This is a genomic window from Pseudoalteromonas thalassia (assembly GCF_049257215.1).
Lineage (GTDB): Bacteria > Pseudomonadota > Gammaproteobacteria > Enterobacterales > Alteromonadaceae > Pseudoalteromonas > Pseudoalteromonas lipolytica_C.
This window is the reverse complement of sequence record NZ_JBMMUE010000009.1, coordinates 1-115343: the sequence shown is the minus strand read 5'-3', so window position 1 is coordinate 115343 and position 115343 is coordinate 1. Positions and strand designations below refer to the sequence as shown.

General features: G+C 41.6%; 106 protein-coding genes, 1 tRNA gene and 1 riboswitch (1 of these 108 running past the window's edge). Of the genes, 70 read left to right on the top strand and 37 right to left on the bottom strand.

The window, feature by feature from the left end:
- Window positions 1-1201 carry the 5' portion of a glutamate--ammonia ligase gene (glnA, locus tag AAEU31_RS12265; protein WP_421967325.1) on the bottom strand. It extends 206 nt beyond the left edge of the window, so the window shows 1201 of its 1407 coding nt (coding positions 1-1201); it begins with the start codon at window positions 1199-1201; the stop codon falls past the left edge of the window.
- Between the two features lie 507 nt (window positions 1202-1708).
- Between glnA and typA the strand changes: the two genes are divergently transcribed.
- Together typA and AAEU31_RS12255 are read left to right on the top strand one after the other, a co-directional pair.
- A complete protein-coding gene (typA, locus tag AAEU31_RS12260) occupies window positions 1709-3532 on the top strand; it encodes a translational GTPase TypA (protein ID WP_135923231.1) in 1824 nt (607 codons plus the stop codon).
- 193 nt (window positions 3533-3725) lie between these two features.
- The gene (locus AAEU31_RS12255; RefSeq protein WP_199527628.1) at window positions 3726-4145 is read left to right on the top strand and encodes a BLUF domain-containing protein; all 420 of its coding nucleotides are present in this window, start codon (window positions 3726-3728) and stop codon (window positions 4143-4145) included.
- 52 nt (window positions 4146-4197) lie between these two features.
- Here the strand turns inward: AAEU31_RS12255 and AAEU31_RS12250 are convergent, their stop codons facing one another.
- Together AAEU31_RS12250 and AAEU31_RS12245 are read right to left on the bottom strand one after the other, a co-directional pair.
- Window positions 4198-5289 carry an MBL fold metallo-hydrolase gene (locus tag AAEU31_RS12250; RefSeq protein WP_138556665.1) on the bottom strand — a complete coding sequence of 364 codons (1092 nt, stop codon included), beginning with the start codon at window positions 5287-5289 and terminating at the stop codon, window positions 4198-4200.
- Between the two features lie 132 nt (window positions 5290-5421).
- Complete coding sequence (locus AAEU31_RS12245; protein ID WP_421967324.1) at window positions 5422-6078, bottom strand: DUF2959 domain-containing protein; 657 nt, start codon at window positions 6076-6078, stop codon at window positions 5422-5424.
- A gap of 86 nt (window positions 6079-6164) precedes the next feature.
- Here AAEU31_RS12245 and AAEU31_RS12240 point away from each other — a divergent pair, with 86 nt between their 5' ends.
- From AAEU31_RS12240 to dtd, 3 genes are read left to right on the top strand one after another with little or no spacing between them, the layout of a single operon-like run.
- Window positions 6165-7037 carry a virulence factor BrkB family protein gene (locus AAEU31_RS12240; protein WP_135923235.1) on the top strand — a complete coding sequence of 291 codons (873 nt, stop codon included), beginning with the start codon at window positions 6165-6167 and terminating at the stop codon, window positions 7035-7037.
- Window positions 7038-7063: 26 nt separating this feature from the next.
- Window positions 7064-8017, top strand: a complete 954-nt coding sequence (locus AAEU31_RS12235; protein WP_421967323.1) for an alpha/beta fold hydrolase — start codon at window positions 7064-7066, stop codon at window positions 8015-8017.
- Window positions 8005-8442: a D-aminoacyl-tRNA deacylase gene (dtd, locus tag AAEU31_RS12230; protein WP_135923237.1), complete on the top strand. Its 438-nt coding sequence runs from the start codon at window positions 8005-8007 to the stop codon at window positions 8440-8442. Before AAEU31_RS12235 ends, dtd begins: the two co-directional genes overlap by 13 nt.
- Window positions 8443-8449: 7 nt before the next feature.
- Here the strand turns inward: dtd and AAEU31_RS12225 are convergent, their stop codons facing one another.
- A complete protein-coding gene (locus AAEU31_RS12225) occupies window positions 8450-9139 on the bottom strand; it encodes a spermidine synthase (RefSeq protein WP_421967322.1) in 690 nt (229 codons plus the stop codon).
- A 228-nt stretch (window positions 9140-9367) separates the two neighbouring features.
- Here AAEU31_RS12225 and AAEU31_RS12220 point away from each other — a divergent pair, with 228 nt between their 5' ends.
- Window positions 9368-10261, top strand: coding sequence for a bifunctional GNAT family N-acetyltransferase/hotdog fold thioesterase (locus AAEU31_RS12220; protein ID WP_421967321.1), 894 nt, complete (start codon window positions 9368-9370; stop codon window positions 10259-10261).
- A 70-nt stretch (window positions 10262-10331) separates the two neighbouring features.
- Here the strand turns inward: AAEU31_RS12220 and AAEU31_RS12215 are convergent, their stop codons facing one another.
- The 5 genes from AAEU31_RS12215 to dapA form a co-directional block, all read right to left on the bottom strand.
- The gene (locus AAEU31_RS12215; RefSeq protein ID WP_054563462.1) at window positions 10332-11369 is read right to left on the bottom strand and encodes a phospholipase A; all 1038 of its coding nucleotides are present in this window, start codon (window positions 11367-11369) and stop codon (window positions 10332-10334) included.
- Window positions 11370-11556: 187 nt separating this feature from the next.
- Complete coding sequence (locus AAEU31_RS12210; protein WP_421967320.1) at window positions 11557-12675, bottom strand: succinylglutamate desuccinylase/aspartoacylase family protein; 1119 nt, start codon at window positions 12673-12675, stop codon at window positions 11557-11559.
- 5 nt (window positions 12676-12680) lie between these two features.
- Window positions 12681-13886 carry a PLP-dependent decarboxylase gene (locus AAEU31_RS12205; RefSeq protein WP_421967319.1) on the bottom strand — a complete coding sequence of 402 codons (1206 nt, stop codon included), beginning with the start codon at window positions 13884-13886 and terminating at the stop codon, window positions 12681-12683.
- Window positions 13886-14626 carry a 2,3,4,5-tetrahydropyridine-2,6-dicarboxylate N-succinyltransferase gene (locus AAEU31_RS12200; RefSeq protein ID WP_135923242.1) on the bottom strand — a complete coding sequence of 247 codons (741 nt, stop codon included), beginning with the start codon at window positions 14624-14626 and terminating at the stop codon, window positions 13886-13888. Before AAEU31_RS12200 ends, AAEU31_RS12205 begins: the two co-directional genes overlap by 1 nt.
- Window positions 14627-14640: 14 nt before the next feature.
- Complete coding sequence (dapA, locus tag AAEU31_RS12195; protein WP_421967318.1) at window positions 14641-15525, bottom strand: 4-hydroxy-tetrahydrodipicolinate synthase; 885 nt, start codon at window positions 15523-15525, stop codon at window positions 14641-14643.
- Window positions 15526-15662: 137 nt separating this feature from the next.
- Window positions 15663-15859, bottom strand: a riboswitch (Lysine riboswitch).
- 182 nt (window positions 15860-16041) lie between these two features.
- Between dapA and AAEU31_RS12190 the strand changes: the two genes are divergently transcribed.
- From AAEU31_RS12190 to AAEU31_RS12160, 7 genes are all read left to right on the top strand, one after another.
- Complete coding sequence (locus tag AAEU31_RS12190) at window positions 16042-16737, top strand: DNA-3-methyladenine glycosylase I (protein ID WP_421967317.1); 696 nt, start codon at window positions 16042-16044, stop codon at window positions 16735-16737.
- Between the two features lie 8 nt (window positions 16738-16745).
- Window positions 16746-18158 carry a protein adenylyltransferase SelO gene (locus AAEU31_RS12185; protein WP_135923245.1) on the top strand — a complete coding sequence of 471 codons (1413 nt, stop codon included), beginning with the start codon at window positions 16746-16748 and terminating at the stop codon, window positions 18156-18158.
- A 354-nt stretch (window positions 18159-18512) separates the two neighbouring features.
- Window positions 18513-19571, top strand: coding sequence for an OmpA family protein (locus AAEU31_RS12180; RefSeq protein WP_135923246.1), 1059 nt, complete (start codon window positions 18513-18515; stop codon window positions 19569-19571).
- A 470-nt stretch (window positions 19572-20041) separates the two neighbouring features.
- The gene (locus AAEU31_RS12175) at window positions 20042-21109 is read left to right on the top strand and encodes an OmpA family protein (RefSeq protein WP_135923247.1); all 1068 of its coding nucleotides are present in this window, start codon (window positions 20042-20044) and stop codon (window positions 21107-21109) included.
- A gap of 282 nt (window positions 21110-21391) precedes the next feature.
- Window positions 21392-23989 (top strand): bifunctional aconitate hydratase 2/2-methylisocitrate dehydratase, encoded by a 2598-nt coding sequence (gene acnB, locus AAEU31_RS12170; RefSeq protein ID WP_135923248.1) that lies wholly within the window; start codon window positions 21392-21394, stop codon window positions 23987-23989.
- 196 nt (window positions 23990-24185) lie between these two features.
- On the top strand, window positions 24186-24818 hold the full coding sequence (locus tag AAEU31_RS12165) for a 2OG-Fe dioxygenase family protein (RefSeq protein ID WP_199527633.1): 633 nt from the start codon (window positions 24186-24188) through the stop codon (window positions 24816-24818).
- Between the two features lie 9 nt (window positions 24819-24827).
- Window positions 24828-26066: a cysteine desulfurase-like protein gene (locus AAEU31_RS12160; RefSeq protein ID WP_421967316.1), complete on the top strand. Its 1239-nt coding sequence runs from the start codon at window positions 24828-24830 to the stop codon at window positions 26064-26066.
- A gap of 121 nt (window positions 26067-26187) precedes the next feature.
- Here the strand turns inward: AAEU31_RS12160 and AAEU31_RS12155 are convergent, their stop codons facing one another.
- A complete protein-coding gene (locus AAEU31_RS12155; protein WP_421967315.1) occupies window positions 26188-26892 on the bottom strand; it encodes a 2OG-Fe(II) oxygenase in 705 nt (234 codons plus the stop codon).
- Window positions 26893-26928: 36 nt separating this feature from the next.
- Here AAEU31_RS12155 and AAEU31_RS12150 point away from each other — a divergent pair, with 36 nt between their 5' ends.
- The 9 genes from AAEU31_RS12150 (at window position 26929) to speD (ending at window position 35311) form a co-directional block, all read left to right on the top strand.
- Window positions 26929-27327 (top strand): acyl-CoA thioesterase, encoded by a 399-nt coding sequence (locus tag AAEU31_RS12150; RefSeq protein ID WP_054552415.1) that lies wholly within the window; start codon window positions 26929-26931, stop codon window positions 27325-27327.
- An 82-nt stretch (window positions 27328-27409) separates the two neighbouring features.
- Window positions 27410-27988 carry an anthranilate synthase component II gene (locus tag AAEU31_RS12145; protein ID WP_421967314.1) on the top strand — a complete coding sequence of 193 codons (579 nt, stop codon included), beginning with the start codon at window positions 27410-27412 and terminating at the stop codon, window positions 27986-27988.
- 48 nt (window positions 27989-28036) lie between these two features.
- Window positions 28037-29197, top strand: a complete 1161-nt coding sequence (locus AAEU31_RS12140) for an HDOD domain-containing protein (protein ID WP_138556718.1) — start codon at window positions 28037-28039, stop codon at window positions 29195-29197.
- A 369-nt stretch (window positions 29198-29566) separates the two neighbouring features.
- A complete protein-coding gene (locus AAEU31_RS12135; RefSeq protein ID WP_421967313.1) occupies window positions 29567-30772 on the top strand; it encodes an aspartate aminotransferase family protein in 1206 nt (401 codons plus the stop codon).
- An 82-nt stretch (window positions 30773-30854) separates the two neighbouring features.
- Window positions 30855-31871: an arginine N-succinyltransferase gene (gene astA / locus AAEU31_RS12130; protein ID WP_138556677.1), complete on the top strand. Its 1017-nt coding sequence runs from the start codon at window positions 30855-30857 to the stop codon at window positions 31869-31871.
- Between the two features lie 18 nt (window positions 31872-31889).
- Entirely contained in the window at window positions 31890-33359 is a 1470-nt protein-coding gene (gene astD, locus AAEU31_RS12125; RefSeq protein ID WP_199527636.1) for a succinylglutamate-semialdehyde dehydrogenase, read from the top strand.
- Between the two features lie 128 nt (window positions 33360-33487).
- Window positions 33488-33835, top strand: a complete 348-nt coding sequence (locus AAEU31_RS12120) for a DUF3802 family protein (protein ID WP_135923256.1) — start codon at window positions 33488-33490, stop codon at window positions 33833-33835.
- A 161-nt stretch (window positions 33836-33996) separates the two neighbouring features.
- A complete protein-coding gene (locus AAEU31_RS12115) occupies window positions 33997-34410 on the top strand; it encodes an OsmC family protein (protein ID WP_138556679.1) in 414 nt (137 codons plus the stop codon).
- An 88-nt stretch (window positions 34411-34498) separates the two neighbouring features.
- Window positions 34499-35311, top strand: coding sequence for an adenosylmethionine decarboxylase (gene speD / locus AAEU31_RS12110; protein WP_063701590.1), 813 nt, complete (start codon window positions 34499-34501; stop codon window positions 35309-35311).
- Between the two features lie 98 nt (window positions 35312-35409).
- Here the strand turns inward: speD and AAEU31_RS12105 are convergent, their stop codons facing one another.
- Window positions 35410-36720, bottom strand: a complete 1311-nt coding sequence (locus AAEU31_RS12105) for a M24 family metallopeptidase (RefSeq protein WP_421967364.1) — start codon at window positions 36718-36720, stop codon at window positions 35410-35412.
- Window positions 36721-36891: 171 nt separating this feature from the next.
- On the opposite strand from AAEU31_RS12105, the gene AAEU31_RS12100 reads away from it, so the two are divergent.
- On the top strand, window positions 36892-38361 hold the full coding sequence (locus AAEU31_RS12100; RefSeq protein ID WP_421967363.1) for an NAD(P)H-hydrate dehydratase: 1470 nt from the start codon (window positions 36892-36894) through the stop codon (window positions 38359-38361).
- 92 nt (window positions 38362-38453) lie between these two features.
- Here the strand turns inward: AAEU31_RS12100 and groL are convergent, their stop codons facing one another.
- The 3 genes from groL to AAEU31_RS12085 all read right to left on the bottom strand — a co-directional run bounded on the left by groL (window position 38454) and on the right by AAEU31_RS12085 (window position 41059).
- On the bottom strand, window positions 38454-40100 hold the full coding sequence (groL, locus tag AAEU31_RS12095) for a chaperonin GroEL (protein ID WP_135923258.1): 1647 nt from the start codon (window positions 40098-40100) through the stop codon (window positions 38454-38456).
- A gap of 51 nt (window positions 40101-40151) precedes the next feature.
- Complete coding sequence (locus AAEU31_RS12090) at window positions 40152-40439, bottom strand: co-chaperone GroES (protein ID WP_036973362.1); 288 nt, start codon at window positions 40437-40439, stop codon at window positions 40152-40154.
- A 143-nt stretch (window positions 40440-40582) separates the two neighbouring features.
- A complete protein-coding gene (locus AAEU31_RS12085; RefSeq protein WP_253038523.1) occupies window positions 40583-41059 on the bottom strand; it encodes an FxsA family protein in 477 nt (158 codons plus the stop codon).
- Between the two features lie 161 nt (window positions 41060-41220).
- Here AAEU31_RS12085 and cutA point away from each other — a divergent pair, with 161 nt between their 5' ends.
- The 15 genes from cutA to AAEU31_RS12010 all read left to right on the top strand — a co-directional run bounded on the left by cutA (window position 41221) and on the right by AAEU31_RS12010 (window position 56863).
- Complete coding sequence (cutA, locus tag AAEU31_RS12080) at window positions 41221-41541, top strand: divalent-cation tolerance protein CutA (RefSeq protein WP_135923260.1); 321 nt, start codon at window positions 41221-41223, stop codon at window positions 41539-41541.
- Complete coding sequence (locus AAEU31_RS12075) at window positions 41541-43370, top strand: protein-disulfide reductase DsbD (protein ID WP_421967312.1); 1830 nt, start codon at window positions 41541-41543, stop codon at window positions 43368-43370. Before cutA ends, AAEU31_RS12075 begins: the two co-directional genes overlap by 1 nt.
- Window positions 43371-43718: 348 nt before the next feature.
- Window positions 43719-44171 carry a type II 3-dehydroquinate dehydratase gene (gene aroQ, locus AAEU31_RS12070; protein WP_135923262.1) on the top strand — a complete coding sequence of 151 codons (453 nt, stop codon included), beginning with the start codon at window positions 43719-43721 and terminating at the stop codon, window positions 44169-44171.
- A 30-nt stretch (window positions 44172-44201) separates the two neighbouring features.
- The gene (gene accB, locus AAEU31_RS12065; RefSeq protein WP_135923263.1) at window positions 44202-44666 is read left to right on the top strand and encodes an acetyl-CoA carboxylase biotin carboxyl carrier protein; all 465 of its coding nucleotides are present in this window, start codon (window positions 44202-44204) and stop codon (window positions 44664-44666) included.
- Between the two features lie 23 nt (window positions 44667-44689).
- Window positions 44690-46030 carry an acetyl-CoA carboxylase biotin carboxylase subunit gene (accC, locus tag AAEU31_RS12060; protein WP_138556681.1) on the top strand — a complete coding sequence of 447 codons (1341 nt, stop codon included), beginning with the start codon at window positions 44690-44692 and terminating at the stop codon, window positions 46028-46030.
- A 141-nt stretch (window positions 46031-46171) separates the two neighbouring features.
- Complete coding sequence (gene tsaE, locus AAEU31_RS12055; RefSeq protein WP_199527639.1) at window positions 46172-46639, top strand: tRNA (adenosine(37)-N6)-threonylcarbamoyltransferase complex ATPase subunit type 1 TsaE; 468 nt, start codon at window positions 46172-46174, stop codon at window positions 46637-46639.
- Window positions 46640-46711: 72 nt separating this feature from the next.
- A complete protein-coding gene (locus tag AAEU31_RS12050; RefSeq protein WP_421967362.1) occupies window positions 46712-48019 on the top strand; it encodes an N-acetylmuramoyl-L-alanine amidase in 1308 nt (435 codons plus the stop codon).
- Between the two features lie 23 nt (window positions 48020-48042).
- Complete coding sequence (mutL, locus tag AAEU31_RS12045) at window positions 48043-49875, top strand: DNA mismatch repair endonuclease MutL (protein WP_421967311.1); 1833 nt, start codon at window positions 48043-48045, stop codon at window positions 49873-49875.
- Window positions 49876-49890: 15 nt separating this feature from the next.
- Window positions 49891-50808: a tRNA (adenosine(37)-N6)-dimethylallyltransferase MiaA gene (gene miaA, locus AAEU31_RS12040; RefSeq protein WP_281546935.1), complete on the top strand. Its 918-nt coding sequence runs from the start codon at window positions 49891-49893 to the stop codon at window positions 50806-50808.
- Window positions 50809-50888: 80 nt separating this feature from the next.
- The gene (gene hfq, locus AAEU31_RS12035) at window positions 50889-51152 is read left to right on the top strand and encodes an RNA chaperone Hfq (protein ID WP_130050381.1); all 264 of its coding nucleotides are present in this window, start codon (window positions 50889-50891) and stop codon (window positions 51150-51152) included.
- A 17-nt stretch (window positions 51153-51169) separates the two neighbouring features.
- On the top strand, window positions 51170-52459 hold the full coding sequence (hflX, locus tag AAEU31_RS12030) for a ribosome rescue GTPase HflX (RefSeq protein ID WP_135923269.1): 1290 nt from the start codon (window positions 51170-51172) through the stop codon (window positions 52457-52459).
- A 91-nt stretch (window positions 52460-52550) separates the two neighbouring features.
- Window positions 52551-53717, top strand: a complete 1167-nt coding sequence (hflK, locus tag AAEU31_RS12025; protein ID WP_135923270.1) for an FtsH protease activity modulator HflK — start codon at window positions 52551-52553, stop codon at window positions 53715-53717.
- Between the two features lie 5 nt (window positions 53718-53722).
- Window positions 53723-54601: a protease modulator HflC gene (gene hflC / locus AAEU31_RS12020; protein ID WP_421967310.1), complete on the top strand. Its 879-nt coding sequence runs from the start codon at window positions 53723-53725 to the stop codon at window positions 54599-54601.
- A gap of 227 nt (window positions 54602-54828) precedes the next feature.
- Window positions 54829-56142, top strand: coding sequence for an adenylosuccinate synthase (locus tag AAEU31_RS12015; RefSeq protein WP_135923272.1), 1314 nt, complete (start codon window positions 54829-54831; stop codon window positions 56140-56142).
- A 112-nt stretch (window positions 56143-56254) separates the two neighbouring features.
- Window positions 56255-56863, top strand: coding sequence for a tetratricopeptide repeat protein (locus AAEU31_RS12010; RefSeq protein WP_135923273.1), 609 nt, complete (start codon window positions 56255-56257; stop codon window positions 56861-56863).
- Window positions 56864-56911: 48 nt separating this feature from the next.
- Here the strand turns inward: AAEU31_RS12010 and AAEU31_RS12005 are convergent, their stop codons facing one another.
- A complete protein-coding gene (locus AAEU31_RS12005; RefSeq protein WP_421967309.1) occupies window positions 56912-58768 on the bottom strand; it encodes a cation:proton antiporter in 1857 nt (618 codons plus the stop codon).
- A 919-nt stretch (window positions 58769-59687) separates the two neighbouring features.
- On the opposite strand from AAEU31_RS12005, the gene proB reads away from it, so the two are divergent.
- Together proB and AAEU31_RS11995 are read left to right on the top strand one after the other, a co-directional pair.
- Window positions 59688-60788 (top strand): glutamate 5-kinase, encoded by a 1101-nt coding sequence (gene proB, locus AAEU31_RS12000; protein ID WP_135923275.1) that lies wholly within the window; start codon window positions 59688-59690, stop codon window positions 60786-60788.
- A complete protein-coding gene (locus tag AAEU31_RS11995) occupies window positions 60785-62032 on the top strand; it encodes a glutamate-5-semialdehyde dehydrogenase (RefSeq protein WP_135923276.1) in 1248 nt (415 codons plus the stop codon). The genes proB and AAEU31_RS11995 overlap by 4 nt, the downstream gene beginning before the upstream one ends.
- A gap of 132 nt (window positions 62033-62164) precedes the next feature.
- Here AAEU31_RS11995 and AAEU31_RS11990 read toward each other — a convergent pair.
- Window positions 62165-62240 (bottom strand) — tRNA-Ala (locus tag AAEU31_RS11990).
- 166 nt (window positions 62241-62406) lie between these two features.
- Here AAEU31_RS11990 and AAEU31_RS11985 point away from each other — a divergent pair.
- Window positions 62407-62793 carry a hypothetical protein gene (locus tag AAEU31_RS11985; RefSeq protein ID WP_253038513.1) on the top strand — a complete coding sequence of 129 codons (387 nt, stop codon included), beginning with the start codon at window positions 62407-62409 and terminating at the stop codon, window positions 62791-62793.
- A complete protein-coding gene (locus tag AAEU31_RS11980; RefSeq protein WP_295509337.1) occupies window positions 62794-63294 on the top strand; it encodes a prolyl-tRNA synthetase associated domain-containing protein in 501 nt (166 codons plus the stop codon).
- On the opposite strand, the gene AAEU31_RS11975 is transcribed toward AAEU31_RS11980, so the two are convergent.
- Window positions 63261-64397 (bottom strand): MFS transporter, encoded by a 1137-nt coding sequence (locus AAEU31_RS11975; protein WP_421967308.1) that lies wholly within the window; start codon window positions 64395-64397, stop codon window positions 63261-63263. The genes AAEU31_RS11980 and AAEU31_RS11975 overlap by 34 nt on opposite strands.
- A 232-nt stretch (window positions 64398-64629) precedes the next feature.
- Between AAEU31_RS11975 and AAEU31_RS11970 the strand changes: the two genes are divergently transcribed.
- The 4 genes from AAEU31_RS11970 (at window position 64630) to AAEU31_RS11955 (ending at window position 67679) form a co-directional block, all read left to right on the top strand.
- A complete protein-coding gene (locus AAEU31_RS11970) occupies window positions 64630-65169 on the top strand; it encodes a DUF2058 domain-containing protein (protein ID WP_135923280.1) in 540 nt (179 codons plus the stop codon).
- 105 nt (window positions 65170-65274) lie between these two features.
- Complete coding sequence (locus tag AAEU31_RS11965; protein WP_135923281.1) at window positions 65275-65598, top strand: c-type cytochrome; 324 nt, start codon at window positions 65275-65277, stop codon at window positions 65596-65598.
- A gap of 128 nt (window positions 65599-65726) precedes the next feature.
- Window positions 65727-66494 (top strand): class II aldolase/adducin family protein, encoded by a 768-nt coding sequence (locus AAEU31_RS11960; protein WP_421967307.1) that lies wholly within the window; start codon window positions 65727-65729, stop codon window positions 66492-66494.
- A 9-nt stretch (window positions 66495-66503) separates the two neighbouring features.
- On the top strand, window positions 66504-67679 hold the full coding sequence (locus AAEU31_RS11955) for a mandelate racemase/muconate lactonizing enzyme family protein (protein WP_054552450.1): 1176 nt from the start codon (window positions 66504-66506) through the stop codon (window positions 67677-67679).
- A gap of 156 nt (window positions 67680-67835) precedes the next feature.
- Here the strand turns inward: AAEU31_RS11955 and AAEU31_RS11950 are convergent, their stop codons facing one another.
- On the bottom strand, window positions 67836-68786 hold the full coding sequence (locus AAEU31_RS11950) for an FHA domain-containing protein (protein ID WP_421967306.1): 951 nt from the start codon (window positions 68784-68786) through the stop codon (window positions 67836-67838).
- 120 nt (window positions 68787-68906) lie between these two features.
- Here AAEU31_RS11950 and AAEU31_RS11945 point away from each other — a divergent pair, with 120 nt between their 5' ends.
- Entirely contained in the window at window positions 68907-71471 is a 2565-nt protein-coding gene (locus tag AAEU31_RS11945; protein ID WP_421967305.1) for a protein kinase domain-containing protein, read from the top strand.
- Between the two features lies 1 nt (window position 71472).
- Here the strand turns inward: AAEU31_RS11945 and AAEU31_RS11940 are convergent, their stop codons facing one another.
- The 10 genes from AAEU31_RS11940 to AAEU31_RS11895 all read right to left on the bottom strand — a co-directional run bounded on the left by AAEU31_RS11940 (window position 71473) and on the right by AAEU31_RS11895 (window position 78197).
- Window positions 71473-71952: a hypothetical protein gene (locus AAEU31_RS11940; RefSeq protein WP_138556689.1), complete on the bottom strand. Its 480-nt coding sequence runs from the start codon at window positions 71950-71952 to the stop codon at window positions 71473-71475.
- Window positions 71953-72022: 70 nt separating this feature from the next.
- Window positions 72023-72385 carry a hypothetical protein gene (locus AAEU31_RS11935; protein WP_421967304.1) on the bottom strand — a complete coding sequence of 121 codons (363 nt, stop codon included), beginning with the start codon at window positions 72383-72385 and terminating at the stop codon, window positions 72023-72025.
- 152 nt (window positions 72386-72537) lie between these two features.
- Complete coding sequence (locus tag AAEU31_RS11930) at window positions 72538-72915, bottom strand: hypothetical protein (RefSeq protein ID WP_240704489.1); 378 nt, start codon at window positions 72913-72915, stop codon at window positions 72538-72540.
- A 57-nt stretch (window positions 72916-72972) separates the two neighbouring features.
- The gene (locus tag AAEU31_RS11925; RefSeq protein ID WP_421967303.1) at window positions 72973-73815 is read right to left on the bottom strand and encodes an amidohydrolase family protein; all 843 of its coding nucleotides are present in this window, start codon (window positions 73813-73815) and stop codon (window positions 72973-72975) included.
- Window positions 73812-74537: an SDR family NAD(P)-dependent oxidoreductase gene (locus tag AAEU31_RS11920; protein WP_421967302.1), complete on the bottom strand. Its 726-nt coding sequence runs from the start codon at window positions 74535-74537 to the stop codon at window positions 73812-73814. The genes AAEU31_RS11925 and AAEU31_RS11920 overlap by 4 nt, the downstream gene beginning before the upstream one ends.
- A gap of 9 nt (window positions 74538-74546) precedes the next feature.
- Window positions 74547-75035: an FKBP-type peptidyl-prolyl cis-trans isomerase gene (locus tag AAEU31_RS11915; protein WP_295509300.1), complete on the bottom strand. Its 489-nt coding sequence runs from the start codon at window positions 75033-75035 to the stop codon at window positions 74547-74549.
- A gap of 64 nt (window positions 75036-75099) precedes the next feature.
- Window positions 75100-76584, bottom strand: coding sequence for a LysM peptidoglycan-binding domain-containing protein (locus AAEU31_RS11910; RefSeq protein WP_421967361.1), 1485 nt, complete (start codon window positions 76582-76584; stop codon window positions 75100-75102).
- Window positions 76585-76627: 43 nt separating this feature from the next.
- Window positions 76628-77614 carry an MBL fold metallo-hydrolase gene (locus AAEU31_RS11905; protein WP_135923291.1) on the bottom strand — a complete coding sequence of 329 codons (987 nt, stop codon included), beginning with the start codon at window positions 77612-77614 and terminating at the stop codon, window positions 76628-76630.
- Window positions 77615-77679: 65 nt separating this feature from the next.
- Window positions 77680-77967, bottom strand: a complete 288-nt coding sequence (locus AAEU31_RS11900; protein WP_135923292.1) for a cell division protein ZapA — start codon at window positions 77965-77967, stop codon at window positions 77680-77682.
- On the bottom strand, window positions 77967-78197 hold the full coding sequence (locus AAEU31_RS11895) for a DUF904 domain-containing protein (RefSeq protein ID WP_130050403.1): 231 nt from the start codon (window positions 78195-78197) through the stop codon (window positions 77967-77969). Before AAEU31_RS11895 ends, AAEU31_RS11900 begins: the two co-directional genes overlap by 1 nt.
- Before the next feature lie 230 nt (window positions 78198-78427).
- Here AAEU31_RS11895 and AAEU31_RS11890 point away from each other — a divergent pair, with 230 nt between their 5' ends.
- A complete protein-coding gene (locus AAEU31_RS11890) occupies window positions 78428-79267 on the top strand; it encodes a 23S rRNA (adenine(2030)-N(6))-methyltransferase RlmJ (protein WP_235383130.1) in 840 nt (279 codons plus the stop codon).
- A gap of 102 nt (window positions 79268-79369) precedes the next feature.
- Here AAEU31_RS11890 and AAEU31_RS11885 read toward each other — a convergent pair whose 3' ends face one another.
- From AAEU31_RS11885 to AAEU31_RS11875, 3 genes are all read right to left on the bottom strand, one after another.
- Window positions 79370-80179, bottom strand: a complete 810-nt coding sequence (locus AAEU31_RS11885; protein WP_421967301.1) for an META domain-containing protein — start codon at window positions 80177-80179, stop codon at window positions 79370-79372.
- Window positions 80180-80291: 112 nt separating this feature from the next.
- Window positions 80292-80858 carry a PhnA domain-containing protein gene (locus AAEU31_RS11880; RefSeq protein WP_135923295.1) on the bottom strand — a complete coding sequence of 189 codons (567 nt, stop codon included), beginning with the start codon at window positions 80856-80858 and terminating at the stop codon, window positions 80292-80294.
- Between the two features lie 80 nt (window positions 80859-80938).
- The gene (locus tag AAEU31_RS11875; RefSeq protein WP_421967300.1) at window positions 80939-81694 is read right to left on the bottom strand and encodes a substrate-binding periplasmic protein; all 756 of its coding nucleotides are present in this window, start codon (window positions 81692-81694) and stop codon (window positions 80939-80941) included.
- A 112-nt stretch (window positions 81695-81806) separates the two neighbouring features.
- Here AAEU31_RS11875 and AAEU31_RS11870 point away from each other — a divergent pair, with 112 nt between their 5' ends.
- The 7 genes from AAEU31_RS11870 (at window position 81807) to AAEU31_RS11840 (ending at window position 90726) form a co-directional block, all read left to right on the top strand.
- Window positions 81807-83084 carry an EAL and HDOD domain-containing protein gene (locus tag AAEU31_RS11870; RefSeq protein ID WP_421967299.1) on the top strand — a complete coding sequence of 426 codons (1278 nt, stop codon included), beginning with the start codon at window positions 81807-81809 and terminating at the stop codon, window positions 83082-83084.
- Between the two features lie 53 nt (window positions 83085-83137).
- Window positions 83138-83752, top strand: coding sequence for a paraquat-inducible protein A (locus AAEU31_RS11865; RefSeq protein WP_421967298.1), 615 nt, complete (start codon window positions 83138-83140; stop codon window positions 83750-83752).
- A 43-nt stretch (window positions 83753-83795) separates the two neighbouring features.
- Window positions 83796-84149, top strand: a complete 354-nt coding sequence (locus AAEU31_RS11860) for a hypothetical protein (RefSeq protein WP_421967297.1) — start codon at window positions 83796-83798, stop codon at window positions 84147-84149.
- Window positions 84150-84254: 105 nt separating this feature from the next.
- Window positions 84255-85577, top strand: coding sequence for a TolC family protein (locus AAEU31_RS11855; RefSeq protein WP_421967296.1), 1323 nt, complete (start codon window positions 84255-84257; stop codon window positions 85575-85577).
- Complete coding sequence (locus AAEU31_RS11850; protein ID WP_421967295.1) at window positions 85570-87027, top strand: efflux RND transporter periplasmic adaptor subunit; 1458 nt, start codon at window positions 85570-85572, stop codon at window positions 87025-87027. Before AAEU31_RS11855 ends, AAEU31_RS11850 begins: the two co-directional genes overlap by 8 nt.
- Window positions 87024-90128: an efflux RND transporter permease subunit gene (locus AAEU31_RS11845; protein WP_138556699.1), complete on the top strand. Its 3105-nt coding sequence runs from the start codon at window positions 87024-87026 to the stop codon at window positions 90126-90128. The genes AAEU31_RS11850 and AAEU31_RS11845 overlap by 4 nt, the downstream gene beginning before the upstream one ends.
- Window positions 90129-90270: 142 nt before the next feature.
- On the top strand, window positions 90271-90726 hold the full coding sequence (locus tag AAEU31_RS11840; protein WP_135923302.1) for a hypothetical protein: 456 nt from the start codon (window positions 90271-90273) through the stop codon (window positions 90724-90726).
- 21 nt (window positions 90727-90747) lie between these two features.
- Here AAEU31_RS11840 and ppx read toward each other — a convergent pair whose 3' ends face one another.
- The 3 genes from ppx to AAEU31_RS11825 all read right to left on the bottom strand — a co-directional run bounded on the left by ppx (window position 90748) and on the right by AAEU31_RS11825 (window position 95206).
- A complete protein-coding gene (gene ppx / locus AAEU31_RS11835; RefSeq protein ID WP_421967294.1) occupies window positions 90748-92235 on the bottom strand; it encodes an exopolyphosphatase in 1488 nt (495 codons plus the stop codon).
- Window positions 92228-94306, bottom strand: coding sequence for a polyphosphate kinase 1 (ppk1, locus tag AAEU31_RS11830; RefSeq protein WP_421967293.1), 2079 nt, complete (start codon window positions 94304-94306; stop codon window positions 92228-92230). Before ppk1 ends, ppx begins: the two co-directional genes overlap by 8 nt.
- Window positions 94307-94699: 393 nt before the next feature.
- Window positions 94700-95206, bottom strand: coding sequence for a glycine cleavage system transcriptional repressor (locus AAEU31_RS11825; protein ID WP_135923305.1), 507 nt, complete (start codon window positions 95204-95206; stop codon window positions 94700-94702).
- Between the two features lie 344 nt (window positions 95207-95550).
- Between AAEU31_RS11825 and AAEU31_RS11820 the strand changes: the two genes are divergently transcribed.
- From AAEU31_RS11820 to AAEU31_RS11775, 10 genes are all read left to right on the top strand, one after another.
- Window positions 95551-97785 carry an ABC transporter permease subunit gene (locus tag AAEU31_RS11820; protein ID WP_295509243.1) on the top strand — a complete coding sequence of 745 codons (2235 nt, stop codon included), beginning with the start codon at window positions 95551-95553 and terminating at the stop codon, window positions 97783-97785.
- 15 nt (window positions 97786-97800) lie between these two features.
- Entirely contained in the window at window positions 97801-99450 is a 1650-nt protein-coding gene (gene pstA, locus AAEU31_RS11815; RefSeq protein ID WP_421967292.1) for a phosphate ABC transporter permease PstA, read from the top strand.
- 26 nt (window positions 99451-99476) lie between these two features.
- Window positions 99477-100304 carry a phosphate ABC transporter ATP-binding protein PstB gene (gene pstB, locus AAEU31_RS11810; protein WP_135923308.1) on the top strand — a complete coding sequence of 276 codons (828 nt, stop codon included), beginning with the start codon at window positions 99477-99479 and terminating at the stop codon, window positions 100302-100304.
- Between the two features lie 47 nt (window positions 100305-100351).
- Entirely contained in the window at window positions 100352-101053 is a 702-nt protein-coding gene (gene phoU, locus AAEU31_RS11805; RefSeq protein WP_054552476.1) for a phosphate signaling complex protein PhoU, read from the top strand.
- A gap of 150 nt (window positions 101054-101203) precedes the next feature.
- Window positions 101204-101881, top strand: a complete 678-nt coding sequence (locus AAEU31_RS11800; RefSeq protein WP_135923309.1) for a TIGR00153 family protein — start codon at window positions 101204-101206, stop codon at window positions 101879-101881.
- Window positions 101882-101922: 41 nt separating this feature from the next.
- Entirely contained in the window at window positions 101923-103191 is a 1269-nt protein-coding gene (locus AAEU31_RS11795; RefSeq protein ID WP_135923310.1) for an inorganic phosphate transporter, read from the top strand.
- A 248-nt stretch (window positions 103192-103439) separates the two neighbouring features.
- Window positions 103440-104366, top strand: coding sequence for a hydrogen peroxide-inducible genes activator (locus tag AAEU31_RS11790; protein ID WP_421967291.1), 927 nt, complete (start codon window positions 103440-103442; stop codon window positions 104364-104366).
- A 118-nt stretch (window positions 104367-104484) separates the two neighbouring features.
- On the top strand, window positions 104485-105027 hold the full coding sequence (locus AAEU31_RS11785; protein ID WP_135923312.1) for an RNA polymerase sigma factor: 543 nt from the start codon (window positions 104485-104487) through the stop codon (window positions 105025-105027).
- Window positions 105020-105619, top strand: a complete 600-nt coding sequence (locus AAEU31_RS11780; RefSeq protein WP_421967290.1) for a hypothetical protein — start codon at window positions 105020-105022, stop codon at window positions 105617-105619. The genes AAEU31_RS11785 and AAEU31_RS11780 overlap by 8 nt, the downstream gene beginning before the upstream one ends.
- Before the next feature lies 1 nt (window position 105620).
- Window positions 105621-106529, top strand: coding sequence for a hypothetical protein (locus tag AAEU31_RS11775; protein WP_421967289.1), 909 nt, complete (start codon window positions 105621-105623; stop codon window positions 106527-106529).
- Between the two features lie 29 nt (window positions 106530-106558).
- Here AAEU31_RS11775 and AAEU31_RS11770 read toward each other — a convergent pair whose 3' ends face one another.
- Together AAEU31_RS11770 and AAEU31_RS11765 are read right to left on the bottom strand one after the other, a co-directional pair.
- Complete coding sequence (locus AAEU31_RS11770; RefSeq protein WP_135923315.1) at window positions 106559-106762, bottom strand: hypothetical protein; 204 nt, start codon at window positions 106760-106762, stop codon at window positions 106559-106561.
- Between the two features lie 233 nt (window positions 106763-106995).
- Window positions 106996-109506, bottom strand: coding sequence for a two-component system response regulator (locus AAEU31_RS11765; RefSeq protein WP_421967288.1), 2511 nt, complete (start codon window positions 109504-109506; stop codon window positions 106996-106998).
- A gap of 169 nt (window positions 109507-109675) precedes the next feature.
- Between AAEU31_RS11765 and queA the strand changes: the two genes are divergently transcribed.
- The 5 genes from queA to secF all read left to right on the top strand — a co-directional run bounded on the left by queA (window position 109676) and on the right by secF (window position 115191).
- Window positions 109676-110707, top strand: coding sequence for a tRNA preQ1(34) S-adenosylmethionine ribosyltransferase-isomerase QueA (gene queA, locus AAEU31_RS11760; RefSeq protein WP_135923317.1), 1032 nt, complete (start codon window positions 109676-109678; stop codon window positions 110705-110707).
- Between the two features lie 150 nt (window positions 110708-110857).
- Window positions 110858-111985 (top strand): tRNA guanosine(34) transglycosylase Tgt, encoded by a 1128-nt coding sequence (tgt, locus tag AAEU31_RS11755; RefSeq protein WP_058583935.1) that lies wholly within the window; start codon window positions 110858-110860, stop codon window positions 111983-111985.
- Window positions 111986-112014: 29 nt separating this feature from the next.
- Window positions 112015-112353, top strand: coding sequence for a preprotein translocase subunit YajC (gene yajC, locus AAEU31_RS11750; RefSeq protein ID WP_036973302.1), 339 nt, complete (start codon window positions 112015-112017; stop codon window positions 112351-112353).
- A 22-nt stretch (window positions 112354-112375) separates the two neighbouring features.
- Complete coding sequence (gene secD / locus AAEU31_RS11745) at window positions 112376-114235, top strand: protein translocase subunit SecD (protein WP_135923318.1); 1860 nt, start codon at window positions 112376-112378, stop codon at window positions 114233-114235.
- 8 nt (window positions 114236-114243) lie between these two features.
- On the top strand, window positions 114244-115191 hold the full coding sequence (gene secF, locus AAEU31_RS11740) for a protein translocase subunit SecF (protein WP_135923319.1): 948 nt from the start codon (window positions 114244-114246) through the stop codon (window positions 115189-115191).
- 61 nt (window positions 115192-115252) lie between these two features.
- Here secF and AAEU31_RS11735 read toward each other — a convergent pair.
- On the bottom strand, window positions 115253-115343 hold a 91-nt coding region (locus AAEU31_RS11735; RefSeq protein WP_421966909.1), incomplete at its 5' end, for an IS3 family transposase.

Below are 115343 nucleotides of genomic sequence, written 5' to 3'. Positions count from 1 at the left end.
CTGGAAGATCGTATAAGTCTTTATCCATTGCATCACCAGGGTGGATCTTGTTTTTGATACCGTCAAGGCCAGCCATAAGCATTGCAGAGAACGCTAAGTATGGGTTAGCTGTTGGATCAGGGAAACGTACTTCGATACGACGTGCTTTAGCAGACGGTACCACTGGGATACGGATTGAAGCAGAACGGTTACGTGCAGAGTATGCAAGCATTACTGGTGCTTCGAAGCCCGGAACTAGACGCTTGTATGAGTTAGTTGACGCGTTAGCGAATGCGTTGATTGCTTTAGCGTGCTTGATGATACCACCGATGTAGTAAAGTGCTTCTTCAGATAGACCAGCGTATTTGTCACCAGCGAAGATGTTTACGCCATCTTTACCTAGAGATTGGTGACAGTGCATACCAGAACCGTTATCACCTACGATTGGCTTAGGCATGAATGTCGCTGTTTTTCCGTATAAGTGAGCCATGTTATGGATAACATATTTCATCTCTTGGATTTCGTCAGCTTTTAATACCATTGTATTGAAGCGAGTTGCGATCTCATTTTGACCTGCAGTTGCTACTTCGTGGTGGTGAGCTTCTACTACTTGACCTAGTTCTTCAAGAACTAAACAAGTTGCTGAACGCCAATCTTGTGATGAATCAACAGGTGAACACGGGAAGTAACCGCCTTTAACACCTGGACGGTGACCCATGTTGCCACCTTCGTAATCTTTATCTGAGTTCCAAGCAGCTTCTACAGAATCGATTTTGTACATAGAACCAGACATGTCTGATTTGTATTTAACGTCATCAAAAAGGAAGAATTCCGGCTCTGGACCAAATAATACAGTATCAGCGATACCTGTAGAACGCATGTACTCTTCAGCGCGTTTTGCAACAGAACGTGGGTCACGCTCGTAACCTTGAAGTGTTGAAGGCTCAACTACGTCACAACGGATGATTAGTGTAGCTTCTTCAGAAAACGGGTCCATTTTAGCAGACTCAGGAACAGGCATAAGCACCATATCTGATTCGTTGATGCCTTTCCAACCTGCAATTGAAGAACCGTCAAACATTTTGCCGTCTTCGAAGAAATCTTCATCAATTTGGTGATGAGGAATAGAAACATGCTGTTCTTTACCTTTGGTATCAGTAAAGCGTAAATCAATGAACTTAACGTCATTTTCTTTGATAAAATCTAAAACCGATTGTGACATGTGTCCTCCAATTGTTGGGTTTTATTTTTGCTGCATTATTGCTTTTGCTCTATGTAAGCTGGTTTCATGCCATTTTTTTAAGGTGTTGTTAAGGCTGACAAAAAAGAAACCGCTTGTTGTTATGTTAACTTTTTATGCACTGTTTTGGTGCGGAAAAAGATCATTTTGGTGCGTAAAAAGAATGACGACGATTTGCACAATTACTGAGCGTGCCAATTTATCGGTTCTAAATACGATTAAGTGCCAAAATATGGTTTAAAAAATGCAATTTTGCCAGTTTTATGCTTATAAAAATTATTATTTTCATAAATTTGTCATTTATAAAACAGATACTTATAAAATGCCTGAAGAAAGTTTTGAAAATTGTATTGGATAAACTTTCATCCATGCCATTATTAAGGGATAATATGCGCCCTTTTAAATCCTATGCTGGGACATCTGGTGAAAATGCCGGTGAGTGCGTAGATCTTGCAGGATCAATGAGATTCAATTTCTCTGAGAAAAAATATGAGCATCGAAAAGTTAAGAAATATAGCGATTATCGCCCACGTTGACCACGGTAAAACAACTTTGGTTGATAAACTGCTTGAGCAATCAGGCACATTAGAAACGCGCGGCGGTAATGAAGAGCGCGTAATGGACTCAAACGACATTGAGAAAGAGCGTGGTATTACCATTTTAGCTAAAAACACAGCTATCTCTTGGAACGACTACCATATCAATATCGTAGACACCCCAGGACACGCCGACTTCGGTGGTGAAGTAGAGCGCGTACTTTCGATGGCTGACTCAGTATTACTACTTGTTGATGCTCAAGAAGGTCCAATGCCACAAACGCGTTTCGTAACGCAAAAAGCATTCGCACAAGGTTTAACACCGATCGTTGTTATCAACAAAATCGACAAGCCAGGTGCACGTCCTGACTGGGTTATGGACCAAGTATTCGACTTATTCGATAACTTAGGTGCAACTGACGAACAGTTAGACTTTAAAGTAATCTATGCATCAGCTATCAATGGCTGGGCTACATTAGATTTAGACGAGCCATCAGATAACATGGAACCAATGTTCCAGATGATCGTTGATGAAGTATCTCCACCGGATGCAGATCCTGAAGGTGCTTTCCAAATGCAAATTTCTCAGCTTGACTACAACTCATACATCGGTGTTATCGGTGTTGGTCGTATCAAGCGTGGTACTGTTCGTCCTAACCAACAGGTTACTGTTGTAAGTGCAGACGGTACTAAGCGTAACGGTAAAGTTGGCCAAGTAATGAGCTACTTAGGTCTTGAGCGTCATGAAGCAGAATCTGCAGGCGCTGGTGACATCATTGCTATCACGGGTCTTGGTGAGCTGAAAATCTCAGACACTATCTGTGATGTAAATACCGTTGAAGCATTACCACCGCTTAGCGTTGATGAGCCTACAGTAACAATGACGTTCTCTGTAAACACTTCACCATTCGCTGGTAAAGAAGGTAAATTCGTAACGTCACGTAACATCCTAGAGCGTTTACAAGCAGAGCTTGTTCACAACGTAGCACTACGTGTTGAAGAAACTGACAACCCAGATAGCTTCCGTGTTTCTGGTCGTGGTGAGTTACACTTAGGTATCTTAATCGAGAACATGCGTCGTGAAGGCTACGAGCTTGCGGTGTCTCGTCCACAAGTAATCCTTCGTGAAGTTGATGGTCAAAAAGAAGAGCCATACGAAACACTTACAATTGACTGTCAAGAAGAGCACCAAGGTTCTATCATGGAACAAATTGGTCTTCGTAAGGGTGAACTAACAGACATGTCTCCAGATGGTAAAGGCCGTGTACGTATGGACTTTATGATCCCAAGCCGTGGCTTAATTGGTTTCCAAACTGAATTCATGACATTAACGTCTGGTTCTGGTCTTCTTTACCACACATTCGATCACTACGGCCCACATAAAGGCGGTACTATCGGCGCGCGTAAGAACGGTGTAATGATTGCTAACGCAACAGGTAAAGCACTTACTAACGCATTATTCAACCTACAAGACCGTGGTAAGTTATTCATCGGTCACGGTGTTGAAGTTTACGAAGGTATGGTTATCGGTATCCACAGCCGCGATAACGACCTAACAGTAAACGCACTTAAAGGTAAGCAACTTACTAACGTTCGTGCATCTGGTACAGATGAAGCACAAACGTTAACACCACCACTTAACTATACGCTTGAACAAGCGATTGAATTCATCGATGATGATGAGTTAGTGGAAGTGACACCTCAGAGCATCCGTATTCGTAAACGTCACTTAACTGAAAGTGAGCGTAAACGTGCGAGCCGTCAAGCTAAAGACTAATAAGGTCTTGTAGTTTCACAAAATTAGAACCGCCGTATTGAAAGATACGGCGGTTTTTTTTAGTGGTCAGCCAAGTAGGTTGTGCGCAGCGATACCCAACTTTATTCATTTAAAATTTTAAACTTAATTGCACTTTTTTGCTAAACCCCCCATCTGTACTATCTTTTCTAAATCGACCTTGCAGGAGAGTGAGATGTACTTAGTTAGACTTATTTATACAAGTGAAATTAGCGATGGGTTTGGGCCTGGGGATATTGAAAATATTCTTGAGAAAGCCAAACAAAACAATAGCAAAATGAATGTTACAGGTTTGCTTTGTTTTAATACTACTCACTTTTTACAGTGCTTGGAAGGCTCTAGAAGTGCGGTAAATGCAACTTATCACCGTATTTTGAATGATACGCGGCATAAAAATATTATTATGCTAAATTATTGTGAGATTTTTGAAAGAGAGTTTGAGAACTGGTCTATGGGCTACATTCCTTACTCTAGACTCGTTACTCCGATTACCCTCAAATATTCTGGTACGAGTGAGTTTAACCCGCTCGCTATGTCTGCAGGTAGTGCACACAAACTAATGTTGGCGCTCAGGGATTTACTGCTTAAAAGTTAGCTTAATACCAATTCGCTCAATTAAGCGAATTGGTATACTAGAACAAGCAGCATTATAGTGAAACTTGCTCACCTTCATTAAGAATGTACAAAGGGAGCTTGCTAGCCATTCTTGCTTTCATTGTTAGTAATCTTAGTAGTGCCGAATGGCTTGAATGGTCGCCCATTTGCCAGCTTGAGTTACCATAACCCCAAGGGATCATCACTTTACAGCCAAGCTCCTCAGCTGCGTTAATAGCATCTTCAGGTGTAGTATGAACATAGCGATACCACTTACCATCTTCTTCATGGTAATAAGAAGCTATCGGCATAAGGCATACATCAATCTCGCCGTATTTCTGCTTAATATCCTGAAAATGTTGTGAGTAACCGGTATCGCCAGCAAAAAATAAGGTTTTACCATTTTGTTCTAGTAACCAGCCATTCCAGAGATCTTTGTTGTGATCTTCATAAATGAATGGGACTAGAGTTCGGCTACTAAAATGGTGTGCTGGCACCGCATTAACAGTTAAGTCATTAATTTGTGTACTTGCGTACCACGCCATTTCTGAAATATTAAAGCCACCAGTCGGAAAGTTATCTGCAAATCCTAATGGCACTAAATAACGCGGCGAATTGCCAATTTCTTCTATGTCGGCTTTGTTAAAATGATCATAGTGAATATGTGAATATATCACAGCATCTAAGCCATCAAGTTCTGCTTGTGTTGGCCAAAAACCTGGTTTGCGATAGATACCTCCAGCTAGCTTAAAGGCCAAGTCTACAGGCGAATCAAATTGCTCTTTGACTGGATCAAATAATAGCTGCTCACCATTGGGTGATTGAATATAAAAGCCTGCATGACCTAACCAGCGAACTGTAAACCCTGAGTTGATTTCAGGTACGCTTTGTTCTGCTTGATATTGGCATTGTGAGTTGCTGTCGTCACATATAAGTAGCTCTGATGGTTCATAGCAATTGTCAGTGCAGGTTGTTGGGTATTCTTTATCACCAGGATATAGGTTATGAAAGCGACCTTCGTAGTCACCTTCAGTTTTTAACGGAGTAATAGTGCCTTCACCGGCAATAACATTGACAGTATTAGGGCTGCTACAAGCAGTTAAGAGTGCAGCTGCAATGAGTGCTGAGAGTGTTTTTAAATGCATACTATGTTTACTTTTTATTCTTTGCCGTGAGTTTAGCAAAATAAAATTTAAGATAAATCATTAAAAAGTAACAAGAGATTACACAAAAAAGCCTACGTTTAAGTAGGCTTTGTAAAAACTCGTTTGCGCTAATTAACCAGCTTTATTCATTTGCTCAATGAACTTATTAGAGTCTTCAATAGATTTGTTCATGTCGTCCATTAACACTTTTATATCGCGTTTTAGGCTTGTGAACTCACCTTTGATAGCAGTTACAGCTTGTGCGTTTAGATTATGTTTTAAGTACAAAACATTATCATGAAGTGATGATAATACCGGCTCCATTTTGCTTTCAGCGCTGCGCATTGAGCGAAGTAGTTGATCAAATTGGCGCTTAGTTGCATTGAGCTTTTTGCTGCTTTCACGTTTTAGTGAGGCGCTTTTGTATTGCTCTAGCTCATCAGCCCATTCTTCAAATAGTGCCTCAGCGACATCTTCAACTTTATTGATATTATTTGTTACGTCATTTGCAGCCGCTAGGCTTGATTCATAATCATCATTTAGTTGCTTATATGCATCCTCAAGTTCACCGCCATTAAAATTGATTAATGTGGTTAATCTATCTAAGGCTGATTGAAATTCTTCTTGGGATTCTTGTTGTGATTCTTTTGTTTCTTCTACGCGGTCGACTAAAATGTCGCGTTTGTGCACTCCTACAGATTCCATAGCAGAGTAATAAGCTGACTGACAGCCTGATAATGCCATGGTTACTGCAAATAGTGGTGCACTTAAAAGTGTCAGTTTTTTCATTGAGAATCCTTTTTAGGTACCTGTCATTTCAAATTATGTGGTGGATTGCTATGATTATCAAAACATTTTAGCAGAAATTAGATTCTATGGATGAGAAGCTCACTCGTTATAAGCTGCAAATAAGCATTTTCTTAAAGCAACAACCTACTTGGTGGATGCAGTATCTCAATCGTTGTATTGACGATCAAATTACTGTTAATGCAGGTTATTTAGCTTATGTAACCTTGTTATCAATCGTGCCATTAGTGGCGGTTGGTGTCGCTATTTTTTCTGCTTTTCCTGGATTTGAAAGCACGTTAGTAACCATAGAAAATTTCTTATTTACAAATCTTGTGCCGACTTCTTCTGATGTTATTAAAGAGCATATCAGCGCCTTTGCCGGTAATGCTAATAAAATGACCGCGGTCGGTGTGGGATTTTTAGCAGCGGTGTCCTTGTTACTCATTCGCAATGTCGATGCCACATTGAACCGAATTTGGCGTATTAAGAAAAAACGCCCCATGATGATTTCGTTTGCCGTTTATTGGATGGTGCTTAGCTTAGGCCCAGTATTACTCGGCGCGAGTATTGGTGTTACCTCATACATTGTGTCTTTAGTATCATTCGCTGATCAAGGTATTCCAGGATTCAGCGGCTTTTTATTGAAACTATTACCTTACATAATTTCCATGATTGGCTTCATTATGCTCTATACTTTAGTGCCTAACACACGAGTTCCATTTAGAGCGGCAATTCCAGGAGCATTGTTTGCAGCTATGTTGTTTGAGCTGACAAAAAAAGGCTTTGCTCTGTATATCAGTCACTTCCCATCTTATGAAGTTATTTATGGGGCGTTGGCGACGATACCTATACTATTTGTTTGGGTCTATCTGTCTTGGATTGTCGTATTACTCGGTGCAGAGTTTACGGTATGTATCAGTCCTGAAGATATTGAGGATACACCTGATATAGACGTTTAATAGCGACTGCACCTAAGGAGAGCGAGGTGCAGTTACATCCACATTATGTTGCCAACCGTGATTACCATTTGAGTGTTGGCGATGGCCATCAAATCCATGTGCAAGAATATGGTGCGTCTACAGGGATTGCTGTGGTGTTATGTCATGGCGGACCTGGAGCGGGGCTGTGCCCTGAAAATTGCCGCTTTTTTGATTTAGAACGTTATCGAGTGATCATGTTCAGCCAGCGCGGTTGTGGTCATTCAACCCCCCATGATATCAACACAAACACCACATTAGATTTAGTCGCTGATCTCGAGTTTTTACGCCAGCAACTCGGCATTGAAAAATGGTTGGTGTGCGGCGAATCGTGGGGAGCAACTCTTGCACTTGTGTATGCAATAAAACATCGGAAGCACATCGCAGGACTTATTTTACGGGCTAGTTTTTTAGCTTGTAACAGTGACTTTGAATGGCTTTACACAACTAAAGGCGCGGGCGCGCATTTTTACCCAGAATGCTTTCAAGAGTTTGCTCACGATTTTACCGATTGGCATGCCTTACTCGATTTTTATCAGCAACAACTAAACAGTGACGATCAAATTAAAGCCAGCAAATTCGCCAAACTATGGTGCCATTGGGAGCAGGTGTTATGTCATGGTGAGCCATTAACTAATTGGAGTTTGCAAGAGCCCCATGTAGGCTTAAATCAAGCAAGGTTAATGGTGCATTATTTTCGTAATCTTTGTTTTATTGAAGAGGGTTACATCGCAGAAAATGCGCATGTTTTGACTCATTTACCCATTTGGTTTATTCATGGCCGGGCCGATTTGATCTGTCGATATAGTGCCGTACAGCAGCTTGCTGAACAGTTAAATGCACAATTATTGATATTAGATGGTATTGGGCACAGTAGCGATAATCAGGTATATTTGGCAGCAATGCGACGTGCTGCAGATTTAATGTATATCAAGTTATCGAGGGATCAATGCAAGGTTTAATTCAAAGAGTAAAACAGGCAAAAGTAGAAGTGGCGGGCGAAGTCGTCGGTGAAATTTCACAAGGTATTTTGCTGCTATTAGGCGTTGAAAAACAGGATACCGAACAAAGCGCTCAGAAGCTTTTACATAAAGTAAGTAATTACCGAATTTTTACCGATGAACAAGGAAAGATGAATTTAAGCTTGAATGATATCAAGGGTGAACTGTTGGTGGTTTCGCAGTTTACACTAGCCGCAGACACTAAAAAGGGCATGCGTCCGAGCTTTTCAAGTGCTGGTACGCCTGATCAAGCTAATACGCTCTATGAGTATTTTATCGCTGAAGCTAAAAAAGCCGGGTTAACAGTAGCCACAGGGCAATTTGGTGCTGATATGCAAGTAAGCCTATGTAACGATGGTCCCGTTACTTTTAATTTATCTGTGTAACAGACAACTACTTTTTGATCATCACGATATGATTCACATAATTAGGGATCTTTTCGATACTTGGTCGCTTGCCGAATTCGGTGATAAGTAAATGCTCAAGTTGCTTTAACTGCGATGGGTGACTGGATAAAAAGTTAATAAATAATACACCATCTTTAGCCATCGCTGTGCGAAGCTTGGCATAAAAAGTATGTTTGTATAAAAACAGTGGGCCATCTACTTCACTGAATAAATCCAATATAATCCAATTGTATTCGTGTCCTTGCTCAAGTATTTGTTGAGCATCGAAACAGCGTAAATTACTTGTGTGATCTCCACCAAAGTAGCGTTTGTAACAATGAATAATATCGGGGTTTTTTTCCACTGAAATAAGCTGGCTATCAGGGTAAGTATGCTGGAGATAGTTACGAATTGCCCCGCCACCTAAGCCTAACTCTAAAATTTTTTTAGGTTCATCAAGTTTCTGCCAGAGCTTCGCAAGATATTGTAAATGAGGGAAAAGAAGCCTGTTAGGCTGACGTTTTTCGATAACGGATTGAAGAGTTTCGTTAATCAATAACCAACGTAGTTGATTGAGTTGCCTAACTTGAATGCTGTAATTGCCTTGCTTGTGCCAGTAAATCAGCTGCCCTAACTGGTGACATTCTTCAATAAAACTATGCTTTATTGCGCCACTGGGTTCAAAAAAATGTTCCATATCTCGGGCCTTTAGCTTTTATGTTTAAAAAGTATGACAATTGTTTCAGCATAGACTAGTCACCATAAAGTGCAATTGTGCATTAGTTTTTACAGCTCAGGATAATAATTTAAGCTGGGTCACCAAAGTATTATTCCAACTTGCAAGAAGATCGCGTATCGTAATTTGCATTCGTCGAGCCACGTTAGAAAAATAACAGACAGTGGCTGTATTTTCACAGGAGTATTTATGTTTAAAGTGACCACACCGCAAAGTAGCGAAGATTGGCAAGCGTATTATTCATTACGTTGGCAGGTTTTAAGAGCACCTTGGGGTGAGCCGCGCGGTTCTGAGCAAGATGACTTAGAGCAAGATGCCGAGCATCGCTTTATTAAAAACAATGATGGCGAAGTATTAGGTGTAGCACGTTTGCATTTTAATAATCATCAACAAGCACAAGTACGCTATATGGCGGTTGCTGAAGGGAATCGTAATCAGCACATTGGTAGTCGTTTACTGCATGAGCTAGAAAAAATAGCGTGGACTCAAGATGCCGATGAGCTCGTGCTTTTTGCCCGTGAACGTGCCTTAGAGTTTTATAAACGTCACGGCTACGAGCTAAAAGAAAAAGCGCACCTTGCCTATGACGATGTACAACACTGGAAAATGATAAAACAAAAACCGTCTGAGCCGGGGTGGTTCCGTCATCCAAACTGGACACAAGTACTGCAAAATACGTGGCGTGAGTCGATTCCAATCAGTGATGCGATGGGAATTAAAGTTGAAAGCTATACTGATTGGCAATTTACTACTCGCGCTGATTTAGATGCGAACTTAAACCTTCATAACACTATGTTTGCAGGTTCAATTTACAGTCTGGCGACTTTAACTGGCTGGGGTGCTACTTACCTTGCACTGAAAGAAGCAGGACTTGAAGGGAATATCGTATTAGCTGATGCCAACATTAAATACCTTAAACCACTGAATAACGACCCTCGTGGTAGTGTTGAGCTGGCTGGCTGTAAAGGCAAGTTAGCGGATTTAGAAGACAGTGGCAAAGCAAGCTACCATGTACCAGTGAATGTATATGATGGTGATGTGTTAGTTGCTGAATTTGAAGGTCACTTCATTGTTAAAAAATAACGCATATTCAGAGCGAGCTAACTAAAGCTCGCTCTTTATTGCAGTTAAAGTAAGTCAGTTAATACTGTAGTTAAAGCAAGTCAGTTAACAGAATACCCACACCAAAACGTTCAATATCGGCGTTGTAATCAATTAAGCTCTCGCCATAACCATTAAAGTATTGTGCGTAACCACGTAATCTGCCCCATAGAGGGAAAGACCAATCTAATTGGATTGCACCACGGTTATCTGAATTTAAGTTATTACGGGTCATAAAGCTAAATTCATGCTCGTTATAACGGTATGCACCTGAGAACTCAAAGTAACCCATGTATTTGTAAATATCAGGGTTGTCATCGCCACGCGCTTCTAATTCATCGTCTTTTTTATCTTCCGGAATTCGGTACCAAGGCTTAAAGCTAAATACAAAGCCGTCTTTTTCCCACAAGAAATCGGCATAGATACGGTTCCATGAACGTGAATTAGGTTGGCTGCGACCATTAGATTGATGTGATGCACCAATTGCAATTGCCATTTCATCGCCCCAAAGTACATGCTCAGGATCAAGGTAGTTCACCCAGAAGATCTCTGGTTCGTAGTTTGTTTCACGAAACGGTGATGAAATATCTTTGTTATAAAACTGCCAAAACGATTGCATGGTAAACGCAAAGAATACGCCCTGATCTTTATCTGAGAAGCCTTCGAAAATAGGTACTTTAATTGATAGTTGATATTTCACTTCAAGGTTATCAAGTGGTTCACCATCAGTTTGCTCAGCAAGATCTTTTAAACCATCAAATGGGCGCTCATTCGGATTAGATACATATGAAAGCGGTAAAATGTAGTTACGCTTATGAGGAGTGATCACATTACGGTTTTTCTTGCTCACTTCTTCACGGGCTTTACGTTTGTCTAAAGCGGTAAGTTTTTTACTCTCGTCTAAGTCAGAGCATTTTTTACGAAGTTCTTCGAGTGTTTGTTTGCCGTCACCGCCAATGGCTTCATTCAAAATACACTGCTTTACGAGTTCAAGCGCGTCATCTTGTTCATTGGTTTGTGGTTGTTCAGTTTGAGCAAATACAGGTACAGAAAATAAGCCAGCAGCTGCCAGCCAAATGCGCCATCCCATTGCAGTTCCCTTTTGAATAGACTTATAAGTAAGAATAATTATAACGATTTTTACATAAGTAACCGTGAACTTATACTGAATTGTTGATATTTTAGGTAAATAGAGAGCCCCAAGCTAAGCTTGGAGCCCTGCTGTGACGGCCTAAGGGCATAAGCCGTCGACTCTCACGCAATGAGAAGGGGTGAGCTTATAGCTCAAATACGTTGGTAAAAAATTTATAAAGTTCGGTGCCTTGATTCACGCTTGCTGAGGCAAAATGCAAAATAGCGATGGCGTCTTTATCAAAACTCAATGTTTGTAGTGGCTGCTCAGAAAGGTAGCGCTCCATTCGTAAAATATGAGCAATTGGTTCGCCTGCTTTAATATGGCCACCGAGTGGTGCAAGGTATTCTACCATGCCACCCATAGGTGCGTAGTAAGCTACATAATCTTCAAGCATACATGCATAGCGTGTCATCGCTTTTGGTTGATATGCGGCATCAACCAATACCTCTTTATGATTGAGGTAACTTAAAATGCTATTGGCGTCTTCAAGGGCTGCACTTAAATCGATTTTTTCTTGGCTACCAAGTTCAACGGTAAATGCTTCGACTTGAACTGCAAATTCACGGCCTTGTTTGGCAAGCTCTTCAGATAACGACCACCACGGGCAGAAACTCGCTTCATCCATTGCGCCATCAAAATCACTTGGGATCAATAACACATGCTCAATATTAAAATAGCTCGCGCTGGCTTTGGCGTATTGGGGGCAATATAAGTGCTTACTTGAGATAGGCCCTGTGTGAAGATCTAAAACAATATCAGCCTGATGGGCAAGCTTTTGCAAGTTAAGTGCAATGCGCTTACCCGTTGTTAAGCTGTAATCTGGGCCCGTTAATTGGCTGTCGATGTCAGCAACGAGTGCCTGTTTAAACGCAGCTTTAAGGGTCGCATCATCACTGTCTTTGTGCTGTTCAGCAATTTGTGATGGTAATGCTTTATTAAAGCGGTACATGCGGTTCCAGTTGGTGCCAGTGATTGGATCGAAGCGACCTAGAGTAAACTCACCTGACTTTTGATTACAACCAATTGGGTTGGCATAAGGCACTAGGGTAATATCGCCACGCAGCTTGAGTGATTTTAATTGCTCAAGCAATTGATAAATTACAGCGTTACCTTGTACTTCTGCACCGTGCATATTAGCTTGTATATACACGTTTGGCCCTGTGCCATCGCCTTTTAAACGATACACAGGAATTGTCAGTGGTAGGCCGTTGGCAATTTCGCCAACCACAATATTCTCTTGGCTGATTAATTCTTTACTCATGGTGATTACCTTAAATAATAGCTGGCATCTTCAGCGCTACGAATGCACTCAATATTGCCTTGTTCAAGGATGTATTCAGCCGCTAATTCGTGGCATAAAAAGTACGGCATACTTTCGGTAAAGCCATACGCGCCACATTGGCTGAATACCAACCAGTCTTGCTCACTTAAATCACTAGCTAGTTGGTGCTCACCTAAGCAATCAAGTGCAGTGCAAAGTGGCCCGTATAAAGTCATTGCACTTGGCTCAGCCGCTGACTCACGCAGTAACGCCGCAGGAAAATCTTGGCTTGTTACAGCAGGGCGAAGTAAATGGTTAATACCGCCTGATAAAATCACCTGCTGTTGATTGTAATTTTCTTTGCGTTCAACAACTGGTGTGGCGTAATGGCCGCATTCGCCCACCGCATAGCGGCCAAGTTCCATCCAAAGCTCTTTGACACCGGCATCTGCTTTAATACTCGCCAGAGTCTCGATAAGTGCAGACCAATCGAGTCGGTTAGCATCTTGAGTATAAGGAATGCCTAAGCCACCCCCTAAATCGAGAATATTAAGGTTAATATTTAACGCGCTTGCTAGTTGTTGTAAGGGCGCAATCATCGCATGCCATAGCTCGGCGAGTTTGTCAGTGCTCAGCATATTGCCCCATTGGAAAATATGCAGGCCATCAAAGTTAAGAGCAGGGTAATCACTGACTGTGAGTGCTTGCCACTCATCACAACCCAAACCAAAAGGAGTAAGGCTATCGCCGCCAAGTGGGTTCTTTTCGCTGTCTGGCCAACGAAGTTGTACACGCAACAGAACTTGCAGCTGACAATTTGCTTTCGTTGCTTGCTCATTTAACCAGCGAACTTGGTTTATGCTCTCGGCCACGAAGGTACGTACGCCGCGAGCAATAAAATGTGAAATTTGTGCAGGGCTCTTTGCAGGCCCAGTGTTGAGCACGCGCTCGCTATCGATGCCTTGGGCAAGTACTTGCTCAAGTTCACCTTTACTCGCAACATCAAAATTAAACCCTGCGCTGTTTAAACATTGAATAATGCGAGACAGCGGGTTGGCCTTAACTGCATACCAAAGTTTCACATCGGTTTGCGCAGTTAGTTGATTTAAATGTGCAGTTAATTTATCTAAATCATAGATAAAAAATGGCGTATCAAGATGTGTTGAAACTTGTTCAACCGCTTGCTTGATGGGCGTGCTCAAAAAGCTCATTAACGTAAAACCTCTTCTAACAATAATGATGCATCGCTTTGTTCGTCACGGTATTTCACGATCAATGCACAAGACATGCTTAAACCTTGCTCGCGAGCCCATGCATTTGAAGCAGGGCGAGAACCTGGGATTACAATCGCGTTTTCTGGAATTGCTTCACCTTTGTTTAGCTGGCGCTCATTAACACAATCGTAGACAGGGATGGTTGCAGATAAGCGCACACCCGGCGCAAGTACAGCACCTTTTTTCACAACCACACCTTCAACAATAACGCAGCCTGCACCGATGAAAGCGTCATCTTCAATAACCACAGGGCTGGCACCAATTGGCTCAAGCACGCCACCTAACTGTACTGCTGCACTTAGGTGAACATTTTTACCTACTTGTGCGCATGAACCCACTAATGCGTGACTGTCGACCATCGTGCCTTCGTCGATGAACGCACCAATATTTACATACGCTGGTGGCATAATAATCGTGCCTTTAGCAACGTGTGCGCCACGACGAACACTGCTACCACCTGGTACCATACGCACGCCGGCATTTGCAGCAAAGCCCTGTGGTGCTAGGTTGTGCTTATCCACAAAACCACCCGGGAACTCGGTATTAGTACCATTTTTGAAGGCTTCTAAAATGCCTTGTTTAACTTCAACATTGGCATGCCAGTTGCCATTTTCGTCTTGTGTAGCTGCGCGCACTGCGCCCGATTCTAAGTTGTTTAATAATTCTAACCAGCTCATGATAAAACCTGTTTTTAGTTCCAAGATAAAATAGTGTTGTTTGCGTGGGTGATGCTGTCTGTTTGCTCTAGCTCTAAATGCGTAAGCGGCGGACGTAAATGCGGGGTATTTATTTTACCTTGCAGGTGCATCAGTACTTTTACGGGGATTGGATTTGCGACAGCAAATAAGCTTTGAATCGCTTGCGACCAATCGGTGAATAGATTTGGATATTGACCACTTAAACTGCGTTTAACAAACTCATGGGTTTGACTCGGCCAAGCATTTGCGGCAACCGAAACTAAGCCTTTTGCACCAGCTTGAGCAAAATACGGCATAAGTGCATCATCACCACTGAAGATAGCCAGTGTTGGTGACGCCGTTCTAAAGCCTTCAAATTTGCTAATGTCACCACTGGCTTCTTTCAAAGCCCAAAGGTTTTTGTGCTCAGCAAGGTTTTTGATCACCTGCGGTGAAATCTCAACTGCACTACGTCCTGGTACGTTATACAACATACAAGGGTGATGACTTGCGTTAAGTAGGCTTTCAAACCAATGTGTTTGGCCAACAACCCCAGGTTTTGCATACAGAGGAGAGCCCAATAGATAGCCATGAATAGGTAGTTGGTTGCAGTATTCAACCCAAGCAATTTGCTGCTTAAGGTTCATGCCGCCCACAGCGACCATAAGTGGTACAGTCGGTGATAATTGGCAAACATGCTCAACAATGGCTTGTTGCTCTTTAAGTGAAAGCGCCAGTCCTTCGCCGGTGCTGCCAAGCAATAAAATGCCGTTATTAGCATCTTGCTGCTCGGCGACCAGTTGCCCAAGGGCCGTATAATCGACCTCGCCAGATTCAGAAAATGGCGTGACAAGCGCTGTCCATAGTGGATAGTCGTATAAATCAAAATTGTTGATCATCTCTCACGAACTTATAAGGTATTCGAAGAGTTTATGCGGGAGCAATTGAATGGAGCCGCATGTCGTCGTTCGAACAAGGTATAATTCGAAGAGCGAATGGGCTTAAAATAATAAAGACGCAACGGCCTTATTATACTAAGACCAGAAGCTCTCCACCAAACTAATCAATAGCATTTTGCTATTGTTGGTGACAGTCGCTGGGATTCAGCCCAGTCGCCCGAAATAAGCACCTCACAAACGGTGTTACTTCTCGGCGTTAATTCCCCTCACGTATGATCAACAGAGTCTGTGCTCCTCCCATACGCTACCTGAATAACGCACCTCTTCCAGCCCTTTATGCTCGCTTTATAGCTTAAAGCCAACATAGTTAAATAGGGTATCAGCGGCGATTAAAGCATTTTAGCCATCTAGGTGTCAAGGCGGAGTATTCGTTTTTTTAGTGACCGATTTTGCAACATGGTTACGTATAAGCGTGTTTTTAGTACACTAGTATTACCCAGACGAATTGGAAGAAGAATGGAAAAGTTTAACGATATCTATCAGCGAGCTGTCACCCGTAAGGGCAGTGAAGAAATGCTACTTGCACTGCTTTCTGACCCGCTTGATAGCTCTGACATTGCCAAAATGCATGATGACTTATGGTTGGAAGAGTTAACGCGTAAAGTGTTCCAAAGTGGTTTTTACTGGTCTGTTATCAATAGTAAGTGGTCAGGATTTCGAGAGGTATTTTGGGACTTCAGTGTTGAGAAACTATTAATGATGCCACCTGATATGCTCGAGCAAAAAGCCAGTGATGAACGTATTATTCGTAACTTTAAAAAAGTACAAACGATCCCTGAAAATGCCTACATGATCCATGAAGTAGCCGAAAAACATGGTAGTTTCAGCCAATTTGTAGCTGATTGGCCAGTAAATAATATTATCGGTTTGTGGGCTTACTTAAAAAAGCATGGTGCGCGACTAGGTGGGAACACAGGGCCTTATGCATTGCGTGCCATGGGTAAGGATACTTTTTTACTGTCTCGAGACGTAGAAAATTATTTACGTGCTCATGAATTAATTGACGGTGGCTTACAAACTAAAAAGTCATTACAAGCTGCACAAGATTTTTTCAACGAGCTACAACAACAAAGTGGCTTTAGCCTGCAAGCGTTAAGTCAATTAGTTGCTTATGGGGTAGGCGATAACCGCGTTGGCATAGCTGCGCGATAGGATTTTTTATGAAACTGCAAACTAGGTATACCGATATCAGCGAACTATTGGCTATTGAAGATATGCCTACTCGCGCCGCTGATCCCGCATTATTGTTATTCAATGATAAATTAGCTCAGTCGCTTGGTATTAATCATGATCCAGAATACCTAGCAGGACAGTTAAGTGGCTCAATAACTGATGACAGCGTAAAGCCTATTGCTTTAGGTTACTCAGGGCATCAATTTGGTCATTTCTCACCACGTCTGGGGGATGGCAGAGCGCATTTGCTTGGAGCAGTTAAAGACGTTGAAGGAGTACTGTGGGACATACAGCTTAAAGGGGCGGGTGCTACAGTGTTTTCACGTGGTGGTGATGGACGTTGTGCGATTGGGCCGGCGGTTCGTGAGTTTATAATGAGCGAAGCGATGGCTGCATTAGGTGTCGCGACAACTCGCTGCTTAGCTGTTGTTACTACCGGCGAAACGGTGTATCGACAACCACCTCGGCCAGGCGCTGTCGTAACTCGCGTAGCAAAAAGTCATATTCGCGTTGGTTCATTTCAGTATTTAGCAACCCAGGGCGATATTGAAGGCTTAGAAAAGTTAGTTGATTACGCACTCAGTTGTCATTTCCCAGAGATAGATACGCGTGCAGAGCAACGTTATGTAGACTTTTTAACCGCAGTCATAGATAAGCAAATTGAGCTTATCATCAGTTGGATGCGAGTGGGATTCATCCATGGTGTAATGAATACAGACAATACATTAGTGAGTGGTGAAACCATTGATTACGGCCCATGCGCTATGATGAACCAGTTTGACTTTGATACTGTGTTTAGTTCCATAGACCATCAAGGGCGCTATGCATTCGGTAACCAACCAAACATTGCGAATTGGAATTGCGCGCGATTAGCTGAGAGCTTGCTGCCATTATTTAAAAATGAACAGCAAGCTTTGTCGTTATTATCCAGTGCAGTAAATAGTTTTGCTGAAAAGTTTAATCATGCATTTACTACAATGTGGCGACGGAAGTTAGGACTTCTAGATGAACACGACGATAACCAAGCTTTAGTGACTGAGTTACTCACTCTGATGCAGCAAAATAACCTTGATTATACTAATACTTTCAATGCTCTTACGGAGTCATTACTTGCGGATTTTGCATTACCGGATAGTATTAAGGGGTGGGCTGCAAAGTGGCGAGTCAGAACATCAGCTGAAAGTTATGACATCATGCGTGCTGTTAATCCTGCAGTCATTCCACGCAACCATAATATTGAAATGATCTTGGCGGAATATGAAAAAACAGGATGTAGTTCAATGCTGAATGGCTTTTTGTCAGTTTTATCAAAGCCCTACGTTTATGATCAGCAATTCGAATCTTGGTATGAGCCACCTGAAAATGGCGATGCTAATTATCAAACATTTTGTGGTACCTAATGCATTTGTACTTGCTTGAAATAAAAAGTGTTTATTTAGTTTTTTTAAATGCTTGCTGATTGAGCAGAATAAACGCAAGTGCTATCATAGAATGGAGTTAACTTATTGCTTTAGATGATGATCTAATACGACTTTAGAATCATGTTAGACGTAATTTAAATAATTCTTTTGTTATATTGGATTCAGCTTTATTAAGTATTAAGCATCAAGTGTTAAGCATTGATAATTAATAAATAAGTAAAATTGTGGCTTATGAACTATCGTAAGATTGATTTTTTGAGCTACTCAACAGTTTTTAAATACTCAACAAACATTAGCTGAAAACAGCTTTATTGTGAAAATGGGAAGGAAATAATGAAACTAAAATCACTTACTATTGCGTTAGCACTGGCTGCAACGAGTTCTACAGCCCTCGCTGCTGAAAAAGAAGGTTTTTATATTGGCGCATTTGGCGACTATTACGACAATTCTTGGGAAAATGTTCGTGATTATCCGCCAGGTGGATTGAATGTTGATGACTCAACTGGTTGGGGCTTAGAGTTAGGCTATCGTTTCAGTGATTACTGGAGCGCGCGTCTAGAATATGCAGACATGGACTTTGATTGGACTGCAGATTTAGCTAATGGTACTTCAACTAGTGGCTCTGAAAGCGGCGAGCGTTACGGTATTGATGCTTTATATCACTTAGGTGGCGGCCCATTCTATGGTATTTTTGGTCTTAAGAACTTAAGTGCTCTAGATGAAAACTTAACGTTTGCTAACGTTGGTGCCGGTTATCAGCACTACTTTACAGACAATTTCGCATTTAACGCTGAAACGTCTTTATATCAAGGTCTTGATCGTGGTTACACTGATGTTGGCGCTAAATTAGGTTTCAGCTATATTTTCGGTAACCAAAGCTCATCTGAGCCAGTAGAGCCTGCGCCGGTTGTTAGCGCTCCAACTGATAGCGATAATGATGGTGTTATGGATGCTGATGATCAGTGTGCTAACACACCAATGACTGATGCAGTAGATAGCACAGGCTGTACATTATACGAAGAAAAAGAAGCAACTATCACCTTGTTAGTTACTTTCCCGCATGATGTAGCAGAAGTACCAAACAAATACTTCAGCGATATTGCAGATGTGGCTGCGTTTATGAAAGAAAACCAAGACACATCAGTTGTATTAGAAGGCCACGCCTCTGCAGTGGGTGATGCTGACTATAATATGAAGCTTTCAGAAAAGCGCGCTCAAGATGTTGCTGATGAACTTATCAAAGACGGTATCGCTGCAGATAGAATTTCGACAGTTGGATACGGTGAAGAGCGTTTGAAAAATAAAGCCTACACACTGGAAGCACATGCTGAAAACCGTCGTGTAGAAGCGCAAATTACTAGCGTTGAACGTGTAAAAGTTCTTCGTAAATAAGACTAAACTATTATAAATATGTAAATACTCCTATATTTATAAATAGTTACAAATAGTAAAGCCGAGCCAAGTAGTTGGTTCGGCTTTATTTTTTTAATTTAAGATCATAATTATTTTTCGATTAAATAAAATAATCTTCAGAATGTACCTTTTGTTAAATGATAATTTAAGTGAATATTGATTTGAATCATCAAAGTAACTATCAACCATTTGTGCTATAGCTTTTTTAGTTACCTTGTAGAATAATTATTAGGTAATATAATTATTTTTACTGTAATGTTTTTTTAGTATCAATATTGTTGGATTTATATTGATTCTTTTTACGTCGCTGTATTTAGTTGGTGTTGTTAAATTAAGAAAATTTATTATGTTGTTTGGGTTTATTAAGTTTGGATTAATTACTCATCAACTATCTTGACGGAATGTAGGCTACACGGCCTTAAGTTATCTTAAATGGAAGGGAATGAAACATGAAACTGAAACCACTTACAATTGCTTTAGCGCTTGCTGCAACAAGTGCCTCAACAATCGCAGCCGAGAAACAAGGTTTTTATATTGGTGCGTTTGGTGATTACTACGATAATTCTTGGGAGAATATCCGTGATTATCCGCCAGGTGGCCTAGACGTAGACGACTCAACAGGGTGGGGTTTAGAGCTTGGTTATCGCTTTAGCGATTACTGGAGTGCCCGCTTAGAATACGCAGATATGGATTTCGATTGGAACGTGACCGACAACGATGGAACTACAATGAGTGGTTCTGAAAGCGGTAAGCGTTACGGTATCGATGGTTTGTATCACTTTGGCGGTGGCCCATTCTACGGTATTTTCGGTTTGAAAAACCTTGACGCTGTTGATGAAGATTTAATGTTTGCTAACGTGGGTGCCGGTTACCAGCACTACTTTACAGATAACTTTGCATTTAACGCAGAAACTTCTTTATACCAAGGTCTTGACCGTGGTTACACTGATGTTGGTGCTAAATTAGGTTTCAGCTATATCTTTGGTGATCAAAGCGAACCAGAGCCAGTTGAGCCAGCACCTGCAGTAGTACCTGTTCCGGTTGAGCCAGTTGATAGCGATGGCGACAGCATTCCTGATGCAGATGACCAATGCGCTAATACTCCTATGACAGATGCTGTAGATGCTTCTGGTTGTACATTATACGAAGACCGTGAAGTAACGAAGAGCTTACTAATCACATTCCCTAACAATACATCTAAAGTTTCACAACAATATTTAGATGATATTGACAGTGCAGCTGCATTCTTAAAAGAGCATCCAGGCACTGATGTTGTATTAGAAGGTCACACTTCATCTGTTGGTAAAGCAGATTACAATAAGTGGTTATCGAAAAAACGTGCTGATGCAGTCGCTAAGAAGCTTATTGAAGATGGTATTGATGCGATGCGCCTAACTACAGTTGGTTATGGTGAAGAGCGTCTTAAAAATCCAGCTAACACGCCGGAAGCACATGCAGAAAACCGTCGTGTAGAAGCAAAAGTTAAAGTTATTGAACGTGTTAAAGTAGAGCGTTAATAGTTAGACTTTGCATTGAGTTTAAAACCCAGCCTAGTGCTGGGTTTTTTGCCTTTAAAACACAGATAGGAATGATTCTTAATAAATATTCATCAGAATAGCTTTTTTTTTTAGTACTATTCATGTTATTTATACTGAATATAAAGTGCCTAAGCGCAGCATGGATTTTCATCTATACTTAAAAGCTTTATAATTAACCGTCAGAATACTATAAGTACTGGGTAAAATTGCTATTTAGATTAATAGAACCGAGTACTTTCACGTCACCAAGAGGGCAATATTGTGCTACAAGAATATCGTAAACACGTAGAAGAACGTGCCGCGTTAGGTATCGTACCAGCGCCACTAGATGCTCAGCAAACGGCTGATCTTATTGAACTAATCAAGAATCCACCGGCAGGTGAAGAAGAATTTATCGTAGACCTTCTTGTTAACCGCGTACCACCAGGTGTTGATGATGCTGCTTACATTAAGGCTGGTTTCCTTGCAGCTGTAGCAAAAGGCGAAGCGAGCTCACCACTTGTATCAAAAGAAAAAGCAGCTGAGCTACTTGGTACTATGTTAGGTGGTTACAACATCGCACCTATGATCGAACTTCTAGACGACGAAGCGTTAGCACCAATCGTTGTTAAAGGTTTATCAAACACATTATTAATGTTCGATGCTTTCTACGATGTAGAAGAAAAAGCGAAAGCAGGTAACGAATTTGCTAAGCAAGTAATCGAATCTTGGGCAAATGCAGAATGGTTTGTAAACAAGCCTGCAGTTGCTGAAAAAATCTCAGTTACCGTATTCAAAGTAACGGGCGAAACAAACACAGATGACCTTTCACCTGCTCCAGATGCATGGTCACGTCCTGATATCCCACTACACGCTTTAGCAATGCTGAAGAACGAACGTGATGGTATCAACCCTGACAAACCAGGTGAAGTTGGTCCAATTTCACAGCTAGAAGAGCTTAAAACTAAAGGTTTACCTCTTGCATACGTTGGTGATGTAGTTGGTACGGGTTCTTCTCGTAAATCTGCAACTAACTCTGTACTTTGGTTCATGGGTGATGATATTCCTCACGTACCAAACAAACGCGTTGGTGGTGTATGTTTAGGTGGTAAAATCGCGCCTATCTTCTTCAACACAATGGAAGACTCTGGTGCATTACCAATCGAACTACCTGTTGATGAGCTAAACATGGGTGACCAAATCGATATCTTCCCATACGAAGGTGTTGTTAAGCGTCACGGCACAGATGAAGTAATCTCTACTTTCTCTCTTAAATCAGACGTAATTCTTGATGAAGTGCGTGCTGGCGGTCGTATTCCACTGATCATCGGTCGTGGTTTAACTGATAAAGCGCGTGCATCACTAGGTATGGAAGCTGAAGATATCTTCCGCAAACCTGCTCTTGTAACTGATTCTGGTAAAGGCTTCACATTAGCTCAGAAGATGGTTGGTAAAGCATGTAACATGCCTGGCGTACGTCCTGGTCAATACTGTGAGCCGAAAATGACAACGGTTGGTTCGCAAGATACAACAGGTCCTATGACGCGTGACGAACTTAAAGATCTAGCGTGTTTAGGTTTCTCTGCAGATTTAACAATGCAGTCTTTCTGTCATACATCAGCTTATCCTAAGCCAATCGACGTAAACACTCACCACACACTTCCTGATTTCATCATGAACCGTGGCGGTGTATCACTACGTCCAGGTGACGGTGTAATCCACTCATGGTTAAACCGTATGTTATTACCAGATACAGTAGGTACTGGTGGTGACTCGCATACTCGTTTCCCTCTAGGTATTTCATTCCCAGCGGGTTCTGGTGCAGTAGCATTCGCAGCAGCAACAGGTGTAATGCCACTTGATATGCCTGAGTCAATCTTAGTACGTTTTAAAGGCGAAATGCAGCCAGGTATCACATTACGTGACCTAGTACATGCTATCCCTTATTACGGTATCAAAGAAGGTCTTCTAACAGTTGAGAAGAAAGGTAAGATCAACGAATTCTCTGGTCGTGTACTAGAAATCGAAGGTGTTGAGCACCTAACTGTCGAGCAAGCTTTCGAACTTTCTGATGCGTCAGCTGAGCGTTCAGCTGCAGGTTGTACAGTTAAACTTTCTAAAGAGTCTATCGCTGAATACCTAGAGTCAAACATTGTAATGCTTAAGTGGATGATCTCTGAAGGTTACGGTGATGTTCGTACAATTGAGCGTCGTATCACAGCAATGCAAGAGTGGTTAGCTAACCCTGAGCTGATGGAAGCTGATGCTGATGCAGAGTACAAACACGTACTTGAAATCGACCTAGCTGATATCAAAGAGCCAATCCTTTGTGCTCCAAATGACCCTGATGATGCACGTCTTCTTTCAGACGTAACGGGCGAGAAAATCGATGAAGTATTCATCGGTTCTTGTATGACTAACATCGGTCACTTCCGTGCTGCAGGTAAACTACTAGATGGTTTCAGTGGTCGTATCCCAACTCAACTTTGGGTTGCACCACCAACGAAAATGGATAAAGACCAACTTACTGACGAAGGTTACTACGGTATCTTTGGTCGTGTAGGTGCGCGTATCGAAACTCCAGGGTGTTCACTATGTATGGGTAACCAAGCACGAGTTGCTGATAAAGCAACGGTTGTGTCTACCTCTACGCGTAACTTCCCTAACCGTCTAGGTACTGGCGCAAACGTATTCTTAGCATCAGCAGAGCTTGCAGCAGTAGCGGCAATCTTAGGTAAACTACCTACACCTGCTGAGTACCAAGAGTATGCAGATAAGATCAATGCAACTGCAGCTGATACATATCGTTACCTGAACTTCCACCGTATGCCTCAATACACTAAAAAGGCAGACCAAGTAATCGTTCAGCAAGCCGTTTAATTCTAATTAAAATTAAATAGCTAAAAAGCCCGCATCCAGCGGGCTTTTTATTTTAGATAAAAATTCTAATTTACTTCTAAATTCGATCTTAAAGCTACATAAATCATCATTGCTGTTTACATAATAACGCAAAAATTTCCTACCAATTGCATTAAAATCCTCGCCAATATTCTCAACATATTAAGGCGAGATCGTTATGACAAAATTAAACAACCAGAATCTATTGCAACTTCGTTTTGTAAGCCAAGCTCATATTGACGCAGTAAAGCCTTCTTTTGCTAACCTACCTGCGAATCCGTACGCCGATGGTCAATTTCGTAAGCGTCGCTATTCAGTAATCAAAGTCGTTGATGGTGAATTAAAGCTACAACCAACTAAAGCATTTGTGCAGGATGACTCAATCAATACCTTCCAAGGTAATGTTGAGCGTACTTATGAAAATTTAGAAGATAGCTTATTAGCCACTGATGGCATGAAGCAAATCGTTAATCAGTTCCGCGATATGACGGGGATCAGCGATGATCGCGATATTGAAATTCACCAATTCAGAATGCTTGCGATTGACAGCGATACACCCGCTGCGCCTGAAGGTGTTCACCAAGATGGTTTTGATCACGTATGTGTATGTGGTGTATCACACGAAAACCTTGAAGGTGGTGAGCTACTTGTTTATGAACATCAGCAAGCAGAGCCTTGTTTCAAAATGGAAATTAAAGACGGCATGTTCGCGCTTATTAATGACCGTGAAGTATGGCACAACGCAACACCAATGAATAAATTAGACGCAAGCAAAGAAGGTTACCTTGATTGCTTCGTACTAACTGCGTAAGGGTATATCATGAACTTAACGCAATTACGTCGTCAATTTCCTGCACTTATGCAACAAGTTGCTGGTCAGTCACCGATTTTCCTTGATGGCCCGGGTGGCTCGCAAGTGCCACAGTCAGTTTTAAGTGCCATGACTGCTTATTTGGGTTACTACAACTCGAACTTAGGTGGTGCATTTTTCTCAAGTGATAAAACGGTTGAGTTAATGGCTAACGCTCGCCAAGCAGCAGCCGATTTATTAAATGCCCCATCTAAAGAGCAAATCGTGTTTGGTGCAAACATGACAAGCTTAACGTTCAGCTTTAGTCGTGCCATCTCGCGTGATTGGACTGCTGGTGATGAGATTATTGTCACAAATGCTGATCACTACTCAAATGTTTCATCTTGGCAGCAAGCTGCTGAAGATAAGGGCGCAACAGTAAAAACGGCTCTTATCAATGAAGCTGATTGCAGCTTAGATATGGCACACTTTGAAAGCCTTTTATCAAGCAAAACAAAGCTTGTTGCAGTGACGTATGCATCAAACACTACTGGTTCAATTAATGACATTAAACGCATTGTTGAGCTTGCTCATGCAGTTGGTGCGCTAGTTTATGTTGATGCCGTTCATTACGCACCTCATGAGCTGGTAGACGTACAGGCACTTGATTGCGACTTTTTAGCGTGCTCTGCATACAAGTTCTTTGGCCCTCATCTTGGTATTGTATATGGCAAACGTGAGCACCTTGAAGGTTTCACACCATACAAAGTTGAGCCTGCAAAAGATGTTGCCCCAGGTCGCTGGGAAACAGGTACGCAAAGCTTTGAAGCGCTAGCTGGTCTCATTGCTGCTGTTGATTACATTGCTGCAATTAGTGAGCTTGATGACAGTCATTCACGCCGAGAAAAACTGGCGGCTGCCTTTGCTATCACTAAACAGCACGAAATGGCATTAAGTAAGCATTTCTTAACTCGTTTAGCAGATTACCCGAGCATTAAGCTGTTTGGTATTAATGAGCTAGAGCGTGTTGCTAATCGCACACCGACTTTTGCTTTAACGTTTGAAGGCATCGAGCCACGTGTTGTGTCTGAGTTTTTAGGTAAGCAGCATATTTGTGTGTGGGATGGTAACTTCTACGCGCAAGGCTTATGTAAGCAGCTAGGTGTATTAGAAACAGGCGGCGTAGTACGCATTGGTTGTATGCATTACAACACAATTGAAGAGCTTGATAAGGTTTTTGATTTATTTGATCAATTACTAGCAGATTAAAGCTGAGCTTTAATTAAGCTATAAGCTATAAGCTATAAGCTATAAGCTATAAGCTATAAGCTATAAGCTATAAGCTATAAGCTATAAGCTATAAGCAGCCCGAGTTGGCTGCTTATTACCGCTAGGATTGTGGTTGTCCATAAATTTGTTCCGCGCGGTTGAATAAGACCCACGAGGTTAAAATATACTTATCATTTGAAATTGGCTTATTACCACGGTGCGTGTGGGTAAAATAGCCCGGTGCTACGACCATAGAACCCTGTTTAGGCGATATTTTTCGTTGTTGATAGTAAAACTCAGTTTCACCACCTTCTTCTACATCATTTAAATAGAACATAAATAACAGCACACGATGCAGAGCTTCGTTGTGGCCTGCTTGCGGATATACCTCGCTATGCCAATAAGGGTAACCACCTTTATTGATATCGTATTTCTGTGCTTGAATTGGACCCATGCGGAAAATCTGCTGCACGAGTAATGGCAATTGTGGTTTGCCAACTTCTTCAAAATTATCTTGTGTAAGATCAACTGGCTGACCTGTTTTCGGATGATATACCTTTAAACCAAATGCACCTATCATCATGAAAATATGCTCTTCAAGGTATTTAAAGATGTGGCTGGCGGTTGTTTGCTGAATATGCTTAAGTTGCTCAACGTACTCTGGATGATTATTAAGATATAAATCGCGGCTGTCTTTTTTTGCTAAATCCACGCCGCCAGAGGTAATGCCTTGTTTTAAATGCGGGCTTTGTTCAAATACCGTGATAAAGTTGTCGCAAAATTCTTTGCTGAGGGCGTTTTCGTATACGCGAATAAAGTCCGTCATGAGCTACCTTTAGTTTATATTTTTTATAGGGTTACTATGTTTACTGAGACTATCACACCTCGTTTTAGCGAAACTGATGTGCTAGGGCATATCAACAATACCGTACTCCCTGTATGGTTTGAAGCCGCCCGAGCGCCTATTTTCAGGTTTTTTACCCCCGATCTAAACCCTTATGAGTGGAAATTGATCATTGCTAAGGTTGAGGTAAGCTTTGTAGGTGAGTTGTTTTATGGCCACGATGTAACCGTTAAAACCAGTGTAGAGCACATCGGCTCTAGCTCATTTGTGCTTCGCCAAGAAGCATGGCAACAAGATAACTGCTGCGCCGTTGGTAAAACTGTACTCGTGCGTTACGACTTTGCAAACAAATGCTCGCAAAAACTTAATGAGCAGGAAAGGGCTGACCTTACAGCGCATTTAATCGCTGAGGAATAAACCATTTTTTGCCGACATTTCGCAGTACTTGGGTTAAAATGCGCCTTCATTATTTTGACTGAGTAATTTTGGGTTACACGCAATGCTGTTAATGATCGACAATTATGATTCGTTTACCTACAACTTAGTGCAGTATTTTCAGCGCTTAGATCAAGATGTATTGGTAAAACGTAATGACGAGATCAGCATTGCAGAGATCAAACAGCTTAACCCTGAACATATTGTTCTTTCACCCGGCCCATGTTCACCCAACGAAGCGGGTATTTCGTTACAGGTGGTCGAACAGCTAAAAGGTGAAGTGCCTATTCTTGGGATCTGCTTAGGGCATCAAACTATTGCTCAGGCGCTTGGGGCTGAAGTAGTCAGAGCAAAACGAGTTATGCATGGCAAAACTTCATTGGTTAAACATAACAACCAAGGGGTGTTTAAGGGGTTAGCAAACCCACTTACCGTTTGCCGATATCATTCATTAGTGGTTGATAAGCAGCATTTACCTAATGACCTTACAATCACTGCTTTGACTGAGCAAAATTCTGATTTCGAAGAAATAATGGGTTTAATGCATGCTAATTTAGCGCTTGAAGGGGTGCAGTTTCATCCTGAAGCAATTTTGACTCAGCAGGGACTTGAATTACTTGCTAACTTTTTAACTCGCTTCTAATCTTAGGCTAATGAATTAACAAATATGACTGACAATACCCCTGTGCAAATTACTGAAGAAAAACGACAACAAAGGACTTCGATGGTGCTCAATGAACGCGCCCACGATCTATTGCTTGGTCATAGTTTTGCACAGCGCCAAATTGGTTATATTCACACCTTAGAGATTGACTACGGTGAGTCGATGGAGCAACGCACTTTATTAGAGGTGGAAGTTGCAGCCGAAAAGAAGCGACAAAAAAGCAGTACAGCACATCATAAGTACCGTGCTCAGGCGAGTAAGCAGTTACATCAAGTCATAGAAGCAGCTATGAACAAGCAGCTAGAAGACGTCGACTCGGTTGTGCATGAAACAATTGGTATTCAAGATAGTGTTCCAGCGATTTTAGAAATATTAGCAGTACGCTCCGCATCGGTTGGTCGCCTTGAACCTTTAGTTAAAGATTTAAGTTGGTTAGGCCGTGAGTTGGTTGCCTTTGTTAATTTGCCTTTCTATCGTAAGCAGCGTAACAAGCATACCTCGGTTCAAGTTGATAACCCATTATTAGCGCTGCGTTATATTGGTTTAGATAATTTAAAGTTTGTTGTGCCTACATTTGCGGTTCGCCATTGGATGCCTCACAGTACAGAACCATTTCCATTATTAAAGCGTCGTTTGCGCGATAATTCGATGGCGTGTGCTATTGCGGCTCAAGAGCTTGCTAAATTAAATGGTGTAAACGAGGTGCACGCGTTTACCTTAGGTATGTTATTGGATGTTGGCAAAATTGCTTTAGTGCGTTTGTATTTACGCACCTTTGAGCGAGTTTGGCAGCGACAAGTGGCAAAAGCGCGTGAAGAACAAAAGAAAGACTTACACACGGCACTTTTAGAGCTTAAGCCAGATCCCTTGTTTTTAAGCTCATTATTGAGAACTCTGTCAATGAAAGTGACCGCTACTGTTATTGAGCAAATGTCATTTAAGTATTTACCCTTTAATGCGGTGATGCAGCAATTAACAACGCCACTAGCTAAAAACGATGAGTATCTACCACTTACAGAAGTGATATTAAAAGCGCGTTGTTATGCTCAATACTTAAGTTTAAATGAGCACCAATTAGTTGAACAAGACGAAACTGAGCATTGGTTTGCGCACTTTAACTTCACTCAAGAAGAGCTCGATCAGCTTGCAAAATGCAATTTTGATCGCTTCCATATCCAAATTAATTAAAAAAAATGTTAATTTTTTTGCGACTATTCATTCATTGTTTATCAATCCACACTGACAATTTTTCTGTAAGCATGCTCTGCGGTGCTTACTAGCAGCACGCCTTTTTATCGTATTTAGTCTAAAAAACAACCTTCAAATAGTTATTCACTATCCATGAAAAAATATCTCGAGCCCTTTATTTTCAAGGGCTACATGAAAGTTTTCTAAGAGACAGAACGAAAATTTTCTGAAATAATGAACGAATGAAAATTGAACCAAAGAGTAATTTTGGTGAATTTACGCTAAGCTCAATCGGCTAATTAAAATGGCTTAGTTTAGCTTTAAGATGCCACCTTACTCTTCGTGTGCTTACAATTAAGAGGATATAAAATGACAGTCAATCGTGAATTATTTGATCAAGTAATGGTTCCTAACTATGCACCATCAAGTGTTATTCCTGTTCGAGGCGAAGGCTCTCGTGTATGGGACCAAGAAGGTCGCGAATTTATCGATTTTGCTGGTGGTATCGCAGTTAACTGTCTAGGTCACTGCCATCCAGCTCTTGTAAGTGCATTAAAAGAGCAAGGCGAGAAAATTTGGCACTTATCAAATGTAATGACTAATGAGCCTGCACTTCGTCTAGCTAAAAAGCTAACTGATGCAACATTTGCAGAGAAAGTATATTTTGCTAACTCAGGCGCAGAAGCAAATGAAGCGGCACTAAAATTAGCGCGTCGTTTTGCTCTTGATAACTATGGCGAGCAAAAGTCGCAAATTATCTCATTTAATAAAGGTTTCCACGGTCGTACATTCTTTACTGTAACGGTAGGTGGCCAAGCTGCATACTCTGATGGTTTTGGTCCTAAACCTGGCGATATCGTGCACTGTGACTATAACGACTTAGCAGCATTCGAAGCGCTTATCTCTGATAATACGTGTGCGGTAATGATGGAGCCTCTGCAAGGCGAAGGCGGTATCATTTCACCAACCAAAGAATTTGTAGAAGGTGTACGTGAGCTGTGTACTAAACACAATGCACTTTTAATTTTTGATGAAGTACAAACAGGTGTTGGTCGTACTGGTGAGTTATATGCTTATCAAGGTCTAAACGTAACTCCAGATATCTTAACTACAGCCAAAGCGTTAGGTGGTGGTTTCCCAATCGGTGCGATGATCACCACAACTGATATTGCTAAGCACTTAAAAGTAGGTACTCATGGTTCTACTTATGGTGGTAACCCACTTGCATGTGCAGTAGCAGAAGCGGCATTCGATACAGTAAATACACCAGAAGTATTAAATGGTGTTAAAGAAAAGTCAGCATTATTCCGTGAGTTACTAACGGCGATTAACGAAAAGTACAATGTATTCACTGAAATCCGTGGTGAAGGCCTATTAATTGGTGCTGTAGTAACAGAGCAGTTTAAAGGTCGTGCAAAAGAGTTCTTAGTTGCAGCAACAGAAGAAGGCGTGATGTCTTTAGTTGCAGGTGTTGATGTTGTTCGTTTCACTCCGTCACTTGTAATTCCAGAAGCTGATATCCGCGAAGGTATGGCTCGTTTTGAAAAAGCGGTTGCTAAAGTCGCTAATAGTTAATTTCTTAACTGCCAACTCAGGGCAAGCATAGCTTGCCCACATTTCTTAATTTACCGTTATTTATAAGGGAGCAAGCGGACTTATGATGATCCTTCGCCCAATTCAGCAAAGTGATTACGCTTCATTAGTAAAGATTGCCGTAGAGTCAGGACATGGCTTCACATCTTTGCCTAATAATGAACAATTGCTACAAAAGAAAATAGATCATTCTGTCAGCTCATTTGCAAAAGCTGCTCAACAACCAGGTGATGAAGGTTACTTGTTTGTTCTTGAGGATAGCGAGACTGGTGAAGTTGTTGGTACTTCTGGTATCGAAGCAGCTGTTGGTTTAGATGATGCTTTTTATCACTACCACTTAAGTAAAGTGATTCACTCTTCTCGGACCCTTGATGTATACAAAGCTGTTGATATTCTTACCTTGTGTAATGATTACACAGGGGCAACAGAGCTATGCACGTTATTCCTAAAAGATGGCTACCGTAAAAATAATAATGGTAAATTACTCTCAAAAGCGCGTTTTATGTTTATAAACCAGCATAGAGAACGCTTTGCTGAAACTGTGATTGCTGAGATGCGTGGTGTATCAGACGAAAACGGTGAAAGCCCATTCTGGCAATGGTTAGAAGAGCACTTTTTTTCAATGGACTTTCCTACTGCCGACTACCTCACCGGGATTGGTCAAAAGGTGTTCATTGCTGAGTTAATGCCTAAGTACCCAATTTACGTCAACTTATTGAGCAAAGATGCGCAAGCTGTAATCGGTCAAGTGCACGCTAACACGCGTCCTGCTATTGAACTTTTAAAAAACGAAGGTTTCACCTTTAACGGTTACGTAGATATCTTTGACGCAGGCCCAACGGTTGAGGCAAAGATCGAAAATATAGCTACAATTCGTAATGCCAAAACATTCAAAGTTGAAATTGGTGAAAGCCAAGGCGACACCACGGTATTGTTAGCAAACGATAAAATTGCTGATTTTAGAGCAACCGTGACTCAAGTTAGCCTATCATGCGATGCCGATAGCATCACAATCTCAAGTGAATTAGCAAAAGCACTTCACCTAGAAGCGGGTGATTCAGTATCACTAGCAGAACTATAGAATTCAGGAGACATATTAATGACTCATGCAGCGCAATTTATTAATGGTCAATGGCAAGCAGGCCTTGGTCATACTTTTCAGTCTGTTAACCCTGCAAACAACGACGTAATTTGGCAAGCAAACAGTGCAACAGCTGAGCAAGTAGACAGTGCCGTGTCTGCTGCACGTGAAGCATTTTACAGCTGGGCTGATAAATCATTCGCTGAGCGTTTAGCGATTGTAAAAACATTTGCTGAAACGCTAAAAGAGCACAGTGAAGAACTCGCTGTTGCGATTGCACAAGAAACCGGTAAACCACTTTGGGAAACGCGCACTGAAGCAGGTGCTATGGTGGGTAAAATTGCTATCTCTGAAAAAGCATTTTTAGAGCGTACTGGTGATGTTGAAAACCCAATGCCGCAAGGCCGTGCGATGATCCGTCACAAACCTCATGGTGTTGTCGCAGTATTTGGCCCATACAACTTCCCTGGCCACTTACCAAATGGTCATATTGTGCCTGCATTATTAGCAGGTAATACCGTGGTATTTAAACCGTCAGAATTAACGCCTGCTGTTGCTGAGTTAACGTTAAAGTTATGGGAAAAAGCCGGTCTTCCTGCAGGTGTTATCAATCTTGTACAAGGTGAAGTTGAAACCGGTAAAGCGCTTGCGTCTCATAAAGGTATTGATGGCTTATTCTTTACGGGCTCTTCTCGTACTGGTCATATTTTACATGAGCAGTTTGCCGGTCAGCCGGGTAAAATCCTAGCGTTAGAGATGGGGGGCAATAACCCGCTTATCGTCACTGATGTTGCTGATACTAAAGCGGCTATCCACGATATTATCCAATCAGCGTTTATCTCAACCGGTCAACGCTGTACCTGTGCGCGTAAACTGTTTTTACCAAAAGGCGAGCAGGGTGATGCTATCTTAGCCGGTCTTATTAAAGCGACTAAAGCGATTAAAGTAGGTGACTACGACGCAGAAGATCAGCCTTTCATGGGTTCAATGATTTCTGCGGCAGCAGCAGCTGGAATGGTTGCAGCGCAAAAGCAACTTGTTGAGCTTGGTGCTGAAGTGTTAGTTGAACTTACTCACAAAGAAAATACCGGCTTTGTAACACCGGGTATTTTAGAGTGTACCGATGTGGCTAACTTCCCAGATGAAGAGCACTTTGGACCACTGCTTAAAGTGTTCCGCTTTACTGACTTTGATGCCGCTATTGATAAAGCGAATGACACAAGCTTTGGCTTATCAGCCGGTTTATTAAGTGACAGCGCAGCAGATTACGATCACTTCTTACGTCGTATTCGTGCAGGTATCGTAAACTGGAACCGTCCAATCACAGGTGCATCAAGTGCAGCACCATTTGGTGGTATTGGTGCATCGGGTAACCACAGAGCAAGTGCTTACTATGCAGCTGATTATTGTGCATACCCTGTTGCTTCGGTAGAGCTTGAAAAAGTAGCGATGCCAGCGACATTGAGCCCAGGCTTAAAAATCGATTAATAACCGTAAATCATTATAAAAAGCAGCTTAGGCTGCTTTTTTTGTATGAGATGTCTAGCAAAGGTAGCAATTAAAAGCGCTTTCTGCTTAAATCTAAAGAGATAGTTTTTTATTAGGTGTGCAGTCGTATGGTTTTAGATAGGCAAGGGTACGATGATCTTGTCATGTATCTCACTCAAAATTTAGCGCTTTTTGAGAAGCCAGGTCAAATTAAACCAGGAGCTCCAACAGTGTTAGAGCTGATTGAAGACGTGATAGCAGAAAACGTTATGTTACTTTGCGAACAACACACTGAGCTTAATACTGAGCAACGCAGCCAAATTGTTCGCGAAGTAGATGGCATTGTGTATGACTTACAAGAAGTGTTAAGTAGCGTTACAAATCACACTGTAACCGTTGAGCAGCATGCTTTTATTGATGAGTTTGCTGGACTGGTAAAAAACTTATTTGATAACGCCGTGGCTGAAAGCGCTTAACGGCCAGTGTTAGCGCTCTTTTTAAGTTCGCAATCAGCGTGCTTGCGCTTGCAGCTGCAAATCCTCAATTAACTGCTTTACTCCTTGGCCTACCGCTTATCTCTTGCATCTGAGTGTGACTTGCTTACAATCAAGCAAAACAACTTGAAGAGACAAAATAAATGCAAGCGAATGTAAAATGGGTAGAGGGTGATACCTTCATTGGCCTTTCAAACTCAGGCCACAATGTCGTTTTTGATGCTGGAAGCGATAGCGCAGCACCAAGCCCAATGGAAATGGTATTAATGTCGGCAGGTTGCTGCTCATCGGTTGATGTAGTAAGCATTCTAAAAAAAGCAAAGCAATCATTCTCTGATGTGCAAGTGAAGCTAACAGCTGAACGTGCTGAGTCTGCACCTCGCGTGTTTACCAAGATTAACCTACACTTTGTGGTTACCGGTGATAATGTCTCTGAAAAACACCTTGCGAGAGCTGTGCAATTGTCTGCAGAAAAGTATTGCTCTGTAGCCTTAATGCTTGATAAATCAGTAGAAATTACGCATAGCCACGAAGTTGTTCTAGAACAGGTAAAATAACGCTTTTTCCGAGCGGGAAATTCGTATAAAATCCGCGAACTTTTATTTCTGCTGGTGCAGGTTTCACTCGTTTAAAGGTTGGTTTAGCATGAATAAACCCTTCGATAAAATTAAGCTTCATGGCTTTAATAACTTAACTAAGAGCTTAAGCTTTAGTATTTACGATATTTGTTACGCAAAGACTGAACAACAGCGTAAAGAATATATTGAATATATCGACGAACAGTATAGTGCTGATCGCCTTACCGATATTTTAGGTGAAGTTGTGGATATTATTGGTGCAAACATCTTGAATGTTTCTCGCCAAGATTACGATCCGCAAGGTGCCAGTGTGACAATTCTGATCTCAGAAGAGCCAATTGAGCAGCAAACTACCTATGACGTTGATGAAGCGCCGGGTCCTTTGCCTGAAACTGTTGTTGCGCACTTAGACAAGAGCCACATCTGTGTTCACACATACCCAGAAGCACATCCTGATGATGGTATTTGTACGTTCCGTGCTGATATTGAAGTATCAACGTGTGGCATCATCTCGCCATTAAAAGCGTTAAACTTCTTAATTCACAGCCTTGAGTCTGATGTTGTAACAATTGACTACCGCGTACGTGGTTTTACGCGTGATGTGGATGGTGTTAAGCACTATATCGACCACGCAATTAACTCAATTCAGAACTACATGACTGAAGATACAAAAGAAGCGTACCAAATGATGGACGTAAACGTGTATCAAGAGAACTTGTTTCACACTAAGATGATGCTAAAAGAAACTGACTTGAATACTTATTTATTCGGTGTTTCTACAGCAGATCTTTCAGAAGACGAAGAAGAAGAAATTCGTTCTAAGTTAACTCGTGAGATGCAAGAAATCTTCTACGGTCGTAACTTACCAGACACAGAGTAAGTAGCCGCAAGCTTAAAAAAAACGGCGTGTAATGTATGTTACACGCCGTTTTTTATTTCAGGCTTTGTGTTGTGGCAGTTGTAACTGCGAACCCTCAGTTACTTAATAAGTAGCAACTCTGTTTGTCTGCCATCAAGATACCAAACTCCAGAGCTATCAAAAAAAGCATCTTCTTCGAGCATAATACGGATCTCTTTGTTCCAAGGCTCTATATATACAGCATTATTTAACTCAATCGAATACGCCGTATTTAAGTTAAGCGGGTAGTCACCGTCGCCAGCAACACCTTGTTGAGAATCCCACATGCCCAATGTTGTACCTGCTGCGTGGCCATGATAACCAATTGGGTGCGTGTAGATGGTTGGCTTTAATCCTTTAGCAATTGCCTCGGCGCGTGATTCTTTCAGTACTTCGTTACCGGTTTTCCCGATTGCAAAATGTGAAGTAAAAATATCTTGCAATTGATTACCGCGTTTTAATGCGTTTATTAAATACTCGGGTGCTTGTGTTTCATTTTCTTTTAACACATAAGCATGTTGTTGAGTGTCAGTATTTAAACGCAAATAGGTAATACCAAAATCAACATGCAGCAGATCCCCTGCTTGAATAATTTGCTTATCACCTTCACTAAAACTGGTCTCATGGTCAAAAGTTGTTTTATCGGCACGTTGTATACTGACGCTTGGGTGAAACCATGTTTGCAGTTTTAATTCCCTTACCCGCTCTCTAAGCCACCAAGTTAAATCTGTGGTTGAAGTTTTACCGACAGTGATGACTTTACTTGAAAACCCCTCAGCAATAATTTGATGCGCAATGGCGACCGCTTTTTTATACATTGCTATTTCTTCAGGTATGCGTTGTTCTAGCCAAGCTACCGCGAGGGGCTCTGCAGAAATCAGTTTATTAAGGTATTTATTTGGGAGAGCACTTTTAAGTGCATTAAAATCGCTAACAACGAGCCCATCTGCATGAGCCCAGATTTTTGATGTGTTAAGTGCGATATTTTTGGGTTGATATTGCTCAATCAGTTCAACTAAGGCTAACCATTGATCTGGCTGCTGTTGTTTGTCCCATGCTTTTTTAAATACAGTGCCTATGCTGTAGGGCGCTATTGCGAGTGCGTCAACTTCGCCTTGTTTATTGAGTGCAAAAACAAGTATGGTTGTTCGCCTTGCAGAAAGCCAAGTTGCCGGCAGAAAGGTTTTTAAAATAGGATCTTCATTGTATTCGCGGCTAATCATAAGCCACATATCAATATTATGTTGCTTCATAAGCGAGGGCAAAAGCGTTTTAACCCTAAGCTCTGTGACTTTATCTATAAAAGCAGCGCGCTCCTTCATTGGTAGAACCGATAATTCACTCGCCTTAATGGGCAATGCCCACAAGCTACATAGTATTAGCGCTAGCATAATGTTTGTTTTATTTAGCACGTTGTTGTTTCCTTTATTATTTTTATAAACTGCTTAAAAACATAGCAACACTCTATACAATAAACGAGTAATTTAAGGTGAATTACAGGTTTCTATGCGTAAACTCGCTTGCTAAAGTAAAGGTGTAGATTGGGAATAAAGTTAAGGATAATAATGAATCAGCAGGTATTTTTAGCAAAACAGGTTCGTGAAAATGAAGGCCCAGCAGCTAAACGGTGTGGTGTAACACTTTATGAGCTAATGGAACGGGCCGGACAAGCGACTTATCAGCATCTACTTAACTACTTTCCTGATGCTAAAAAGTTTGTTGTATTAACTGGCGTTGGTAATAACGCTGGTGATGGCTATGTTGTGGCACGCTTAGCTAAACATGCTGGGATGCAGGTGACGGTTATAGCAGCAAAACCTGAGCAACCCCTTAAAGGGGATGCGCTCACCGCCCAGCAAGCTTGGTTAGAATTAGGTGGGACAATTACTGCAGATCTAAGCTTAATTAAAACAGCTGACATCATCATTGATGGCTTGCTCGGCACGGGTATTCAAAGCGAGGTGCGAGAGCCATTCGCACAATTAATTAAAGCAGCCAACGAAAGCCAAGTGCCAGTTGTTGCTATTGACCTCCCGTCAGGCATTAATGCAGACACAGGTGTAGTACAGGGAGTTGCAATAAAAGCAGCGCTCACCGTCACCTTTGTGGGTATTAAACAAGGTTTAGTAACTGGGCAAGGACGAGCACATACAGGAGAGCTTGAGTTTGCAGACTTAGCTATTCAAGATACCTTTTTACAATTGACGACACCTACTGCAGAGCTAATCAATTATAAGGCCCTGTCGAGGCTTCCCAAGCGCGATAACAACAGCCATAAAACCAGTCATGGTAAATTGCTGTGCATTGGTGGTAATGCCGGCACCGCAGGCGCAATTCGTTTAACTGCAGAAGCCGCTCTTCGCACAGGTGCGGGCATGGTTAAAGTGTATACCCATAGCAGTTCTATTCTGCCAGTGAGCATTGGGCGGCCTGAGATTATGGTTACCGATACACATTTAATTAGTGCGCTAGAATGGGCGAGTTGTATTGCTATTGGTCCTGGGCTTGGACAGGACGCGTGGTCCGAAACAACCTTTGAAACGGTCATGCAGTATTGCTTTACTAATAATAAGCCATTGGTTATTGATGCTGATGCACTTAATTTAATAGCTCAGCATGCTTCTTCATTTCCATTAGCCAATACGGTTATAACACCGCACCCCGGTGAGGCTGCAAGACTGCTTAATTGTCGCGCTAACGATATTGAAGAAAATCGCTTTCATGCGGTAAAACAGCTTGCACGCAGCTATACCACTACTTGTGTACTCAAAGGTGCTGGCAGTTTAATTGCAGACAAGAATAAAACATGGGTGTGTACAGATGGAAATCCTGCACTTGCCGTTGGCGGCAGTGGTGATGTTTTAACAGGTATCATCGCGGCACTTATCGCACAGGGGCTAACTACCCAGCAAGCAGCCTGCCTAGGGGTCTGCTTACATGCGAAAGCGGGTGATATCGCCGCTGAGCGCGATGGTGAGCGTGGTATGTTGCCAAGTGACTTGTTCGCGATAGTGAGGGAGTTGGTTAACTGAGTGGTCAGTTTCTGATAGCTTAAATTGATAGCTAAAAGAAAACCCAGCCGAAGCTGGGTTTTTTAAGCAAGGTACTTAGGGAGAGATGTTTATCACATCATGCCGCCCATACCACCCATGCCGCCCATGCCGCCCATATCAGGAGCACCAGCGTCGTCTTTAGGGATTTCAGCAACCATTGCTTCAGTTGTGATCATAAGACCCGCGATTGAAGCTGCGTACTGTAGTGCAGAACGCGTTACTTTAGTTGGGTCTAAGATACCCATTTCGATCATGTCGTTGTACTCGCCAGATGCTGCGTTGTAACCGTAGTTACCTTCACCGCCTTTCACTGAGTTAACAACAACAGATGCTTCGTCACCTGCGTTAGTTACGATTTGACGAAGTGGTGCTTCCATCGCACGTAGTGCAACTTTAATACCGTGGCTTTGGTCTTCGTTGTCGCCAACTAGCTCAGCAAGTTTGCTTGCTACGCGAACTAGTGCAACACCACCACCCGGTACAACACCTTCTTCAACCGCTGCGCGAGTTGCGTGTAGAGCATCTTCTACGCGGTCTTTCTTCTCTTTCATTTCGATTTCAGTTGCTGCGCCAACTTTGATTACTGCAACACCGCCAGCTAGTTTAGCCATGCGCTCTTGTAGTTTCTCTTTATCGTAGTCAGACGTTGCTTCTTCGATTTGTGCCTTGATTTGTGCAACACGGCCGTTGATACCGTCTTCTTCACCTGCACCATCGATGATTGTTGTATCATCTTTAGTGATCACAACGCGTTTCGCTGTACCTAAGTCTTCGATTGTGGCTTTTTCTAGCTCTAAACCGATTTCTTCAGAAATTACTGTACCACCAGTTAATACTGCGATGTCTTGTAGCATTGCTTTACGACGGTCGCCAAAACCTGGCGCTTTAACTGCAGAAACTTTTACGATGCCGCGCATGTTATTTACAACAAGTGTTGCAAGTGCTTCACCTTCAAGGTCTTCAGCAATAATTAGTAGTGGCTTGCTAGCTTTAGCAACCGCTTCTAATGTAGGTAGTAGCTCACGAATGTTAGATACTTTTTTGTCTACAAGTAGAATGTAAGGGTTGTCTAGCTCTACAGCGCCTTTTTCAGCGTTGTTGATGAAGTAAGGAGACAGGTAACCGCGGTCAAACTGCATACCTTCAACTACGTCTAGTTCGTTTTCTAACGACTGACCTTCTTCAACAGTGATAACGCCTGAATCACGGCCAACTTTTTCCATTGCTTCTGCAATGATGTCACCGATTTCTTTATCAGAGTTAGCAGAAATAGTACCTACTTGAGCAATCGCTTTAGTGTCTGCACATGGTACAGAAAGCGCTTTAAGCTCTTCAACAGCAGCAGTAACTGCTTTATCGATACCACGCTTAAGGTCCATTGGGTTCATACCCGCTGCAACTGCTTTTAAGCCTTCGTTTACGATAGCTTGCGCTAATACAGTTGCTGTTGTTGTACCGTCACCTGCAGCGTCATTCGCTTTAGACGCTACTTCTTTAACCATTTGTGCGCCCATGTTTTCGAACTTGTCTTCAAGCTCGATTTCTTTAGCTACAGACACACCATCTTTAGTGATTACAGGAGCACCGAAAGATTTGTCTAATACAACGTTACGACCTTTAGGACCTAAAGTTACTCTTACTGCGTTTGCTAAAATATTTACGCCAGTTAGCATTTTGCTACGTGCGTCACCTGCAAAAAGTACTTCTTTTGCTGCCATGATTAAATTCCTCTTAAATTCTGTAAACGGGTTGCTAAACGAAAAGTAGGATTAGCCTACAATGCCTAGAATGTTATCTTCACGCATGATCAGGTACTCTTGACCTTCGATCTTTTCAGCTTTTTCAACATAAGAGCCGAACAGCACAGTGTCACCGGCTTTAACTTCTAATGCTCTTACTTCACCGTTGTCTAAAACACGGCCATTACCAACAGCGATAACTTCTCCGCGAGTTGATTTTTCAGCTGCAGAGCCAGTTAATACAATACCGCCAGCAGACTTAGTTTCTTCTTCTAGACGCTTAACGATGACGCGATCATGTAAAGGACGAATGTTCATTTATTTAGTTCTCCTAACAGTTTCTGAACAGTACAGAAAAAATCTTGTGTTATTGCAGGGGAGTGCTAAGCCACCCGTTGCGTTTCATTGCCTTCATTAATGGGGGTGGCTTAAAAAAATCCAAGTACAAAAATTAAAAAATTTTAATCTTTTCGCTCAAATTCACCATCAATAGTTGTCGGTTGATGAGTTGGCTCTTCGTGTTGGGGTGCTTTACTGTGGTATTGAAAGTGTGCAGAGCCTTGATTCGCTTGTGAACTCATACGCACAGTTGCATGGCTGGCAAGGCTTGTAGCTAATTTATTACGTATTGCTGGGGTAAGTAATAAAAAGCCAAAAAAGTCTGTCATTATGCCAGGAGTCATTAATAACACTCCGGCAATAATCACACACAAGCCAGTAAATAATTCTTTCGCAGGCATTTGCCCTTGCGCCATTTGTAGTTGCACATTTTGGATTGCTCCCATGCCTTGCTGCTTCACTAATTTGGCACCAACAATGGCCGTGACGATAACTAGCGCTATGGTGGCAAACCCGCCAATGACTTCACTCACTTGAATAAGTAAGGCAATCTCCACTATCGGCACTAAAATAAATAACAAAAACAAAAATCTAAACATAACGCTCTCTAAAAATGTCACTCTCTTTGGAGTCAATGAAATATAAGTTGGGGTGATCGGGTCTTTTTTCAAGCTGGAGCCATGGATCACCTAGCTCGCTACACATTATTGCTGCTATCAGCTACTATGGTGCGACTCACGTGATCAAAAAAAGGTTCCTTATGAATACGCATTATCGACTGATTTTTACTACTTGTGCGAATGAAGCTGAGGCTCGTCAGCTGGCTCAACACCTAGTGAAAGAAAAGCTAGCTGCCTGTGTCAATATTCTGCCTACTATCGAATCTATCTATATGTGGGAAGGCGAGTTAACGCAAGCGACAGAGAGTAAATTACTGATCAAAACTAAATCAGAAAAAATGAATGAGGTGATCCAAACTATCAAGAAATTGCATAGTTATGAGGTCCCTGAGATTCAGGTCGTTGATGTAGCAACAGGCAATTTAGCCTATTTTAATTGGATGGATGAGGTACTTAATTAATGCGATCGTTCCTTTTATTACTTTGCGCACTATGGTTATTGCCTGCAAGCGCAAGTAATAGTAATTTACTTGGTAATTTACTGCAGCAACCGGCAGAACACACCTTTCTCCCTGTTGATAAAGCCTTTGTTTTTGATTTTGATCAGCAAGGTAAAACCTTATTCATTGGTTGGGATATAGCGCCCGATTATTATCTTTATAAAAAGAAAGTCGAAATTATTGCCAAGGGAGCTGATATAGAGGTGCCTGAGCTTGGTAAAGGCGTCATTATTGAAGATGAGTTTTTTGGTAAGACCGAAGTATTTTTTGATTCATTAAGTGTGATAACAAAAGTAAGCAACATCACAGATGGGGCAGTTGTTAAAGTTCGTTTTCAAGGCTGTGCCGAAGCGGGGTTATGTTATCCGCCAGAAGTGAGAACTATTCCTTTATCTGTGATTGCTGGTGAGCAAGTATCGCAAACTGCAGATACTGGCAATGCATTGGCTGCATTAACACAAGCCGCAGAGGCAAATGACGCATCATCAGCGCCTTCTCAAGAAGTATCAAAACCAGTTGGTGAGCAGTCATATACCGATAAACTAGCGTCACAAGGTTTACTAACGAACCTAGTTATCTTCTTTTTAGTCGGTGTTGGTCTGGCTTTTACACCATGCGTATTCCCAATGTTTCCGATTTTGTCGAGCCTTATTGCAGGTCAGCAGAACCTATCGACTAAAAAAGCGTTTTCGCTGTCGTTTGTTTATGTGCAAGGGATGGCAGTTACCTATGCAGCACTGGGCTTAGTGGTTGCATCTTTAGGTGGGCAAGTACAAGGGTATTTGCAGCATCCTACAGTACTAATCAGCTTTAGTATCTTATTTGTATTGCTAGCAATGTCGATGTTTGGCTGGTACGAAATTAAACTGCCAAGCGGCATGATGAATAAACTCACTCAGGTTAGCAACCAGCAAAAAGGCGGCAACTATGTTGGCGTATTTATGATGGGTGTACTGTCTGGCTTAATTGCTTCACCTTGTACTACTGCACCACTGTCAGCTGCATTGCTTTATGTTGCACAAAGTGGTGATTATTTAGTGGGAGGTTTAACTTTGTATGTACTGAGCTTAGGCATGGGACTGCCTTTATTATTGCTAGGTACATCAGGTGGTAAACTACTTCCTAAAGCCGGTGGTTGGATGGAACAAGTGAAAACGTTATTCGGTTTCATTATGCTAGTTGTGCCGCTAATTCTGCTAGAGCGCATTGTTGATATCGAGATCATTTGGTTAATGGCTGGTTTATTAGCACTTGCTACAGCCTTGTACTTACATCATTGGCAAAGTGGTCAATCGCAAGGTAAGTTAAAAACAGCATTATGGTTTGCTGCAACCTTACTGGTTGTGACTGGAGCGAGTTTAACGAAAAGTTATTTTTGGCCTACTAAAGCGGCGGTTGCACAAGCTGAAGTGCAAACACATGGCTTTAGACAAGTTGCTAATTTAAGTGAATTGAAAGAAGAGATTGCAAAGGCAAGTAGCGAAGGGCGCTTAGTAATGGTCGACTTATACGCTGACTGGTGCGTCGCGTGTAAAGAGTTTGAACACTACACGTTTCCTGATGCTAAGGTACAAGAACAATTTGCGCACTTTGAGTTAATCCAAATCGATTTAACCGAAAGTGATGCAAAAACCATTGAGCTAATGGAAGAATACACGGTATTCGGGTTACCCAGCATTTTGTTCTTTGACAGCCAAGGTAATGAGCTTTTAGAGCAACGTGTAACAGGCTTTTTAAATGCTAAAGACTTTGCAGAACATCTGGCAAAAGTGCGAAATACTGCTAAATAAACGCAAACGTGCTAGAAAATAGCAAAACGCCACTCATCTGAGTGGCGTTTTTGTTTCTCACTAAGAAAAAGTACTCAAACTAAAAGTAAATGAGTGATTTTTGTTGTAAAAGTTCAATTAAACAGCAAGTGAATACATTGATTAACCCTGTTGTGTGCCTTGCTATGCCTACATTTGCTTTGTGCTATGAGTGATTAGACCAGTATTTTGCTGCTATTTACGTCGAAATATCTATAATAGGTGGTTAACGTGAGAAATAGTTGCTATTTTACATCGATACGCTTAGGTTAAGCGTGGGTTTATGATGAATATGGTTAAACTGCTTACTTAAAGGATATATCGCGTATTATGGCTGCAAAATTCAAACTTTTAGTTCTTAATGGGCCAAATTTAAACATGCTTGGCAAGCGTGAACCAGAAAAGTACGGCACCCAATCTCTTGATGAGATTATCGCTGAACTTAGTCAGGTTGCTGCGGGTCACAATGTTGATTTAACGCATTTTCAAAGTAACAGTGAAGCTGCATTAATAGAGCGAATTCACGATGCATGGCAAGTGGTTGATGCAATTATTATTAACCCTGCCGCATTTACGCATACAAGCGTTGCCTTACGGGATGCATTACTCAGTGTAAACATTCCCTTTTACGAGGTGCATTTAAGTAATGTGCACGCACGGGAGGCATTTCGTCATCATTCGTATTTCTCGGATGTGGCACAAGGCATTATCGTAGGATTAGGAGCAATGGGTTATAAAGTAGCACTTGAAGCTGCGGTTAGCCGGTTGCAAAACACACATTAATTTTAAATAAAACTTACAGGCGGGTCGTTCATGGATATTCGCAAGATCAAAAAACTTATCGAACTAGTAGAAGAATCTGGTATTGCTGAATTAGAAATCACTGAAGGTGAAGAATCAGTACGCATTAATCGTAACAACATGAGTGCAGCGCCTGCAATGCAGTATGCTCCTCAACAGTACGCAGCGCCTGCACCAGCGCCAGCAGCTCCTGCTCCTGCAGCAGAAGCGCCAGCGGCAGACGCAGCACCAGCAGCACCAACAGGTCATCAAGTTAAATCGCCTATGGTTGGTTCTTTCTACTCAGCAGCTTCTCCTGAAGCAGCACCTTATGTAGAAGTAGGTTCAAAAGTAAATGTTGGCGACACGTTATGTATCGTTGAAGCAATGAAAATGATGAACCAAATCGAATCTGATAAAGCCGGCACAGTAAAAGCTATCTTAGTTGAAAATGGCGAGCCAGTAGAATTCGATCAACCTTTATTCATCATTGAATAACAGCGCAACAAAAGGCCAACTCTATGTTAGATAAAGTAGTCATTGCAAACCGAGGTGAAATTGCACTTCGCGTACTGCGCGCCTGCAAAGAGCTTGGGATCAAAACTGTTGCTGTGCATTCAACGGCAGACCGTGATCTTAAGCACGTGTTACTGGCAGACGAAACAATTTGTATTGGTAAACCAGCAGCCACTGAAAGTTACTTAGATATTCCGCGCATTATTGCAGCGGCAGAAGTAACAGACGCAGTTGCTATCCACCCAGGTTATGGTTTCCTTTCTGAAAATGCAGACTTTGCTGATCAAGTTGAGCAAAGCGGCTTTGTATTTATCGGTCCTAAAGGCGACACGATTCGTTTAATGGGTGATAAAGTTTCTGCAATCGAAGCGATGCGTAAAGCGGGTGTACCTTGTGTACCAGGTTCTGATGGCCCATTAACGGCAGACAGTGAGCGCAACATTCAAATCGCTAAGCGTATTGGTTACCCTGTAATCATTAAAGCAGCAGGTGGCGGCGGTGGTCGTGGTATGCGTGTTGTTCGCAGCGAAAAAGAGCTGATTGATTCAATCGCTCTTACTCAGCAAGAAGCAAAGCAGTTCTTTGGTAATGGCATGGTTTACATGGAAAAATTCCTTGAAAACCCACGTCACATCGAAGTTCAAGTACTTGCAGACGGTCAAGGCAATGCAGTTCACTTAGGTGAGCGTGATTGTTCAATGCAACGTCGTCACCAAAAAGTTGTTGAAGAAGCGCCAGCGCCAGGTATCACGGCTGAAATGCGTAAGTTCATCGGTGACCGTTGTACTCGTGCATGTATCGAAATTGGTTATCGCGGTGCAGGTACGTTCGAATTCTTATATGAAAACGGCGAGTTCTATTTCATCGAAATGAATACCCGTATTCAGGTTGAGCACCCAGTAACAGAAATGGTCACTGGCGTTGACTTAATCAAAGAGCAGTTAAAAATTGCAGCTGGCCAACCATTATCATTCACTCAAGAAGATGTGGTTATTCGTGGTCACGCAATTGAGTGTCGTATTAATGCGGAAGACCCAGAAACATTTATTCCATCACCAGGTAAAATCACGCGATTCCACCCTGCTGGCGGTTTAGGTATTCGTTGGGACAGCCACATCTATGCAGATTACACAGTACCACCTCATTACGATTCAATGATTGGTAAGCTTATCTGTTACGGTGAAAACCGTGATGTAGCAATTGCTCGTTCACGCAATGCGTTAAACGAATTAGTGATTGATGGCATCAAGACCAATACGCCACTGCACAAGAAAATCTTGGCAGATGAGAACTTCCAAAACGGTGGTACAAACATCCACTACCTTGAGAAGAAACTCGGTCTGTAAAAAAATTCTGTTTAAGCTAAAAAGCCGGCAACTTTGCCGGCTTTTTTATGTCAAATTAGGCATAAGAGCGGCTCTCGCCTTATAAAAATTATCTGGTATGATTAACAAAGTAATGTGTTTTTAGTTTTTCATGAGGTAACAATGACCGACAGTGTTGGTTTTCCACTGGCTGATGAAGCTGCAACGGTAAATATGGGTAATCAACTTGCAGCGTTGATGGATCAAGGGGCTGTCATTTATTTGCACGGTGATTTAGGTGCCGGTAAAACCACATTAACCCGTGGTATCGTGCAGGGTTTTGGTCATCAAGGAAAGGTTAAGAGTCCGACATATACACTGGTTGAGCCTTATCAACTAACTAAAGCTGATGTTTATCACTTTGATTTATATCGTTTAGGTGATCCTGAAGAGCTTGAATATATGGGCATTCGTGATTATTTTTCGCCACAGGCTATTTGTGTTGTTGAATGGCCAGAGAAGGGAGGTGAATTTATCCCAACTCCCGACCTTGATATTACTTTGCGTTATGACGGTGAGGCACGTGCTATTGTTATTAATAGCTTAACTAAGCGCGGTCAATCTATTGTCGAACAATTGAAGAGCGTGTAAGAATAAACATATAAAAATAAAGGTGTACTAGTAAAAATGGGTCGTTGTACGTTTAAACTATTAACTATTTTAATGTTTTTGGTTGTGAGCCAGGTTGCGCTTGCACAAAATACTATTAATAGCGTACGCGTTTGGCCCTCACCAGATAGCACCCGTGTGGTATTTGATCTAGATGAAAAGCCTGATTACAGCTATTTCATGCTGAAAAACCCTGCGCGTTTAGTCATTGATCTAAAAGATACTGATAAGCTCGATAACTTGCCTGTTATTCCGCAAAAGCATCAAATAGTTTCAAAACTTCGTTACTCAAAGCCTAAAGATAGCAAAAGTGTGCGTTTTGTTTTTGAACTAGCACGCGCCAGCAAACCTGTGGTGTTTGCCTTATTACCTACCGAACCATACAAGCACCGTTTAGTCGTTGATCTCATCGACAAAACACCGAAAGCTGAGCCTATTGCTGCAACGAATACCAGCGTTAAAAAGCGTGAGCTACAGCAAGAGCGCGATATCGTGATTGCCATTGATGCAGGTCACGGTGGTGAAGACCCAGGCTCAATTGGTCCATCGGGTACTTATGAAAAAGATATTACGCTACAAATAGCCAAGCGCTTAGAGCGAATGATCGATGCCGAAAAAGGCATGATTTCGCGCATGGTGCGCCGTAGTGATTATTTTGTTAACTTAAATACGCGAACCAGCATTGCCCGTGAGAAAAAGGCCGATTTCTTTGTCTCGATTCATGCAGATGCGTTTACTAGCCCGCAGCCAAATGGTGCTTCTGTGTGGGTGCTCTCACTGCGCCGCGCTAACTCAGAAATAGGTAAGTGGATTGAAGATAAAGAGAAGCACTCCGAGCTTTTGGGTGGTGCCGCTGGGGTATTAAAAGATACCGCGAGCGAAAAATATTTAGCACAAGCATTGCTTGATATGTCGATGGATCATTCGATGAAAACAGGCTTTAGTGTTGCACAAGAAGTAGTTAGCGAATTAAGAAAAGTAGCTAAAATGCATAAGAAGCAACCACAAGCGGCGAGCCTTGCGGTATTAAAATCACCGGATATTCCGTCTATTTTGGTCGAGACAGGGTTTATTTCGAATCCGCGTGAAGAGCGAATGCTAAAAACGGCGCAGCATCAGGAGCGCTTAGCGAAAGCAATTTTCACCTCAATTAAAAATTACTACATGCAAAATCCCCCAGATGACTCGTTATTTGCGAAATTAAAAGCGCAATTTCCAACAAAGCACAGAGTACGTCCGGGTGAGTCGTTAAGTATTTTGGCAAGTAGATATAACACCTCTGTTAGTAAGCTAAAAACGGTCAATAACTTAAAATCGAATACCTTGTTTATAGGTCAAGAGCTTGATATTCCGCAAAGCTAGTCAATTTTCGTGTTAGGAACACTATGAGTATAGAAATACTACCCGCGCGATTGGCTAACCAAATTGCTGCGGGTGAAGTGGTTGAACGCCCTGCATCGGTTGTAAAAGAGCTGGTCGAAAACAGTTTAGATGCTGGCGCAACGCGCATTCAAATAGATATTGAACGGGGTGGTCATAAGCTCATTCGCATTCGCGATAATGGCTCTGGTATTAATAAAGATGAGCTAACCCTCGCGCTTTCACGCCATGCCACGAGTAAACTAAAATCACTCGATGATCTTGAGAACATTTGCTCGCTGGGTTTTCGTGGTGAAGCACTGGCGTCTATAAGCTCTGTATCACGGTTAACATTAAGTTCAAAGCCAAAACACCAAGAGGCCGCATGGCAAGCCTTTGCTGAAGGTCGTGACATGGCTGTGCAAGTAAAACCAACCGCACATCCTGATGGTACTACTATCGAGGTTAAAGACTTGTTCTTTAACACGCCAGCACGCCGTAAATTTCTTCGCACCGAAAAAACCGAGTTTTCACATATTGATGAACTTATAAAGCGCATTGCGCTGAGTCGTTTTGATGTGTCTATTACGCTTACTCATAACGGTAAAGTGGTGCGTCAATACCGTGCTAAACCAAACCCTGAGCAAGCAATAACGCGTGTAGCACAAGTTGCTGGAAAAGCCTTTAGTGAACAAGGGCTGCATATTCAATCTGGTGAAGCTGGTTTGATGCTGCGTGGTTGGGTATTACCAGTGGGCTCATCGAATAGCACGCAATATACCTATGTTAATAATCGCATGATGCGCGATAAACTCATTTTGCATGCGATCCGCCAAGCGTTTGAAGAAGTCGCAGGTTCAGAAGAGCTACCAGGCTTTGTAATTTATATTGATATTGATCCTCGTCAGGTCGATGTAAACGTGCACCCGGCTAAGCATGAAGTGCGTTTTCATCAAGGTCGTTTAGTGCATGACTTTATTTTGCAGGCAATTAAACAAGTTGTTGTGCCGCTTCAGCAAGAGGCTGGTTTTGTTCAGGAGCCGACCTTTGACCGCACTCCGTTTGCCGAGGCTAATTCACAAAGCTCGCAGCCACACTTTAATCAGGCTATGGCAACTGAGCAATATGATTACCCTAAATCTGAATTACAGCCAACACGCTCACCGAGTTATTCAGGAGCCACAGGGCGCTCAGGTGGAGGTTTTAGTAGCAACAGCCAAGGACGCAGTAAAACATCGCATCAAGATGTGAATGCTTTTTATCAAGGGATCAGTGAGCAACATGCCGCGCATTTTGATCAAGTAAGCCCAGAGCCAAGCATTGCTGCCCCCGTTACTGAGCAGACAAAGCTTGCCAAACTCATTCACGTACGTGAAGGTGAGTGTGTGTTTAGTGAAGATAATCAATTGTTTGCTGCTCACTTTAAACATGCCTTAGCACTCGACTGGCAAGCCCAAGTAGAGCAAGCGGGTAGCCTTGACGGCAAAGCCTTATTATTACCTGTAAGAGTCAATGCAAGTGCTGACGATATGAACGCTTTAAATGCTCAGCAGTCGTGGTTTACCTTACTAGGCTTTGATTTAATACTTGAAAAACAGTTTGTGATGGTAAAAAAATTACCACCCTGTCTTTATTTACTCGATGTGAGTAATGCTATTGAACGGCTGATCAACGGCTGTAAAGCATCAGCTAATTCGCTTGATGAATGGCTAAATTGGCTGGTTCAGCAAATACCAACACGTTATTACGCAAGCCAAGCCTTCGCGGAGCAAGTATCGCGGTTAGAAAATAATCCACAAACTATGCAACGTTTACGCGAAAAAGCGGTTAAAATAGAACTATCTCAGTTTTTAAATTAAGCAAGGTATTTAGGCTTGAATAACTTACCGGTCATTTTTTTAATGGGACCAACCGCTGCGGGGAAAACCGATTTAGCAATTTCATTGTGTGAGCATTTAAACACTGAAATAATCAGTGTTGATTCAGCATTGGTCTATAAAGATATGGATATAGGCACAGCAAAACCAAACACTGAAGAGCTTGCTCGTGCGCCACATCATTTGATTGATATTATTGACCCTGCAGAAAGTTATTCAGTGGCGGATTTTCGCCGTGATGCGATTGAAAAGATTGATCTATTTCATAAGCAAGGTAAAGTACCTGTCCTAGTAGGCGGTACAATGATGTACTTTAAGTCGCTTATTGATGGCCTATCGCCGCTACCAGAAGCATCACCGGAAGTTCGCGGTGAGCTGGAAAAAGAAGCAAAACAATTTGGTTGGCCTCATTTGCATAAAGAGCTGATGAATATCGACCCAGATGCTGCGAATAAAATGAGTGAAAATGATTCACAACGAATTAATCGCGCATTAGAAGTGTATCGTATTACAGGTAAAACAATGACTGAGCTGCAAAAACAAAAGCAGCCTGAGCTACCTTATACTTTTCATCAATTTGCCATTGCGCCTGATGATCGCAGTGAATTACATAAGCGGATTGAGAAAAGGTTTAAAATAATGCTCGAACAGGGGTTTGAAAATGAAGTTTCGTCCCTATATAGACGTAAGGATTTACACCCAGATCTACCTTCAATACGTTGTGTAGGTTATAGACAAATGTGGGATTACATTGCAGGCGAAATTGACTATGATGAAATGGTTTTTCGCGGTATTGCAGCCACACGACAGTTAGCCAAGCGGCAGTTAACTTGGTTAAGAGGTTGGCCTGAAGTAACTTGGTTAACCACGGGTGATGAAGAAAACTTGCAACGTGTAGTAAGTTCGCTAAGCTAGTAGTAGTTAGAACTTTTTTAGCTTTGTTAAATTAGTTCAGCTACTTAATTATAATAACACCTAGAACGAAGGAAAATAACATGGCAAAAGGCCAGTCGTTACAAGACCCATTTTTAAATGCGTTACGTCGTGAGCGCATTCCAGTATCAATCTTTTTGGTTAATGGCATTAAGTTGCAGGGTAAAATCCAGTCATTTGACCAATTTGTTATTTTACTTGAAAACACCGTAAATCAAATGGTGTATAAACACGCTATTTCAACTGTTGTTCCAGCGCGTTCTGTTAACTTCCAAGGTGTTCAAGGAAGTGATGATTCAGAAGAGCAAGAACCTGGAAATTTTTAAACTTAGGAGCGTAATGCTTGTTTGACCGTTATGAAGCCGGCGAACAGGCAGTTTTAGTTCATATCGACTTACCTAAAGAGGGAGATCGTGAAGATCTTCACGAATTAGAGTTGTTGGTATCTTCTGCTGGTGTTAGTAGTTTGGCGATTGTGCAAGGCAGTCGTCAAGCACCTCATCCGAAGCTTTTCGTCGGTACCGGAAAAGCAGAAGAAATCGCTGAAACTGTCAAAATCCACAATGCAGATGTCATTATTTTCAACCATCAACTTAGCCCGTCACAGGAACGCAATTTAGAGCGCGTTTGTCAGTGCCGTGTACTTGATCGTACGAGTTTGATCCTTGATATTTTTGCGCAGCGAGCGCGTACTCACGAAGGTAAACTTCAAGTTGAGTTAGCTCAGCTAAGGCATATTTCTACCCGCTTGATCAGAGGTTGGACCCACCTTGAAAGACAAAAAGGCGGGATAGGTTTACGTGGTCCGGGTGAAACCCAGCTCGAAACCGATAGACGATTGCTACGTGCAAGAATTAAAAATATTCGTGCCCGTTTAGATAAAGTGGCTGTTCAACGTGAGCAAGGGCGTCGTGCGCGAACGCGTAACGAAATCCCTACAGTATCGCTAGTGGGTTATACCAATGCGGGTAAATCAACATTATTTAACCGTATTACTGATTCTGATGTGTATGCAGCTGATCAGTTATTTGCAACGCTAGATCCAACTCTACGTAAGTTGGATATTGGCGATATCGGCCCCGTAATTTTAGCCGATACAGTTGGTTTTATCCGTCATCTACCTCATGATTTAGTAGCGGCGTTTAAAGCAACCTTAACTGAAACCCGCGAAGCTGATTTACAGTTACATGTTATCGACGTGGCAGACCCTCGACGTAAAGAAAATATTGAGCAAGTACAGTCTGTTTTAAAAGAGATTGAAGCAGATGAGGTGCCGCAGTTACTAGTTTATAACAAAATAGATGCGCTAGATGACGTTGCGCCGCGTATAGATAGAAACGACGAAGGTCAGCCGATTCGAGTTTGGTTGTCTGCGCGTACAGGTGTAGGTTGCGAGCTACTATCAGAGGCAATTAATGAGTTACTTGCCAAGAAGATGTTTGCTGATGAGCTAAAATTACCCCCTCAGCATGGTCGTATTCGAGCTGCACTATTTAATTTAAACGCGGTTCATCAAGAGAGTTTTGATGAACAAGGTAACTGGCTGTTGTCAGTACGATTACCTATGGCAGAGTGGAACCGCTTGAAAAAAGAAATGGGACAAGAGCTCGATTCTTTTATTGCAGCTGACTAAAAGTTACCAGCATTTGTCTTTTTTAGTATGAGAAATGCTGTAGATTTGATAGATTTAACCTAATTCATTTAGATAACAATGGAGTATAGCTATGGCCTGGAATGAACCGGGTAACAATGGCAATGATAAAGATCCGTGGAATAATAAAGGCGGAAAAGATCAAGGCCCACCTGATTTAGACGAGGTACTGCGTAAGTTCGGCAACAAGTTTGGCGGTTTATTTGGTGGTAATAAGCCAGGTAAAAATAACGGCGGACTTGGTGGCGCAGGCATTTCTTTCATCCTGATTATTGCCGTCATTGTATGGGCATTAAGTGGTATTTACACAGTAAAAGAAGCTGAACGTGGTATTGTTTTACAGTTTGGTCAATATGACCGTATTGCAGAACCAGGCTTACGTTGGAAAATGACCTTCATTGAACGCGTGATCCCGGTTGATATCGAAGCAGTTCGTTCTTTATCTGCAAAAGGTTTCATGCTAACCGAAGACGAAAACGTGGTTAATGTTGAGTTTGAAGTACAATACCGTGTTATCGACCCGCATTTATACAAGTTTAGCGTCACCGATGCTGATCATAGCTTACAGCAAGCATTAGATAGCGCACTGCGTTATGTAATTGGTCATGTGAAGATGGACCAAGTGTTAACAACAGGCCGTGAGCTTGTTCGTCAACAAACATGGGATGAGCTAAACAAAATCATCGAGCCGTATAATTTAGGTATTATCGTTAGTGATGTGAACTTTAAAGATTCACGTCCGCCGGGTGAAGTAAAAGACGCCTTTGATGACGCAATTGCAGCGCAAGAAGATGAAGAACGTTTCATTCGTGAAGCTGAAGCCTATGCCCGTGAAATTGAACCGCGAGCGCGTGGTCAGGTTACACGTATGACGCAAGAAGCAGAAGCATACCGTGAACGTATTACGCTTGAAGCACAAGGTGAAGTGGCACGATTTGAAAAGCTACTACCTGAATATCAAGCAGCAAAAGAAGTAACACGTCAGCGCTTATACATCGATGCGATGGAAGAAGTACTTGGTAACAGCTCTAAAGTGTTAGTTGATGTGAAAGGCGGTAATAACATGTTGTATTTACCACTTGATAAAATCATGGAAAAGCAAGGTACAGCAACACGTGTTGCATTACCAAGCTCAAGTGATATCAAAGATCTTCGCAATAAAATAAACACGTCGCGTAACAGTACGGTTAATTCGAGTAATGATCGTTTCGCAACTGACCGTTTTAATGAGGGGAGATAAGCAAGATGAAAAATTTTAGTTTAGTAATACTTGCCCTTGCTGTTGTATTGTCTTTCTCTGCTGTATTTGTTGTTCAAGAAGGCGAAAAGGCGATCGTACTGTTATTCAGCAAAGTTGAAAAAGACAGCAACGATAACGCGGTGGTATATGGCCCTGGTTTACATTTAAAAGTACCATTCTTTAGCCAAGTACGTCGTTTAGATGCACGTATTCAAACGCTTGATGGTGCACCTGACCGCTTTGTAACAAGCGAGAAAAAAGACTTAATCGTTGATTCGTATGTGAAATGGCGTATTAATGATTTTAGTGCTTTTTATCTTCGTGCACGTGGTGATAAGCAATACGCTGAAACATTACTTAAGCAAAAAGTGAACAATGGTCTTCGTACTAACTTTGGTTCGCGTACAATCAGAGAGATAGTTTCTGGTGAACGTAGTGAGCTAATGGAAGAAGCATTAGTACAAGCTTCAGAAAGTGCGCAGGAGCTAGGTATCGAAGTGCTAGACGTGCGTGTTAAGCAAATTAACTTACCACAAGAAGTGAGTAGCTCAATCTTCCAACGTATGCGTGCTGAGCGTACTGCAGTGGCAAAAGAGCACCGTTCTGAAGGTCAAGAAAAAGCTGAAACGATTCGTGCTGAGGTAGACCGTCGAGTTACAGTTATGCTGGCAGATGCTGAACGTAATGCACGTACGGTTCGTGGTCAAGGTGATGCTGAAGCTGCTGCTATTTACGCGAATGCTTACAGCAAAGATGCTGAGTTCTTTGGTTTTGTGCGCAGCTTAGAAGCGTATAAAAATACCTTCAAAGATAAACAAGACGTAATGGTGATTTCACCAGACAGCGACTTCTTTAACTATATGAAAGGATCGAAAGCACAGTAATTAAACACGGTGTTGAACAAAAGCCCTGCAGTTTGTAGGGCTTTTTTGTTTCTGTGTTTTATTAATTTATTCACTCCTGCCAGTTTATAACTCCCTGTTCTGACACAGCTTGTCGCGTTTATTTAGATGATAAAAATTCAGGCGCAGAAAAAATAAGCTAAACGGGGTGATCTTTCACCTCGTTTTCTGATAAAATCTCGTCCTAATTTTTTCTAAGTGAATTTGCAATGGGTAAAAACGTTGTTGTACTAGGCACCCAATGGGGTGACGAAGGTAAGGGTAAGGTAGTTGACCTCCTTACAGACAAAGCATCTTTAGTAGTTCGTTATCAAGGTGGTCATAACGCAGGCCATACTTTGGTAATCAACGGTGAAAAGACGGTTTTACACCTTATTCCATCGGGTGTATTACGTGACAATGTTAAGTGTGTGATTGGTAATGGTGTTGTATTATCACCAGAAGCATTAATGAAAGAAATCGGTATGCTAGAAGAGCGTGGCGTACCAGTACGTGAGCGCTTATTAATTAGCGAAGCATGTCCGTTAATTTTACCTTTCCACATTGCATTAGATTTAGCCCGTGAAAAAGCACGTGGCGATAAGCCAATCGGTACGACAGGTCGTGGTATCGGTCCAGCTTATGAAGATAAAGTAGCACGTCGTGGTTTACGTGTTGGTGATTTATTCAACCCAGAACAGTTTGCTAGCAAGCTTAAAGAAGTATTGGAATACCATAACTTCACGTTAGAGCATTACTACAAAGTTGAACCTGTTGACTTCCAAAAGACATTTGACGATGCAATGGCTATCGCAGATATCTTAAAAGCAATGGTTGTTGATGTTACTGAGCTACTTGATCAAACGCGTTTAGCGGGTGACAACATCTTATTTGAGGGTGCACAAGGTACATTACTTGATATCGACCACGGTACTTATCCGTACGTAACATCGTCAAACACAACAGCGGGTGGTGTAGCGACAGGTGCTGGTTTTGGTCCATTACACCTTGATTATGTGCTAGGTATTATTAAAGCTTACACAACACGTGTAGGTTCTGGTCCGTTCCCTACAGAGCTTTACGACGGTCTTGATAAACAAGATCCAGTAGGTAAGCACTTAGGTGAAAAAGGTCATGAGTTCGGTGCAACGACTGGTCGTTTACGCCGTACTGGTTGGTTAGATGCAGTGGCAATGCGCCGTGCAGTTCAAATCAACAGCATATCAGGTTTCTGTTTAACTAAATTAGACGTATTAGATGGTTTAGAAACATTAAAAATCTGTACTGGTTACCAGTTAGAAGATGGCACTGTAACGAACGTTACTCCATTAGCTGCTGAAGGTTACGAGAAAGTAACACCAGTATACGAAGAGATGCCAGGCTGGTCAGAAAACACAGTAGGTGCTACGTCAGTTGATCAATTACCGCAAGCGGCTCTTGATTACATCAAGCGTATTGAAGAAATCACTGGTGTTCCAGTTGATATCATCTCTACAGGCCCAGATCGTGTAGAAACTATGGTATTACGCAGCCCGTTTGCATAATCGTCATAGTGACTGAAAAAGCTGCTTCGGCAGCTTTTTTTGTGCCCCAAATTCACTCTGGAATGATAATTGTATATTATTTGCTAAGACCGACTTTATTTAAGTGATTTTGATGCGTGTTTTATTGCCTTTAACATTACTCTTCTCAAGCCTAAGCATGGCTGAAGAGCCTATTACAGCTGTGCCTCTTTACACAGAGAGTGAGTTAATCGCTCTAATAAATAAAAACACCCATTTGGCACGTGTAAAGGCAGATGATTGCCAGTTAGTTCAAGATATCGAAGCGCGAGCCAATAAAATGGCGTTGCCATCGTATCAGTTCTTGTATGGTGACATGCTAGCGTATGCCGTATGTGTCGACCGAAATGTAGAACTTGGTGTCTATTATATGCGTAAGGCTGCTGAGCAGGGTCTAGCGGCCGCACTTGAGCAATTAGGGCGCTACTATGATGTCGGTCAATTAGTACAGCAAGATAAAGCAATGGCTGTAACTTATCTGCGAGAGGCATCTGCACAGGGGAATTTAAAAGCCCAGATGCGGTTGGTAAATTTGTTTAACCAAGGTTATGGTAGTCCGCGAGATTATGAAGATGCTTACCGTTGGTTGTTTCATTCAATGGTTGCTGATAAAGCCACCCATAAAAAAATTGAAGGCTTACTTGCTAAGCTTGCCGAAAAAATGCCTGACAGCGTCGTCGCCCGTGCTCGCTTGCCGATGTAGTCGGTATAATTGTGTATAAAAAAGGCCAGTTTTAAACTGGCCTTTTTATTAATCTTCTTTTATCTCTTTATTTTTGCCGTTATTAGGGTCTTTTAAAACCGACATCTTTGGAGGCTGTAGCGCAACAATACGCTCACCTACTTGAGGAGCTTTTTCCATGTTGGTTGTGAACGGGCGAATTTTCACAGGAGAGTCATCGTCATCTGATTTTTCACCATGCAAAATAAACAGTGGAATTGCTTCGCTGTTTACTTCTTTGTATTGTTCCCAACTAAATTCTTCTGAAATCCGTGTGGCACTGACTTTGCCACCTTTTGCAATTAGGCTACTCAAGCGAGCATACGCACCATTATCGCCAAACAAAATTTGTCGAGACAAAAAGGTTGCACTGTCTTTGTTTGCTTTGGCGTGGTTAGTTGAAGAACGTAATGAAAACACATCCTTTTCGTCGAGCAGGTGCGAGAAGTATTGCACGCCTAATGCGTTGTGATGGCGGTTAGGCGAAAGCGCTAATACGCTGCGAATCGTCGTTAACGGTAAATAACGCTCAGCATGCTCAGATTGTGGATTACCATAGTAGCAAGGCAAACCATCCATACGTGCCATTTTACAGTTCTCCCATGCAGGATCAGACAAGTGAACCGGAATGTTTTGATCTTTTAAGCCGCGTGCGATGGCTCTTGCTACATGGTTGGCACCAATAATCAAAATTGTATTTGGTGCAGGTTGGCGCACTTTTAACAGCTTTGCCAATGGTGTTGCCGTTAAGCTTTGTAGTACCACTGTAACGATAATCACGGTGAATATGAGCGGTACCATTTTTTCTGCATCAGCAATACCGGCTTCAACCATACTTAATGCGAAGACAGAACCTACCGCTGCGGCTACGATACCGCGCGGTGCAATCCATGACAGCACTAAACGAGACTTAATAGGTAAGTCGGTTCTAAACGTAGATATCGCGATACACGCTGGGCGAGCCACAAATAGCACAATAGCTAAGAAAATAAACACATCGCTGTGTAACATCATCAAATCAGATAATTGAAGGCGGGCTGCAAGTAAAATGAATAGCGATGAAATTAAAATCATCGATAAATCTTCTTTAAACTCAAGCACTGAATCAATTTCGAGTTCATCTTGGTTGGCAAGCCAAATACCAAATACTGTCACTGCTAGTAAGCCCGATTCATGGCTTAAGTGATTAGAGACGGTAAAGCTAATAAGTACTAAGGCTAGAATACCAAACTTGTGTAATTCAAATGGTAGCCACTCACGGCGAATAAGAAGCGTAGTAAGCCATCCGGCAACTACACCAATTGTCAAACCAACGCCTAAGGTTTTAAATAGCGCGATAATGGTATGGCTAAATACTTCACCTTGACCAACCAACATAACGGCTTCAAACACCAATACCGCAAATAAAGCCCCAATTGGGTCAATCACGATGCCTTCCCAGCGGAGGATACGGTCGATATCTTGGGTGGGCCTCATAGAGTTTAAAAGTGGCGCTATGACAGTAGGGCCTGTAACAACTAACACCGCTCCTAAAACAGCAGCAACACGCCAATTAAGCTCTAAAATCCAGTAGGCACTGAGACTTATGACCAGGCAGGTCGTGAGCATCCCGATTGAACAGAGGTTTCGAACCACTTTACCAATGCCTTTAAGTTCTCGAAAGTGCAATGTTAATGATCCTTCAAACAGGATCACCGCCACACTTAAAGAGACGACAGGAAATAACAAGTCGCCAAGAAGTGCATCAGGCTCTAGCACACCACTAAAGGGTCCGAGTAACAAACCTGTTAGTAGTAAAAACAAAATAGCCGGTACACGAAACGCCCACGCTACCCATTGTGCCAATACTGAACACAAGGCGATCCCTGCTATAAAAATTGCTGACATAGAATGAATTATCCTTTAGTTACTACAACTTAAAAATACCAACACCTTAGATAATCGCGTTTCAAGACGATAATTAGTCGCTGACTTTCCAAATATAATGCTTGCTTATTAAAGCCTACTCACCGTCATGGATACAAGCAATCTTGTTGCTTCAAATACGATTTTAGTCGTTATTACTACTTTTTGGGGGTGTTTTGAAAATAAAACTTAGTTTGGTTCATTAAAAATCATTACATATCAACAAAAGACCTCTAACATACTGTTATTAAATGTGTATTTTCTGTGGTTATGGTAAGTATAAGGCTTATGACTACTTTTCGCACTTGATCTCTGCCCCTAATTTCCCGTATTATAGTTCGTGTTCAAACAATTTGATATCTAAATAGTTATTAGCAATAAGCACATTGTTTTTATCTTTGATTTCAAAAAATCAGTTGTTTGCGACATTTTTAGTGTTTTATACACTTTGTTTTCAAATTAAATAGAAATGAACTTGTGTAGATTCAGCGTGCATTTATTACGTGTTGAATATAATTATGGTTCATTATCTGGTCAATGTTTAGCTCCCATCGTGGCAGCTGAATCTCGGTCATACAATCTACACCCTATCTGCTGGTGTACCAGATTGTATAGGCTCTATGTATGTTGTTATTAATAAAAGCCGCACACAGCTTTTTACAGCGATACATAAACAACACTTATCTTTTTTATCAACTTATGGTTTATAACCGTTTGGTCTACTGACTGAATAAAAGTTGTGCTATATCTAATCGCAGTCGTTGCGTGGCATAGTCGTGTGTATAGATAAGTGGTTTGACAAAGTGATAATAGTCAGTGCGTTTAGTGATACTAATCGCGAGTCTTTTTATCAGTGGCATAGTGGCACTGAACAGATAGTAAAATGGAAAGTTGAACAGTTATGCAAAAGTTTAAATGGCGACGTATAGTATTAAAAGTTGGTAGCGCATTGATCGCACCGGAGCAGGACGGGTGTCGTTCTCGCTACTTACTAACCATTGCACAGTTCATCGTTCGCTGTCGTGCGCAAGGTATCGAAGTAATTTTAGTGTCATCGGGTTCGGTTGCTGCAGGTTCACACTTGTTTCCAAAGCAAGAAAAGCGCTCAGTGACAATGAAAAAAGCGATGGCAGCAGCCGGTCAAACCGAAATGATGGCAATGTGGGATCGCTTCTTTGATTTCCCATCTGCGCAAATTTTATTAACACACGGTGACTTACGTGACCGTGAGCGTTATACCAGTATACGTGAAACAGTATTTACTTTACTGGAGCACGGTGTATTACCTATTATCAATGAAAATGACACGGTAACAACCGATGATCTTAAAGTGGGTGATAACGACAACTTATCAGCCATGGTTGCTGCTGCGGCCGATGCTGATGCGTTAATGATTTTTTCAGATGTAGACGGTCTTTATAATAAAAATCCTAATTTACATGAAGATGCGGTACTACTTCCGGAAATCGAAAGCATTGATGAATCGATTTATGCAATGGCAGGCTGTGCTACAAGCGCAGTAGGTACAGGTGGTATGAAAACGAAAATTGAAGCGGCAGAAAAAGCGACTTCACACGGTATTACTACCTTTATCTTGAATGGTTTCAAAGAAGAAACATTTAATCGATTATTAGAGGGTGACAACCCAGGTACAATCTTCACACCTTATGAAAAGCCAATGCAAGAAGCTGTGCACTGGATGACACACACTGCAAATGAGCAGGGTGAGGTTGTTGTTGAAGGCTCAATTGATGAGTCAACCGAAGATGGTTGTATTCGCAGCGATGAGATCGTTGCAGTACATGGAGAATTTGGCGTAGGCGATACTATTTTAGTCCGCAGTGATGATGGTACGCGTCTAGCAAAAGCGACAGCGAATTACAGTAGCTGTTTATTGAATTTTATTGCTGACAACGAGCAAAGTGAATTTAGCGAAAAGATGCAAGATTCAATCGGCCCAGTTGTTTCAGAAAAAGATATCGCATTATTGGAGAAGTCATGAGTTTAATTACGGATATTTCGAGTCAAGCAGCTAAAGCGGCTACGCAGTTAGCCCTGCTTGATACTGCTACTAAGAATCAAGTTTTAACTGAGATGGCAGAGGCGCTACGTGAAAGCAAAGCCTTTATCATCAAAGAAAACGAAAGTGATTTAGCGGCAGCGCGTGATAATAACCTTGCTGCAGCTATGATTGACCGTTTAACGCTTAATGATGAGCGCATTGAGGCAATGGCTGAAGGTATTGAAGTAATTGTAAGCCTTGATGATCCAGTTGGTCAGTTGCGTGAAATTTCAGAGCGTCCTAATGGTATTAAGATCAGTAAGATGCGTGTACCACTTGGTGTTGTGTGTATGATCTATGAAGCACGCCCAAATGTGACGGCTGATGCGGGTGCATTATGCTTTAAATCAGGTAATGGTGTTATTTTACGTGGTGGTAAAGAAGCACTTCGTAGCTCGCAAGCTATTGCAAGTGTGATGCACAAAGTACTTGAAAAGCATGGTTTACCAGCAGCGTTAATTTCGGTGATCCCAGATCCAGACCGTGGCTTATTGATGGAACTGATGCAACAGCGCGACACTATTGACTTAATCATTCCGCGTGGTGGTGAAGGTTTAATTAATTTTGTAACAGAAAACAGCACCATTCCAGTAATTCAGCACTTTAAAGGTGTATGCCACCTTTATGTAGATAAAGATGCTGACCTGAATGTAGCAATCAATTTACTATTGAATGGTAAAACTCAGCGTACTGGTGTGTGTAATGCTCTAGAAGGCTTAGTGGTACACCAAGATATCGCCGATGAGTTTCTAAATCTGTGTGCTGTTGTTCTTCGTCAAGAAGGCGTTAAAGTAAATGCAGATGCGAAAGCTGCCGAGTACTTTGATAATGCAACAGTACTTGCTGACGACGAGTTTGGTGAAGAGTACTTAGATCTAGAAATCGCAATCAAGGTGGTACCTGACTTTGCCGGTGCTATTGATCATATTGCTAAGTTTGGTTCAAACCATACCGAAGTGATTTGTACTAAAGACAAAGCCGCTGCAGAGCTATTCCAACGTAGTGTAGATGCATCTGTGGTAATGGTTAATGCGTCATCGCGTTTTTCTGATGGGTCACAGTTAGGTTTAGGTGCTGAGATTGGCATTGCGACAACGAAGCTACATGCTTATGGTCCAATGGGTCTTGAGTCACTTACAACTGAAAAATATTTAGTGAATGGCGAAGGTCAAATTCGTGAGTAATCACTAAAAAGTAATAGTTTAAAAGCCGGGCTTTGCTCGGTTTTTTTGTGTCTAAAATAAAACGAATCGAAATATAAAGATGAGTTTTTAGATATTTAAATTTGGCAGATTGCCTAAAGAGAGGTAGGAAAGTGGTGGAGCTAAGCAGGATCGAACTGCTGACCTCCTGCGTGCAAGGCAGGCGCTCTCCCAGCTGAGCTATAGCCCCACATTCCTAAAATACAGGATGCTTAAGTCTTGCGTCTCAAGCGGGGTGAACTTTAATTATTTTTATCTTTTTGGTCAAGTATTTTTTTTAAATTGATCGAATTTTTACTCTGAAGTTTTATTTTTGCTAGACTAGAGCCCATTCACTGTACAAGGCTTATCCAATAATGAAAAAAATAGCATGGCTTTTACTTGCATTACTTGCTGGTTGCGCAAGCCAAGAGGAGGCCCCGCCTTTTGAAATTAATAATAAACAGTTTTACGAAAAAAATGACGACCAAGGCAATAAAATTTTTGCCTATGTAGTGTCAGTTAAGGCGCAAGGAAGACGTCCAATCAACCTTGATAAGCCAATGACACGTAGTCAGTTTAAAGACTTTGCTGAGCAAGAAGTATTTGAAGAGTCGAGCAACTTAAAACTCATGCTCGAAGATCAAGCGGTCGAATTATTAAATGAAGAACTTAAAGCACGAAAATACTGCGACGATAAACACATTATTGACGAAGTATTATGGCGTGATTTAAGTGTGCAATTACGAGGACGTTGTTTGTAAATGTATGCAGATAAGAGCAAGTTGGCAGCTACGCTAGCTCAGTTAGATATCAATTATGAGGTGATTGAGCATCCACCATTGCACGGCAGCTTAGATGCCGACAAATTTATGCTCGATAGACCGGGCACACGATTAAAAAACCTGTTTTTACGAGATAACGAAGGCAAGCGCCACTTTTTAGTGATCACCGCTCACGATAAGCAGCTTGACTTAAAAGCTATTGCTCAGCAGCAAGGGCTATCGCGCTTAGGATTTGCATCTGATGAGCGATTAGCGCGTTATCTTAAAGTGCCACCGGGCTGTGTTTCTATGCTGGCACTTTTAAACGATAAGCAAAATAATGTTACCCTTTGGCTAGACCAAGAAATTTGGTTTAACGAGCTTTTTCATTGTCATCCTTTTGAAAATACGGCTACATGGCTGATGAAAAAAGACGACTTAGAGCTATTTTTTGAAAGTACCGGCCATCAACCGCGTATTGTATTTCTACCTGCCAAATAAACTAAGCTTAAACCTACTAAGCAAACTAAAAGTAGCACGGTCATAAAAGCAATTTGGCCGTGTTGCTGATACACCAGCCCTGGCAATAATGAGCCCAGTGCGCCACCACTGTAATAAAACGAAACATATCCCCCATTGGTTACACTTGCAGGAGCGTTGCTGATTTTATTAACCAGTGGGGCTGCACTAGAGTGGATCACAAACATTGCGCCGCAAAAACCAGTAAAAGCAATGACAAAAAGTAATAATTGTTGGCTCATTAAAAGCACCATCGTCAGGCTATAAAAGACAAATACCCATGTTAGTAAGCGCCAAGGAGTTGATGACTTTCGTAACAGCCAAGGGGTAGCTATAGAGGCAAGTGCTCCCAATAAATAGCCACTGTAAACCAGACCAATATCTCGAGTATTAGTGATAGCAAAGCTATCTTGTAAGATGAAGGGCAAATAATTTAACAGCGCAGCAAAGCAAAAGAACATACAAAAAACGGCTCCGTAGAGCTTTAGCACAAGCGGATCTTTTAATTGTTTCAGATATAGCAGTGGTGACTGTGCTGCATGAATTGTGGCAGTTTTGCTTGATTTAGGAATAACGACAGCAAACAGTATTAATCCTACCGCAATCACATAATAAAAACTTTGCCAGCTTAAAAAGTCAGTGAATAAGGCTGCAAGCATACGACCAAAGTATCCACCGACAATTGTGCTACCAATATAAAGAGTCATATTACGTTGTAATTGGTCAGCCTGATAAGTTACACCAATATAACTGGTCATGGCTGTGAGCGCAGCAGGCAGGGTGATCCCTTGAATAAAGCGTACCAGCAACAGCAGCTCAAAGCTTGGTGCTAAAGTAAAAGCAACGCAGCTTATAGCCAACACAAACATGGCAATCTTTAAAATTGTCAGCGGGTTTCGCTTAGCTAAAAATAAGCCATACACCAAAGGAGCAATGGCTAGTGGCAGCATAGTCGCGGTCATTAAGCTACCAGCAGTAGCTGGCGAGACAGAAAAATGACTAGCAAATAATCCAAGTAACGGTTGTGGGGCGTATAAAACAAAGAAAATAAATACAGAGCAAAGTAACAAATGTCGCAGCTGCATTTTTAGCTCCCAAGAGGAAAAGCTTTAGCTTATAGGGTACAGCTTTTTTTACAAGTTCAAAGACGACTAAAATGATAAATCTTGCGTTAAATCAATATGTCATGATTTCATCGCATGTTAATCTCACAGCAATATACTCGATTGCAGTGAATCATCTATGCTGAACACTGTTATTTGTTCGTATTGCTGATTAAAATAACCCTAATTAGGCATTTTTATATGGAATTTAGTCATGGGTTCATTACAAGATCAATTACTTAAAGCAGGGTTAACAACGTCACATCAAGCTAAGGTGGCTAAAACTGAAAAGCGTAAGCAGCAAAAGAAGAAGAAAAAAGGTGCTACGAGCAACCCAAGTGATTTACAAAAGCATATTGAACAAACAAAGCTTGAGCAGCAGAAAAAAGCAGACGAGCTTAATAAAGCACGTTTAGAAGAGCAAAAACAGCGTGAGCAAGTGGCTCGCGTAAAGCAGATTTTAGAGCACCACAATCAAGATGAAATTCGTGGTGATCGCACCTTTAACTTCACTTATCAAAATAAAGTGAAGGAGCTAGAGGTAAATGAAAAAACACAAAAAGCCCTTGCAGGAGGCCGTTTGGCAATTTGTGTTTTAGAAGGCCAATTTTTTGTACTGGAAGACGAACCAGCACGAAAAGTCGCTGAAGTTAGCGAAGACTACATAGTGTTCCATGTTGAGCCTGAAGATAAGCAGAAAGATGAAGATGATCCGTATGCTGATTTTGAAGTACCTGATGATTTGATCTGGTAGTTATCTTATACCGGCCACCATTACAATTTTCGGGTGCAATATTGTTAAATCATGGTCTACACTAAAGAAAATGTTTAATAACCCGTCAAAAAAGAGAAGACTAATATGAGCAAGATTACAAAAGTTTTATGTGGGGCTGGCATTGCAATGGCAGCAAGCCTATCTTTTAACACAATGGCAGCAGATGGTGCAGCACTTTACACAGCTAAGCTATGTCAAACATGTCATGGTGCAGAAGGTAAAGCACCTATCATGCCTCAGTACCCTAAATTAAATGGCCAAAATAAAGAGTACTTACTAGCACAAATGAAAGACATCAAGTCAGGTGCACGTAGTAACGGTATGGCTGCGGCAATGAAAGCAATGGTTGCAAACGTATCTGAAGAAGAAATGGCTGCAATTGCTGATTATTTATCGCAAGTAAAATAAACGCCACTTTAGCAAGAAAAGGCCACATCTGTAGATGTGGCCTTTTTGTATCAGCTATTGATCATCGATTAATAGTGTTTTAGACTTCTATACATCTATTTGTGCTTGTCACATATACAAGGTTTCCCATGTTTGACTTACCAAAACTCGATTTAAAAAATAAAGTATCTGAACAAGAATGGCAGCTACGCGTAGATTTAGCGGCATGTTACCGTTTGGTTGAGCATTTCCGTTGGGGGGATCTAATTTACACCCACCTATCGGCGCGCTTACCTGGTACGGATCACTATTTGGTAAATGCATTTGGTTTAAGTTTTGATGAAGTAACTGCGTCAAACCTTGTGAAGGTGGATTTAGCAGGCAATATTCTTGATGACACGCCGTTTAAAATTAACCCGGCTGGTTTCACTATTCACAGCGCCATTCACGAAGTACGTGATGACGCACACTGTGTTATTCATTTACACACAAAAGAAACCATCGCCGTTGCAACGCAAGAAAAAGGCCTGTTGCCACTTAGCCAATACTCAATGTTCTCATTGCCATCATTGTCTTATCATGGCTACGAAGGGTTAGCGGTAAACAGTGATGAGAAAAAGCGTCTACAAGATGACTTAGGCACCAACAACCACATGTTATTGGTTAACCACGGTGGTTTAACCGTTGGCCCAACAGTGGGTGATGCGTTTATGCGTTTTTATGATTTACAGCGTGCCTGTGAAATTCAATTAGCTATCCAAGCCAGTGGTCAAACAGCAATCCCAGTACCACAACCTATTATCGATAATATTTATAATCAAGCGAATGTCGTGCATAGCGGCAGCACCGGTGGCCAGTTAGCTTGGCCGGCAATGTTGCGTAAAGCTTATCGTCTTGATCCTAGTTTTGCTCAGTAAGGAGTAACCATGAAAGTTAATCGCGTCGAAGTGTTCGATATTCATTGTCCAGACAGACCTGCTTGGACACCTGTTTTTGTGCGTATTCACACTGATGAAGGTATTAGCGGTGTGGGAGAGGCAGGCCTTGCTTATGATTTAGGTCACAGTGCTGCAGCGGCAATGATCAAAGAAATGGCTGATGCATTTTTAATTGGTCATGACCCATTTCAAACAGAAAAATTATGGTCACGAATGCTACGCGAAAGCTTTTGGGGTTTAGGCGGTGGTCCTGTTGTGTATGCCGCAATGAGCGCTATTGATACCGCACTTTGGGATATTAAAGGTAAAGCATTAGGCTTGCCTGTTTACCAGCTATTAGGTGGTAAAGTTAACGATAAGCTACGTACATACGCATCACAATTACAGTTTGACTGGGACAGCGAATTTAAAGCACTTGTTCACCCAGAAGAATACGCAGAAGCAGCGCTTAAGGCGATGGCTGAAGGTTATGATGCGGTTAAAGTTGACCCAATCCAGTACGATAAAAACGGTAACACTTATTACGATCGTACTAACATCATTTCTCGTGCAGAAATGAAGTTATATCGTGCACGTATGCAAGCCATTCGTGAAGCGGTAGGTGACGAAGTTGATATTATTTTTGAATGTCACAGTTTGCCAGGTGCGACATCTGCAATTCAAATTGGTGAAATTGCTGAAGAGTTCGATTGTATGTATTACGAAGAGCCAGTGAACTACTTAAATCACTCATTACATGCAAAAGTTGCCGACAAAGTAGCGGTGCCAATTGCTGGTGGTGAGCGTTTGTATAACCGCTGGGGTGTGCGTCCATACCTAGAAGATCAAAGTATTGATGTGCTACAGCCAGACTTAGGCTTGTGTGGTGGTTTCACTGAAACTAAAAAAGTGTGTGATTATGCCGATATTTTTGATGTGCGTATTCAAGCTCACGTGTGTGGCGGCCCAGTAGCAACCGCAGCTTCGTTACACTTAGAAACCGCAATTCCTAACTTCTTAATTCACGAGCATCACACTTATGCAATTAAAAAGTGGAACCGTGAGCTATGTATTCAAGATCCACAACCTAAAAATGGTTTCTTCCAAGTATCAGAAGAGCCAGGTATCGGTATTGAGTTAAATGACGAAGTGGTTATGCGCTCACAACGTGTTGAGATTAAATAACACTCTGTAAAGTAACCCCTTATTATATAGGGGTTACTGAATTGGCGCTTTAACTTGAGTTTAGTACTAGCAGTTTATAGCTTGAGCAAGTTCAGTTGCTATTATTAGTGTTATAAGATCTAGAGGTTGTTGTGATACTACAGCCGATTTATCAGGCTATTCTGTTGATTCACATGTCTGTCCTTTGTAAATCACATAATGCTCACCACCAAAGCGAACTTTTCCTCGCTTACGTTCAATAAGTGTATCTGCTGACATATTATTAAATGATTCAATAAATTGCTTACGAGCACGGTGGATTTGAATATTGACATGGCATTCATTAATACCTAAATCGCGGGCTAGTTTTTTTACTTGCACCCAGCCTTGCACCTCGGGTGCAAATTTATTTTTAATATCTGCTAGTTTATAGCGCGCTAATAACACGGTGAGGTAATGATGCGAGCGTACATCAAAGTCTTGTAGTCCATCATTGTGCTTCACTTTTAACTCAGTTTGTTCTTCGTCTAAGCTTAAGCTGAAGATAAATTCTAAATCATTGGTGGAGATAGGGCTTAGGTCAATCGTGTTTTCTTGTGAGGTCATTTCAGCTTTAAACAACCGCCACTGTTGACCGTCGATAGCTATGGTTTGACCTTCTTCGAGGGGGGAGACCTGGTGATCATCGGTACTTTCGTAGCACCACATGTAATTGTAAGGATCAAAGCAGATGATTATTACGGGGTCGTGGTTGTTAGGCAGAAAGTGATATCGTTCCAGTACAATAGCATCAAGCGAATCATTAGCAACGGGTAATAAAAGATCCTTCGGTGACTCAATTGAGGTTAATTGATAAGTTACCTTATTAAGTTCAGAAAAGCTGATTTTATCATTTAAAGCTAATTGAGATTTGCTGTGTTTTTCAAGCTTTCTACCATTAAGCCACACGCCATTTTTACTCAAATCACGAATGTACCAATGTGGCTCAACCCACTCAATCACAGCATGTATCCGAGTGATTTCTGGATAATTTAATAGTGTATCTACAGAATGAGCTAAACGGCCAAAGCGATGGAAGTCGCGTAAATAAATGCTTTTACCAGAGTCTTTACAGGTAAGTACTGCCATAAATACATCCTTATATATGGAGAAATTATTTTATATTAGCATTTTATTATCATTTATTTTGCTTTTAATTAACATTGGGAGCTAAACTAATAAATATGCACTTAACTGACCGAGTTGTTTGTGTTTTTATTAAAGGATTACTATAAACAGGTACAAGTACTGGCGCAAGGAGGGATGAGCACAATATACCTTGCGACAGACGTGCAACTGAACAGGCAAGTTGTACTTAAAGTCATGAAGCTAAAGAGTGACAATGTTCAACGTGCCATAAACGAAGCACAGCTCATTGCAAGCTTTAATCACCCAAATATCGTGCAGCTCTATAGAATCCTTCATGAGGATGAACAGGTTTTATTAGAAATGGAATACGTTAAAGGGACCACACTTGCACATCTAATAAAAGAGCGGCAGCTCAGTATAACTGAGAAAATAGATATACTTTCGCATATTTGTGATGGCTTAGCAGGTATTCATGAAAAAGAGATTCTGCATCTCGATTTAAAGCCCGCCAATGTATTGATCAGTGAAAATGGTGCAGTGAAAATTGCAGACTTTGGTATTTCAAAAATAAAGCACAAAGACATAAACACACAGACTACAAGTTTTGGTAGTTTGAAAGCAATGTCACCAGAACAACTTAATAACGAGACATTAGATTTTCGCAGCGACCTATTTTCATTGGGGTTAATGGCATATCAGCTATTTAGTGATGTTCATGCTTATATAAATCAAGCTAAAAGTACAGCAGATCAAGATATTGCTGCAGCAATAAAGTCATCCCCTTGCCGTGCAAATTATGAATCTATTTATACTATATCACCCGATTTGGCAGTACTAATTAAAAAGTTATTGGCCTTTAAACCAGAAAATAGACCAACAAGTGCGGGCTTGGTAGCTGCACAGTTTAAAAGTATTTTAGCAACGCTCAGTTTTGATTGCCCTACTGTTGAAGTGAAAGATATCGAAAAGCAGCAAAGCGTCCCCCTAGTTGATAAAAGGCTTATGTACTTAATCGGCTTTACAGTTTGTTTTGGTTTGCTGATTTGGGCTTATTTGGCGATGCAAACGAAGGAGTATATTGCGCTTTTACCAATTGATTTTACATCGACAAGCGAAGTGACAGAAACACAAAAGAGGTTACTTAACTTGGGAGTCACTGACGCAGTAACTGAGTTATTGTTAGAGAGTCGGCATTATGCTTTGATTTCAGAACAAGAAATTAAACAAACACAAAACGTATTGGGTAAAGAAGCTAGTTTGAGCGGGTTGGCAAGTGCACTCGGTGCATCAAAGTTATTAGTACCAAAACTAGACTGCAATCCTTTGTCGTGTGATTTTAGTTTGAGTCAGCTTGATCAAAATGCCACAGTAGTGAATAAATATCGTACCGCGACAGATAAAGAAAACTATCTAAATATATACAATTCGGCACTTTCTTCGGTGCAGAGCTTGCTTGATGTAAAGGTTGCTGAGCACAGTCAGTTATCCTTGTCTGATGAATTTGTTGATAAATATGTGTCACTTGTGGCACTCGTTGCCAATAACTTGGAAAGCTCTAAAGTAGAGAAATCAATAGCAGAGTCGTTGCTTTTTCAGCGTGCTGATTTTAAACCTCTTTACCCGCTTTATCGAAAAATTATGTTGCGACTTTATAAGATGACGCAAAATATTGCGCTTATAAAAGAGCTACAAACTCAGCTAGATAATTCACCCGAGTCTTATCGTGAAAGCCCAGCTTACTTAATTGATTTGTTGGAAATATATCAACACGCAGGTGAGCAAAGTAAAGCTTATAAGGTTATTAAGCAAATTCAAAACTCATCATTAGAGGCATATCAAAAGCAGAGTATTTTAGCTGTTTACTATAATCGAATTGGCGATCTAGAAAGCGCATTAACGCATGCTCGCAATGCATACACACTTAGACCAACTTTGCTCGCCACAAGAAATCTAGCGATTGCTTACCTCACTCAAGGACAACGTGCTGAAGCTGCCACTTATTTAAAAGAGGTTTTACGCTACAACCCTTCGGATATTGTGACGCTAAAAACATTGGCTGATATTTCATTGTTATCTGGAGAATTAAAAGAGGCGCAACAACATTATCAAAAATTAATTGATTCAGGGCAGCAGAGTCCTTCTATACTTAGTAATTACTCTATCGTTCTCTCCTTGCAAGGCGAGTTAGATGAGGCATTAATATTTGCGAATCGAGCTATGCTATTTGCGTCAGAAACATCTACCTTGCAGCTAAATTACGCTGACTTACTTTATTTAAAGGGCCAGACTGCTGAGGCACTCTCTTTATATGCAAGAATTAATAAGCGCCTTGATGCTTCGCCAAAGAATATTGCTGAACAATTAGAAAAAGCGCAGGTATTGATTCATCTAGAGCAAAATCAATATGCTATGAATCAAATTGAACAGGTATTAATTGCGCAACCTGATCTGGCAGAAGCATATTTTGTTAAAGCAATACTTCAAAGTGTACTAAATGAAAAATACTCAGCACTAGCGTCAATAGAGCAAAGCATTAAGCTGGGCTGGAGCCCAGTTTTTTATCGCTTAGGTTGGTTTAAACCGTTATGTTCCGAGCGTAAACTCGCCACTTTAATTGGTCAGTCTCATTATTTATTTTTATGTAATCATAATAAAAGCGCAGAGATAGACTCTGCGCATTTATAAATTAGGTTGGCTCCATGTCCTCAATGATGACTCGAGGATCTTGAGAGAAGTAACGCATAAGCGAGTTAATGTCTCCATCTCTTTTGGCAATTAGTCGAAAATTGATCTCATAATTTGCTTTTTGATCTAATTGTCCTGCAATAGCCTTATTTGGACTGTTAGCTAATAATTTTGCTAGCTCTTTTGATAATGCTTGATGAGGTAAAATGTTCGAAATAGTGACAACCAATGCTTTGCCATTATTTGCGACAATACTGTTGAGTTGATAGTTGAAATTGTCTTTAGCATCAGAGAAGTAACTGCCATTTTCGGCGAAACTCCAATCGGATTCTTTAGCAAGTTCGTAATAGAGGTTCAGGCTGTCACCTGCAAGTAGATCTTTGTAGTTAATTTTAATTTCTTCGGCACTCGCGCCAGACTGAGAAGTGATTTCCCATGGGCCGTTGTCATTGGGAATAACAAAAAAGCTAAGATCGTTCATGATATAAAATCCTGTTTTCTAATTGAGGAGCTGCTTATTTAATTCATAAGCAGCTATAACTATAGGTTGTTTAACAAGAACCCCAAATTGTGCCGCTCCATAGCGGACTATTATTTGCGTATACCGTTGCTTTAATTCCATTAAATGGTGGAACACCAAAGCGAAATCCACACGTTTGCATACATACTTTAACCGATGTACCGCTTGGAATTGGTAAACTTACTGAAAAACAGATATTGCCGACTACTGGAAAATTAACGCAAATTTTGCCATTTTCATAACTGGCGCCAACGCACGCTGAAATCTGTGCGGCTAACGTGGATGGATGAAACTCAAGAGGTTGATTAGCTGCTGTCTCGGTGGTCGCTAAACTAATAGAATGATCTTTGGTTAGATCGGGTACTAAGTTGGTATTTTTATCGCTGTCACACATAGTCAAATTCTCCTTGCATAATTTTGAAGTGGCAACAAACAAATCTCTAAATAGGTAATTTGCTGTTTGCCTGTTTGTGCAAGGAAAAGGATAGGTAGTTCTATTACAGCTTGTTATTACAGATTATTACATGATGGTATTTTGTTTTAATATCAATTGATTGGTTTGCATTTTACCAAAGGCAGTGGCTCGGTTGCTTTACTATCTAAATGGCGAACAAAGCACATTTGGTTTTTAATCAACAGCTCAAAGCGTTCTGGTATATTTGGATGTGAACCGCTGAGTGGATTCCCTTGTATATCAACGCCATTCAAGCTTTCGATGACAAGTATGCTGCTATTGATAAATGCTTCGTCGGATACCTGAATAGGCTTACTGTGCATTAACCTTGAAATGCCTTGTGCTATTAAGGTGCTTTGTGGCTCAGTAACGCGTGCGTGTTGAAGTTTAGGGGTTGGTTGCTGGGTATGTGAACTACAGCCAAACAAAACACTAAGTAGCAAGATACAGGTTAGATGGGCTCTCATCATAGCTCCATTAAGTTTACAGTGCCTAATAAAGGTTATTATATTGAATATAGTCAGCTTCTAATCAATTAGATAGATTGCACGGGCATTTTTAAAACTGAGTTGTTGCCATACATTGTACTGTTTACACAATGAAAAATAATGCTGCCAACATTGCTCATAGCTGGTATTGATTTGGCAAACAGGGAAGTTACTGGCAAACATGATTCGATGTTCACCAAAATAGTTTAACAGTTGATCCAGTAACCAGCGGTGCTTATTGGCCGCGAGCGTTGTAAATTCTAAACCAGAAAACTTAATCACGATATTATCGCAGCGACTTAATTTTATAATCGCACGTAGCCAGTTTTGCTCATTATTAATAAAGCCTAAATGATTTATAACCATCTGTAATTTAGGAATAGCACGACAGTAATGCAGTAACTGTTCGGTTACCTGTTGATTTTCAATCTCGAACTGAGCTTCAAATATTAAGTGTTTACTAGCAAGATAAGCAAGGTTCTCTTGGCAATGCGGGTTTAATAAACGCATTGAGTCACTCCCTTCGGTTATATCACGAATGCCAGCAAGTTGAGGTTGCTCTAAGGCTGACATTGCAGCGATAAACTGATTGCTAGGAGCATTAATGGCGCTAAAGCTAATTGCTTTATAGGGCATACTTTTCAAGTGTTTGCTAAGCCAGTTAAGCTCATTGACCGGTGCTTGGTTGTCGAAGCCTGCTTCAATATGCACCAGTGCTTCTAGTTGAAATGGACACGCTGCTTTAAGTTCTGCAGCGGTTGTTTGCGCTTTAATTTTATTGAGGTTTGGCCAAGCAGGAGGAGTGTTGCCTTGAAGCCAAGTATATTGACCCTCAGTGAGGTTAAAAAAGTGCACATGGGGGTCAATAATCTTGTCGCTCATTGTGTGGTGTATCCACCATCAATGCTTTGCAAGCTACCAGTGATAAAGCTCGCTTCAGGACTGATTAAAAAGTTCACCAAAGCGGCAATTTCTTCTGGTTGCCCTAAGCGACCTAAAGGTTGCAGCGCAGCTTCTTCAGCAACAACCTCAGCTTTGTTGGCACCACTTTGCTGACAATATGCATCAATTGCATTATGGAAAAGCGGCGTTTCTATCGTGCCCGGACAAACCGCGTTAGCACGAATGTTTAACGCGGCATAATCCAGTGCTGTGGTTTTTGCCATTGAAGCCAGTGCATGCTTGGTTAGGTTATAAGCAAACGAATTTGGTTTGCCAATAATTGCCTGATCAGAAGCAACCAATACAATGCTGCCACCTTGCTGGCTTTTCATGCTAGGTAATACGGCTTGAATTGCAGCATAAGCACCTTTTACATTGAGCGCAAACAGGGCATCAAACGTTGCTTCATCAGTGTTTTCAATGTTGGCACTCAAATGACGACCTGCATTGGATACTAAGGCATCAACACGACCCGTCTCGGCAATGATATCGGCGATAACCGATTTAACCTGCTGAATATCACTAACGTCACAGTGGCGATAATAGCCCTCAGATGGGGTGATATCTAAATTATAAACGGTGTAAGCTTCACGCTCTAAACGCTCAACAATCGCTTTGCCAATACCTTTACTGCCGCCTGTGACAATTGCAACGTTTGTCATCATTTACCCTTAGTGGCTGTGGCCACAGCCGCCTTCACCGTGCACATGACCGTGTGATAACTCTTCGGCTGTTGCTTGGCGAACATTAAGCACTTCAACGTCAAAAGTCAGTGTTTTACCAGCAAATGGGTGGTTTAAGTCACAATCTGCATTGAAACGACCTACTTTAACGATCGTTACTTGATGACGACCTTGGTTTGAATGAACAATAGCAGTCATACCTGGCTTCCACACTTTTGTGTTGCCTTGTAAGTGCTTAAGTGGAATACGTTGGATCAGATCGTCAACGCGTTCGCCGTAAGATTCGCTAGGCTCTAGAGTTACGCTGAAGTTATCGCCAGCAGTTTTTCCTTCAAGCGCTTTTTCAAGACCCGGAAGCATGCCTTCAGTGCCATGGATATATGAAAGTGGCTCGCCATCTTTGCTAGATTCAATTTGCTCGCCCGCTTCACTCAAAGTGTAGTGAAACTCAACCACTGCGTCTTTACTGATTTGCATTTTATTTCTCTTTAGAATTTAAAATATAAGCGTTGATTTTACGCTAAGCGCTTTGGCTGAGCAATCAAGGCTTTTTCAATGAGCTCTCAATACCAGATAACATTACTTCGCTGGCTGATGCTTGCGGCTCGGGCTGCATTATTTGTGGCAAGTGCAAAGTGAGTATGGTGCCGGGTTTAATTATGCTGGTGGCGGTTAGTTTATTCCACTTTGCAACATCTTTGTGAGGAACATCGTAAAGCTGACTGATACTCCAAATAGAGTCCCCAGGTTTTACTTGGTAATTAACTGCAATAGTTGATACCACATCTTCTTGTTGCTCTAAGTAAGGACTAATATCGTAATCGACGATGAGTGATTTTGGCATGGTGTGAGGCTTTGTTAAACTCAACTGCTCGGCAATTTTAATTAAGTTCGAAGACTTGTTATTCATCTTTTTTAAATCAGCTACTTGCATACCAAAGCGGGTGGCGATGCTGTATAACGTATCACCTTTTTGTACCGTGTACTCTCCAGCAAAATTATTTCTAAATAGCTTACTTTGCAACAAGGTTTGTTGCTCGACAGGCAGGAGTAAGGTATGGGGGCCATTTGGAGAGCTTTGGTTTTTTAAATAACCAGGGTTCAATTTGTGTAGCTGTTTACGCCCCACCCCTGACAAACTAGCGATAACTGAAAAATCGAACTGCTGGCCGATATTAAACTCAGTAGTCAGTGCTTTATTTGCGAGCCTTGGGCGCTTAAGGCCTAGTTCAGGATGTTTTAGTAAATAACTCAGTGCCATTAACTTTGGGATATAGTCGGCAGTTTCTTGAGGCAATGAAAGAGACCAATAATCTGTTTTTTTACCCAAGCGTTTGTTTTTTGCTATGGTTTTTTTTACTCTGCCTTCGCCACTATTGTAGGCTGCTAAAGCATGCAGCCAGTTACCATCAAACCGTTTATGTAAGTAACGTAGATAGGCCAATGCAGCATCAGTTGAGGCTAATACATCTTGACGACCGTCATACCATTGATCGCTTTGTATGCCAAAGTGATAGGCGGTTGCTCCAACTAATTGCCACACCCCAACGGCATGTTCTGATGAGCGAATTGTAGGCCTGAAGTCACTTTCTACAAAAGGTAATAATGCCAACTCCATTGGTAACTTTTGTTGCTCTACACGGCGGACAATATGATACAGATAGGGTGCAGCTCGTTTGTTTACTTTCAGTAAGTAATTAGGTTGTGCTAAATACCATTTAAGACGAGCGGTGGTCTGTGCATTGGTTTGGAAAACAAGGCTTAAATTATTCGCAATGTGTTGCCATAACTCTTCGGCACGTGCAGTTGGTAATGGAGTATTATTTACTGGCACAGGCTCTTTTGGTGACACCTTTATTTGGGGCGTCGCCACAATAAACTCGTTTGCTTCGAGTTGGGGGGCTAAGTCAGGTTCATAGTGGCTGAAGATAGCTGGCCGCTCTGAGTGTTCCTGAGCAGTGTCTTGCTGAGTAAGTTGGCATCCTTGTAAGCCAATAATAAAGCTCAGCAAAAGTATGTATTTCAATTTTATACGAGCCATATAATAAAATCCTTTTATTATTTTAGCGCTATTTTGACAATTTGGCCTTCTTAAGTCCAGCTTCTAGAAACATAGTGAATGCCCGATTACCAATTTCATCAAGCTGATATTGCTGTTTGATCTGTTCAGGAAAAAGCTCAATTAACTCCTCAACCGATTTATCTGGCTGCGCTTTTGTAAGGGTAATAATTGCGTTTAAAAATGCGATTGGTTTAGCTAGTTCAGCTGTATTTAGCTGTTCGCCATGGCCGGGTAAAATAGTCACGAGCTCAGTGTTATTGTGAATTTTTTTGAGCGTTGCTAGCCAGTTTTCTAATTCGCCATGACCAGGGTAGGGCAAGCTATCAACGATATCTGCACCAACTAACACTCTGCCATGATCAGCGGTAATGGTTAAGTCACCTTGAGTGTGAGCCCGATAAGGCGTTAATGTAATAGGGTAGTGACCTAATTCAAGACTAGTCTGCTTTGATACGCTTATCGCTGGTGGGTTTAAACTAAGCTCTCGCCAGCGAAATAAACGTTGTTTAGCAAGGGTTAATTTGTCTCGCCAAATTGTTTGCTGATCTTCAGGCTGATTCGCCAAGCGTTGGTAGCTAAGCTCAATACTTTTTTCATAACCATCTAGTTTATCTTTTAATGCTTGTTGCATTGCTGCAAATTCACTAGCCACTTGCTGATGTACAATTAGTTTGGCATCAGGAAATTCAGCTTGTAATACGGCTAACCCTAACAAGTGGTCATCGTGAAAATGACTCGCCACTAGATAACACAAGGGGGTTTTTAAACGTTGTTTTAATTGCTTGGCAAGGCTTTCAACTTCTGCAAAGTTACCACTTGCATCTACCATCAAAGCACATTTTTTTCCTTCAATGAGTACTTGGTTTGAATCATAAAAGCGTAACTTACTTTGTTGTTTTAAAAATTGAATTTCAGGCGTGATTGTATGCCAGCTAACATTTGCTTGTGCGTTTAACCCAGTAAATAAAAAAAGTAATGCAGCAGCAATTCGCATATTTATTTGCTCGAATATGAGTGAATATGATCGATTGTAAACAAAAAAAGCGCTGTGTGCGCTTTTTAGGGATCGAGATGTTGGCTGAGTTTATCAATTAAACTGTCATGTTGCTGTTCTTGTTTTGCTTGTTGCGATTTCACTTCAAGCAATTCATGACTTAAATGTAATGCAGCCATTAGCAAAGCGTTTTGTTCATTACGAACTGTTGAGCGTTGTTTCATTTGCTCCACCAAGTCATTTAAATTTTGAGCTGCGGCTATAAGGGCATGCTCTTGCCCTTGTGGGCAAGAGAATTCATGTTCCTTACCCAGTAGCTCGACAGTGACTCGCTGACTTTGTGGGGAGCTCATTAGCTAGCCTGTTGAACGCTTTGTAATTTCTCAAGCAGACCAGTAAGTGTACTGCTAGCATCTTTTTGTTTCTCTTCGTTTTCGAGAACTTCAAGTTGCAGAGTTTCGTTTTCATCTAACAGTTTTGCTGTTTGTTCTTGTAAGCTTTTAACTTCGCTTTCAAGTTCACTGTTGCGAAGGATTAATTTGTCGATCAGTTGTTCGAGTTGGGAAAGAGTTTCGTTATTCATAAATGCGCTCATAAAACTGTGATTATTGTCATGCAAATGTAAAGGAAAGTGCCTTGATATGCCAGCATTTACGGCTGTTTTAGCAGATTTTTATTTATTATTAAGGCGTAATTCAGTGTAATGGCTTTTTTATTCATTTATGGTTCACTGAAGCGCCACATTTTCTGTTTATCATGTACAATATGACTATTCATTTTTAATGCAGCTTTTGCATCTGGCGACTTATAAATATGCTTAGTTATCGACATTCTTTCCATGCGGGCAATCCTGCCGATGTTTTAAAACACCTTGTTTTAGCTGAAGTACTTAAATACCAAACTATCAAAGATAAGCCACTCGATTATGTGGATACGCATTCTGGTGCAGGTTTTTTTGAACTGGCTGGTAGTGATGCACAAAAAACACAAGAATATTTAGATGGCATCGCCAAGCTTTGGCATCACCGTAGTGAACATGCGGAACTAAATGACTATATTGAACTTATTAAGTTGTTTAATGAAAATGGTAATTTAGATTTTTACCCGGGCTCACCAAAAATTGCAGAGCACTTCCTACGCCGCCAAGATAATGGCTGGTTTTTTGAATTACATCCGCGCGACTTACAGCTTTTGCAAGACAACATGAAAGGAAAGCGTTCAATTCGCGTGCGTGGCGAAAATGGTTTTCAAGGCTTGGTAGGCTTGTTACCACCAGCCTCTCGGCGTGCGTGTGTATTGATTGACCCTCCATATGAAATTAAAGATGACTATGACACTGTTGTAAAAACGCTTGTCAAAGCACATAAACGTTTCGCAACAGGCACATATATGATTTGGTATCCGGTAGTCGACCGTGAACGAATCGATAGAATGGAAGCAGGATTAATTGCGTCAGGTATGCGCAATATTCAACTTTTTGAATTAGCAACTGAGGCCGATACCGACGTTCATGGCATGACAGCATCGGGTATGATAGTGATCAACCCGCCATGGAAATTAAAGCAAACAATGGATGCGGTATTACCAGAACTTGTTTCATTACTGAGTGATAGCAGTGGTTTTTATCGCAGTGAACAGTTAGTTGAAGAGTAAATAGTTTTGCAAATAAAAAGCCCAACAATCACTGTTGGGCTTTTTTATGCGTTGCCTAAATTTATCTTTATAGTTGTTTATATAAAGTTTAGGTTGCTTTATTTAGTTCATATAAGTGGCTGCAAAGGTAGCAACAGGTTCGCTACTGTCATCAAGCAATATGAGCTTTTCACCATTTATTGTAAATTGAGCAGTCGCAGCTAAAGCTGCAGACATAGCTGCTTCGATATCCATTTGCGAAATACACATTTTTTCGGTGCTTGCTAATGGGTTAAAGGTCAGAGTTTGGCCACTGACTTCATAGCTACCAGAGAAATTATTGCAGCCCAAGAAACCATTGGTTGAGCCATCTTCTTTGAATTGAATAAAAGGCTCTTTGGTTTCGACCGTCACTGCTTCATCATTAATGGTGATAGCTTTCCAGTAAGTGTTTACCAAAGTAACATCTGGCTTTTTAGCAGATACTTTAGAAACGGTTACCTTGTAAACCTCAGCAGTTTCATCTTCGACAAATGGATTGTTATGAGTAGTGCTGATATAAAGCAATTTACCTTGGTTTTCGATGCGAGCACTTACGCTGTAACGGTGACGATCAACGATTTTACTATCATCATATTCAAGAGCCACAGTGTAAGGTGGTGCACCATTTAGTTCAATCTCTTGCTCGCTGATTACATCAGCTTTTGCGTCCATTTTTGAAACATCAGCAAGTTGCACCTTTAGTACTGAGCCTAGTGGTAACATGCTGCGATCTAAGTAAGTAACCTCAGTAGTAAGAGTTTTCATTGTAGATTGCTCTGCTTGTTGGGTACTAGAATTGTCCCCACAACCCGTTAATACAACGCTGCTACCTAACAGCATAAGACTACAAATAGAGGCGTTTTTTAAAGATGAGAAGGTATCCGAAGCCATGATTATTTTCCTTGCGTTACACTATGTAAATAATTAGAAAAGCATAAAGTTCGCTGACTTAATCATAGCTTAATTAATTGAAAATGGGCACAAGGCCCATTTATTTCATGTATTATTTTTTCACGTACTTAGTGAGAATAACAATACGCTGACCTTCTACGCGCCCTTCGATGTGTTCAGGGTTGCTAGTCAGGCCGATATTTCTAACAGCTGTGCCTCGTTTTGCAACTAGGCTACTGCCTTTTACGTCAAGATCTTTTATCAGTGTAACGGTATCACCAGCTTGAAGAACCACACCATTGCTATCGATATGTTTAATGTCATCTTCTTCGGCAAGGGCCATTTGCGCCCATTTAAGGGTATCCTCTTCAAGGTAAATCATGTCTAGCGCGTCTTGTGCCCAACCATTATCCGCAGCTAAGCGTTTTAACATGCGATAAGCCACAACTTGCACAGCGGGTGTTTGACTCCACATGCTATCGTTTAGGCAGTGCCAATGGTTTGCTGTTAGCTCTGCGCTATTGTCAATTTGGTCTTTACAGGTTTGGCACACATAAATGCACTTGTCTGAATGAGCCTCTGTAACAGGGGGGACTTCGTAAACAGATAGGTTATCTGTATTAGTACAAAGTTCACATTGGTTATTACTGCGTTCGATAAGGGCTTGTTCAATGCTCATAGGAGGCTCTTTTAAGTTAACAAGGTAAGAAAAACAGCGCGCAGTATAGCAAAAGTAGGTCCAAAGCGGAATATCCTTAGTTATTGTGGGGGTATGTTTTTCGTATATTTGTTGATGATGGCATCAAGGCGGCCGGATTGTTTTAACTCATCGATAGCCATATTTATCTTTGGTAGCAATGCTTGGTGTTCAGCACGTAGGCGAATTTTTAGGTTACCAAGCGAGTGTAGCGCGCCAAAGTCGATATCAGTATTAAATTGCTGAGCCCAATACAGCGCAGGCAGTTTATCTAGAATGACTACCTCAATACGTTTTAGTTTTAGAGCTTCAATAAGTTGCTTTTCAGAACTAAAATCGACCCGTTTAAAGTGGTTGTCGTCGTAGTAATAATAGCCAAGTATAGTACCAACAGGTTGATTTTTTATGGCCTCAAGCTGTTGCCAATTGGTCACATTACTTTTCAAACTTACTAGGTACTCTTCAATGGTAAATAAGCTATCTGAATAAATAAATTGTGGGTTTTGCTTTTCGGTTTGGCTTAACCATTCAAGGCTAATTACATCAAAGTCGATGTGCCCAAGATGAAGATATTTAACGGTACGTTTGGCTGGCAGCTCTACATGTTTTGCTTGTATGTCAGCGAGCTGCATAACTCGCATGATAATTTCAGGCAATATCCCCGGTTCACGTTTATCGTTTGTGTAATATGGGAAATAGTTTCCAGACCCCGTGACATTGTATTTAAGTACGGGTGGTTGTTCCGCTTGTACAGACCGTGAAAGAAGTAATAAAACTAAGAAAGCCGAGTAAATTAGGGGCAATGGATTATTTGACATCGTTTTCATGTGCCTAGTGTGGTCGGGTTTTTATTTTTTAGCAAGGTGTTCAGCTTTCACTATACTAAGAACAGGAGTAAAGTGGGGGGACAGTATCTGAGCGAGATGTATAATGTCAGAATTAAGTATGGAAGGTGACAAAAGTCAGAGCATGACGCAGTATATAGCCCGGCAGCCAATATTTAATGCTGACAGAAACCTGTATGCCTATGAGTTATTGTACAGGGAATCAAATGATAATGTCTTTCCGGTGGGGACCAGTGATGGTCAAGCTACAGGTCGATTGTTTTTCAATGCCTTGATGTTGATGGGGTTAGAGAAGCTTACAGGTTTTCAACCAGCATTTATCAACTTATCAACTGACGCTATTTTAGATGACTTCCCAAAGTTGTTGCAGCCAACCAGTGCTGTGATAGAAATTGTCGAGCGTGCGACAAGTATCCCGCAAATTATTGGTCGAGTTAAACAATTAAAGCAAGATGGTTACCTTTTTGCTTTAGACGACTACGACGGTGATGATAAGTGGCAAGATGTATTGCCATTAATGGACTTCATAAAAATAGAGGCTGCTGACCCAATCATTAAAACCAATATGACGGTTAAAAAGCTTAAACGCAGCTACCCAAAAGCAAAAGTTATTGTTGAGAGAGTAGAAAGCTACGAAGATTTTCAACAATTAAAAGCGGCTGGTTGTGATTTATTTCAAGGGTATTTTTTTGCGAAGCCAGAATTGCTAAGGTTTGGTAATGTGGAGCCTTCAAAAGTGGCTGTTCTAGAGTTACTCAGCTGCACTGCTCAAACGGCTCTAAATTTTGACCAAATCCAGCAACGTGTAGCCAAAGATATTGCCTTAACAGCTAGAATTTTAAGGTTGGTAAACGCACGAACCAGCAGTACACAACAGACAATTCGCTCAATTTCGCAGGCGGTTATTTATTTAGGTGAAGATGCAATTAGGCAATTTGTTCGTGTATTAGCACTAAGCGAGTTAGGGAACGATAAACCACAAGAGTTAACTAAGCTTGGTTTAACTCGTGCTAAATTTATATCACTGATGCTTGAACCTGCGGGTAAAGAGCTTTCGGAGCAAGGTTATTTAGTGGGTCTTTTGTCTGTATTGGACGCTATTTTAGATGTAAAGCTTGATGCGGTTGTTAAAGAGTTCTCGCTTGGAGCTGAACTTACAAGTGCACTGGTTAAGTTTGATGGAATGCAAGGAGCCAGTTTGCAGCTTGTTATAGCCATGGAAAAAGAACAGTGGCAAACAGCAACCAAGTTACTAAAGATAATTCGTCCGGCAGCGAATATGGATATTGTGTATCGTGCAATGTATGACGCTCGTGCCTATGCTGACAATGTGTTTGACACTTTAGCATCGGTTGCAGACTAATCTCGTTAAGTTAGCTATGATGCCCGCAATGTTTACAGGTAAGGGTTATCAATATGCGTGTTTTTTTCCCCATTGTAATGATTATTGCGGCGTTAGCTTTACTTATACCGGGCGTGACGAGGCCAGTTTTAACCTTAGAAGGTAAAATAGATAAATCGAAGCTTGCTAAAACAGGTATTGAAATGATTGCCGATGAAGGCGATCGCAATACGCGTAGTGTACTAATGATGGCATCAAGCATGTTGGGGCTTGATAAGCTTGAAGGCGAAATCGATGCCTACAAAAAAACGCGCAGCATTTGGGGCACAGTAAATGAGCTTGCCAATAACAAAAACTACCTTGTTGCCGCGTTGGTAGCGGTGTTCTCGATTGTTATTCCCACTTTAAAACTCCTGATGCAATTACTTTATTGTTTCTTACCGATGAATAGATTTAAGCATTTGCTCGGTCAACTCATACAAGGTCTAAGTAAATGGAGCATGGTTGATGTGTTTGTGATTGCGTTGATCGTGTCTTATTTGGCTGGTAACGCCGATGGACAAATGGGCGAACTGATAAAAATGCATGCCGAATTAGGCGATGGATTTTGGTATTTTACTGGTTATTGCCTGTTTGCTATTGCTGCTAGCAGTAGCATTAAAACAGATAAACCCTTGTCGATCGCGTAAATTTCGGGCTACAATTTGGGCAACTAATTTTTAAGGTATGATAATGACGCGACTTTCAAGCTACTTATTGATAGCTATGATGCTGCTCACTTTTGTGGGTCAGTCAGTTGCGTCTGTTGCTATGGTATGTGATATGCCACATGCCAGCATGCAAATGGACCATCATGCTACTATGAGCGCTGACAGCGACATGAGTGATATGGACTGTTGCCATGAAGACGTAATGGATACCAGCGATTGTGCGTGTCCGTTAAATGCCTGTACAGCTCACTCACTCCTGCCGCTAAATGATTTAGTTGTTAAATCAATTAAGCAATCAGAAAAAGTCACAGTGTTAGGCGCCAGCCAGCTTAGTTTCCGTGTAAGTTCTTTATATCGTCCACCTATTACTGCTTAAGCAGGATAGGTCTGTCTAAAATTCAGCAAAACGCTGAAATACACCTCATCCTGCAACCAAAATCTATTGTTTTTTTAACCATTTTTAAGATTTTTGGAGCATGTGATGATTCACAGCAAATTGATTAAGGCGCTTTCTCTTGGCGCAGTATTGATAACCTCAAGTTTAGTGAAAGCAGAGCCGTTGGCACTCAATCAGGTGATTGATTATGCATTGACTCACGAGCCTTGGTTACAGGCAAATAAATACCAGCAACAGGCGATAGAAGCGCAAAGCATTGCGGCCGGTACCTTACCAGATCCAGTATTAACCGTTGGGCTAATGAATTTACCAACCGATGGTTTTGCCTTTGATCAAGAAGGTATGACGCAATTCAAAGTGGGCTTGTCACAACAATTTAGCCGAGGTGATAGCCTTGCCCTACAGCAGCAAGCATTGAAACAATCAGCTGAGCAATACCCTTGGCTGCGTGCAGACCGCCAAGCGCAGGTTAAAGCCATTGTTAGCGAAGCATGGCTAAATGCCTATCGCGCGCAAAAAAGCATTCAACTGATCAACCAAGATAAAGCCTTATTTAATCAACTTATTGATATTACAGAAGCAAGCTATGCCAATACACTTGGCGCAACTCGCCAGCAGGATATTATTCGCGCTCAGCTAGAGCTGACTCGGCTTGAAGATAAGCTGGTGATGTTAGAGCAACAGTTTGATAGTGCCAAAAAGCGACTAGCACAATGGCTACCTATTGAAATGCTAAACGGTGCCGTGAGCGATGACAATACTAAGGTGGCTGCACTAATGCCTTATCAAGAGCTTGCACCATCGGGGGTGACTGAAGTGTTGATGAGTCACCCGGCAATTATTGCTATTGATCATGCAATGCGTGCTAAAAACACCCAAGTGCAAGTGGCTAAAGAAGCGTATAAGCCGCAATTTGGTATGAACCTAGGCTATGGCTATCGTGACGACACACCTATGGGTGACTCTCGCGCTGACTTGTTCTCTATAGGGGTGAGTGTTGATTTACCGCTGTTCACTGATAACCGTCAAGATCAACAAGTCAATGCCGCAATAGCTAGTGCAGAGGCAGTAAAAACCAACAAACTTATTACCCTACAAAAATTGCAAGGTCAGTATTTTAAAGAGCTTAGCCAGTTGAGCCGACTAGCCCAGCGCAAAGCACTGTATCAACAGCAGCTATTACCGCAAATGGCTGAGCAAGCCGAAGCGACTTTAAATGCTTACACCAACGATGATGGAGACTTTTCAGAAGTGATGCGCGCACGTATCAGCGAACTTAACGCAAAAATTGATGCGTTGAATATCGAAATAGACAAACAAATAACCCTCTCTCGCCTTAACTATTACGCAGCAGCAAAAGATAACCAAATAAATGCAGCACAAAGCCAAGGAGCTACAAATGAATAACACAGTGAAATTAGTTATCGCCTTGGCGGTAGGTGCGGCATTGGCAACGGCTGTAAATAAACTAGCTGAGCCAGATCATGGAGCTATGCCAAGCGCTGAGAAAAAGCCGTTATATTGGGTAGCGCCTATGGACAGTAATTATCGCCGTGATGAACCGGGTTTATCGCCAATGGGTATGGAATTAGTCCCCGTTTATGAGGAGCAAAGTAGCGCTGAAGACAGCCCAGGTACTGTGAGAATCTCACCAGCGGTCGTTAATAATTTAGGAGTAAGAACGACGCCTGTACGTTTTAAATCATTACAAACGACGGTTGATACGGTTGGCTATGTGCAATACGACCAAGACCAATTAGTGCATATTCACCCTCGTGTCGAAGGCTGGATAGAAACCTTATATGTTAAAGCCGCAGGTGACCAAGTTAAGCAAGGCGAGCCACTTTATACCTTGTATTCTCCACAGTTAGTGAATGCACAAGAAGAGCTACTGCTTGCCCTTAAACGTAACAACGCAGTGCTTATACGTGCGGCCAAAGCACGCTTAGCCTCACTGAATGTTTCTGACGATTTTATTGCGCGATTAGAGCAAAGCCAAAAGGTCAGACAAAACATTACCTTTTATGCCAAGCAAAGTGGCGTATTGGATGAGCTAAATATCCGCGAAGGCTTCTTCGTAAAACCTGGCACAACCATGATGAGTATTGCTCATCTAGAAGAAGTGTGGGTTGAGGCGGAAGTTTTCGAGCGCCAAGCAGGGCTTATCCATAAAGGCTTGCCAGTTACTATGACATTAGATTACTTACCGGGTAAACGCTGGCAGGGCGAGGTCGATTATATTTACCCAACCCTTGATGAGAAAAACCGTACCCTTCGCGTGCGCTTACGTTTTGCCAACCAAGATGGCTTACTAAAACCAAATATGTTTGCTGAAGTGAGTATTACTACCAAGCCGACTGAGCCGCAATTAGTCATCGCAAAAGAAGCGGTGATCCGTACAGGTAGCCAAGACCGTGTTGTAATCGATTTAGGTGAAGGGCGCTTTAAGTCAGTCGCCGTGACGCTAGGTCGTAGTGATAATCATGATGTCGAAATTTTATCAGGCTTACTGAAAGACGATAACGTAGTGGTGTCAGCGCAGTTCTTAATAGACTCAGAATCAAGCAAAAGCTCTGACTTTATGCGTATGCAAGAGCCGGATACTGATAGTGCAATGGTCAATGGCGTGATCAACAGCATTGACCGCGAAGCCCGAACTGCCGTGATCAGTCGCGAAGCCATCCCTAAATGGGGGCGAGATGCAGCAACCATGGAGTTTCATTTTTCGCCACGCATCGATATGTCTAGTTTGCAAAGCGATGATGAAGTGCATTTTACCTTTAAGCTGGTTGATGGTGAGTTTGTGATTTTTGACATTATGACCATGAGCCACCCTATGCAAGGAGAAATGCAATGATAGCAGCCGTGATCCGTTGGTCAGTCGGTAATCGCTTCTTTGTATTACTGCTGTCTTTAATGTTGGCGGGCTTTGGGATTTTTTCTTTAAAGAATACCCCAGTTGATGCCTTGCCTGACTTATCTGATATACAGGTTATTGTAAAAACGTCTTACCCAGGACAAGCGCCACAGGTGGTGCAAGATCAAGTAACGTTTCCGATCACCACGGCCATGTTGTCGGTGCCGGGTGCTGAAACGGTCAGGGGCTTTTCGTTTTTTGGTGACTCTTACGTATACGTTATTTTTAACGAAGACACCGACCTTTACTGGGCTCGGAGTCGGGTGCAAGAGTATTTGAGTCAAGTAAGTGCTCGCTTACCTGATTCAGCAAGGCCTGAACTTGGCCCTGATGCAACAGGGGTGGGTTGGATTTACCTGTATGCGCTGGTGGATAAAACCGGTAAACACGATATTAGCCAGCTACGAAGCCTGCAAGATTGGTTTTTAAAGTTTGAGCTGCAAACTGTGCCGGGCGTATCAGAAGTAGCGTCTGTTGGTGGTATGGTTAAGCAGTATCAGGTGAATGTCGACCCGGATAAATTGCGTGCTTATGGTATTCCGCTAAGTTTAATTCAAACAGCAATTAAGCAAGGTAACCAAGAGCGTGGTGCCTCAGTGGTCGAAATGGCAGAGGCCGAATACATGGTATCGAGCACAGGTTACATCAAAAGTGTGGCCGATTTAGAGGCCATTCCGCTGGGTACTAATGCCAATGGTACGCCACTGCAATTACGCGATGTGGCCGATATAAAACTTGGGCCGCAAATGCGCCGTGGTATTGCTGAATTAAACGGCGAAGGCGAAGTAACTGGTGGTGTGGTGGTGATGCGCTTTGGAGAAAACGCCGAAGCAACCATTAAACTCGTAAAAGAAAAGCTAGAGTCGCTCAAAAAAGGCCTGCCAGAGGGCGTCGAAATCATTCCAGTGTACGACCGTTCAAACCTTATTACCCAAGCGCTTGATAACTTAAGCTCAAAGTTAATTGAAGAGTTAATCGTCGTGGCCTTAGTGTGTGTGGTGTTTTTATTCCATATACGCTCATCGATCGTAGCCATTATCACGTTGCCAATGGGTATTTTAACGGCTTTTGTGGTGATGTATTGGCAAGGTATAAACGCCAACATCATGTCGCTTGGCGGCATAGCGATTGCTATTGGTGCAATGACAGATGGTGCTATCGTGATGATAGAAAATATGCACAAGCATATGGAGAAAACCCCTCTGACCGATGAGAACCGCTGGCAAGTCGTGATGGACTCAGCCTCAGAAGTCGGGCCCGCGTTATTCTTTAGTTTATTAATTATCACCGTCAGCTTTATGCCAGTGTTTATTCTAGAAGCACAAGAAGGCCGTATGTTCTCGCCACTGGCTTATACAAAAACCTATGCCATGGCAGCTTCGGCTGGTTTAGCGATTACACTGGTGCCGGTGTTAATGGGCTACTTTATTCGCGGTAAGGTTATATCGGAGCAGAAAAACCCTGTTAACCGGTTATTGGTGGCAGCGTATAAACCCTTATTAAATGCGGTATTAAAAGCGCCGAAAACAACTCTGTTACTCGCTGTGGTTTTGGCTGCTATTGGTTTTTACCCAGTTAATAAAATTGGTAGTGAGTTTATTCCTCCCCTTGATGAGGGCGACTTAATGTACATGCCAACTACTTACCCGGGTATTTCAATAGGTAAGGCCCGTGAAATCTTACAGCAGACCGATAAGTTAATTGCCAGTGTGCCAGAGGTCGAGTCGGTATTCGGTAAGGTAGGTCGTGCAGATACTGCAACAGATCCGGCGCCACTCACCATGATCGAAACCTTTATTCAGTTAAAGCCAAAGTCACAGTGGCGCGAGGGCATGACAACCGAGAAACTGAAAAAAGAGCTCGATAATCTGGTTAAGTTCCCAGGGCTCACTAATGCGTGGGTTATGCCAATCAAAACGCGAATCGACATGCTTGCCACTGGTATTAAAACGCCTGTGGGGATCAAAGTTGCTGGTCCAAAGCTGAGTGAAATTCAAAAAATCGGTGAGCAAATTGAAGTCATCTTAAAAGACTTACCGGGCACGGCTTCGGTGTACTCTGAGCGTGTTGCCGGCGGTCGCTACATCAAAGTCGATATCAACCGTGAAAAAGCAGCGCGTTATGGTTTGAATATTGCTGATGTACAACAGGTTGTTGCTACTGCTATCGGTGGTATGAATGTGACCGAAACCGTTGAAGGGCAAGAGCGTTACCCTGTTAACTTGCGTTACCCACAAGATTATCGTGACTCGCCAGAAGAGCTTAAGTTGCTACCGATCGTGACGCCAAATGGACAGCGCATCGCATTGGCTGATGTTGCTCATGTCTTTATTGAAGATGGCCCGCCGGGTATTAAAAGTGAAAATGCGCGTATTAATGGCTGGAGCTTAATCGACATTGAAGGCAGTGATATCGGCAGTTATGTTGAGCGTGCGCAACAAGCGCTGCATGAGCAACTCGAGCTACCTGCTGGTTACTCAATTACGTGGGCAGGGCAATATGAATATATGGAGCGTGCTAAAGCTAAGCTTAGCTACGTATTGCCATTAACCTTGGCAATTATTGTGGTGCTGTTATACCTCAATTTTAGAAGCTTTACTGAGGTGGCAATGATCATGTTGACCTTACCGCTTGCGATGATAGGGGGTATTTGGTTGATGTACCTTGAAGGATTTAACTTCTCGGTAGCCGTTGGAGTCGGCTTTATAGCCTTAGCTGGGGTTGCTGTAGAAATTGGCGTGATCATGCTGGTTTATCTCAACCAAGCTTATCAAGATGCTAAAGCGCAATCAGCACAATTTACGGTTACAGAGCTGCGCCAAGCAATCATCAATGGTGCGGGCCTTCGGGTGAGACCTGTAATGATGACAGTTGCCACCATTATTATCGGTTTACTGCCTGTGCTTTATGGCACTGGAACGGGTAGTGAAGTGATGAGCCGAATAGCAGCACCTATGGTTGGCGGAATGCTCAGTGCCATTGTTTTAACGCTACTTGTGTTACCTGCGCTTTATTTTATTTGGCGTAAACGAGATCTATAAATTTTACAGTCAGTGTGTAACTTGTACGCTTTCACTTGCTACAAGTTACACATTTCATTTTTAACATCATGATAATTAATGTGTTTTTTACTGGTGTGATTTATGCAGTGTCTTATTAAATTGATTTTGATAAGGAATGCACATGCAAGTTAAAACAATACAGCAAGTTTATGATTGGACCGTGTTATTTCATACCCAAATGGCGGCCAACTTCCATAATGTTAAAGACTTACTGGACGAGCACAATCAAATGCTGGTGGAGTATTATCTGCAATACGAGAAAAAATTGGCAGAAGATCTGGTTGGCTTTAAAGCCATTACAGAACTGAACACACTTGATACTTATTGCTACGAGTACTTTTCAGACAACCCAGATTTGATCACGTTTGATGATATTAGTACTGATCAAAAAATTGATGAAAAGGCCATTCAAGTATATTTAACGACACAGCATCAAAAGGTTATTGATTTATATGAATACCTTGTATCGCGTGCCGAAACTGCTGCAACGATTGAAAAGCTCGAGCGTTTACTAGAGCTTGAACATCAAGGTCTTAAGCAAATGATGCAAAGCTCAAACCGTCATATGGATATGTAATCGATTAACCTATTAATCCGCTTAATGAAAATCGAGTAAGAAGCCGACCTTTTTAAGGTGTTTTTGCTCTTGCTGTAAATCCGCCAAAAGCAAGGTATGTTCTTTAAGCCACTTATTGTGAAACTTTAAGAACATACTATTTTGCTTGGCTGTGACCTCAAGATCAAAACCTTGGTCAGTAATGCGCTTTTGATTTAGCAATACTGCTAAGCGCAAAATAACAATTAACTGCAATATTTCGTAATGCTGCATGGTATGCAGAGCTGGAAAATCTTCTAAACGGATCTTTTTACGATAAAAGCGGATCATACAGCTAAGTAGTGTTTGTTGTTGCTGTGTGAAGCCCGGTAATTGACTGTTTGCTACGATATACGCACTGTGTTTATGTATTCCTGATGAATTAACCCCTAAGCCAATTTCATGCAGCTGCGCGGCCCAATCCAGTAAGTTGACATAGTCAGGGTCGGTAAGTTGCCATGCCCCTTTTACCTGTTCAAACAGCCACTTTGCAGTTGTCGATACACGATTAGCATGCTCTTTATCTATGGCATTACGCTCAGATAGGTTCGCAATAGTATTAGTGCGAATATCTTTATGGGCGAGCTTTTGCTGCATTTCATGAAGTAAACCTTCACGCAACGAGTAATCGCTGTATTGCATCGCGTCGATTTTAAACTGCCTAAATACCGCGATTAAAATAGCCAAACCACCACAAATACTCGCTTGTCGCTCAGGTGTAAGACCTTCAATTTGCAGCGCAGCTATTTGTTTAGCAGCAATAAACTGGGTTTTTAGTTCTAATAATCGCTCTAATGTAATCAGCTCTTGCTCGGCATCATTGGCATTAATCATAGCAAGGATAGATTTTATTGTGCCTGATGTTCCCACTACAGATTGCCAGCCAGCCGATAAGTAATTGGCAAAGATCACTTCGAGTTCTTGTTCAGCGCGAACCTCCGCTTTGGCAAAGCGCTTAGCTGTGATTTGTCCATCTGCAAAAAACTGCTTGGTATAGCTAACACAGCCCATGTTGCGACTAGCAAGGAGTTTGTGTTTAAAGTGTTTACCAATGATGAGCTCGGTACTGCCGCCACCGATATCAATAACTAAGCGGTTTTCATCGTGATGAATGTAATGGGCAACGCCTTGGTAAATTAAACGGGCTTCTTCTTGCCCTGAAATCACTTCAATCGGGTAAGGAAACACCTTACTTGCTTGAGTTAAGAATGAATGAATGTTTTTCGCGCGGCGTAATGTGTAAGTGGCAGCTACTTTGACATTCTCTAAAGGGAAGTCTTGCAAGGTAGTGGCAAATTGTTTGAGAATGGCCAGTGCGCGCTCGATAGCTTCTTGGCTTAAGTGATTTTTATCATCTAAACCATCAGCTAAATAAACGCGCTGCTTTTCTTTGTGTAAGATTTGCAAAGAGCCATCGACCTCTCTTGCCACCACTAAATGAAAACTGTTTGAGCCTAAATCAACGGCAGCAATTGAGGGGTAATCATTCATTATTATAGTTACTTTCCCATTTTTTAAGGTGGTCATAAATGGCAATTTGCGAACGAATTTTCTTACGATTGCCACGGCGTACATAGCTGTTTTTTTGTTCGCTATCGATTATGCGCGCTTTTGTTCTATCTTTAAACTGTAGCTCAAGAATATCAATTATGAGCTGCTTTAATTTTTCATCATAAATGGGTGTAGCTACTTCTACACGGTGATCTAGATTCCGGGTCATCCAGTCTGCTGATGAAATATACACTTTTTCGTCACCATTATTGTGAAACACCATAACCCGAGGGTGCTCTAAAAAGCGGTCAACAATACTAATAATACGAATATTATCGTTAACGACAGAGGGCACTAACGAACACATGCCACGCACAATAATACGAATTTTTACACCGCGTCTTGCTGCAAAATAGAGATGGTCAACCAGCTCTTTATCAACAAGATTATTTATTTTTAGCGTAATTCGACCAGCTTTTCCGTGTTCTACGTTGGTAATCTCATTATCTATCAAGGAGGTAATAGTTTGTCTTGCGTTGACTGGTGAAATCATTAAGTGATCAAATTGAAATGGCTTATAGCTACTTTCGATAAACTTAAACACACTATCGCACTCTTCACTAATACCTTCATGCCTAGTAAATAAACTAAAGTCAGTGTAGATTTTGGCGGTTTTTTCATGGAAGTTACCCGTGCCAATATGGGCGTACTTCACTATGTTGTTTTTTTCTTTACGGTGAATAACGCATAGTTTGCTGTGCACTTTTAGTGCAGGAATACCAAAAATAACTTTAACACCCGCATTACTCAGGGTTTTTGCCCATTCAATATTGTTTTGTTCATCAAAGCGCGCTTTCAACTCAACCATTACAGTTACGTGTTTGCCATTTTTGGCGGCATTAATAAGCGTAGAAACCAGGCGAGACTGACTCGCTACACGATAAATATTGACCTTAATTTGGGTTACATCTGGGTCAAACGCCGCTTGGCGTACAAACTCAAGTAAGTGGTTAAAGGTGTGGTAGGGGTAATAGAGCAATATGTCTTGATGTGAGATGGCATCAAATACGCTCGAGTGATTATTAAAAGCAGTGCTTTGTAATGCAGGCAGTGGTTTGTTTTCTAAGTACTGACGGCCAACATTCGGAAAAGCAATAAAATCGCGGAAATTACGGTAACGACCGCCTGGGATCAGCGCATCATGTTGGCTTATATTAAGGCGCTTTTTCATTACTTTAAGCATTTCATCAGGCATGCTCTCGTCATAAACAAGGCGAACAGGCTCAGCTGAAATACGTTGTTTTAGGCCCTTCGACATTTTATCGAGTAAGCCTTCTTCGAGCTCGTCATCTAGATTGTACTCGGCATCACGGGTTAGTTTGATGGCATAACATTGAATATCATCAAAACTAAAAAAGCTGCTAAATACATCGTGAATAAAGTAGGCGATGATGTCATCAAGCATCACAATAGTTTTATGGCGGCGTGTTTTTTCAGGAGGCAAAATAACAAAACGAGATACGCGGTCAGTTGGCACTTCTAGCATGGCATAATGACTTTTTTGATTGGTCATTTCGACAAAAAAATAAGTCATGGTGTCGTTGATTTGATCTGAATAGTCTTTCTTTTCAGAAATCAAAATCGGCAATATATGTTGCAGCACATTGTCGTGGAAGAACTTTCTCAGCCAAGTTAAATGAAATTCAGATAATTCTTCAGGTAGCTCTACGTGAATATTGTGCTCGTTTAAATCATTTAAAATATCTTTATGAATTTGATTAAATTTTTTACCAAGCTGTAGCACTTTACTTTGGATCTGATGAAGTAGTATCTCATCTTCTTCAAAGTTCGCATCAGGGATTTTATTAAGTAAAATTCGGCGCTTAACATCGGCAACACGGACACGGAAAAACTCATCCATGTTGTTTGAGTAAATACCTAAAAAGCGCATGCGCTCAATAATCGGGTTCGATTTATCTTTGGCTTCTTGCAGCACGCGTTCATTAAAAGACAGCCAACTAAGCTCTTTATCAAAGTAACTCACGGTGTGGGCAGAGTGTGATGCGTTCATCATGATTTCCAACGTTTATACCAAGTTAGAATATAGAGGACGCAGATGACGGTTGTATTAAAATACTCAAGCTGCCTCTAGATACCGTTTCAGTTGGAATTAAAAGCGATTTAGGCAAGGCATTGAATGCAAAGAATGGTTGCTCCCTTGTTAAATTCAATAACGCAGAATAAATCGCTTTTAAACCAACCCATAGGGCGATTCTCTGGGGCTTACTCTCTGCGTTGTTACTTTTTAAAAGGGAATGCCATTCCTGCAAAGTAACGCCTTGATATTAAACCCCAGAGAAACGCTGAATTCTGTATCTAGAGGTAGTTTGAGTATTCAACATGTCAGTTTTGTGACATGTATGTAGTTAATTTAAAGCATAGTTTAAGCTTAAATACTTGCTTGTTACGCGTCCTCAATATCAACAATTAAGTCTGTGGTAATAGATTCAAGCGCACTGATCACTTCGTCTTTGCTCATACCAACGGGCAGGGCAACGGTTGCAACGGCACTGAATATAGGCACTCCCCAGTTAGGTGCACTTTGTTGTTTTGAATTAAGGTGAGTGATATTTGCTCCTTTGTGACGAATAACACTGGCAAGCTCTTGGACAATGCCGGGTCTATCATTACCGGTGATCACAAAGTTAATTTGTTCAGACTTAACCTCTTCGAGTGTTTCTGAACCACGCTCAATTCTCACCTCTAGATGAGGAAGGCTATGTAGAGCATCTTGCAATTCTTGTAAGTGTTCTTCAGGAACAGCAGCTTCTATAATGCCCGCAAAATGACCGGCTAGGTGGCTTAAGTTACTCCCTAACCAATTGCCATTATGGTTTAAAATTGTTGCTGATAGATCTTCAACTAGGCCAGGCTTATCTGGTCCTAAAATAGTAATTACTAACTGCTTCATACTTAAGTCTCTTAAAAAAGCCTCTGTAAAATGCAATGAAAAGAGGAGGCGTTGGTTGATGATAATTTTTATTTTGGGAAAAATAACACTTACTCAGTATTGTTGCAGATTTATTGTTTGTCCAATATTTTCCATATAGTAATAAAAAATTAGTTATAACAAATCGTTAGCCCATTGTGTGTTAGTGACTCATAACTCTAAAACAATATTCATTTTGCTTATATTTACAGGCTAAAAACAACACCCAAGCATGCAGTTTATTACACTGAAATATGACGGTTGTAACATTACTGTCATCTTCGTGAAATATAATCCGCGCAACGTTAAGATTTAAGGGTGTTTTGATGACTTCCAATCCGAATAAACCGACCTTTCATACGGATAGAAGCCGTCTATTTAAAGACCGGTTTGCCGAGTGGGGTATTTCCGCAGGCGGTGTCATGGTGCTTATCGCACTGCTACTGATATTCTTTTACCTTCTATATGTTGTTCAACCTATTTTTGAGTCAGCAAAAGTTGAAACACGTAACAGTGTAAAACTAGATAATGCCTCAGAAATTGTTGGTCTAGGTATTGAAGAGCAAACTGAAGTGGCTTTTTTACTAGGTGAAAAAGGCAATGTCGACTTTTATAATGTCGAGAAAGCGCAGTTTGGTAAAAAGATCACCACTCTTAATACTGAATTACCAAGTGACGTGAGCAGCTTTGCACGCTCTGCACCATTTCAGAACCAATATGGCTATGGCCTAGAAAATGGCTCTGTGGTTATCGTGTCACCAAAGTTTTTAGTTACTTTCCCTAATAATGAACGCAAGCTAACCCCTCGCTTAGATTATCCGTTAGGTGATTTGGCGCTTGAAGTAGACGATCAAGGTGCGGCGATTACTAAGTTCGCATTTAGCCACTACGAAGATAAAACAGCCGTTGTTGCTTTAACCGCTGATAAGCGTGTTTTATTTAGTAGCTTTGTGGGTGAAGAAAATATGTTCACCGGCGAAGTTGAATGGGTTGTTGAGCGCACTGAGCTTGATATTGAAGGCCGCGTTGATGAGCTATTAATCTCACCTGACACAACGCGTACTTTTATTCGTTCTGCAAATCAGATTTATGTTTACGATACGCGTTATCCTTCTGAGGTTGAGCTAATTCAATTGCTTGCAGCAAACGAAGAAAACGCTAATCTTGTTTCAACGCAGCTGTTAGCCGGTGCTAACTCACTAATGCTTGCTAACGATAACGGCGAAGTATCGCAGTGGTTCGAAGTAAACACGGAAGATGGTCGCGAGTTTCAAAAAATCCGTGCATTCGAAACGACTAAACAATCTAAATTAAATATCTTCACAGAGTTTTATCGTCGAACTTTCTTTACCGCTGGTGCAAATGGTGAGCTAGGTATTTATTACACAACCAGTGAAGCAAAACTATGGCAAGGCAAAGTAAGCGACGGTCCAATTCAAAATTTTGCAATTGCACCACGTTCTAATGCGGCACTTATTCTTGCTGATGATGCATTAAAAGTAATCGAAATTCATAACGAGCACCCTGAAGTAACCTGGTCTGCGTTATGGCAAGAAGTATGGTACGAGGGCTACCCAGAGCCGGCTTATATCTGGCAGTCAACGTCTGCAAGTGATGACTTTGAATCTAAATTCTCACTAGTACCAATTTCATTCGGTACGATTAAAGCTGCTATGTATGCGATGTTATTTGCAGTACCGATTGCACTTTCTGCGGCTATTTACACAGCTTACTTTATGTCGAGTGAACTACGTAAAGTGGTTAAGCCGACGGTTGAAATTATGGAAGCATTACCAACGGTAATCCTAGGTTTCTTGGCAGGTCTTTGGTTAGCGCCACTGATTGAAGAGCATTTACCAGCCATCGTCGGATTACTGGTGTTGCTGCCAATAGGTATCTTATTAACCGCATTTGGCTGGAACAAGCTACCGGCGTCAATTCGTCACCGTGTTCCTGAAGGTTCGCATTCAATCTTACTTATTCCAGTGGTTATCTTTATTGGTTGGTTATCATTTGCGATGAGTAACTCAATTGAGCTTTGGATGTTCGATGGTAACGTTCGTCAGTACCTAACTAATGAATTAGGAATGACATTCGACCAACGTAACTCGTTAGTTGTTGGTATTGCAATGGGCTTTGCAGTTATTCCAACTATCTTCTCAATTGCGGAAGATGCGGTATTTAGTGTTCCTAAGCACTTATCAAATGGTTCATTAGCACTCGGTGCTACGCAGTGGCAAACATTGGTGCGTGTAGTATTACTAACAGCAAGCCCGGGTATCTTCTCAGCTGTGATGATGGGTCTAGGCCGTGCTGTGGGTGAAACAATGATTGTACTAATGGCAACAGGTAATACACCTATTATGGACTGGAGTATCTTCCAGGGTATGAGAACGCTTGCAGCGAATATCGCGGTAGAAATGCCAGAGTCTGAGGTAGGCAGCTCGCATTATCGCATTCTATTCTTAGCAGCATTTGTACTATTCATATTCACATTCGTTTTCAACACAGTGGCTGAGTTTGTTCGTCAGCAACTGCGTGAAAAATACAGTTCAATGTAGGTGGAGAGACACGACATGGTAAAGCAGTGGTTTAAGTCTGGTTCTCCTTGGGTTTGGATGACCGGCGGTGCGGTAAGCATCAGTTTAATCTCGGTTCTTGGCTTATTAGCCATGATCGCTTGGAAAGGTTTAAGCTTTTTCTGGCCATCAGAAGTAGTGCAACTTGAGCTGCAGGGCTCAGTTGCTAAACAAACAGTGATCGGTGAAGTTTATGACCGTGAACTAGTTGCAAAATCACGTATTGAGGCGACGGGCGTTGATTTATCTCATTACGACAAAGAGCAGCTAGAGCGCTTACTAATCAAAACAGGTAACCGTGAGTACGTAGATCTCGATTTCCGTTGGGTATTAGAGACAGACATCACATCGCGTACTGCACCCGCTGAACTTGCGGTATTCGAGCGTAGCAAAAACGGTAACTTTTATGGTTATGTTGAGCAGGTTATTAAAGACGGTGAAGTTATTACAGATAACAAAATCGAGGTACTTTATGATCTTGTTGACCGTGCCGTTGATCTAAACGACCAAGCACTCGATTTACAAAATGGTGATATTGGTCATATCAACTATGAACTTGAGCGCTTACGCTTAAAAGAAAAAGCGTATCAGCTTGATAACGAGTTAACGGATGAACGTGTTGCTGAGCTTGCACAAGCGCGTGCTGAACTACGTGCTGAATATGCAGTACTAGAAAAGCAGTTATTCGCCCTTCGTAAAGAAGCAAAGCGTGACCAAGTAACGGTTAAAGACATGCGTGGTGAAGTGGTTACTTTACCTCTGTATCAAGTTCTTGATGTATGGTTCCCAAATGACATGGGCTTCTTTGCAAAGCTTGGTCATTACTTTGTACAGCTAGGTAAGTTCGTAGCGGACGACCCGCGTGAAGCAAATACTGAAGGGGGTGTATTCCCTGCAATTTTTGGTACTGTATTTATGGTATTACTGATGGCAGTGATTGTGACTCCGTTTGGTGTTGTTGCAGCGATTTACTTACATGAATACGCAGCGAAAAATGCGATTACGAAGATGATCCGTATCGCGGTAATCAACCTTGCGGGTGTACCTTCAATTGTATACGGTGTATTTGGTCTAGGCTTCTTTGTATACATGCTAGGTGGCAGTATCGACCAATTGTTCTATCCAGAGTCGTCGCCAAGCCCAGTATTTGGTACACCTGGTGTGATTTGGTCAGCATTAACCTTAGCGATTTTAACCTTACCGGTTGTAATTGTTTCAACGGAAGAAGGTTTGTCACGTATTCCAAGTACTGTTCGTCATGGCTCACTGGCGCTTGGTGCAACAAAAGCAGAAACGCTATGGCGCATCATCATTCCGATGGCAAGCCCTGCGATTATGACTGGTTTAATCTTAGCGGTTGCGCGTGCAGCCGGTGAAGTTGCACCACTAATGCTTGTTGGTGTTGTTAAGATGGCACCAACACTGCCACTTGACGGTAACTTCCCATACGTACATTTAGATAGAAAATTTATGCACTTAGGTTTCCACATTTATGATGTTGGTTTCCAAAGCCCTAACGTAGAAGCGGCGCGTCCGCTGGTATATGCCACGGCATTCTTACTGGTATCAGTAATTATCGCCCTGAATATCACCGCGATTGGTATTCGTAACCACTTACGCGAAAAGTTTAGAGCTCTTGAGCATTAATACAGAATTTTTATAGGTAGACAGAGATGATTACAGTTGCACCACAAGTAAACCAAGCGAAAAGCGCGGCAAAGCTAGATTTAGAAAATCTAACAGCAGAACAAACAGCGTTAGAGATTAAAAACTTAGATCTATACTACGGTGATAAACAAGCGCTTAGCGGCGTAAATATGAACATCCCGAAAGGACAGGTAACGGCGTTTATCGGTCCATCTGGTTGTGGTAAATCAACACTTTTACGTTGTATCAACCGTATGAATGACCTAGTTGATAGCTGTCGTATCGATGGTGAGATCTTACTTCATGGTCACAACATCTATGATAAGAGCGTAGATGTTGCAGCATTACGAAGAAATGTTGGGATGGTGTTTCAGCGTCCTAATCCATTTCCAAAATCAATCTACGAAAATGTCGTTTATGGCCTACGCTTACAAGGTATTAAAGAAAAGCGTAAACTAGACGAAGTGGTTGAACAATCTTTACGTGGCGCAGCGTTATGGGATGAGGTTAAAGACCGTTTACACGATAGTGCATTTGGCCTATCGGGTGGTCAGCAACAGCGTCTTGTTATTGCTCGCTCAATTGCTATCGAGCCTGAAGTATTACTTCTGGATGAGCCAACATCGGCACTTGATCCAATTTCTACTTTAGTTATCGAAGAGCTAATTAACGACTTAAAGAACAAGTTTACCGTGGTAATCGTTACTCACAACATGCAACAAGCTGCTCGTGTATCAGACCAAACTGCGTTCATGTACATGGGTGAGTTGATTGAGTATTCAGATACCAATACGTTATTTACAACACCAAGCAAGAAGAAAACAGAAGACTACATTACAGGCCGCTACGGTTAGTCAATAAAGTCACTTGGTACCGTAAACGAAATTTATAGAGGTAGACAATGGAACATAATATCAATAAACACATTTCGGGCCGCTTTAATGAAGAGCTTGAAAATGTGCGTAACCATGTATTAAACATGGGTGGCTTAGTTGAGCAACAACTAAACAGTGCACTGGATGCTGTTAGCAATGGTGATGCGGATCTTGCACAAAAAGTTCGTGAAAACGACTATAAAGTAAATGCAATGGAAGTAAATATCGACGAAGAGTGCACACGCATTATTGCTCGTCGTCAGCCAGCTGCCAGTGACTTACGCCTTGTGATTGCAATCGCTAAAACAATTGCCGATTTAGAGCGTATTGGTGATGAAGCTGAGCGCATTGCTAAAGTAGCATTAGATTCGTTCACAAAAGATCAGCAAGATCTTTTGGTGAATATTGAAAATATGGGTCGTCAAGTATCGAAAATGCTTCATGATGTACTCGACGCTTTTGCACGTATGGACGTGCAATGTGCGTTTGAAGTGCACAAAGAAGATGCCAAAGTTGATCGTGAATACGAAGCAATTACACGTCAAATCATGACTTATATGATGGAAGATCCACGCTCAATCCCGAAAATTATGGATTTAGTGTGGTCAGTACGCTCATTAGAGCGTATTGGCGACCGTTGCCAAAATATTGCTGAATACATTATCTACTTTGTAAACGGTAAAGATATTCGTCATACATCTCAAGCAGATATCGAAAAGTCGCTGTAATTTTAACCGCTACTTTTCATTATTAAACCGAGCGGCCTTTGGCCGCTTTGTCTATTATTGGTGATGTAAGGCAGAAAAAGCGTTCACAATCGAACACAATGCTGTAAAATTCGCAGCTGCCAAAGCATACTAATTTATAAAGGGTCAGTTATGCCTACAAATGCATTTTTAGGGGTTTTTGCTAAATCACCTATTAAGCCTATGGAAGATCACATCAAGAAAGCACATCAAGCAAGTAAAGCGTTGATCCCTTTCTTTAATCACGTGTTTAAAGAAGAATGGCAAGAAGCGGAAGAAATCCGCCTAAACATTCGTAATTTAGAGCGTGAAGCTGATGAAATGAAACGTAACATCCGCCTTCAACTCCCTCGTGGCTTATTCATGCCTGTTGAGCGTACCGATTTGCTTGAACTTGTTACTCAACAAGACAAGATTGCTAACAAAGCAAAAGATATTGCAGGTCGTGTAGTTGGTCGTGAGATGACTATTCCTGCAGAAATTCAAGAAGATTTCCTTGCTTATGTAACTCGTTGTGTTGATGCAACTAAACAAGCATCAAAAGCAATCAACGAGCTAGATGAGCTTCTTGAAACGGGCTTCAAAGGTCGCGAAGTGACTTTAGTTGAAAAGATGCTCGTTGAATTGGACGCAATTGAGCAAGACACGGATGACATGCAAATCAAAATACGCCGTCAATTGCGCGCTATAGAAAATGAACTTAACCCAATCGACGTAATGTTCTTATACAAGATCATTGAATGGGTTGGCGAGCTGGCTGATATTGCTGAGCGCGTAGGTTCTCGTCTTGAGCTGATGTTAGCTCGTTAATTAAAAATCAGTTCAAATTCGAAAAATTAAAGGTTCACACAATGGATATCATTGCAAATTACGGCACGTTACTCGTTTTAACTGCCGCCGCAGTCGGTTTCTTCATGGCTTATGGTATTGGTGCAAATGACGTTGCCAATGCGATGGGTACATCTGTAGGCTCAAAAGCACTTACAATTAAACAAGCAATCATCATTGCGATGGTGTTTGAATTCGCTGGTGCATACCTTGCCGGTGGTGAGGTTACATCTACAATTCGTAAAGGGATTATAGATGCCGCGCCATTTACGGACATACCAGAACTTATGATACTTGGTATGATTGCCGCGCTATTCGCTGCTGGTAGCTGGTTATTAATTGCCTCTTTCTTGGGCTGGCCAGTATCTACGACTCACTCAATCATCGGTGCCATCATTGGTTTCGCATTGGTTGCTGTAGGTAGCGAAGCAATTCAATGGAACAAGGTAATGGGCATTGTAGGTAGCTGGATTGTTACCCCTGCTATTTCTGGTTTTATTGCTTATTTGATTTTCATGAGTGCGCAAAAGCTAATTTTTGACACTGATGCACCACTTAAAAATGCTAAGCGTTTCGTACCTGTATACATGGGTCTAGCTGGCTTCATCATGTCGCTTGTAACCATCAAGAAAGGCTTGAAGCACATTGGTATTAACTTAGGTGCTGTTGAAGGTTATGCGCTTTCTATCGCAATTGCAGTGGTTGTTGCAATCATTGGTAAGTTCGCAATTTCACGCCTTAAAATTGATCCTAAAGCTGACAAAAAAATGCAATTCAACAACGTTGAGAAAGTGTTTGCAGTACTGATGGTACTAACAGCATGTTGTATGGCATTCGCACATGGTTCAAACGACGTTGCTAACGCAATTGGTCCACTAGCTGCTGTTGTAAACATTGTTGAGCACAACGGTGAAATCGCTAAGAAAGCGGCTATCGCATGGTGGATTTTACCACTAGGTGGTTTCGGTATTGTTGCTGGTCTTGCTATTTTAGGTAAGAAAGTAATCAAAACAATCGGTGAAGGTATCACACACTTAACACCTAGCCGCGGTTTTGCTGCTGAGCTTGCAGCTGCTTCTACTGTTGTTATCGCATCAGGTACTGGCTTACCTATCTCTACTACACAAACACTTGTGGGTGCAGTATTAGGTGTAGGTATGGCACGTGGTATTGCGGCACTTAACATGGGTGTAGTAAGAAACATTGTAGTTTCTTGGGTAATTACATTGCCAGTTGGCGCAGCCCTTGCTATTGTTATTTTCTACGTACTGAGAACTGCCTTCGGGGTTTAAAAAAGTACTAACAGACTTTTAGCTTGAAAAGATCTCAATGCCTTAGGTATTGGGGTCTTTTTATTTGCAGGTAGTAATATCAATCCGCAATAATATTTAATCATTTTGAAGGATAAACCTGTCGCTATCTGCGTTAAAGATTTCTCATTAAGAGCAACTTAATAGCGAAATTTTTGCCTTGTTATTAACGAGGTTTTATTGCCTCAAAATAGATCACTTAATTAAGCGATTTGGTATAAAAATAGAATATGAAAAACTTACCAAGTATAAAACAGCTACAGTATTTATTAGCAGTCCATCAGCATCAACACTTTGGCCGCGCAGCCAGCGCCTGTTTTATTGGCCAATCTACATTAAGTAGTGCAATTCAAAACTTAGAAGAAACGTTAGGTTGTCAGCTTATTGAGCGTGAAAATCGCAGTTTAATGTTTACTGCTATCGGTGAAGAAGTCGTAGAGAAAGCTCGTAAAATTATAGACGATACCTTAAGCCTAAAAGAGCTAACAAAAAGCTTTTTGACACCGTTAAGCGGCACGCTCACCCTTGGCGTGATCCCAACGATTGCCAGCTTCATTGCCGCGCCTTTATATCATTTCTGCAAACAAACTTTTACTGAGTTAGAGTTAGTCTTGGTTGAAGATACCAGTGATAAGCTACTCGATAAATTAGAGCATGGCCAAATTGATATGGCATTGCTTGCATTGCCGTATGATACTGACAAATTTCATACTCAAGTGCTTGCAAAAGATCACTTTAGTTTGGTGCATCACAAAGACTATACGCCTGCAGCTGGGGTGGAAGATTTTAATCTACTACCGGATGCCAGCGTGTTTTTACTAGAGCGTGAGCATTGTATGACTGGCCACGCGCTAAGTGCCTGCCACCTGAACCGTTCAAGTTGTATTAATCCATTTGAAGCGGCAAGCTTACATACTTTGTTAAGTATGGTTGAGCACCAGCTAGGTGTGACTTTCTTACCGCAAATGGCTATTAATGCCGGCATTTTAGACAAGAAAGAAATGGTTGCTACGCCATCCCAGAGCGATGCGTACCGTGATATTGGTATTGTATGGCGTAAAACCACAGGCCGGATCAGAGACTTTAGGCTGTTTAGTCAGCAGTTAGAGCTGTTTCTTAATAGGCAATGTAGCTTAGATGGTCAGTGTAACGAATAATAAAAAACCCCAAATAAAAAATTTGGGGTTTTTTGTTATTTAAACAAACTATTTTTTTCCTTCCCTCGACTAACATAATAACAAAACCATTAAAGGCAGATCAGATGACGAGGCTAGCGTGTTTTTTCAATCACTTGAAACATTAATTGCCAAAGCGCAACAGGGCAATAAACGGGCGTGGTTGAAATTAGTCAAGCAGCACGAAACACAGGTATATAACTATTGCCTAAGGATGTTAAGCCATCCCGATGATGCAATGGATTTGATGCAAGAAGTGTTTATTTCTGTGTATAAAAGCTTACCGAGCTTTCGTGGTGAATCGAGCTTTAATACTTGGCTCTATCAAATAGTGCATCGGCGTAGTGTCGAATATTATCGTCGCCGTAAATTGCATCAAAGTTTGGATTCTGCGCCAGAAGAAAGCTGTGAGCGTAGCGAGTTAGAAACGAATCAACTGCAATCCGAGCAGCATCATGAACTAAAAGAAATGATGAATAATTTACCCTGGGAGCAGCGTTTAGTGGTGGAGTTAAAGTTTTTTCAGCACTGTACATTTGAAGAGATAGCTGAGCAATTAGGCATTTCGACCAATACAGCTAAGTCAAGACTATACAGTGCGCTTGGCAAATTAAAAGTGCATTTGGAGGCCGTAGATGGCTAATTTAGATTCATTATTTACCGCATGGTTAGAAGGTGAGAGCTTAACTAATGAGCAAATAGCCTTGCTGCAAGCTAATGCTGAGTATGCATTAATGATGAACAATGCGATGCAGTGGCAACAACAAAGTAAAGACTATGAAACGGTGCCAGTACCAAACTGGGACAGAGAATCAAGTATGCCGAAAGTGCAAAAAGCTAACGTATTTTTTGGCTCTGGTATGTGGGCAATGGCGGCATCAATTGCGTTTTGTGCGTGGCTTTTTGTTAGTAATCCGCAGCAACAAAACCAGCAATTACTTGAGCAAGTCGCTAAACAAACCAATTTATTAGAGTCACAACAAAAGCAAATTGATCAGCTGCAGAACATTCTTACAGCACAAAATGAAGTGCAACAGCAGCAGATGTACCAGCTGGCTAAAGAAGCGATTAAAACTGGGCGAGTAGAGCGCCAAGAAGATATTGCCAGCGTGCTTGCCTATATCAAAACGCAGCGCGCTCAAGACCAAGCGTACTTACGTATGCAGTTAAATGATTTAGCAGAGCAAGTGGATGGCCGATCTATGCCAACCGTTGCCAACAACTTGGAGTATTAAGATGTCAAAATACACATTAACCTCAGCTGCCTTATTGCTTTGCTCAGCCGTAAGCACGCAAGCACAAGCAAACGATGAATTAGATAAAATTCAGCGAGAAGTCGGGATCATGGAAAAAATCCTCACCGCAGCTTTAAAACAAGATACCGATAACAAGGTAAGAAATGTATCTTCAAGCTATCTACAACACCAAGGCGTGGTATTTAGCTTTGATGTACGAGGCAGTTCACGGTGGTCTTCGGTGTTTGCGTCTGTACCTGACGCGCCTCTTCCACCATTGCCAGATATCGACTTTGAAGAACTGGCTGAAATTGAGGTGTTAGGTGATCATGTGCAAGTAATAAGCGATGCCGTGGTAGTGAAAACGCAAGAAGCCTACCAGCAAGCCATGGAAGTGATGCGTGAAAGTGCTGAGCGAGTGCGTGATGTTGCTGAACAAGAGCGAGATATAAGCCGTGAAATTCGTGATCTTGAACGTGAAAAACGTGATTTGGAGTTTGACCGTCGTCACGACAAAGACGCCAAAGATCAAGAGCTCGAACAACGTAAAAAAGAGCTACAAACAGCAATCAAAGAACTTGAAAAGCAGCAGCAAAAATTATCGCAAAAACAGCAAGTAATGCGTAAAGAGTTAGCAGAAAAAAAACAAGCACGGGTGAAAGAGCAGCAGCAACAATTAGCTGAGCTTGTACAAAAGGTAAATAACAGTTTATCGCTTACCTTATGTGATTATGGTAGTGGCTTAAGAAACTTACCAAACGATGAGCATGTTAGTTTTGTCATTCGTGGTATTAGCGAAGATAAAAGTGAACAGGTTAAAGTGTTTAAAAAGTCAGATATTAAAAAGTGTGTGCAAGGTGATATAAAAGCCACGCAACTGCTTGAAAAGGCATCAAGCTATAATTTTTAGCTTGGCGAGCTCCCCAACTAAAAAGCAGCCTAGAGAGGCTGCTTTTCATTCATTGAAAAAGGTTTCAAGTCGGGTAAAAACAATAAGTAAACCCATACGACTAAATTAAAATACGGCACGAGACCTAAGCCTGTAAATATCTTTACCGGATACCCCTTGAAGGTTGCATTACGGTAACATTGATACGCTATCCCTAAATTTACGAACAGCAACAAAACGATTAGTTGTGTCATCACTTTTCTCCTTTATACCGTTAATACATGAACTTATTAATATTAAGTTATTTTCAGTATGTATAATGTAATTGGTAATGTCATGTATTTTTTAAGTAATCACTATAAAAATACGACATTAGTTCCTGCTGTGGATTTAAGTATAGATGAGTATCGTGACTTTGGAAGTACTAAAAATAGGTAAAAAGTAGCAAAAATGCCGTTTTTTTTCACTTTATAATGCTAGCTAATTGTTAGTTAAATAAATTATTTTCAGATATTTTTTTTAGTTCAGCAGAAATTTTTTCAACCGGTACTGGGCGGGCGATAAAGAAGCCTTGGCCGTAATCAATTCCAATTTCTTTTAATGCTAAAAATATTTCTTTATTTTCAACATATTCAGCAACAGAACGCTTATCAAGCGAACGACTAATATCGTTAATGGCTTTAACTAAAGCAAGATCGATAGGATCATTTAGCATGTCGCGAACGAATGAACCATCGATCTTCACATGTTGTGCTGGTAATTGTTTTAGATAATTGAACGTGCTAAATCCAGTGCCAAAATCATCAATCGAAAAGTGACAGCCCAAGCCGTTTAAACGCTCTATCATCGCACGGGTTGCTGTCAGGTTTTTGATGCTTGCCGACTCAGTTATTTCAAAAATTATGCGGCTCGGTGCCACTTCATACTCTTCTAAGCTTGATTCAATATGCGGAAGCAAACGCTCATCTAAGAATGATTGCGCCGATAAATTGATAGCAATTTGATTAAGTTCTGGGTGCTTTGCAACACTTTGAATAGCATTTCGAATAACACATTGGTCCATCAAAAATGTGTCATTTAATAACTCTAATGCAGGGATAAACTGGTTCGGGTAAATTAGCTCATCATTTAATTTCAAGCGCAGTAATGTTTCAAAGTAAGCAACATGATTACGTTTAAAATCCCAGATTGGCTGATAATGAAGCTCGATGGCATTTTGCTGAAGAGCCTGACGAATACTGTGTCCCCACTCTAAACCAACTTGTAGGCTATTGTGGTTACTATCTTCTTTGGAATAACAATGAACTAAGTTTCGGCCCAAACTTTTTGCCACATAAAGCGCGATATCTGCTTGTTTTAAGCATTCGCTGGGATCATTATTCTGTGCTGTAATTTGTGTCAAACCAATAGAGCAGCTAATTGAGTATATTTGCCCTTCAGAGTGAAATTGGTGTTTTTCAATAGCAACGCAAATGCTCTCAGCAACTAAGTGTGCATCAAGTAAGTTGGTATTTTTTAAGATAACAGCAAATTCATCACCGCCAATACGACAAATCAAATGCTCTTCGCTAATGTTAGCGGTAAATAGCTGGGCAACCTCTTTTAAGACAATATCGCCTTGTTGATGGCCTTTACTGTCGTTAATAATCTTAAAGTGGTCTAAATCGATATAAATAAGTGCGTGCTCAATATCGTCATTAGTGTATTTCTCTTGGCAAATACGCTGTAATTGTTGGTCAAAGTAATAACGATTGTGCAGCTCTGTGAGTGTATCGTGTAAAGCTAAATGGCGAAGCTGAAGTTCAGCTTGTTTTCGTTCATGAATATTATCAATGGTTGCAGTGATCGTGGCCGAGTTTTGACTATTTTTAATCAGTTGTAAGCGGCACTCGACCCAAATTGCATTGCCATTTTTGTGTTTAAGTTGTATTTCAACTTGTTGTTGCTGCTCGCCACCATGCAAAATACTTTGAATTGTATTTTGTAACTTGGTTTGACACTCTGGAAGACAGAAATCTGTGAGTGACTTTGATAAGCTTGATTTTATGCCATAACCAGTAAGGCTTTCCCAAGCAGGATTAATGAAGCGAATATTTCCGTGCTGATCAAATTCAAGAACAACCGTATTAAGGTGCAATAAAATTCGTTGGTGCGCTGAAAACAGTTCTTTGTAGCGACTTTGGCTTTGGCTTAGCTGTTCGACCTTTTGCGCAAACTCAGCATAGCTCACCATAAAATCTTCGCGTCGGGCAGCATGATCGCACACCTTACTTAACAGTGATTGATCATAAGGAGAACGGATAAAGTCAGTCACACCCGATAATAATAACTGTTCAGCGTAGTCAGCATCATTATTATCAATAATGGTTACGATTGCTTGTTTTGGATTATGTTGCAAAATTTCGCTGATGAGTCCAGCTGCAGTATCAGAATGTGACTCAGTGGCATCAATCAAAACAATCGCAAACTTATGCTGTAAGTATGTTGCAAGCGTCGCTTTAGTTGAGGTGGTATGCGTTACCGCAAAGCTAAGTTTTAGTTGTTTGCTTATATCTTGTGCTTTGCGGCTGTCTGTTTCGAGTAGCAGTAAATTTAGGCGACTACTTTTTTCTAAATGGGTTGAAAGTACATTGGCAAGTACTTGCGGTAACATATCTTGGCGTTCGAATGGCAATACGGCATCAATACCGTAGCTTCGCGCAGTGGTTTCGGCAATGCGTTCGCAGTATATAGGAGGTGTTAATAGGATAGGCGTGTTTTTAGGTGTTTTTAACAATCCAGAGCGGATCATACGTGAAAAGCGCCAGCCATCAATTTTACCAACCTCAAGGCCAGTAATAATAATGTCCACCGGGTGACTTTTGAGTATTTTTAACGCGTCCTGAGAGTCGCTTGCTTCGATAAACTGAAATACATTTAGTTTATTGAGCGTAGACTTTACCGTCTCACGTTCTGCAACGCTAGCGTTCAAAATTAGCAGTTTTAACTGCTTTGCCATGGCGCTACTACCTCTTAACGAACCCATGTTTAGTGAATAAGCTAGAATAATGACATTTTGCCTAATCTACAAGCAAACTTTACCTAAAAGCGGTTATTTGGCCTTTGCTTGAGGTAGTGGGCGTATCAGAGTAAACTTGGCGCGTTTTTATTAATGAGAGATATGCTCCATGCGCGTAGCTGATTTTAGCTTTGACCTTCCAGATGAATTAATTGCTCGTTTTCCTAAAGCAGATCGAACTAGCAGCCGTTTGCTGACCCTTGATGGCCCATCAGGGAAAGTGGAACATAAAGTGTTTAGTGATATTTTATCACTTGTTAATGAAAATGATTTACTCGTTTTCAACAATACTAAAGTAATTCCTGCACGTATGTTCGGGCAAAAAGAGTCGGGTGGCAAACTTGAAGTATTAGTTGAGCGTGTGCTTGACGAACATCGGGTGCTTGCCCATGTTCGAGCAAGTAAATCGCCAAAACCTGGCTCAAAAATTATTCTTGAAGGTAAAGCCGAAGCTATCATGGTTGCACGTCATGGCGAGCTTTTTGAGCTTGAATTTGCCAAAGACGAAAATGTATTAGATATCTTAAATGACATTGGTCACATGCCTTTGCCACCTTACATTGACCGTCCTGATAACGAATCAGACCGCGAGCGCTACCAAACTGTTTATGGTGAAAAGCCAGGTGCTGTTGCAGCGCCAACGGCAGGCCTGCACTTTGATGACAAGTTAATGACGGCATTAAAAGACAAAGGTATAAACATGGCGTTTGTGACTTTGCATGTAGGTGCGGGGACATTTCAGCCTGTGCGTGTTGACTCAGTTGATGAGCATGTCATGCACTCAGAATACATCGAAGTACCTGATGATGTGGTTAAAGCGGTAGCCGAAACGAAAGCAAAAGGTGGTCGCGTAATAGCCGTAGGGACTACCTCAGTTCGCTCGTTAGAATCTGCTGCTAAAGTGCACGGCGGCAAACTTGATACCTACTTTGGTGATACCGATATCTTCATCTACCCGGGTTATCAGTTCAACGTGGTTGATGCTATGGTGACAAATTTCCACTTACCAGAATCAACCTTGATCATGTTAGTCAGTGCCTTTGCTGGCCAAGAAAACATCATGGGTGCCTACCATACCGCAATAGAGCAAAAATATCGTTTCTTTAGTTATGGCGATGCCATGTTCTTAACGCGAAAATAACGACAGTTTAGATTTTAAAAAGCCCAGTTTTTTAACTGGGCTTTTTATTTTCGAATTTAGCCCAATTAATAGTAATAAAGCTGCAAACAGGGTAGAATCGAGCGGTTAAATTATAGCTTGTTGGACTGTTTTTCCGACACTGAGGATAATATGAAATTTGAATTAGACCGCACTGACGGTAAAGCGCGCCGCGGCCGCTTGATTTTTGAACGTGGTGTTGTAGAAACGCCAGCATTTATGCCTGTAGGCACATACGGCACCGTTAAAGGTATGACGCCGGACGAAGTGAAAGATACTGGCGCGCAAATTTGCCTAGGTAATACTTTTCACTTAATGCTGCGCCCTGGTACAGAAATCATTAAGCAACACGGTGACTTACACGACTTTATGAATTGGGATCGCCCAATTCTTACTGACTCAGGCGGTTTCCAAGTATTCAGCTTAGGCGCAATGCGTAAAATCACTGAAGAAGGCGTGATGTTCAGCTCACCAGTTAATGGTGAAAAGATCATGCTTTCACCAGAAAAAGCGATGCAAGTTCAGCGCGATTTAGGCTCTGATATTGTGATGATCTTTGACGAGTGTACGCCATACCCAGCGACTGAAAAAGAAGCTAAAGATTCTATGGAGTTATCACTTCGTTGGGCTAAACGCTCAAAAGAAGGTCATGGCGATAACCCTGCAGCGCTATTTGGTATTATCCAAGGTGGCATGTACCCTGAGCTTCGTGCACAATCACAAAAAGGCCTAGAAGAAATTGGCTTTGATGGTTATGCATTAGGTGGTTTATCGGTGGGTGAGCCGAAAAACGAGATGATCAATATCCTTGATCACTGTGCTTACAAAATGCCGGAAGATAAGCCTCGTTACTTAATGGGGGTTGGTAAACCAGAAGACTTAGTTGAAGCGGTTCGCCGTGGTATCGATATGTTTGACTGTGTAATGCCTACACGTAATGCCCGTAATGGTCACTTATTTGTAACGGGTGGCATTGTTAAAATCCGTAATGCAGTACATAAAACAGACACGGGCCCACTGGATCCTGAGTGTGATTGTCATACGTGTAAAAACTATTCACGTGCATACTTGCATCATCTTGATAAATGTAATGAAATCTTAGGCGCACGTCTAAACACGATTCATAACTTACGTTATTATCAACGCGTGATGGAAGGCTTACGTAATGCCATCAGTAATGGCAAACTAGACGAATTTGTTGCAGATTTTTATGCACGCCGCGGCCAAGAAGTGCCAGAGCTTGCAGATACATCAGATTAAATTTTTAGAAAAATTAAAGAGGAAGTGAAATGAGTTTATTCATCTCAAACGCCCACGCAAGTGCGGCAGGTGCAGCACCAGCAGGTGGTGGCATGGAAATGCTAATCATGTTGGGTATTTTCGGTTTGGTATTTTATTTCTTAATTTACCGCCCTCAAGCTAAACGTGTAAAAGAGCATAAAGCCCTGATGAGCGCAATGGCAAAAGGCGACGAAGTACTAACGCAAGGTGGTTTAGTAGGTAAGATCGCTAAAATCGCTGATGACAAAGACTTCATCGTGATTTCATTAAACGACCAAGCAGAAGTAACAGTACAAAAATCAGCTGTTTCTGCAGTATTGCCAAAAGGCACTATGAAGTCGCTATAACAATAAAAATAAGGACTCACACGTGTTAAACAAGTTTCCATTATGGAAGTATTTACTTGTTCTTGTTGTGTTAGTCGTTGGTATTCTGTATGCCTCACCTAACTTGTATGGCCGCGACCCGGCCATACAAGTATCGGGCACTAAAGGTACTGATGCTGACCTCAGCGTACTCGATAAAGTAAATGCGACCCTCAAAGAACATAACGTTACTGTTAAATCAAGCAAACTTGAAGACGGACAAATCCTGGTTCGTTTTAAGAATGTTGAAGAGCAACTTAAAGCGCAAGATATACTGCGTGATTCCCTTAGTGAAGATTACATCTCTGCAATCAATATGGCTCCGGCTCAACCTGAGTGGTTAAAAGCATTGGGTGGTAACCCGATGAAGCTAGGCCTAGATTTAAGCGGTGGTGTTCACTTTACTATGGAAATCGACATGGCGACGGCGGTTGATACTCAGCTTGAGCAAATGGAACAAGATTTCAAAAGTGACTTACGTGAAGAAAAACTACGTTATCGCACTATTCGTAGAGTAGCGGGTAGTGAGCGTCTACGTGTTGAGATGCGTAACGAAGAAGACAAAGATGCCGCAGAGCGCTTCTTATCTACTCGTTACCCGTTAAACGTATACATTGATGATAGCAGCAGTGATAACGCTTTTTTTGCCAGCATGAGCGAGCAAAAGCTAAAAGAAATTCGCGATTATGCTATCAAACAAAACGAAACTATTATTCGTAACCGTATTAACCAAATCGGTGTTGCAGAGCCTAACGTACAGCGCCAAGGTGCTGAGCGTATTATTGTGCAACTTCCGGGTGTACAAGATACTGCACGCGCTAAAGAAATCTTAGGTGCAACAGCAACGCTTGAATTCCGTGAAGTTGACGAAAATGCCGATGCAGGTGCCGCTTTACAAGGTCGTGTACCGCCAGGTACTGAAGTGATCATGGCACGTGATGGATACCCAGTGGTACTTAAGCAACGCATCATCCTTGAAGGTAGCCACATTACTGGTGCGCAATCTGGTATGGATGAGTATCAGCGTCCACAGGTTAGTATTACGCTAGACAGCAAAGGTGGCGCAAAAATGAATGCGTTCACTAAACGTGCTATCGGCAAACGCATGGCCACAGTATTTATTGAATATAAGCCATCAGGTAAAACAGATGAAAACGGTAAAGCACTTCCACCTATTAAAGTTGAAGAAGTGATTAACGTGGCGACGATTCAAGCCCGCCTTGACCGTTCATTCCGTATTACTGGTATCGATAATCCAGCTGAAGCACATAACCTGAGCTTATTACTTCGTGCCGGTGCACTTGTTGCGCCGATTCAAATTGTTGAAGAACGCACGGTAGGTCCAAGCTTAGGTCAAGAGAACATTGAAGCGGGTATGACTGCGGTTGTGCTAGGTTTCGTGTTTGTGCTTGTATTTATGCTTTTTTATTACAAAGGTTTCGGCATGGTGGCGAACATCGCACTGGGTGCCAACTTAGTATTAATTGTCGGTGTAATGTCGCTTATTCCGGGAGCTGCGTTAACGCTACCAGGTATCGCAGGTATCGTATTAACTGTAGGTATGGCGGTTGATGCTAACGTACTTATCTTTGAACGTATCCGTGAAGAGCTTGAAGATGGTCGTAGTCCGCAACAAGCGGTTCATTTTGGTTACGACAGCGCATTTAGCACAATTTTCGATGCTAATATCACAACGCTTATCGCAGCAGTGATCCTATTTGCAGTGGGCACTGGTCCTATTGCTGGTTTCGCAGTAACACTTGCGATTGGTATTATCACCTCTATGTTTACAGCCATTGTTGGTACCCGTGCGGTAATCAACTTATTCATTGGCGGTAAGCGTATTGATAAGTTGTCGATTTAGGAGTCAGCATGCAAATTTTAAAACTCGGTGGTAAAACACTCCCGTTTATGAAGTTAAGAAAGTTTGCCATGACATTATCAACTTTGTTGATTTTGGCTTCTTTCGTATCGTTTTTTACTAAAGGCTTAAATTTCGGCCTCGACTTCACAGGCGGTACTGCGGTTGAAGTGGGCTTTACTCAAGCACCTGATCTTAAAGAAGTACGTGATGCAATCACAGAAAGCGGCTTTGAAGATTTCTCGGTACAGCTGTTTGGCTCAAGTAAAGAGATTCTAGTTCGTCTTGCTCCACAAGGTGCTGGCGTAAAAGCAGAAGTGATTGGTAACCAAATCATTACGGCATTACAAAAAGTTGAGCCGACAGTAGAAATGCGTCGTATCGAGTTTGTTGGCCCAAGTGTTGGTGAAGATCTAAAAGAGCAGGGTGGCCTTGCCATGTTAACTGCACTTATCTGTATCTTAATTTACGTTGCGTTTCGTTTTGAATGGCGTTTTGCGGTAGGTGCGGTATCAGCACTATTACACGACGTTATCATTACATTAGGCTTATTCTCAATACTAGGTCTTGAGTTTGACTTAACGATTCTTGCGGCAATTTTGGCGGTAATAGGTTACTCACTTAACGATACCATCGTTGTTTCTGACCGTATCCGTGAAAACTTCCGTAAAGTGCGTATTGATGACACCATTGAAATTATCGATATTTCATTAACGCAAACGTTAAACCGTACCTTAGTAACATCAATCACAACTATCTTAGTATTGATTGCGTTATTTGGCTGGGGTGGTCAAACGATCCACGGTTTCGCAACTGCATTACTATTTGGTGTGTTCATCGGTACTTATTCATCTGTGTATGTTGCTTCAGCTGTAGCAATTGCAATGGGTGTAAGTAAAGAAGACTTAATTCCAGAAGTAATTGAAAAAGAAGGTGCGGATCTCGATCCTATGCCGTAACTGAGTGTTAAAAAGAAAAACCGCCCTAAATTGAAGTGACCCCATAAAGTTGGACTCTTTGCTAAGCGGTTGCCAAGGCCTGATTTCGATACTGTATCGGACTCAGGCCTTTTAGTTTCAGCTTAATACGCTCATTGTTGTAATAGTGGATA

Coding starts and splice junctions, on each gene's coding strand:
- AAEU31_RS12240 (WP_135923235.1), top strand. CDS start 6,165: ATGGATGAGAAGCTCACTCGTTATAAGCTGCAAATAAGCATTTTCTTA.
- ppx (WP_421967294.1), bottom strand. CDS start 92,235: ATGAATGATTACCCCTCAATTGCTGCCGTTGATTTAGGCTCAAACAGT.
- AAEU31_RS11850 (WP_421967295.1), top strand. CDS start 85,570: ATGAATAACACAGTGAAATTAGTTATCGCCTTGGCGGTAGGTGCGGCA.
- hfq (WP_130050381.1), top strand. CDS start 50,889: ATGGCAAAAGGCCAGTCGTTACAAGACCCATTTTTAAATGCGTTACGT.
- AAEU31_RS12175 (WP_135923247.1), top strand. CDS start 20,042: ATGAAACTGAAACCACTTACAATTGCTTTAGCGCTTGCTGCAACAAGT.
- AAEU31_RS12220 (WP_421967321.1), top strand. CDS start 9,368: ATGTTTAAAGTGACCACACCGCAAAGTAGCGAAGATTGGCAAGCGTAT.
- AAEU31_RS11980 (WP_295509337.1), top strand. CDS start 62,794: ATGTATGCAGATAAGAGCAAGTTGGCAGCTACGCTAGCTCAGTTAGAT.
- AAEU31_RS11820 (WP_295509243.1), top strand. CDS start 95,551: ATGACTTCCAATCCGAATAAACCGACCTTTCATACGGATAGAAGCCGT.
- AAEU31_RS11915 (WP_295509300.1), bottom strand. CDS start 75,035: ATGCAAATCAGTAAAGACGCAGTGGTTGAGTTTCACTACACTTTGAGT.
- astA (WP_138556677.1), top strand. CDS start 30,855: ATGATGATCCTTCGCCCAATTCAGCAAAGTGATTACGCTTCATTAGTA.
- hflC (WP_421967310.1), top strand. CDS start 53,723: ATGAAAAATTTTAGTTTAGTAATACTTGCCCTTGCTGTTGTATTGTCT.
- AAEU31_RS12090 (WP_036973362.1), bottom strand. CDS start 40,439: ATGAACATTCGTCCTTTACATGATCGCGTCATCGTTAAGCGTCTAGAA.
- dapA (WP_421967318.1), bottom strand. CDS start 15,525: ATGATCAACAATTTTGATTTATACGACTATCCACTATGGACAGCGCTT.
- pstA (WP_421967292.1), top strand. CDS start 97,801: ATGGTAAAGCAGTGGTTTAAGTCTGGTTCTCCTTGGGTTTGGATGACC.
- AAEU31_RS12010 (WP_135923273.1), top strand. CDS start 56,255: ATGCGTGTTTTATTGCCTTTAACATTACTCTTCTCAAGCCTAAGCATG.
- AAEU31_RS11765 (WP_421967288.1), bottom strand. CDS start 109,506: ATGGCAAAGCAGTTAAAACTGCTAATTTTGAACGCTAGCGTTGCAGAA.
- AAEU31_RS11795 (WP_135923310.1), top strand. CDS start 101,923: ATGGATATCATTGCAAATTACGGCACGTTACTCGTTTTAACTGCCGCC.
- AAEU31_RS11970 (WP_135923280.1), top strand. CDS start 64,630: ATGGGTTCATTACAAGATCAATTACTTAAAGCAGGGTTAACAACGTCA.
- AAEU31_RS11920 (WP_421967302.1), bottom strand. CDS start 74,537: ATGACAAACGTTGCAATTGTCACAGGCGGCAGTAAAGGTATTGGCAAA.
- AAEU31_RS11985 (WP_253038513.1), top strand. CDS start 62,407: ATGAAAAAAATAGCATGGCTTTTACTTGCATTACTTGCTGGTTGCGCA.
- AAEU31_RS11875 (WP_421967300.1), bottom strand. CDS start 81,694: ATGTCAAATAATCCATTGCCCCTAATTTACTCGGCTTTCTTAGTTTTA.
- AAEU31_RS11950 (WP_421967306.1), bottom strand. CDS start 68,786: ATGGCAGTACTTACCTGTAAAGACTCTGGTAAAAGCATTTATTTACGC.
- AAEU31_RS11845 (WP_138556699.1), top strand. CDS start 87,024: ATGATAGCAGCCGTGATCCGTTGGTCAGTCGGTAATCGCTTCTTTGTA.
- pstB (WP_135923308.1), top strand. CDS start 99,477: ATGATTACAGTTGCACCACAAGTAAACCAAGCGAAAAGCGCGGCAAAG.
- speD (WP_063701590.1), top strand. CDS start 34,499: ATGAATAAACCCTTCGATAAAATTAAGCTTCATGGCTTTAATAACTTA.
- AAEU31_RS11905 (WP_135923291.1), bottom strand. CDS start 77,614: ATGCGAATTGCTGCTGCATTACTTTTTTTATTTACTGGGTTAAACGCA.
- AAEU31_RS11975 (WP_421967308.1), bottom strand. CDS start 64,397: ATGCAGCTGCGACATTTGTTACTTTGCTCTGTATTTATTTTCTTTGTT.
- AAEU31_RS12225 (WP_421967322.1), bottom strand. CDS start 9,139: ATGGAACATTTTTTTGAACCCAGTGGCGCAATAAAGCATAGTTTTATT.
- yajC (WP_036973302.1), top strand. CDS start 112,015: ATGAGTTTATTCATCTCAAACGCCCACGCAAGTGCGGCAGGTGCAGCA.
- AAEU31_RS11870 (WP_421967299.1), top strand. CDS start 81,807: ATGTCAGAATTAAGTATGGAAGGTGACAAAAGTCAGAGCATGACGCAG.
- AAEU31_RS11855 (WP_421967296.1), top strand. CDS start 84,255: ATGATTCACAGCAAATTGATTAAGGCGCTTTCTCTTGGCGCAGTATTG.
- AAEU31_RS11780 (WP_421967290.1), top strand. CDS start 105,020: ATGGCTAATTTAGATTCATTATTTACCGCATGGTTAGAAGGTGAGAGC.
- AAEU31_RS11895 (WP_130050403.1), bottom strand. CDS start 78,197: ATGAATAACGAAACTCTTTCCCAACTCGAACAACTGATCGACAAATTA.
- AAEU31_RS11885 (WP_421967301.1), bottom strand. CDS start 80,179: ATGGCTTCGGATACCTTCTCATCTTTAAAAAACGCCTCTATTTGTAGT.
- AAEU31_RS11955 (WP_054552450.1), top strand. CDS start 66,504: ATGAAAGTTAATCGCGTCGAAGTGTTCGATATTCATTGTCCAGACAGA.
- AAEU31_RS12085 (WP_253038523.1), bottom strand. CDS start 41,059: ATGTTTAGATTTTTGTTTTTGTTATTTATTTTAGTGCCGATAGTGGAG.
- tsaE (WP_199527639.1), top strand. CDS start 46,172: ATGACCGACAGTGTTGGTTTTCCACTGGCTGATGAAGCTGCAACGGTA.
- AAEU31_RS12155 (WP_421967315.1), bottom strand. CDS start 26,892: ATGACGGACTTTATTCGCGTATACGAAAACGCCCTCAGCAAAGAATTT.
- AAEU31_RS12075 (WP_421967312.1), top strand. CDS start 41,541: ATGCGATCGTTCCTTTTATTACTTTGCGCACTATGGTTATTGCCTGCA.
- AAEU31_RS11880 (WP_135923295.1), bottom strand. CDS start 80,858: ATGAGCATTGAACAAGCCCTTATCGAACGCAGTAATAACCAATGTGAA.
- AAEU31_RS12185 (WP_135923245.1), top strand. CDS start 16,746: ATGAAACTGCAAACTAGGTATACCGATATCAGCGAACTATTGGCTATT.
- AAEU31_RS11890 (WP_235383130.1), top strand. CDS start 78,428: ATGCTTAGTTATCGACATTCTTTCCATGCGGGCAATCCTGCCGATGTT.
- AAEU31_RS11865 (WP_421967298.1), top strand. CDS start 83,138: ATGCGTGTTTTTTTCCCCATTGTAATGATTATTGCGGCGTTAGCTTTA.
- tgt (WP_058583935.1), top strand. CDS start 110,858: ATGAAATTTGAATTAGACCGCACTGACGGTAAAGCGCGCCGCGGCCGC.
- accC (WP_138556681.1), top strand. CDS start 44,690: ATGTTAGATAAAGTAGTCATTGCAAACCGAGGTGAAATTGCACTTCGC.
- AAEU31_RS12190 (WP_421967317.1), top strand. CDS start 16,042: ATGGAAAAGTTTAACGATATCTATCAGCGAGCTGTCACCCGTAAGGGC.
- groL (WP_135923258.1), bottom strand. CDS start 40,100: ATGGCAGCAAAAGAAGTACTTTTTGCAGGTGACGCACGTAGCAAAATG.
- AAEU31_RS11860 (WP_421967297.1), top strand. CDS start 83,796: ATGACGCGACTTTCAAGCTACTTATTGATAGCTATGATGCTGCTCACT.
- AAEU31_RS12200 (WP_135923242.1), bottom strand. CDS start 14,626: ATGAGCTGGTTAGAATTATTAAACAACTTAGAATCGGGCGCAGTGCGC.
- AAEU31_RS11925 (WP_421967303.1), bottom strand. CDS start 73,815: ATGAGCGACAAGATTATTGACCCCCATGTGCACTTTTTTAACCTCACT.
- AAEU31_RS12255 (WP_199527628.1), top strand. CDS start 3,726: ATGTACTTAGTTAGACTTATTTATACAAGTGAAATTAGCGATGGGTTT.
- AAEU31_RS12135 (WP_421967313.1), top strand. CDS start 29,567: ATGACAGTCAATCGTGAATTATTTGATCAAGTAATGGTTCCTAACTAT.
- aroQ (WP_135923262.1), top strand. CDS start 43,719: ATGGCTGCAAAATTCAAACTTTTAGTTCTTAATGGGCCAAATTTAAAC.
- AAEU31_RS12150 (WP_054552415.1), top strand. CDS start 26,929: ATGTTTACTGAGACTATCACACCTCGTTTTAGCGAAACTGATGTGCTA.
- AAEU31_RS12250 (WP_138556665.1), bottom strand. CDS start 5,289: ATGCATTTAAAAACACTCTCAGCACTCATTGCAGCTGCACTCTTAACT.
- AAEU31_RS12205 (WP_421967319.1), bottom strand. CDS start 13,886: ATGAGCTTTTTGAGCACGCCCATCAAGCAAGCGGTTGAACAAGTTTCA.
- secF (WP_135923319.1), top strand. CDS start 114,244: ATGCAAATTTTAAAACTCGGTGGTAAAACACTCCCGTTTATGAAGTTA.
- AAEU31_RS12210 (WP_421967320.1), bottom strand. CDS start 12,675: ATGAGTAAAGAATTAATCAGCCAAGAGAATATTGTGGTTGGCGAAATT.
- AAEU31_RS11930 (WP_240704489.1), bottom strand. CDS start 72,915: ATGATGAGAGCCCATCTAACCTGTATCTTGCTACTTAGTGTTTTGTTT.
- queA (WP_135923317.1), top strand. CDS start 109,676: ATGCGCGTAGCTGATTTTAGCTTTGACCTTCCAGATGAATTAATTGCT.
- AAEU31_RS12160 (WP_421967316.1), top strand. CDS start 24,828: ATGAACTTAACGCAATTACGTCGTCAATTTCCTGCACTTATGCAACAA.
- AAEU31_RS11800 (WP_135923309.1), top strand. CDS start 101,204: ATGCCTACAAATGCATTTTTAGGGGTTTTTGCTAAATCACCTATTAAG.
- AAEU31_RS12115 (WP_138556679.1), top strand. CDS start 33,997: ATGCAAGCGAATGTAAAATGGGTAGAGGGTGATACCTTCATTGGCCTT.
- phoU (WP_054552476.1), top strand. CDS start 100,352: ATGGAACATAATATCAATAAACACATTTCGGGCCGCTTTAATGAAGAG.
- AAEU31_RS12120 (WP_135923256.1), top strand. CDS start 33,488: ATGGTTTTAGATAGGCAAGGGTACGATGATCTTGTCATGTATCTCACT.
- AAEU31_RS11940 (WP_138556689.1), bottom strand. CDS start 71,952: ATGAACGATCTTAGCTTTTTTGTTATTCCCAATGACAACGGCCCATGG.
- AAEU31_RS12145 (WP_421967314.1), top strand. CDS start 27,410: ATGCTGTTAATGATCGACAATTATGATTCGTTTACCTACAACTTAGTG.
- accB (WP_135923263.1), top strand. CDS start 44,202: ATGGATATTCGCAAGATCAAAAAACTTATCGAACTAGTAGAAGAATCT.
- cutA (WP_135923260.1), top strand. CDS start 41,221: ATGAATACGCATTATCGACTGATTTTTACTACTTGTGCGAATGAAGCT.
- AAEU31_RS11770 (WP_135923315.1), bottom strand. CDS start 106,762: ATGACACAACTAATCGTTTTGTTGCTGTTCGTAAATTTAGGGATAGCG.
- hflK (WP_135923270.1), top strand. CDS start 52,551: ATGGCCTGGAATGAACCGGGTAACAATGGCAATGATAAAGATCCGTGG.
- typA (WP_135923231.1), top strand. CDS start 1,709: ATGAGCATCGAAAAGTTAAGAAATATAGCGATTATCGCCCACGTTGAC.
- AAEU31_RS12165 (WP_199527633.1), top strand. CDS start 24,186: ATGACAAAATTAAACAACCAGAATCTATTGCAACTTCGTTTTGTAAGC.
- AAEU31_RS11935 (WP_421967304.1), bottom strand. CDS start 72,385: ATGTGTGACAGCGATAAAAATACCAACTTAGTACCCGATCTAACCAAA.
- AAEU31_RS12105 (WP_421967364.1), bottom strand. CDS start 36,720: ATGCTAGCGCTAATACTATGTAGCTTGTGGGCATTGCCCATTAAGGCG.
- AAEU31_RS12245 (WP_421967324.1), bottom strand. CDS start 6,078: ATGAAAAAACTGACACTTTTAAGTGCACCACTATTTGCAGTAACCATG.
- AAEU31_RS11995 (WP_135923276.1), top strand. CDS start 60,785: ATGAGTTTAATTACGGATATTTCGAGTCAAGCAGCTAAAGCGGCTACG.
- AAEU31_RS11790 (WP_421967291.1), top strand. CDS start 103,440: ATGAAAAACTTACCAAGTATAAAACAGCTACAGTATTTATTAGCAGTC.
- AAEU31_RS12180 (WP_135923246.1), top strand. CDS start 18,513: ATGAAACTAAAATCACTTACTATTGCGTTAGCACTGGCTGCAACGAGT.
- ppk1 (WP_421967293.1), bottom strand. CDS start 94,306: ATGAACGCATCACACTCTGCCCACACCGTGAGTTACTTTGATAAAGAG.
- proB (WP_135923275.1), top strand. CDS start 59,688: ATGCAAAAGTTTAAATGGCGACGTATAGTATTAAAAGTTGGTAGCGCA.
- AAEU31_RS11825 (WP_135923305.1), bottom strand. CDS start 95,206: ATGAAGCAGTTAGTAATTACTATTTTAGGACCAGATAAGCCTGGCCTA.
- AAEU31_RS11965 (WP_135923281.1), top strand. CDS start 65,275: ATGAGCAAGATTACAAAAGTTTTATGTGGGGCTGGCATTGCAATGGCA.
- AAEU31_RS11775 (WP_421967289.1), top strand. CDS start 105,621: ATGTCAAAATACACATTAACCTCAGCTGCCTTATTGCTTTGCTCAGCC.
- AAEU31_RS11840 (WP_135923302.1), top strand. CDS start 90,271: ATGCAAGTTAAAACAATACAGCAAGTTTATGATTGGACCGTGTTATTT.
- AAEU31_RS11960 (WP_421967307.1), top strand. CDS start 65,727: ATGTTTGACTTACCAAAACTCGATTTAAAAAATAAAGTATCTGAACAA.
- mutL (WP_421967311.1), top strand. CDS start 48,043: ATGAGTATAGAAATACTACCCGCGCGATTGGCTAACCAAATTGCTGCG.
- AAEU31_RS12015 (WP_135923272.1), top strand. CDS start 54,829: ATGGGTAAAAACGTTGTTGTACTAGGCACCCAATGGGGTGACGAAGGT.
- AAEU31_RS12050 (WP_421967362.1), top strand. CDS start 46,712: ATGTTTTTGGTTGTGAGCCAGGTTGCGCTTGCACAAAATACTATTAAT.
- AAEU31_RS12215 (WP_054563462.1), bottom strand. CDS start 11,369: ATGGGATGGCGCATTTGGCTGGCAGCTGCTGGCTTATTTTCTGTACCT.
- astD (WP_199527636.1), top strand. CDS start 31,890: ATGACTCATGCAGCGCAATTTATTAATGGTCAATGGCAAGCAGGCCTT.
- AAEU31_RS11900 (WP_135923292.1), bottom strand. CDS start 77,967: ATGAGCTCCCCACAAAGTCAGCGAGTCACTGTCGAGCTACTGGGTAAG.
- dtd (WP_135923237.1), top strand. CDS start 8,005: ATGCAAGGTTTAATTCAAAGAGTAAAACAGGCAAAAGTAGAAGTGGCG.
- AAEU31_RS12005 (WP_421967309.1), bottom strand. CDS start 58,768: ATGTCAGCAATTTTTATAGCAGGGATCGCCTTGTGTTCAGTATTGGCA.